Here is an 87492-nt window from a genome sequence, read left to right as displayed (position 1 = left end):
CTCGCGGGCGGTGATGCGGTCGACGACGGCGAAGCGCTCCATCGCTCCGGAGGCTCCGCGCCCGGCGCACTCGCCGTTCTCGACCACCATTTGAAGCCCCGCCCGATTGGGCGGGGCGCCAACTCGTTCTTGCTGTTGGCCAACCGTTCATATGATTCCGGTCTCGAAACAAGTTGGGCGGTCGTACTATTCGGCGCATGTCCGCGCCGCTCGAGGGTGTGACCGGTGAACAGTCGGTGGCGCGCGCCGATCGACAGTTCAGCGATCTTCCATCCGGAATTAACCAGTCAGTAGCCCTGAGCCGCAAGGCTGCGCGGGTGCGATCTTGGCCCGAACGAGTACTCCCGACGCCCCCGGGGCGCGGGTGGCGAAGCAGACCCTGGCAGGACCATGCGCTCTTCGTGGTCCTGGTCGCGCCGAACCTGATTCTGCTGGGGCTGTTCGTCTATCGGCCGCTGGTCGACAATATCCGCCTGTCGTTCACCGACTGGAACATCTCGGCGACCAGCCTGAACTGGGTCGGTTTCGACAACTACACCGAGTGGTTCGGCCGCGACGACTCCTGGCAGATCGTCGGCAATACGGTGATCTTCACCGTCGCCGCGGTCCTCGGCAGCATGCTGCTGGGCCTGGCGCTTGCCCTGCTGCTGGATCGCAAACTGTTCGGGCGCAATGTGGTCCGCTCCGCCATCTTCGCGCCCTACGTCATCTCCGGCGCGGCCATCGGCGTGGGCTTCCAGTTCATCTTCGACCCCGGCTTCGGCCTGGTCCCGGATCTGCTGGAGCGGCTGGGGATGCACTCACCCGACTTCGCGCAGAACCCGCACTGGGCACTGTTCATGATCACGGTCACCTACATCTGGAAGAACCTGGGCTACAGCTTCGTCATCTATCTGGCAGCGCTGCAAGGGGTTCGGGCCGACCTGATGGAGGCCGCCGAGATCGACGGCGCGAGCCGCTGGACCACCTTCACCCGGGTGCTGCTGCCGCAGCTGCGGCCCACCACCTACTTCCTGTCGATCACGGTGCTGCTCAACTCACTTCAGGTCTTCGACCTCATCAATGTGATGACCCGCGGCGGGCCCATCGGCACCGGCACCACCACCATGATCTATCAGGTCTATCGCGAATCCTGGGTGAACCAGCGGGCCGGATACGGGGCGGCCGTCGCCACCATCATGTTCCTGGTGCTGCTCATCGTGACGCTGGTGCAGGTGCGCATCATGGACCGAGGGGACGAGAAGTGAACCGGCTCAACGCGCTGAGCGCTTTCCGCGACCGGGAACTGTGGGCCAAGGTGTTCGGCTACGCCGCCATGGTGTGCGTGCTGATCATCGTCGGCGTCCCGCTGTACTACATCCTCACCCGCTCCTTCATGGCGCACGGGGAGGTCTACTCCCAGCCGGTCAGCTACTGGCCCGAGCACTGGCTGGCGTCGAACTACCACGACGCCACCACCACGCTGCCGTTCTGGCAGTTCCTGCGGAACTCGATCATCGTAACCGGCGTCGTCTCGGCGGTGAAGTTCGTGCTGGGCGTGCTCAGCGCCTACGGCCTGGTGTTCCTGCGCTTCCCCGGCAAGAACATCGTGTTCCTGGTGATCATCGCGGCGCTCATGGTGCCCAACCAGATCACCATCATCTCCAACTACGCGCTCATCGCCCAGCTGGGCTGGCGAAACACCTTCCAGGGCATCATCGTTCCGCTCTGCGGCGTCGCCTTCGGCACCTTCCTGATGCGCAATCACTTCCTGTCGCTGCCGAGCGAGGTCATCGAGGCCGCGCGGATGGACGGCGCGGGCTGGTGGCGGCTGCTGACCCGGGTGGTGCTGCCCATGTCCGGACCCACCATGGTGGCGTTCGCGGTGGTCACGCTGGTGAACGAGTGGAACGAATACCTGTGGCCGTTCCTGATGGCCGACGACGCGCGGGTGGCCACCCTGCCGGTCGGCCTGACCCTGCTGCAGAACACCGAGAACCCGAGCGTCACCAACTGGGGTCCGGTCATGGCCGGGGTCATCCTGACCATGCTCCCCATCCTCATCGTCTTCCTGGTGCTCCAGCGCCAGATGATCAAGGGCCTCACCTCCGGTGCGGTCAAGGGTTAAGTCCCAGAAGGAGATTCCTGTGTCGGATTCACGTAACCCCGCTGATTTCACGGCACGCCGTGGTGCTCTTTCGCGACGCGGGTTTCTCGGCTTGGCGGGCGCGGCCGCGGGTGCGGCGGCGCTGACCGCGTGCGCCGGATCCGGTGGCGGCGGCACGCAGGGCGGCGACTCGAAGACCATCACCTTCTGGTCCAACCACCCCGGCACCTCCAAGGACCAGGAAACCGAGCTCATCAACCGGTTCCAGGCCAAGTACCCGGACCTGAAGGTCAATCTGGTCGACGCGGGCAAGAACTACGAGGAGGTCGCGACCAAGTTCAACGCCGCGCTCTCCGGGGGTGAACTGCCCGACGTGGTCATCCTGTCCGACGTCTGGTGGTTCAACTACGCGCTCAACGGCACCATCGAGCCGCTGGACAGCCACTTCTCCGCGGCCGGGGTGAACGTGTCCGACTACGTGGACACCTTCGTCGGCGACTACAAGTTCAACGGCAAGACCTGGGCGCTGCCGTACTCGCGCTCGACGCAGATCTTCTACTACAACAAGGACGTCTGGGCCAAGGCCGGACTGCCCGACCGCACGCCGAACAGCTGGGACGAGTTCGACGAGTGGGGCCCGAAGATCCAGAGCGTGATGGGCGACGGCAAGTGGGCGCACGGCTGGGGCGACGCCAAGAACTACCTGGCCTGGACCTTCCAGGGTCCGTGCTGGACCTTCGGCGGCGCGTACTCGGACGAGTGGAAGCTGAAGTTCAACGACCCGGCCACCATCAAGGCCGGAAACTACCTGCGCGACTCCATCAATACCAAGAAGTACGCCAGCATCCGGCCCACCTACGCCGTGGACTTCGGCAACGGCATCATCGCCTCGGCCATCGGCTCCACCGGAGACCTGAAGAGCATCAACACCAATGCCGCGGGCAAAACCCAGTTCGGCACCGGCTTCCTGCCGCACCCGAACGGGCTGGCGGGCTGCACCACCGGCGGCGCCGGCCTGGCGATTCCGTCGCGGATCAGCGACGCCCGCAAGGAGAACGCGCTCAAGTTCATCGAGTTCATCACCAATGCGGCCAACACCTCGTACTTCTCGCAGGCCACCGGCTATGTGCCGGTGCGCAAGTCGGCGCAGCAGGATCCGGGCATGCAGGACTTCCTGGCCAAGAACCCGAACTTCAAGACCGCGATCGACCAGCTGCCGCTGACCAAGCCGCAGAACTACGCGCGCGTGTTCGTGCCCGGCGGCGACCAGATCATCGGCACCGGGCTCGAGCAGATCGGCCTGCAGAACCGGGACACCGCAGCGGCTTTCGGCGATATCGCCAACCAGCTGCAGACGATCATCGACCGGCAGATCACGCCCAAGCTGCCCAAGTAAGAGACGCACCCGCACGCTGACGTCAGGGGCCGGAGGCGGCAGCCTGCGTAACCACGGAGGCCCCCGGCAGCGTGAGCATTGGACAAGGAGAGCGCCGGCATGGCGACTGTGCAGTTCGAGGGAGTTTCCCTCACCTATCCGGGGGCGCCCGGCCCCGCGGTCGACGACCTGGACCTGGACATCGCCGACGGCGAATTCCTGGTGCTGGTCGGGCCTTCGGGCTGCGGCAAGTCCACCAGTCTGCGCATGCTGGCGGGTCTCGAAGCGGTGACCGCCGGGCACATTCGCATCGGCGGACTCGACGTGACCGGCCTGCCGCCGCGTTCGCGCGACGTGGCCATGGTGTTCCAGAGCTACGCGCTCTACCCGAATATGACCGTGGCCGAGAACATGGGGTTCGCGCTGCGCAATGCGGGTATGAGCAAGGCCGACACCAGGGTTCGCGTCACCGAGGCGGCGGCCATGCTGGAGCTGGAGGACCTGCTCGACCGCAAGCCCGCGCGGCTGTCGGGCGGCCAGCGCCAGCGCGTCGCCATGGGCCGGGCCATCGTGCGGCGGCCGCAGGTGTTCTGCATGGACGAGCCGCTGTCGAATCTCGATGCCAAGCTGCGGGTTTCGACCCGCTCGCAGATCGCGGCCCTGCAGAAGCGGCTGGGCACCACCACCGTGTACGTGACCCATGATCAGGTCGAGGCCATGACCATGGGGCACCGGGTCGCGGTGATGAAGGACGGGAAGCTGCAGCAGATCGCCGCTCCCCGTGAGCTTTACGACGATCCGGTCAACACCTTCGTCGCCGGGTTCATCGGCTCGCCCGGCATGAACCTGCTGACCGCGCCGGTCCGCGCGGGCGCGGCCGTGCTCAACGACCTGCGAATTCCCCTGCCGCACAATATCGACGGCAAGAACGTGATCGTCGGCATCCGGCCCGAATCCTGGGAGGTCACCACCGATGCGGGCAATGCGCTCGCGGTCGAGGTGGAACTGCTCGAGGAGCTCGGCTCGGAGTCGTTCGTCTACTCGCACGGCGTGGCCGACGAATGGTCCAGCCGCTCCGGCCGGGTGGTCGCGCGGGTGGATCGGCGCTTCCAGGTCGCGCTGGGCGACCGTCTGCTCCTGACGCCCAAGCAGGACGAACTCTTCTTCTTCGACGCGGAAACCGAAGAGCGCCTGCGTTAGCCGGCCGGGGCCCTCGCCATCTCGGCGAGGGCCCGGTCCGGACTACCAGATCTTCACACGCTCAGCGGGATCCAGATAGAGCTCGTCACCCGGCCGCACATCGAAGGCCTCGTGGAAGCTGTCGAGGTTGCGGACCACGCCATTGCAACGGAACTCCGCCGGCGAGTGCGGGTCCACGGCGAGGCGGCGGATGGCCTCCTCGATACGCGCCTTGGTGCGCCACACCTGCGCCCAGCCGAAGAACACCCGCTGCAGGCCGGTGAGTTCGTCGAGGACGGGGGAGTCCTGGCCCTCGATGGCAATCCGGTACGCCTCCAGGGCGATCGAGAGACCGCCCAGGTCGCCGATGTTCTCACCGATGGTGAATTCGCCATTGACCTTGTGGTCCGCCGACAGATCCTTGGGGGAGAACTGGTTGTACTGGTCGATCAAAGCCTTGGTGCGCTTGCCGAATTCGGTGCGGTCCGACTCGGTCCACCAGTCGACCATATTGCCGTCGCCGTCGTACTTGGAGCCCTGATCGTCGAAGCCGTGGCCGATCTCGTGCCCGATGACCGCACCGATACCACCGTAGTTGGCGGCGTCGTCGGCGTTCATGTCGAAGAACGGGGGCTGCAGAATGGCGGCCGGGAAGACGATCTCGTTCATGCCCGGGTTGTAGTAGGCGTTCACCGTCTGCGGGGTCATGAACCATTCGCCGCGGTCCACCGGGCCGCCCAGCTTGTTCAGGTCGCGGTCGTGCTCGGCGGCGTAGCCGCTGCGGTAGTTGCCCACCACGTCGGCCGGATCCACGGTGACCGCGGCGTAGTCACGCCACTCCTCCGGGTAGCCGATCTTGGGGGTGAACTTCTCCAGCTTGGCCAGCGCGGCCTGCCGGGTGTCCGGGCCCATCCACTCCAGCTCGGAGATATTGCGGCGGTAGGCCTCCTGCAGATTCGCCACCAGCTCGACCATGCGGGCCTTGGCCTCCGGCGGGAAGTGCCGAGCCACATAGAGCTTGCCCACGGCCTCGCCCAGCAGATCCTGCACCAGGGAGACGCCGCGCTTCCAACGCTCCCGATTCTCCTGCGCGCCGGTCAGGGTGCGGCCGTAGAAGTCGAAATTGGCCTCCACCAGATCCGCGGTCAGGTACGGCGCGCGAGCCTTCACCACCCGCCAGGCCGCCCAGGCCTTCCAGTCCACCAGCGATTCCGAGGCCCACAGCTGGGCGAAGGTGCGCACGTAATCGGGCTGGCGAACGACGAGTTCCGCGAACAGCTCCGCACCGGAGCGATCCAGTCCCGCGGCCAGCGCGGAAGTCCAGGCGGTCCAGTCGAATTCCGGGTTCTCGGCGGCCAGCGCGTCGAAAGTGGTGAGGTTGTAGCTCAATTCGGCATCGCGGCGGCGCACCACGTCCCAGTGACCCGCGGCCAGCTTGGTCTCCAGCTCGAAAACCCGCTGGGCGTCATGGTCCAACCCGGCCAGCTCGAACATGCGGCGGATGTGGGCGACGTACTTCTCGCGGATCTCCGCGTATTCGTCCTTGTGGTAGTACGACTCGTCGGGCAGGCCGATGCCGGACTGGGTGGCGTGCACCAGGTACCGGGCGGAGTTCTTGTCGTCGGTGTCGACGTAGAAGGCCAGCGCGCCGCCTACGCCGGTGCGCTGCAGGCGCCCGATGAGCGCGGCGAAGTCCGAACGGGCGGCGACCCCGGACACGGCGGCCAGCTCCTCGGCGATCGGGGTCAGGCCCGCCGCCTCGACGGCCGCGTCGGCCATGAAGCTGTTGTAGAGATCGCCGATCTTGCGCTCTTCGGTGCCGGGCGCGGCATCGGCCGCCGAGGCGTCCTGGATGATCTTCTGCACATCCAGTTCAGCCTGGTCGTAGAGCGTGCGGAAGGCACCGTCCACCGCCCGGTCGGCCGGTATCTCGTAGCTCTCCAGCCATTTGCCGTTGACGTGCGCGAACAGGTCGTCCTGTACCCGTACGTCCGCGTCACGGAAGGACAGGTCGATACCAGAGGGAGGCGTCAGCTGCGAAGTCACAGTGCCTATTTTGCCCTCCGCTTCGCTCCGGGCGGGTTCGCGGCGCTGAAAGTCTCGTTCTTTCCTCCCTCCGCCTCCTCCGCTTCGCTCCCCGGTTCCGCTCGGTCCAGAACGAGCGCTCCGCCTCCCCGCGCTTGCGCCGCGAACCACCGGGCTCGACCCCCGACGGCCGAGCCTCGACACTGCACTGTTCGGTGGCTAGACGCTTTGCGGCTGACGGTCGAATTCCCCGTCGCGGGCCCCGTCGATGAAGGCGCGCCATTCGCCGGGGGTGTAGACCAGGGTGGTGTCGCGGTGCCGGAGGGTGGTGTGGCCGTCCGCACCGGTCTCCGCGCTGAGCGCGGTGCGGAGGGAGTGGCGGCCCAGCACAGCGGCCAGGAATGTCATCCATTCGGTCGCGGCGACGGTGATGATGGGCTCGTCTTCAAGGCGATGTTCCGGATTGCGCCGGTACTTGCTGTCACGAATGAGCACCGCATCACCGTCGAATCGAACCTCCACGCACTGATTTCCGTTATTGGTACGGGACGACGTGAACCAGCCGCGGGATACCGGCTGATAGTTCGCGGTGTTTAGCATGGGCAGCATTTTACCGTTACGCATGCGTATCCTACCCTTGCGAATATCGTTTGATGAGCTCCAAAGATTCTGCGCGACCGAGAGATTGGTCGAGCGCACGCACAAATGCGAACCGCAGATCGCGAATCTGCGACGAATCCTCCACCGCCCCACCGAAAACCGCGCTCTCCACCCAGGTGAACGTCGGAAGATTCTCGGAAGCGAAATCCAGCAGATGGAAACTCGACCCGCCCAGCAGTGCGCCCCGGGTCGCGGTGAACGGAATCACCCGCACCGAAATGGAATCCAGCTCGTCCAGCAGTGTTGCCAGATGTTCCAGTTGCCCGCGCAATACTTTCGGGCCGCCGATCTGCTGTAGCAGCGTGGCCTCGCCGATCACCGCGGTGAGTTCCACCCGGTCGGCGCCGCGCAGCCGCTCCTGCCGCTTCAGCCGCACCGCCACCAGTTGTTCCACCTGGACGGGACGGATCATGACGTCGGCGCTGATGAGCGCCCGCGCGTATTCCTCGGTCTGCAACAGCCCGGGCACCACCAGGCTGTCGTAGCTGCGGATGCTCTCCGCGCCCAGCTCCATGCCGTAATACCGTTGCAGCTCCGGCCCGATCAGCGCCGAGGACCTGGCCCACCAGCCGCGCTCCTTGCTCAGCGCCAGCAGTTCCAGCAGTTCCGCGCGCTCCTCACCCTCCACCTCGAGCAGCTCCAGCACCGGGCCGATGGTGGTCGCCGTGAGGACGCGCCGGCCCTTCTCCACGTGCGACCAGTTGGCGGGTGTGAAGCCGACACGCTTGGCGAAGGTCGCCGAATCGAAGCCGCACTGCTCACGCAGTTCGCGCAGTCGCAGGACCAGCTCCCACCGGGCGACGGTGGGCGAGACGGGTGCCATGAGCAGTGATGCTACGCTGGGGAACTCACTGGCGTGTGACTATTGTCATACCGATAGCCCGGCCCTAAGGTCGGTAGCAGGAGGTTCGCCATGAGCGCGCTGGACCCGTCCTCGTATACCGCCACCCAGGAAGCGCTGGCCCGGTGCCGGCGCTATCGCAAGGAGCACGGTCTCTACGGCGTGGTGGACTCGGCACTGTGCCGAATCATGTTGGAGGTCGGGGCCGTCGGGGCCGTGACCATGCCCGCCGACCTGGGCCACCGGGTCCGCGACCATCTGGTCGCCCGGCGCCGCTGCGGGCCCGTCATCGCCCACCCGCGCTCGGGCCGCTGGACCTTCCTGACCGGCCCCACGGACGACTCGTATTACGACACCGCTTTGTTCTCAGACCTTTTCCGTGATTGCGCTTCCGTAGCGCAGCCGGGCAGCACCATCGTGCTGCCGTCTCCCGCGGACGAGCACAGCGCCTACCGCACGTGGATTCACCCGCCGGAAGGGGACTTTCGCCCCGAACTGGCCGAGGTGCTGGCCGCCACCCGCGAGTGCCATCCGGTCAGCGGGTAGGCGCGGGCGTCAGCGTGACGCTGAACCTGTCCTCGACGCGCTTGTTGAATTCCTCCTGGCACTGCTGAACCTTGGACCTGTCACCGCCGGCCTTGTTCAGGCAGTCGATCAGATCGGTGCCGCCGGTGTCCTTGAAGACGACCCACACCAGCACGCCGACCAGAATGCCGCCGATCAGGCTGATGACGCCCATGATCGCGCCCGCCAGCGCCATTCCGAAGCCGCCGGACGTGCCGCGGCGCGCCTTCGTCGCGGCGATCACGCCGAGAATGATCGCGAACGCGCCGCACAGGACGCCGACGATGGTGAGCAGCACCGTCCAGAAGGTGAGCAGACCCAGGATGCCGAAGACCATCGCGGTGATCGCCATGCCCTTGCGCTGCGGCGATTCCTGCCAGTACTGCGGTCCGCCGGGCGGCGGATAGTTTCCGTGCGGAGGCGGCGGGTACTGGCCGTACTGCCCCGGCGGCGGGTACTGGTTCATGCGTCGATGCTATTGCCCGCCGAGTCGGGCATGCATTTCCCACACCAGAATCTCCGACGGCATGTTCGCGGTGACCCGCTGGCCTCCGCTGCGCGTCAACCGCACCGCGTCACCCTCGTACAGGGTGCCCGCCCCCTCCATCTCCACCTCGCCGCGCGCGATGAAGACATGCAGGTAGGGGGCTTCCGGCAGGCGGATCTCGGCGGCGTCGCCGGACATCCGGGCCACATGCAGGGCGGAGTGGCTGCTGGCGATGGCGATGGCGGTGCGGTCGCGGTAGCGGGGCAGGCCCGAGGCCACCGTGATCAGGCCGCCGCCGGCCAGCTCGTCGTCGATCTCCAGCTGCTGATAGCCCGGGGTCAGCCCGGAATCGTCGGGCACCACCCACATCTGGACGAAATGCACCGGCTCCTGGTGTTCGGGCACATTGCCGATCCGCCAGGAATCGTTCTTCTCCGAATGCAGGATGCCGGTACCGGCGCTCATGCGCTGGGCCAGGCCGGGATAGATGACCCCGCTGTGCCCCAGCGAATCCTGATGGACCAGGCTCCCGCTCAGCACCCAGGTGACGATTTCCATGTCCCGGTGCGGATGGGTCTCGAAGCCCTCGCCGGGCAGGACGATGTCCTCATTGTTGACCAGCAGCAGGCCATGATGGGTGTTGTCGGGATCGTAGTGTTCCCCGAACGAGAACGAATGCTTCGAATCCAGCCACGACACACGGGTTTTCATGCGGTCGCCGCCACGATGGATATCGATGTGTGGTGTCGTGAGGGTGGACACCGCCGTACTCCTCTCACCGGCGAGCACCGATCGGATTCCAGGGTAGGGGCCGATACGGCGGCCCAACCTGAATTCCGGGTTAAATTCTAGCGTGAGAGCAGCGCTGCTCCGCACGCCGCCGACCAGGTACTACGCTCTCGGCAACCGGCCCGGGCAAATGCCCGGCGATTGTGAGTGCGCGGCAGTGACGCCCGCCCGCATGCCGTCGTACCCGCCAGCGGGTTTCGGTCGGCGACCGTATCATGATGTGCCGCAAGCGAAACGAGAGGGAGAGCAGGGGGATGCGACCCGAGGCACTCGCGGGCATCGAACGCGAGCTCCGACAACAGGCCGAGAGCGAGGGGATCGCTCATTTCGTGGTGGGCGTGGCCGTCTTCCGGGACGGAAAACTGCTGGTCGTGCGGCGTGTCGCCGAAGGCTCGCACGGGGGGATGTGGGAACTGCCCGGCGGCGGCGTGGAATCCGGCGAGTCCTTCGCCGACTGCGTGGCCCGCGAACTGTTCGAGGAGACCGGGCTGAGCGTCGTGCGGATCACCGACGTGCTGGGCGGATTCGACTACGCCACCCGCACCAAGTCCCGGGTCCGCAAATACAGCTTCGTGGTCGAGACCGAGGCCGCCGAGATCCGGCTGGACCCCCTCGAACACGACCGCTACCAGTGGATCGACGCCGACACCGTCGACAACCTGCCCATGGCCGACGATATGCGCGCGGCCGTCTTCGCGCTGGTGACCACGCACCCGTCCCGGTGACCGCGGCGCCGCCGCCGGCCACCCTGCGCGCCCGGCTGGCCGCGGTCGCGACCGGGCTCCGCGAGAATCCCGGCACCCTGCGGCTGACGCTGGTCCGGCTGTCCGGGCAGTTCGGCGACGGCATGTTCCAGGCCGCGCTCTCGGGCGCGATTCTGTTCAACCCCGAACGCCAGACCGATCCGCTGGCCATCGCCGGCGGCTTCGCGGCCCTGCTGCTGCCGTACTCGATCATCGGCCCGTACGCGGGCGCGCTGCTCGACCGGTGGGATCGCCGCCGGGTGCTGCTCTACGCGAACGTGCTGCGCGCGCTGCTCATCGTGGCGACCGCGGCGGGCCTGCTGGCCGGGGTGCACGCCACCCCGCTGCTGCTGGGCGCGCTGTCCGTGGTCGGGGTGAGCCGGTTCGTGGGCGCCGGTGTGTCCGCGTCACTGCCCAAGGTGCTGGCCCAGCGCTGGCTGGTCCCGATGAACTCGGTGCTGGCGACGGTGGCCTCGGGGTGCGCGGTTCTGGGCGCGGGCCTGGCCTTCTCGATCATCGGGCTGATCGGGGCGGGCGACTTCGCCTCGGCGGTGGCGGCGGCCGGCAGCGCCTCCGGTTCGATCGCCGGCGGGCTGGTGGTGGCCGGATTCCGGCCCCGCGCACTGGGACCCGACCGGGGCGAGCAGGCCGCGGCGCGAGGCGGGTGGAGCACGGTGCGGGCCATCGCCGCCGGACTGCGCGAGGGCGCCACCGCGGCCTGGCGGTCCCGGGAGGTGACCACGACCTTCCTGGGGATCGGCGCGCACCGCATCGTCTTCGGCGCGGACACCCTGCTGATGGTGCTGGTGCTGCGCCGTGGCGACGAGGCCGCGGTGGGGGCGCACCTCGCGAAATTCAGTGCGGCCATCACCGCGACCGGGGCGGGCATGCTCACGGCGGCCGTGGTCGCGCCGGTGCTGATTCCCCGGCTCGGCCGGCCGCGGACGGTGGTGACCGGCCTGGTGACGGCGATCGCGGTACAGCTGGGCCTGGTCACGCCCATCACCGTCGCCACCGGGGACGCCGAGCGGCGGGCGGAGCTGCTGTTGCTGGCGGCGGCCTACCTGCTCGGGCTGGTGGGCCAGGTCATCAAGCTGACCGGGGACGCGGCCATGCAGATCGATATCGACGACGCGCATCGCGGGCAGGTCTTCGCCCTGCAGGACACGGTCTTCAACATCACCTTCGTGCTGGCGCTGGCGGGTACCGCGATGCTGATTCCGGCCGACGGCCGCTCACCGGCGGTGGTGGTGGCCGCGGCGGCGGTCTACGCGGGCGGCGTCCTGGCCATTGCGGCCAATTCACGCCGACGGGTCGGTACGTAGCCGAAGTAGGTATCGGCTCGGTCACACCACTCCGGCGACACGGCGGGACGGCTCCGCGGATGCGGCCCGCAGGACTACGGTGAGGTGGATCCGATCACGGACGAGGAGACGCACCACGGATGACTGCGCGGCGCTCCGAAGCACCTGCGGCCCTGGCGCTCTCGAGCCTGGCGATGGCCGCGGTCATGCTGCTGCCCGCCACACCCGCCACCGCCGGACCCTTGGCCCCGTGGGCCCCGCCGCCGTTGAACGCCTGCGGCGAAACGGGATTCGATCCGCTGGCCCGCGAACCCGACCCGGATGTGCCACTGCCGCAACCGCAGCCGCCCGACAACACCATCCACATTCAGGTCCCGGTCCCGCAGTTCACGCCGGTCCCCATTCCGGGTCCGCGGCAGGACAACACCCGCATCGAGCCCGCGCCACTGCCCCCGGACCCGTGCGTCAATCCGTGCCCCGACCTGCGCAACGACCAGAGTCCCAAGCCGGAAAACCTTGCGCCCGAGAGTGATCCGGCCGACCCGCCGGGCGACCCGGCCGACACCTCCGGAGATCCCGGCACCGGCGATGACCAGCCTGCCCCGGAAGCGGCGCCCGCGCCCACCCCCGCACCGCAGGCCGGCTCCGGCTCCGGCTCCGGCGGGATTCAGCTGCCGCACATCCAGATAGACCAGATTCCGGAGACCGTCCCGATCCCGGTGCCCGGCGGCGATCCCGAGCCACCGCAGCCCCGGCCCGCGCCCGCCGCGCAGCCCCTGGTTCCCGCGCCGGTCGCCGCACCCGTGGCCCCGGCCGAGCTCGACTCGCTGGCGCTGGTGAACCAGGTGACCGGGCACGGCTCCACCAACCGCACCGATATGCGCTGGTCGGTGGACGGCACCGACCTCGGCATCATGTGGGAGTCCGAGCCCGGGCAGATCGCCGTCGCCTTCGGCGACACCTTCGGCAAGGGCTGGGGGCCGATCGGCGCGGGCACCGGGGACCAGGACTGGCGCAGCAACTCCATCGCGTTCAGCAGCAATCGCGATCTCTCCCAGGGCCTGCGGCTGGACACCTTCGCCCAGGACAGCCGGTGTCACGCCGCCGAGATCCTGAGCAGCCGCAAGGTCGACAACTTCGAGATCACCACCATCCCGACGTCCGGCTTCGCGCTGAACGGGCGGCAGTACCTGACGTACATGTCGGTGGCCCGGTGGAGTCGCCACAAGCCGGGCATGTGGTGGACCAATCTGGGCGGGCTGGCCTGGTCCGACGACAACGGCGCGACCTGGACCAAATCCGATTGGGCGCGCTGGGACAACGTCTTCGGGCTGGGACGGTTCCAGGTCATGGGCATGGCGCCGCACGACGGGTACGTGTACATGTTCGGCACGCCCAATGGGCGGTTCGGCACCATCGGGCTGGCCCGGGTGCCCACCGACCAGGTGCTCGACAAGTCGGCCTACCAGTACTGGATCGCCGATACCTGGGTGCCCGCCCTGGGGCCCGACGAACAGCTGGCCGCGCCGATCCTGTCCGGGACCGCCGGTGAGCTGTCGGTGCGCTACGACGAGTCGACCGGGCAGTGGCAGATGATCTACCTGGATCTGGACCGCCACGCCATCGTGCTGCGCACCGCCGCCGAACCGCAGGGCGCCTGGACCGATCCGGTGACCCTGGTCGACACCGACGACTATCCGACGACCTACGGCGGGTACATCCATCCGTGGTCGCGCGGGAAGGACCTGTACTTCACCATGTCGGCGTGGAACAGCTACAACGTGTACCTCATGCACGCGACGCTGAAGTAGCGACTCCGGCGATCCTGTGGCAGCGCAACGAAATCCCGCGTCAATCGATCTTCCGGAAGCGCAGGGCCTGGCCCGGGCGGGCCTGCGCCACGCAGTCCACATCGGCGTCCACCACCACCGCGATCACCGGATAACCGCCGGTGATCGGATGATCCGCCAGGAAGACGACGGGCTGACCGCTGGGCGGCACCTGCACCGAGCCCAAGGCCATACCCTCCGTGGGTAATTCACTCGGTACGCTGCGCCGCAGGGCGGGACCGCTGCGCCGGTCCAGCCGCGCGCCGATCCGATCGGTGTCCGGGGAGACCGTCCACTCGCCTGCGAAGAGAGCGGTGGCGTCGGTGAACCAGTCGGCCCGCGGACCGGGTACGGCACGCACCGTGAGCAGGTCGTTGCCCAGCGCCGGCACCGGCGCGACATCCACGATGGGCAGCGCCCGCGGCGGCTTTCCCACCGGGAGCCGATCGCCCGGACACAGCGGGTCGGGGCCGATGCCGGAGAGGGTGTCGCGGCTGCGGGAGCCCAGCACCGGCGCGACCTCGATGCCGCCGCGCACCGCCACATAGGTGCGCAGACCCGTGTCGGCGATGCCGAGCCGCAGCCGTTGCCCCTCTTCGATTTCCAGCACGCTGGCCGCGCCCATGGGGCGGTCGTCGACGGTGACCGGGGCCGGGGCGCCGGTCACCGCCACCGTGACGTGCTGATCGGCGAGCAGTTCCAGCCCGCCCAGCAGCACCTCGATGCCCGCCGCGCCCTCCGGATTCCCGACCAGGCGATTGGCCAGCCGCAGCGAAGCGCGGTCCGCCGCGCCCGCGGTGCCCACCCCGGAGTCGAACCAGCCCGGGCGGCCCAGGTCCTGAATGGTGGCGAGGGGGCCGACCCGGACGACGCGTAATCCGCTCATGAGCCTGTCCCCACATCCACGAATCGGACCCGGGCGCCGGAGCGCACCAGGGCGGGCGGTTCCCGATCCACATCCCACACCGAGAGGTCGGTGGTCCCGATCAGCTGCCAGCCGCCCGGACTGCGGCGGGGGTAGACGGCCGAATAGCCGCCCGCCAGCGCCACCGCGCCCGCGGGGATGGCGGTGCGGGCTCGCGCGCGCCGCGGCACGGTCAAGCGGCCGTCCGGCGATTCGAGATAGCCGAACCCGGGCGCGAAACCTACGAAGGCACAACGCCATACGGTGCCGGTGTGCTGGGCGACGACCTCGGCCACGGTCAGGCCGAGCAGGCGCGCGACCTCCGGCAGGTCCTCACCGTCGTAGCGGACCGGGATCACGACGGGTTCGACGGGGACGCCGTTGCCGGCCACCTCATCGAACGGATGACCGATCCGGTCCGGCCGCCGACGGGGCCGGCCGCGGTCACCGGCGGTGACCCGGGCCGCCGCGTCGAGCCGGACCAGCAGGACCCGCAGCTGCTTTCGCACCGAGAGCGCCGACCGCGGCGAATCCAGCGTCACCAGCACGGTTTCCGCGGCGGGCAGCACATCGACCACCCCCGTCGGACGCGGCTGCAGCGCGGACACCAGATCGGCCACCATGGCGCGCAGCGGTGGAATCACCAGCAGCGCACGGTCACCCGCCGCCCGCACCTCGCCGACGTCGTCGAATTCCCCGGGACCGGTCATGGTCAGCCACCCCGGATCACGCGAAAGCCCGGACGGGCGTACCGGATTCGTCGAGCGCGGCGCGAATCCGGCGGGCCATCTCGACCGCCGCCGGCGTATCGCCGTGCACGCAGATGCTGGCCGCCGCCACCGCCACCGTGCCGCCGTCCACGCTGGCCGCCTTGCCGTCCCGCGCGATCGACAGCGCCTGCGTCACCGCCGCATCCGCCCCGAGCACCGCACCCGGCAGTCCGCGCGGCGCGAGCAGACCCTCCGGCGTATAGCCGCGATCGGCGAAACCCTCACCGACGAACGGGGTTCCGGCGGCCAGCGCCGCCCGCTCGAGCTCGGTGCCGGCCGGGCCCAGCAGGGCCAGCCGCGCATCGAACTCCCGCAGGGCCGCGACGATGGCGTCGGCCAGCGCACGGTCGGCGCCGGCCTGGTGATACAGCGCGCCATGGGGTTTCACGTAGCGCACCCGGTCTCCGGCAGCGCGGGCGAAGGCATCGAGGCTGCCGATCTGATACAGCGTCTCGTCACGCAGCGCGGCCGGGGCGATCGCGATGGCGCGGCGACCGAACCCGGGCAGATCACGATGGCCGACGTGCGCGCCGATGCGGACACCCTTCTCGACGGCCAGCGCGCAGGTGCGGCGCATGATGGCCGGATCCCCGGCGTGGAATCCGCACGCGATATTGGCGCTGGTGACCACGTCCAGCATGGCGGCGTCGTCACCCATGGTGTAGTCACCGAAACCCTCGCCGAGGTCGCTGTTCAGATCCAGCGTCATATGCGTCCTCCAGCTGTTCGTCGTGATCCGATTGTGGGCGCGCACGCATCCGGCGACAAGAATGTCACGCCAGAAACTGTGTCATGGATCACAGCTGTGTGCTGCCACTTCCGGCGGGCATTCCCTGTCCCATGGACATGAACGACCCCAAGAACATCCTCCTGGCCGGTGCGCGGCGTCCTCGGCGGGCACATCACCCGCGCCCCGCAGGAGCACGGCTACACGGTCCTGTCCCTCGGCCGGGGCGCCGGCAACGACGTGGTCGCCGACCTGATGGACCGCGACCAGCTGCTACGCGCCCTGGCGGCCGCCTGAATGCCCCCGGCGACAGGTCAATACGGGTAGACCTCCACTTCGGTCGCCTTCACCGCGAAGTACACCTCCATCCCGGGGACCACACCGAGCTGGGCCACCGCGGCCGGAGTCAGATCCGCGGCCAGGCCCGCGGCCGCCCCCGGACCGTCCACCCCGCGTACCCGCACCAGACCGCCGCGATCCTCCAGCTCCGCCACCCGCACCCGGAACACATTGCGGGGACTGCCCTCCGGATGCTCCAGATGCACCGCCACGGCCACCGGCGAGAACACCGCCGCCGCCCGCCCGGTGGCCGTCCACTCGCCCTCGGACCGGCCGAAGACCTCGACCGTCCCGTCCGTGACCGCACCCAGCCCGGCGCTGCCGCCGCTCACCGCCGCACCCATGATCAGGTTGACTCCGGCGATCCGGGCAGCGAACCGGCTGCGGGGCCGCGCCAATACCGCAGCCACCGAACCGGACTCGATCACCCGCCCGGCCTCGAGGACCGCGACCCGATCGGCCAGGGTCACCGCGTCGATGATGTCGTGTGTCACCAGAATCGTGGCGCTGGGCCGGGCATCCGGGAGCGTCACGGGATGCGCGGCGATATCCCGTGCGGTGGCGATCAACTCGCCATTTTCATCGTCCGCACTGCCGGACGCGGGTTCCCGCAGGACTCTCCGCAGCAGCGCGCGCATGGCGGGCGCCGCGGTCACATCCAGCGCGGCCATCGGCTCGTCCAGCAGCAATACCCGCGGGTGCACGGCCAGCGCGCGGGCCAGGGCCACGCGCTGCGCCTGACCGCCGGACAATGACCCGGGCGACCGGTCCGCGAATTCCTCGGCATCGACGGCCCGCAGCCATTCCCGCGCGAGAGCGGCGGCGGCCCGGCCGCGCACACCCCGGCTGCGCGGCCCGAAGGCCACATTCGCGGCCACCGACAGATGCGGGAAGAGTAGGGCATCCTGCGCCAGCAACGAGACGGCCCGCCGATGCGGCGCCACCGCAATGCCTTTCGCGACATCCGTCAGCACTCGCTCGCCCAGCCGGACCTCGCCCTCGTCCGGAATCACCAGTCCGGCAACCACATCCAGCAGGGTGGATTTGCCTGCACCGTTGGGGCCGAGCACGGCCAGCACCTCCCCGGCCGGAATCTCCAGCCGAACCTGGAAATCCCGGTCGGCCAGACGTGCCGACACCGCCAGCCCGCTCATCCGATCCGCCCCGAGTAGCATGCGTACCCCACCGGCCACACCTGGCGGGCAACCGGGAATTGGGTGTAACAGTCCGCCCCGCAGCAGGTTCGGGGCACCACCGCGCGAGCCCGGACCACAACGATCGCCGAGCGGGTCATCGAATCAGCTCCCGTCGAGACCGAGCAGGGTGCGCAGATGGCGCGGGGCAGGGGAGCCGTGGGCGAGCATGGCATCGTGCCAGTCGCGCGGGGGCGTGGTGGCGGGGCGGGCGGCGGCAATCGCGGCGACCTCGGTATAACCGACGAAATAGGTCGAGAGCTGGGTGGAGCTGAGCAGGGTGCGGCGCCACTTGCCGGCGGCCTCGCCCTCCTCCTGGAGGCCGCGGTCCCGCATCAGCCGCAGGGCCTCGGCTTCGGTCATGCCGTCGCAGTGCACCGACTGGTCGAGGATGGCGTTGATGGTCATGCGCAGGTGGGACTTCAGCTGCTGCAACCGGACCGGCAGGCCGCCGAAACCGGTGTCGGCCATGAGCTTCTCGGTGTAGACCGCCCAGCCCTCGATGAAGGTGCCGCTCCAGCACAGCGCGCGCACAGGGGTGGAGCCGCGGAAGCGGCGCGACCGGGCGAGTTGCAGGTAGTGGCCGGGCATGGCCTCGTGCACGGTCAGATTACGCATCATGTGGTTGTTGTATTCGCGATAGAACGAGGTCACCCGCTCGGGCGACCAGTCCGCCGGGGTCGGTGCGATGGCGAAAAAGGTCGGCAGCTCGGCGGTTTCGAGCGGGCCGACCGGATCGCAGTACGCCACCGCCACCCCGCGCGCGAACTCCGGCATCTTCTGGATGACCAGCGGATCCTCGACCAGGGTGGCCAGGTCGTGGTCGCGGACGAAGGCGGTGGCCTCCGCCAGCGCCGCGGTCGCCACCGCGACCACCGTGTCATCGGCCGGTCGGTCCGCCGACAATTGCGCCAGCGCCCGGCGGACGGTCTCCGCATCCGGATTCGCGACCCCGAGCAGTTCGCCTGCCGCGGAGCGGATCTCGCCGGTCAGCTGATCCAGGTGCCGGTGCGCGCGGTCCAGGATCTCCCGCGCCCCCAGCTCGGTGTCCAGGGTGTGCCAGAGCTTGGCCTCCCACAGCCTGCGGCCCAGACGCGGATCGCGGTCCGCGCCCTCGACCCGGCCGGTGAGCCACGCGGTGAAGTCGGTCAGCGCCGACATCGCCGCGGTGGCAGCGGGTTCGATCTCGAAGCCGGGCACCTCGGCGGCCAGCGCGGGCACCTGATCGCGCACCAGCGCGGTCACGCCGCCGAACTGCCCGATGGCGGTCTCGACGTGCACGCGCGGCATCTCGCCGAGCAGCGCGCGGGCCGTGGCCAGCGCGTCGGGCACCGCCGCCAGCCGGTCGCGCAGCGCCGCCAGCCGCACCTCGGCGGGCGCGAACGGGCGCGCCAGCAGGTGGTGGAGCAGCGGTCCGGGGTTGTGCGTCAGTGGATTCCACTCGTGCTCGCGGATTTCGGTGAGCTCGAACAGCAGGCCGTCGACCCGCTGCTGCAGGAGCGCGAGATCGACGCCGTCCGCGGGGGCCAGGTCGTCCGGATCGACCTCGGCCAGGGTGTGCGAGGCCTCGCGCAGCAGCTCGGCATGCCCGCGCACCGCCTCCGCCGACCAGTCGGGGAGCCGATGATCGGCGCGGTGGTCGCCCACCGAGGCGGCCAGCTGCGGGCCGGCGGTCAGCAGCGCTTCGACGATGCGCTCGGCACGGGAGACGAATATCGGCGACATGGCAGCCACGCTAGCGCGCCTCCGGCCGCCGGTAGGCCACCAGCACGATCACCGCCGCGACCAGCACCAGCAGCAGCGAAAGCGCCACGGCGGCATCCGGATCGGACTCGCGCTGGAGATAGATCTCCAGCGGCAGCGTGCGGGTCTTCCCCTGCAGACTGCCCGCGAAGGTGAGCGTCGCGCCGAACTCGCCCAGGGCGCGGGCGAAGGCCAGGATCGTGCCCGACACCAGCGCGGGGCGCAGCAGCGGCAAGGTCACCCGCCACCACACCAGCGACGGCCGCGCACCCAGGGTGGCGGCGATCCGTTCGTAGCGGTCGCCCGCGGTGCGCATCGCGCCCTCCAGCGTGATCACCAGGAACGGCAGCGCCACGAAGGTCTGCGCCAGCACCACCGCGGTCGTGCTGAAGGCGATGCGGATGCCGAGCGACTCCAGCTGGTGGCCCACCAGCCCGTTCCGCCCGAACAGGTACAGCAGCGCCAGACCGCCCACCACCGGCGGTAATACCAAGGGCAGCAACACCAGTGCGCGCAGCACCGGCAGCGCTCGCCAGCGCGAGCGGGCCAGCACCGCTGCCATCGGCACACCCAGCAGCACGCACAGCAGCGCGGCCGCCACGGAGGTGCGCAGGCTCAGCAGCAGCGCCACCCGCGAGGACTCCGAGGTGATCAGATCCAGGAAATGCGACCAGTCCACCGCCCCGGTCAGCGCCACCAGCGGACCGGCCACCAGCACGAAGCCGATGGCCGCCGGCAGCAGCAGCCAGACCGGGGGCTTGATCACGGCCGTCCGAAACCGGCCTGCTGCAGCGCCTGCTGCCCATCGGGCCCGGTGACCAGCGTGACGAAGTCCTTGGCGGCCGCGGCATTCTTCGAATCAGCCACGGTGGCAATCGGATAGGTGTTCACGGCGGTCGCGGACTCCGGGAAGTTCACCGTCGTCACCTTGTTACCCGCGCCGGCCGCGTCGGTCACGTAGACCAGGCCCGCGTCGGCCTGCCCCGAGGTCACCTTGGCCAGCACGTCGGTCACCGAGGACTCCTCGCTGACCGGCGAAATCGACACGCCCGCACCGGAGGTCACCTTCTTGGTGGCCGAACCGCACGGCACCTGCGGCGCGCACACCACCAGGCGCAGCCCGGACTTGGACAGATCCGCCAGCGAACCGATGTGCGCCGGATTGCCCGGCGGCGTCACGATGGTGAGGACATTGGTGGCGAAAGTCTGGGGCTTGTCGGTGATCCGGCCGCCCTTCACCGCCTTGTCCATGTTCGCCTGATCGGCGGAGGCGAAGACGTCGGCGGGCGCGCCCTGATTCAACTGCGCCACCAGATCCGAGGAACCGGCGAAGGAGAAGGTCACCTTCGTGCCGTGGTGCGCGCTCTCGTACTGGGTGCCCAGCTGGGTGAACACCTGCTTGAGCGAGGCGGCCGCGAAGACCGTGATCGTCGTGGTGTCACTGCTGTCCGAGGAGGAACCGCAGCCCGACAGCAGACCCGCGCCCAGCACCGCGGTCGCGGCCAGCGCGGCTCCGGACCTGGAACCTAGGCCGCGCCACCGGTTTCCGTGGCGGTCTCGACCACCACCGTGGTGGCCTTCACGCTCGCCCACGCCACGCTGCCGGGCTGCAGCCCCAGCTCGCGCACCGACTCGCTGCTCATCAACGACACGACTGTGAACGGTCCGCATTGCATCTCCACCTGTGCCATCACGGTGTCGGCCACCACCCTGGTGACCAATCCGGGAAAACGATTGCGTGCCGAACTGGCACTAGCCATCCGGGTCTGTGGAGTGCGAGCCTGCTCGACGGCCAATTCCGCGAGCTCGCTGCCATCCACCACCAGGCGACCGGATTCGTCCTTGCGCGCGGACAGCACGCCACCGTCGATCCAGCGGCGCACGGTGTCGTCGCTGACGCCCAGCAGCTGGGCGGCGTCACGAATCCGAATTTCGGGCATGACAAGCAGAATAGATCCGCAAATACGGAAGTACCAATCGAATCGAACCGTAGATGCGGACAACAGCCGTCGGCAAGGTGTTCCAGTTCACTTTCGCGCCGCTGGCGCCCGCACCGGCGGCCAGTACGCTCGAAGCAATCATGGCCACGTATTTCGATCCGAAGGCCTGGTCGCCCCTGCGCGCGGTAGACCTGGGTATGGACCTCGGAAGACGCTTGTTCGATCAGAGCTGGCTGGACCAGTGGACCAGTTTCACCACCGCCTGGCTGGAACCAGCCGCCGACTTCGGAGCCGGGACAGTCACCGCGCTCATGCCCGACGTCCTCATGACGCTGCTGTCGGAGGGCATCCTGAGCCAGTTCGGCGGGCAGGAGGTCAGCGCCACCCTGCTCGGCCACGACCTGCGCGCCACCCTCCACACGCTCAAGGTGCGCCGGCGCGGGGCGCACTTTCAGGCCAAAACCGTGCTCACCGGGCTGATCTGGAACACCCACCCCATCGAGGAACTCACCGTCATCGCCCACGGCGTGCGGCTGATACCCGGCGTCCCCACCAAGCTGCGGACCTCACAGCTCGACCTCACCGGCGTGATAACCCTTGCGGCACTGCTGGAGTGGATCAACACCTGGCAGCCGGACTGGGAACTGCAGCCCGCCGATGACGGGCTCATCCTGGCCCGCCACCGCCGCCGCAGTATCCGGGCGCTGGCCGCGGCCGAGATCACCGACAACGTCCTGTCCATCACCGTGCACCGGGCCCACTGGCGAAAGGTGCGCGCGCCCAGGCGATTCACGACGCTGAACCCGATTCCGCTGTCGGGGCTGCCCAGCGAGGCGCGCATCAGCCGGGCCGAACATGTCGGGGAGCACGTGTTCTTCAGCGTCGACCTGCCCGCGATCAGCGGCTCGTTCGATCTCGCGCAGATCCGCTCGGCCATCGTCGCGGGGACGACGCTGATCATCTTCTAGGGAAGCCCGACTCCCGGGGCTATCGAACCTGCTGGGTCGGCCACCATTCGAGCAGGGCCGCCTCGGCCTCTTCGCGCGTCATCGGACCACGGTCCAGGCGCAGTTCCTTCAGGAAACGCCACGCCTTGCCGACATCCGGGCCCGGCTTCAGGTCCAGCAGCTCCATGATCGAATTGCCGTCCAGATCCGGGCGCACCCGCTCCAGATCCTCCTGCTCCCGCAGGCGTTCGATCCGGGTCTCCAGATCGTCGTAGGTCGAACGCAGGGCCGCGGCGCGGCGCTTGTTGCGGGTGGTGCAGTCGGCGCGGACCAGCTTGTGCAGACGGGGGAGCAGCTCACCGCCGTCGGTCACGTAGCGGCGCACCGCCGAATCGGTCCACTGGCCCTTGCCGTAGCCGTGGAAACGCAGGTGCAGGTACACCAGCCGCGCCACGTCCTCGGTGAACTGCTTCGGATACTTCAAGGCGCGCATACGCTTTCGCACCATCTTCGCGCCCACCACCTCGTGATGGTGGAAGCTGACCCCGCCGCCGGGCTCATTGCGCTTGGTCGGCGGCTTGCCGATGTCGTGCAGCAGGGCGGCCCAGCGCAGCACCAGATCCGGATCGCCCTGCTCCTGGTCGATGGCCTGACGCAGCACGGTCAGCGAATGCTGGTAGACGTCCTTGTGCTGATGGTGCTCGTCGATCTCCAGCTGCATGGCCGGGACCTCCGGCAGCACCCGCTCGGCCAGCCCGGTCTCGACCATGACGTCGATGCCCTCGGTCGGGTATTCGCCGCCGATCAACTTGTCCAGCTCCGCCCGCACCCGCTCGGCCGTGATGCGATCGATCTCCGGAGCCATCTCGACGATCGCCGCCCGCACCCGCGGCGCCAGCCGGAAACCCAGCTGCGCGACGAAGCGCGCGGCGCGCAGCATGCGCAGCGGGTCGTCGTGGAACGAATCATGCGGCAGCGCAGGCGTATCCAGCACCCCGGCCAGCAGCGCCTCGACGCCGTTGAGCGGATCCACGAACTCCAGCTCGCCCAGCGCGCCGATGCGCACCGCCATCGCGTTCACCGTGAAATCGCGGCGCACCAGATCACCCTCGAGGGTGTCACCGAAGGTGACCTCCGGATTGCGCGAGACTCGGTCGTAGGCGTCGCTGCGGAAGGTGGTGATCTCCAGCTGCTGCCCGGACTTGGCCGCGCTCACCGTGCCGAAGGCCAGACCACCGGTGTCCCACAGGTGGTCGGCCCAGCCGCGCATCAGCTCCTGCACCACCTCGGGGCGGGCATCGGTGGTGAAGTCCAGATCGGTGCCCAACCGGCCGAGCACCGCGTCGCGCACGCTACCGCCGACCAGATACAGCTGATGACCGTGCGCGGCGAACAGTTCACCCAGCGGAGTGAGCACATCCGAGAGCCGTCCCAGCGTTATCGCGGCCGCCGCCAGCAGGCGAGTACGACGATCCTCCACAGCTGCTTCCTCGGACTTCGGCGAAACCACGAAAACGCAGCTTAGTCGGTCGGGGTCGCGATCCCCGAAAAGTGTCCTGCCGCTCCCGCCGGTCACCCGGCGTGCCGCGCCACGACCGGCGTCTACCTGCTATGAGAGCTCTGTATATATAGGAGCTACTCCGCTGGGGCGGGCGGAGCCGCCGTCCCCTATAGACTGACGCAGTGTCCCCGGCCGATCGCGCGAACAGTCGACGCCGCCAGCCCCGGCGGCGTGGTTCGGCCGGTACCGCGGCGAAATCCACCGGTGCGGCCAAGCCTCGCATGCGCACGGTCCGCGAAACCTCCGCGGGCGGACTGGTGGTGGACGGCCTCGACGGCCCCAGCGATAAACGCTGCGCCGCCCTCATCGGACGCACCGACCGGCGCGGACGACTGCTCTGGTCGCTGCCCAAGGGCCACATCGAAGAGGGCGAGACCGCCGAGCAGACGGCCATTCGCGAGGTGCAGGAGGAGACCGGCATCCACGGCACCGTGGTCGCCGAACTCGGCAGCATCGATTACTGGTTCGTCACCGAGGGCCGGCGGGTACACAAGACCGTGCACCACTATCTGATGCGCTCACTCGGCGGTGAGCTCTCCGATGCCGACGTCGAGGTCACCAAGGTGGCCTGGGTTCCCTTGAGCGAACTGGACTCCCGGCTCGCCTACGCTGACGAACGCAGGCTGGCCGAGGTCGCCAACCGGCTGATCGACCGGATGGAGAACGGCAGACAATGACGCGTGCGGGATCGCAGCGCACGCTGCTTTCACTCGTCGCGGTAATGCTGGCGGTGCTCACGACGCTGGGAATCGGACCCGGAATCGGCACACCCATTGCCGCCGCCGAACCCACCGGCAGCGGCAGCGGACAGCCGAGCGGACCGAAATTCCTGAAGCTGTCCCTGGATTCGGTGACGCCCACCGCCATCACCGCCGCCAGCGACCCCTACTTCGTGGTGTCGGGCACTGTCACCAATATCGGTGACCGGCCGGTGGACGACGTCAGCATCCGCATCCAGCGCGGCGCGGCCGTCACCAGCCCCAGCGGACTGCGCTCCACCCTGCGCCTGGACCAGGTCAACTACGACATCAACGGCGAATTTCAGGACGTCTCGGACCAATTGACCCCGGGACAGCGCAAACAGTTCAGCCTCACCGTCGCCCTGCGCGCGGGAACCGATCTGCCCAGCGACATCTCGTCGCTCGACATCGCCGCGCCCGGCGTCTATCCGCTGCTGCTCAATGTGAACGGCCAGCCCGCGTACGGCGGGCAGGCCCGCCTCGACGACGCCCGCTTCCTGCTGCCCGTCCTCGGCGTCCCCGGCACCGACCCCAAACGCGCGCTCGCACCGGCCGCTCCGCCCGCCGTCGACGCCCCGCCGGTGGCCACCACCATGCTGTGGCCGCTGGCCGACCGGCCCCGGCTGGTCGCCGGACAGCCCGGCACCCCCGACGGGCAGGCGCTGCTCACCGACGACGACCTGGCCGCCTCGCTCGCGCAGGGCGGACGACTCGACCAGCTGCTGTCGGCCCTGGAGAGCGTGGTCAAACCCGACAGTGGGCGCGACCGCAACCTCGTCAACGCGCTCTGCCTGGCCGTCGACCCGGACCTGCTCATCACCGTGTCCGACATGACCAGGGACTACCGGGTGCTGGCCAGCCCCTCGGATCCGGACGGGCCGACCCGCTCCGGCACCGGCAGCCACGCCGCCAAGGCGTGGCTGGAACGGCTGCGCGCCCTCGCACCCGGAATGTGCGTGGTGGCACTGCCGTTCGCGCAGGTCGACCCGAGCGCGCTGGCCGCCGCCGGCGACGTCACGCTGGCCGACCGCGCGCTCAACGCGCCCGCCGACCTGATCGACACCCTGCTCGCGGTGAAATCGGTACGCGGCGTGGCCGTTCCGGACGCCGGCACCGTCGACACCGACGGCGCCACCCTCTTCGCGCACCACGGCTTCACCACCACCCTGCTCGCCGACAATGCCGTGACCACCGGCGACAACCACGCCAACTTCACCGCCGCCAAGACCCCACCGGGCGGCGCCGCCCCCGAACCCGGCACCCCCGACGTGGTGAACCTCGCCGACATCACCCTGCCGCCCACCGCCGGCGCGACCCCGCCGCCCGCGCCCGCCACCCTGCACGCCGCCACCTTCGACATCTGGGCCGCGACCGCGCTGGCCGCCATCGGATCCAATCCACCCACACCGCCTTTCACCCCCGACAAGGTCCGCTACGAGGTCACCAACGACTCCCGCGCCGCCCGGCTGCAGGACGCGCTCGGGGCCATGGCCTGGACCGCGCTCAACCCGGAACCCGGCCGCCCGCGTTCGGCGCTGCTGATGCCCCCGCAGCAGTGGGGCGCCAACCGGGACGAAGCCGCCACCGTGCTGGGACAACTGGACCTGCTGGTGAAGAACGGCCTGGCCACGCCGCGGCCCTTCACCGATCTGGTTGCGCAGCAGCCGGATCCGCAGGGTTACCAGCTCGACTACCCGAGCGAGGCCGCCGACGACGCGGTACCCGCCCACTTCGCCGAACCGGTGCACCAGCAGGCCCAGCGCATCACCGAGCTGATGAGCGCGCTGGTGGACGTGCCGCAGCAGGAACTCAGCCCGCGCGCCTTCCTCACCCCGCTGCGCGACGACCTGATCCGGGTGCTCTCGCTGTCCGACCGGCGGGCCGGGACCGCCGCCGCGGACACCAACGCCCAGCGCCGGCTCGACCAGACCACCAAAACCATGGACAACCTCTACGGTTCGGCGACGGTACTGCCGCCCGGCGGCGTCTACACCCTCGCCTCCGAGCAGAGTCCGCTGCTGCTGGTGGCCCGCAACGACCTCCCGGTGGCCATCCGGGTGCGCTTCAAGATCGACGCGCCGGCCGAGACGAACATCACTGATATCGGCGAACAGCAGCTGCCCGCCAAGGGGAATCGATCCTTCCAGATCCCCACCGAGGTATCCGACAGCCGAAACCTGGTCATTCCCATCGCGCTTACCACATCCGACGGGGTGCCGCTCGGCAATGCCGTATCGGTATCGGTGCGGTCCAACGCTTACGGTCAGGTGTTGGCAATAATTACTGCGTGCGCCTGCGCGCTGCTGCTCCTGCTGGTCGGCCGCCGGCTCTGGCACCGCTTCCGCGGACAGGCCGACCCGGCCGACGAAGGGTTCGACCCCGAACCCCGAGGCGGAGACGACAGTGCGGGGCGCACGGGTAAGCGGGACAAGAAACGACAGGAGGCACGGTGAGCGAGTACGGCGGGCCGCGCTCATCCGGCCGACCAGAGGGACCTGACGGGCCGCCGCCGCGGCGCACGCCATCGGCGCCGTGGGAACGCGGCGCGCCCCGCCCCGGCCCGCGGGGCCCGCAGGGCCCGGCCTCCGGACAGCAGCGAGCGGTTCCCGGTAATCCGCAGGGATACCCGGGACAGCAGTATCCGGCCAAACCGTCCGGTCCGCAGCGGCAGGCGCCGCTGCCCGGCGAATCCGGGCCCATCATGCACCGCCCCCGCCCCCAGCAGGGACGACCCGATCCCATGACCGGCGGGCGCGTCCCGGCCGAAGAGCGCTACCACTGGGGACACCCCGGCGGCGAGGGCAACCGCCCACCCGGCTCCGACCCACAGCGCTATCAGACACCGCCGATGTCGAACCCGCGCCCGGCTCCGTCGACCGGCCCACAGCGCCAGGCTCCTGCGACCGGTCCGCAGCGGCAGGCCATGCCGCGCACCGCGACCGTCCCCGCCGCACAGGTGGAGGAGAAGCCCGACAACTCCAACGCCAAGCTGGTCCGGGATACCGGGTCCCTCGCCCTCGCAACCCTGATCAGCCGCATCACCGGTTTCGCCAAACAGGCTCTGCTGCTGACTGTGCTCGGACCGGCCATCGCCAGTGCCTTCACCATCGCCAGCTCGATCCCGAACATGATCTCGGAGCTGCTACTCGGCGCGGTGCTGACCGCCATCGTCGTGCCAACACTGGTCCGTGCCGAGCGTGAGGACGCCGACGGTGGCGCGGCCTTCGTGCGCCGCCTGTTCACCACGGCGCTTACCGTATTGGGCACGGGCACGGTCATCGCGTTGATTCTCACCCCGGTACTTACAAAGCACGTCTTCCTCTCCGCCGACAGCAAGGTCAATTCCGGACTCACCACCGCGTTGACCTACATGCTGATTCCCGCGGTCCTGCTGTACGGAATGTCGGCGCTGCTCATGGCGATTCTGAACACCCACCAGGTGTTCAAGCCCGGTGCCTGGGCACCCGTCCTGAACAACTGCGTCGCCCTGCTGGTGCTCGGTCTGTTCGCGCTGGCGCCGGGCGAGATCACACTGGATCCGATTCGGATGGGCGAACCGAAACTGCTGTTACTCGGTATCGGCACCACCCTGGGCGTGGCGGTCCAGGTAGCGACGTTGCTACCGGCGATCCGGCGAGAAGGCATCGACCTACGCCCCCTATGGGGATTGGATGCGCGTCTCAAGCAGTTCGGCGGTATGGCCGCGGCCATCGTGCTCTACGTCCTGATCAGCCAGGCCGGTTTCAGCTTCACACTGCGGGTCTCCTCGCACGCCGACGTCGCGGGTCCGACCATCTACCAGAACGCCTGGCTGCTACTGCAACTGCCGTGGGGCGTGCTCGGCGTCACCCTGCTCACCGCGATCATGCCGAGGCTGAGCCGCAACGCCGCCGCCGACGACACCCCGGCGGTGGTGGACGACCTGGGCGCGGCCACCCGGCTGACCATGATCGCGTTGATCCCCATCGTCACCTTCCTCACCTTCGCCGGACCTCAGATCGGCGAGGCGATCTACGGCTACGGCCGCTTCGGCGCTGACGCTGCGCGACTCGGCGAGGCGGTGTCCTGGTCGGCGTTCAACCTCATTCCCTATGCGCTGGTGCTGATTCACCTGCGGGTCTTCTACGCTCGCGAACAGGCGTGGACACCCACCTGGATCATTCTCGGCATCACCAGCGTGCAAATCACGCTGTCCGCATTGGCACCGGTCCTGTTCTCCGCCGACCATGTGGTCATCGCCCTCGGTGTGGCCCGCGGGCTCGGCTTCGTCACCGGCGCCATCATCGGTGGCTGGCTGCTGCACCGCAGCCTGGGCGATCTGCGCATGGCCAACGTCGGCCACACCATCACGCGGGTGGTGCTGGCATCGCTGGCCGGTGGCGCGGTCCTGCTCATCGTGGACAAAGTGCTGGGACTGCACCGGCTTTCGGAGTCCTTCGGCGGTATCGGCTCGCTGGTGCGGGTCGGCCTCACCGCCCTCGTCATGTTCGGCGTGGCCTTCGGCCTGATGCGCCTGCTCGGCATTCCCGAGATCGTGGCCATCACCGTCGCGGTCTCGCGCCGACTCGGCATCACCCCGCCCGCACCCGATCTCGACCTCGACGGCACCCCGCTCGAGGACATCCACGAGACCACGCTGCTGCCCAAACCGGACCTGCGGGCGGCGCCGTACTACTACCGCTTCGATCCGTACCTCGACGCGCAGACCATGGTGCTGCCCGTCATCCGGCCCGATGCGGTTGAACTCACCGAAAAGACCGAGTTCCCGTACCCTGTTCGGCAGGCAAGCGCAACTGCCCAGACCGGCATGTCCGCGGACAGCTCCCGCGGCACGCCGGACAGTGCACGGACACCGGACGGCGGCTTCCGCACGACTTCGGATGCCGCAGCGGTTCCGGCTCCGATACATCGGTCTTCGACACACCAGGGCGAAGGAGGAACGAGGGTGAGCGACGATGCGGCGGGCGGTGTCCCGGCCGCCGAATCCGCAACGGCCGCGGGCGGCGGGCTCTCCACGGACACCCCTCCCTCCGGTGCAGCCGGCGGAAAGCCCGGTGGCCGAGCCGAGTCCGCGGCCCGCTCCGGCGGTCAGGGCGACCACGAGGAACCCGAGCACCTACCGGAGGCGGAGGACCACGCCGGTCCCGAAACCGGTGTGTACGAGGCCATCTCGCCGCAGATGCCGCCCATGCGGGTGGAATCGCCGAGCAAGCGCATCCAGCGCGGCCCCAAGCTGACGCCCGGCGCGTCGGTGGCGGGCGGCCGGTACCGGCTGCTGACCAGCCACGGCGGCGCGCGCGGGCTGAAGTTCTGGCAGGCCCTCGATGTGAAACTGGACCGCGAGGTCGCGCTCACCTTCGTCGACGCCGATCAGCAGGCCACCGACAACTCCGGACACGATGGGCCGCAGGCCATCCTGTCCCGCACACTGCGCCTGGGCCGGATCAACTCGCCCGGTCTGGCCCGCGTGCTGGACGTGGTGCGCGGCTCCTCCGGCGGCATCGTGGTGGCCGAGTGGACCCCCGGCCGCTCGCTCAAGGAGATGGCCGAGACCGTGCCGTCGCCGATCGGCGCCGCGCGCGCCGTCCGGGCGCTGGCGGCCGCGGCCGAAATGGCGCACCGCGGCGGCGGTTCGCTGTCCATCGACCATCCGGACCGGGTGCGCATCAGCGCGGCCGGCGACGCCGTGCTGGCCTTCCCCGGCACGCTGTCCGACTCGGACGCCCAGTCCGACGTGCGGGGCCTGGGCGCCATGCTCTACGCGCTCATGACCGCGCACTGGCCGATCCGGGTCGGCGGCATCTCCGGTAGCGCGGCCACCGTCGGCGGCCTGCCGCTGGCCGACTTCGGCCCGGACGGAACGCCGGTGGAGCCCCGGACCATTCGGCCCGAGGTGCCCTTCGAGATCTCCGCGGTCGCGGTGCGGTCGCTGGAGTCCAACAAGGGCGTGCGCACCGCCGCCACCGTCCAGCACGTGCTGGAGCAGGCGTCGGTGGTGGACCAGAAGACCGACTTCATCCCGGTGCTGCGCCTGGGTCAGAAGCCGCCCAGCGCACCCGACGAGACCCTCGCCGATCCGGAACTGCTCGCCGCCGAGAAGGAACGCTCGCAGCGGATGATGTGGATCCTGGTCGGTCTGGGCGTGCTGGCCGCGCTGGTGGTCGGCGTCATCATCTGGTGGCTGCTGAGCGTCTTCGCGCCCGGCTCCGCCAACGCGCCGCTCAACGAACAGCGCAATATCGGCCTCACCACCTCGGCGACGGCGCCGGCCGGCCCCGGCGCGTCCCAGGCTCCGGCCGGCGCGCCGGCCACCGGCGGAGTGCCGGTGCCGGTCACCGGCGCCACGGTGTTCTCCCCGGAGGGCACCCCGGACAATGTCGGCAGCATCGCGGCGGTGCTGGACAACAACCCGGCCACCACCTGGCGCACCGATGCCTACTTCCAGCAGTTCCCGGCCCTGAAGAAGGGCGTGGGCGTACTGACCACCCTGGGCAGCCCCAGCAAGCTGACCAAGGTGATCATCGAATCGCCCTCGCCCGGAACACAGGTCGAGATCCGCACCTCGCCGACCGCCTCGCCGACCCTGGATCAGACCCAGCTGATCGGCTCGGCGGTGCTCGGCGACGGCACCACCGAGATTCCGGTGCGGGCCGATCAGCCGGCCCGCTACGTGCTGGTGTGGATCACCCAGCTCGCCAACAACGGGGGCCAGTTCCAGTCTTCGATCGCCGAGATCCGGTTCGAAGCCAGCGTCTGATCTGCCCTCCGCTTCGCTCCGGGCTGGTTCGCGGCCCTGAAGGTCTCGTTGTTCCCTCCTCCGCTCCTCCGCTTCGCTGCCCCGCTCCAAGGCGGAGGTCTATTCCAGCCGCAGTCCAGAACGAGACGGGCCGCGAACCTGAGAGTTGAGCAACACTGAGCGCTGATTACAAGCAGATCGCGCAATTCAGACCAAGCGGCCTGCTACCTGCGCTTTTTCTCAATTTTCGTTGCTACCGAATCGTTATCTTCGATATGATCCTGCGTACTCTCGGCAAGGGGAGCTCCCGGGCGCCGACTTCTACGGTCCCGGATGACAGCCACACATCTCGGTGACGCCCGGCCCGTGAACAGGCCGTGCCACCGGTCTGAGGGGAAGCATTGTCGTCAGCGCACGAACTCGTGGAAGCACGGCAGGTCAGCGATCGCGACCTGCTCACCGCCCACGCCGGTGGGGCACCCTACGCCTTCGCCGAACTGCTCCGCCGCCACCGCGACCATCTCTGGCAGACCGCGCTACGCGCCTCCTACGGCCCCGAGGACGCCGCCGACTCGCTCCAGGACGCCCTGCTGTCCGCGCACAAGGCCGCGGGCGCCTTCCGCGGCGACGCCGAGGTGCGCAGCTGGCTGCACCGCATCGTGGTCAATGCCTGCCTGGACCGCATCCGCCGCAACAAGCTGCGCCGCACCGAACCCCTGTCCGAGGACACGGCCGACGAACCACGCTGCCCGCGAGACGATTTCGCGGCCCTGGAGGCCACCCTGATGGTCGACGCGGCGCTGTTCACCCTGCCCGCCGACCAGCGCACCGTCCTGGTCGCCATCGAGCTCGAGGGCTACTCCATCGCGGATGCCGCTGCGCTGCTGGGCATTCCGGAGGGCACCGTCAAGAGCCGGTGCGCCCGCGGGCGACGGCGGCTCGCGGCGCACTTTCGCGAAGCGAATTCCGGACCTGCGATGAACACCTGAATTCCCCTCGAACAAAGCGATATTGGGGGAACCTTGAACGGTTCCGCTGCGTCGGATACAAAGACAGGTCTGCGTTTCCTACTCGAGGCCCTGGAGGGGCAATGGAGGACACCGGAGGAGCAATGGCGGGTACCGCGGTACCCACGCCGCCCTTCTCCACCGAACTGCTCGCCGATCTGCACGGCGGCAGTCTGCCGCCGGAGGAATCCGAGCGGCTCTGGCCCGCGGTCCGCCGCGACCCGGAGGCCATGCGCTATCTGCACTCACTCGACCGCGTCGACGATCGCCTGCACGACCTCGGCCGCGACGAACACATCGCCCACCCCATGCCCGCCGAGGTGGCCGCCCGTCTGGAACGCATGATCGAAGACCTCGCCACCGGCGACGAGGACCCGGCCACCGCCGACCGGCCCGCCACCGTGACCCGGCTGCCCGTCGCGCCGCCGCCCGTCACCCGCTCCACCCATCCGGCCCCGCCCTCCACCACCCCCATGCCGGTGCTCGACGGCTCCGTCTTCGATACCGGCCGGCTCGATCCCCGTGAGCTCGAGGATCCCGACCCCCCGGCTGCGTTCGAGGACGACACGGATCCCGGCGAGCCCGTCCCGTTCGAGACCCCCTCCCGCCGCCTGCGCTGGCTCACCGTCGCCGCGGCCGCCGCGGCGGTGGTCGCGGGCGCCGTGGTGGCCGTGGACGCCGTCAGCACCCGCACCGTGGCCCCGGCCGCCCAACCGGCCGCCGACGCCAACCTGGACCCGAGTCTGGCGCCGACTGCCGTCCTCACCGCCATGGGCCGCCACGACATCACCGGCCCGCTGGCGGCCGGCAACGCGCTCGCCGCGTGCCTGCAGGCGGCCGGGCTGGACCGCCAGGTGCTCGGCTCCCGCAGCGTCGTGTTCTCCGGCACACCCGGCGTCCTGGTCCTGCTGGCCGGACCCAAACCCCCGCAGATCACCGCGGCCGTGCTCGGAACAGGCTGCGGCCCAGGCAATCCGCAGGTGCTCGGACGCGCCGATATCGGCTAGCGCCCAACGATCCTGGAGATCGGCCTGTAGTTCGCGGCCCGGCTCGATTCTGGACTGCGGCTGGAATAGACCTCCGCCTTGGAGCGGGGGAGCGAAGCGTAGGAGCGGAGGAGGGAAGAATCGAGCTTCCGGCTCCATAGACCTGCGCCTTGGCCGCGAACCGCCCGGAGCGAAGCGGAGGGCAAATAGGCACGGGAACAACAGCGTTTAGGCTGTTGTTGACCGACACGCTCACGCTCGAGCGATCGAAATTCTGCACAACAGCTTCGGAGGGCCACCTTGAGCACGCCTGTTCGCGACCTGATCATCGTCGGTTCCGGTCCGGCCGGCTACACCGCCGCGGTGTACGCCGCCCGGGCGGAACTGGAACCGCTGCTCTTCGAGGGCACCCAGTTCGGCGGCGCGCTCATGACCACCACCGAGGTCGAGAACTTCCCCGGCTTCCGCGAGGGCATCATGGGCCCCGACCTCATGGAGGAGATGCGGGAGCAGGCCAAGCGCTTCGGCACCGACATCCGCACCGAGGACGTCGACGCCCTCGACCTGACCGGTCCCATCAAGAAGGTGACCGTCGGCGGCGAGGTCCACGAGGCCTACGCTGTGATCCTCGCCATGGGCTCCGCGGCCCGCTACCTGAACGTCCCGGGCGAGCAGGAGCTGCTCGGCCGCGGCGTCAGCGCCTGCGCCACCTGTGACGGCTTCTTCTTCAAGGGCCAGGACATCGTGGTGGTCGGCGGCGGCGACTCGGCCATGGAGGAGGCGACCTTCCTCACCAAGTTCGCCAGCTCGGTGACCATCATCCACCGCCGCGAGGAGTTCCGCGCCTCCCGCATCATGCTGGAACGGGCCAAGAACAACGACAAGATCCGCTTCGTCCTGAACTCGGAAGTCGTTGCGGTGCACGGGGATACCGCGGTCACCAGCCTGACTCTGCGCGACACTCGCACCGGCGAGACCTCCGAACTGGCCGCCACCGGCCTGTTCGTCGCCATCGGCCACGACCCGCGCAGCGAACTGGTGCGCGGCCAGGTCGATCTGGACGACGAGGGCTACGTGCTGGTCCAGGGTCAGAGCACCTACACCTCGCTGCCGGGCGTCTTCGCCGCCGGCGACCTGGTCGACCACACCTACCGGCAGGCCATCACCGCCGCCGGTACCGGCTGCCGCGCGGCCATCGACGCCGAGCGCTGGCTGGCCGAGCAGGGTGACATCACCACCAACACCCTCGATCACGCCGGTCAGCCGGTGGAAGTGAACAACTAAAAGGAGCCAGGCATGTCCGACGCCAAGACCGGTGCCACCAAGACGGTGACCGACGCCACGTTCGCCGACGAGGTATTGCTCAGCGAGAAGCCCGTTCTCGTCGACTTCTGGGCCGCCTGGTGCGGCCCGTGCAAGATGGTCGCACCGGTGCTGGATGAGATCGCCGCCGCCAACACGGACAAGATCACCATCGCCAAGGTGGACGCCGACAACAACCCGGAGACCGCGGCCCACTACGGCATCATGTCGTTGCCTACCATGGTCCTGTTCCAAGGGGGCAAGGAAACCAAGCGGATCGTCGGTGCGAAGGGCAAAGCTGCCCTCTTGCGCGAACTGGAAGAAGTTCTTTAACGACGCTGGATAGAATTTCGGCGCCAGCGGGGGCCTACGTGGTTACGCAAGCTGCCTCCTTCGACCCCGGACGCGGGCGCCAGGGTTAGGATGCCTGCACTCGACAGTTGCCGAAATTCGGTCCGGGTCTGAAACAATCGTTCGACGCTCCGGTCGTGCGTAGGTATGAACCGCCGCATGAATGGGTACCCGGGTTGGCGGAAGGAAAGGGCTCTCACGCATGCACCGACTTCGTCACGGCGATACAGGACCAGCCGTAGCAGAGGTTCGGAGCACCCTGGCAAGCCTTGGGTTCCTGCATTCCCGCCCCAACAGCGACCCCTCGGGTCCGATCGGGGAGTACTGGAAGGACGCCGACGCGACCTTCGACCATGATCTGGACTCCGCGGTGCGTGCCTTCCAGCAGCACCGCGGACTCCTGGTCGACGGCGTGGTCGGTCCGGCGACCTACCGCGCGCTGAAAGAGGCGTCCTACCGCCTCGGCGCGCGGACCCTCATCTACCAGCTGTCCGCACCGCTGTACGGCGACGATGTCGCCACCCTGCAGCGGCGACTGCAGGATCTGGGCTTCTACGTGCACCGGGTGGACGGCTACTTCGGCCCGCACACCCACGACGCGCTCACCTCGTTCCAGCGCGAGATCGGGCTGTCCTCGGACGGCATCTGCGGTCCCGACACCCTGCGCTCGCTGGATCTGCTGGGCGCCCGCGTCACCGGCGGCAACCCGCACCGCATCGCCGAGGAAGAGGTGGTGCACCGGGCCGGGCCGCAGCTCACCGGTAAGCGCATCGTCATCGATCCGGGCCTGGGCGGACCCGACAAGGGGTCCCCGGTGCCGACCGAATTCGGTGACGTCTACGAATCGGAGATCCTCTGGGATCTGGCCAGCCGGCTCGAAGGACGCATGGCCGCAACCGGTATGGAGACCTTCCTGTCCCGGCCGTGGGGGGCCAACCCCTCCGACGCCGAGCGGGCCGAGACCTCCAACACCTTCGACGCCGACCTGATGATCTCGCTGCGCTGCGCCAGCAATGACAGCGGTGCCGCCAGCGGCGTGGCCAGCTTCCACTTCGGCAACTCGCACGGCTCCACGTCCATGATCGGACAGGTGCTGGCCGGGTTCATCCAACGCGAGATCGTGGCACGAACCTCGTTGCAGGACTGCCGGACCCACGCCCGCACCTGGGATCTGCTGCGGCTCACCAAGATGCCGACCGTCCAGGTCGACATCGGCTACCTGACCAGTGATTACGACTCCTCGGTGCTGACCAACCCGCGCATGCGCGACGTGATCGCCGAGGCCATCCTGATCTCCGTGAAGCGGCTGTACCTGCTGGGCCAGGACGACCAGCCCACGGGGACATACACATTCGCCGAACTGCTCGCCGAGGAACTGGCGGCCGCAGACCGGCTCTGATGTTTCACATGAAACAAACCCCTCCAACCCATTCGGGCTGGAGGGGTTTTTCGTCGGGGAGTGGGAACCCCGGGCGGGCTACCGCGTGGCGATGCGGGTGGGCATGGTCAGCGCGGCCGCCGCGAGGAGCTGGTCGAGCGCCCGCTCGACGTCTTCCTTCCACAGGTGCTCGTGATCCAATTCCAGACGCAGGCGCGGGAATCGATGATGCGAGGCGACCACCTTGAAACCGACGTCCTCCAGGAAGTCGGCCTCGATCATGCACTGCTCCGGCGAACACCCGGACGGGGCAGGCGCGGGCGAGCGGCGCGGCGTGCCGATCCGCTCGCGCAGGGTCATGGAACCGGCGGCCGGCATCGCGGTGGTCGGCGGATCCTTGCGAATGCCGAACGCCTCGATGGCCCGCACGCCGCGGCGCACCAGATCGCCCACCACGGCCTGAATCAGCTGCAGGGCTATGTCGGTGTCGCGGTAGGGCATTTCGGCGCTCAGCGTGGTCAGCAGCACCGCATCCGGGCTCACCGGAGACGTGGGGAAGAGACCGGCACGCGGCACCGCGCTGGGCGGCGCATAGAGCGCGCAGCCCGCCGACCGGTCATCCACCACGGCGACCTGCCCGCACGACCCCCACTGCAACATGACGGTGGAGAGCCAGGCCTCCTTCTCGAAGGTCGGGTCGCTGAAGCTATGGGAATCCGCCGCCACCGCCGGATCGATCTCCCAGAACACGCACCGCCGCGCATGTACCGGAAGTTTGTCGAGTCCGCCGAGGGTAAGTGCGGTCACGCTGGTCGACACCGCTCTGCTCAGCCTCCAGCTGTCTGATTCATCCACACTCACGCCGCATCACACAGTGCTCGCCAAAAAGAATAAGCGATCAACGCTTTACGCCTCTCCAGGGCCATGAACCCGAACGTCACAGTGACGTTTCCACTGTGACCCCCGGGGGGGACCCACTCTAGGGCTTCGACTGCTCCATGAGACTGACAATTCGCTCGAGATCATCGATAGAGCCGAACTCGACCGTGATCTTGCCCTTGCGCTTACCCAGACTGACCGTCACGCGGGTGTCGAAGGACTCCGACAACCGCTCCGCCACGTCCTGCAGACCCGGCATCTGAATCGGCTTACGCTTGGGCGCCGGGGGAGTCACCGCATCCGGATTCCGGTTCGCCAGGGTGACGGCTTCCTCGGTCGCCCGGACCGACATGCCCTCCGCCACGATGCGCGCGGCCAGGGCCTCCTGCGCGTCGGCCCCCGCCTCCAGGGCCAGCACGGCACGGGCATGGCCGGCCGACAGCACGCCGGCCGCCACCCGGCGCTGCACCGGAATCGGAAGCTTCAGCAGGCGAATCATATTGGTGACGACCGGACGCGAACGGCCGATGCGCGAGGCCAGTTCCTCGTGGGTGACGCCGAACTCCTCCAGCAGCTGCTGATAGGCGGCCGCCTCTTCGAGCGGGTTCAGCTGCACCCGATGGATGTTCTCCAGCAACGCGTCTCGCAGCATGGAGTCGTCCGCGGTCTCACGCACGATGGCCGGGATGGCGGACAGGCCCGCCTCCTGGCTGGCCCGCCACCGCCGCTCGCCCATGATGAGCTGATAGCGGGGGACCGGTACGGACTCGACCTGACGCACCACGATGGGCTGCATCAGACCGAATTCCTTGATGGAGTGCACCAGTTCGGCGAGCGCCTCTTCTTCGAAGACGGTGCGCGGCTGCTTGGGGTTCGGCTCGATCTGCTCCGGCGGGATCTCCCGGTAGACCGCACCCGCGTCCGTGCCGTCGACGGCCGGCTCGACCGGATCGGGAACCCGATGCAGGTGCGCCGACGCCGGCTGCGGACCAACCGGATCCAGGCCGATGACAACATTGGCGGCGGCACTGCCGAGCCCGCCGGGCGTGGTCGCCGGGCCGGTCGGGATCAGTGCCGCGAGGCCGCGCCCCAGTCCACCCTTCTTCGCCTGACTCATCGGCCTACCGACCCCTTCCGTTGTTCACCGTTCACCGCCACCGAGATTCACCTACACACCGGATTGTGCGTCCGAAACGGGCGCCGACGCAGTCTGGCGCGCCGAGTTACGCGACGCGATCTCACGTCCGGCATCGAGGTAGCTCATCGCACCCCGCGAGCCCGGATCGTAATCGAGGACGGTCATGCCGTAGCCGGGAGCCTCCGACACCTTCACGCTGCGCGGGATGACCGCGCGCAGCACCGCGTCGCCGAAGTGCGAGCGCACCTCCTCGGCCACCTGATCCGCGAGCTTGGTGCGGCCGTCGTACATGGTGAGAACGACGGTGGAGACGTGCAATCCGGGATTCAGATGTGCCTGCACCAGACCGATATTGCGGAGCAACTGACCCACGCCCTCGAGTGCGTAGTACTCGCACTGGATGGGGATCAGCACCTCCTTGGCGGCGACCATCGCATTGACGGTGAGCAGACCCAGCGACGGCGGGCAGTCGATCATGACGTAGTCGATGTCGTACCCGGCGAGATTGGCCTCCTGGATGGCAGCCTTGAGCCGGCCCTCGCGGGCGACCATGGAGACGAGTTCGATCTCCGCGCCGGCCAGGTCGATGGTGGCCGGGATGCACAGCAGCCGTTCATTGTGCGGGCTCTGCTGGATGGCGTCGCTGACCGAGCACTCGCCGATGAGGAGTTCGTAGCTGGAGGGGATGCCCGAGTGGTGCTCGATGCCCAGGGCGGTGCTGGCATTGCCCTGCGGGTCGAGGTCGATGACGAGCACCCGCATGCCCTGAATGGCGAGCGCGGCAGCCAGATTCACGGCCGTCGTGGTCTTGCCCACGCCGCCCTTCTGATTGGCGATGGTGATGACGCGCTGTTCCCGGGGACGCGGAATTTGAGCATTGGTGCCCGACAGCACCTGACTCGCGCGCTGCGCTTCGGCGGCAATCGGGGTGTCAGCGGAGATGTTCCCGAACGGGGTACGGCTGAACTCGTCGGTATCGAAGGGACCGCTATCGAGCATGCCGGGAACCCGGGACGTTGTTTCCCGTGAAACATTCGCCGGACCGTTGGACATACAGGCTCCTAACCCGAAGAACTCAAAGACACATGGCCGAGCAGAATTTCGCGCACCAGGCAGCAACGGCCGCGACGCTGCGTTGTCACCGAGGGCTGGCTCGAATCGGCTGGAAGTCGTTCACGCTCGACGTTCATTAGCTTGCCAGTAGAGGACACAATACGGAAGTTGAACGGGCAGCTTCGCACCGCGACACGCCTCGAGTCAGGGAAACTCACCCGCGAAACCACTCAAAGATCGCAATCGGCTTCATGTTTCACATGAAACATCGCGACGCCGGGAGTCGCCCGAGCTTCGTCAGTGACGCTTCGGGCGACTGGTCCCACGACCCCCGCCCTTGCGCTCCGCCCGGCGCTCGGCGCGCGCCAACCGCTCGGCGCTGATGACATAGGTCGGCGTCTCGAGCACTCCCACACCACATTCCAGGACCTCGGCGTGCCCCGCGCCCGCCTTGGTCAGGTCGTCGCGATCGCGCTCGAGTTCCTCCGCGGCGCTGATTCCCTTGAGCGCCAGCATCCGTCCGTGTTCGTGAACCAGCGGCATGGACCACCCCGCCAGCTTCGCCAGGGGAGCGACCGCGCGGGAGGTGACGATGTCCGCGCCGCCCGCCTCCTTCTTCACGCCGGCCTGCTCGGCCCGGCCGCGCACAATGAGGACATTGTCGAGTCCGGCCTCGGCCACGAACTCGGCCAGGAAGACGGTCCGGCGAAGCAGCGGCTCCACCAAGGTGATTCGGAGATCGGGGCGGGCAATCGCGAGCGGGATGCCGGGCAGGCCCGCCCCGCTGCCGATGTCGACCACGCGCACGCCGTGGGGGATCAGGTCACCGATCACCGCGCAATTGAGAATGTGGCGATCCCACAGCCGGGGGACCTCACGCGGGCCGATCAATCCGCGCTCCACGCCCGCGGTGGCGAGGGCGGTGTAGTAGAGCCGGGCCTTGTCGAGCCGATCGCCGAAAACGACCGCGGCCGCGGCCGGGGGATCGACCGGACCCGGAGCGGTCATCTCGGTGTCAGGTTCCACGTGAAACATCCTTCCGAACGAACTTGCCCAACCCATGGGGGACTCTCGGGGATCGTGCCCCCGAACCCCCTCGCACGGTGGCGAATTGCGACGGGGGACGACTTCAGATAAGCGTAGGGCCCCCGGGTCTCTGTAACCCGGGGGCCCTGCCGTACGTGTCCGCGTGTCAGGCGGGGAGTACCACCACGCGACGGTTCGGCTCCACGCCTTCGCTCTCGCTCACCACACCGTCGAGGGCGGCCACGGCGTCGTGGACGATCTTGCGCTCGAACGGCGTCATGGGAGCGAGGGCTTCACGCTCACCGGTTTCCAGCACGCGCTTGGCCGCCTCGGTGCCGAGCGCGCTCAGCTCCGAACGACGATTGGCACGCCAGCCCGCGACATCCAGCATGAGGCGGCTGCGCACGCCGGTCGCCTGCTGCACGGCCAGCCGGGTCAGCTCCTGGAGCGCGTCCAGCACCTCACCCCGGCGACCGACCAGCTTCGCCAGATCCTTGCCGCCGTCGATGCTCACGACGGCGCGGTCGCCCTCCACATCGAGGTCGATATCGCCGTCGAAGTCGAGCACGTCCAGCAGCTGCTCGAGGTAATCGCCGGCGATCTCACCCTCTTCGATGAGCGCTTCCTCGGCGTCGGTCGCGGCGTCCGGTGCCGCAGTCGCTGCCGTCACAGTGGGTTCCCCTCCGTCGGTTTCAACAGTCATGGTTGTTTCCTTCATCTGGAGTTGTCAGTCTCAGCGACGCCGCTTCTGGTTGGCGCGGCCACGATTACCCGAGCGCTTCTTGCCGGTGCTCGGCCGGGCGCCGGGCGCGGGCTTGGCACCATTCTGGGACGCCTGCGGCGCATCGGAGACAGCGTCCTCGACGGCATCGGCGGGGGCGTCCTCGACCTTGGCGGCCGCCTGCTTCTTGCGGACGTCGACCGGCTTGGCGCCCGGCTTCGGGGCGTTCTGCGCGCGACGCTCCAGGGCCGCCTGCTTCTTCTCTTCTTCTTCCTTCTCGATGCGGCCGAAGACGAGGTGCTGCTGCCCGTAGGTCCAGATGTTGTTGGAGACCCAGTAGATCAAGATGGCCACCGGGAGGAACGGACCACCCACGAGCACACCGAGCGGGAAGACGTACAGCGCCATCTTGTTCATCATGGCGGCCTGCGGGTTGGCCGCGGCCTCCGCGGACTGCCGGGCCACCGAGGCGCGGGCGTTCATGTGGGTCGCGACACCGGCGATCACCATGAGCGGAATCGAGACCAGCGCGATGGCCAGCTTGGTCGGCACGCCGCCGTAGTCGGCGAAGGACTGCAGCACGGTGGCGGGCTCGGTGATGTAGGCCGAGAGGGGAGCGCCGAAGAGCCGGGCGGACAGGAAGGACTGAACGTCGGCCGCGGAGAAGATGTAGTTCGGGGTGTGGGCATTGTCGTAGGGCGTCATGCCCAGCTGCCCGATCCCGTGGCCGGTGCGGTTGAACGACCGCAGCACGTGGAACAGACCCAGGAACACCGGAACCTGCAGCAGCACCGGCAGACAGCCCATGAGCGGGTTGAAGCCGTGTTCCTTCTGCAGCTTCTGCATCTGGACCGTCATTTCCTGACGGTCGTTCTTGTACTTCTTCTGCAGCTCCTTGATCTGGGGCTGCAACTCCTGCATCTGCCGGGTGGTGCGCACCTGCTTCACGAACGGCTTGTAGAGCACGAGCCGCAACGTGAACACCAGGAACACCACGGCCAGTGCCCAGGCGAATCCGCTGTTCTTGCCCAGCACATACCCGAATGCCTGGTGCCAGAACCACAGAATGGCCGACACCGGGTAATAGATGAAGTCGAGCACGGCGCTATGCACTCCCGTCGTTCGTATCGCCGGTCACCGCGGGCGATGATCCTTCGTAAGCTGATGCCGCGTGCCGATGCTTGCGCTCCGGTACGGGGTCCCACCCACCAGGGTGCCAGGGCGCACATTTCGCCAATCGGACGGCCGTCAGTCCGAGCCCGACGAACAGTCCGCGGGTGCGCAGCGCCGTTACCGCGTACTCACTGCACGAGGGAGTGAATCGGCACACCGGCATGCGGGTGGGGGAGATATAGGTCCGATACAGCTCGATGAGGAATATCAGAGCTTTGGCCGGTATCCGGGCAGCGGCGCGCAGGGCGTTCATGACAGAGCGCCGAGCTTGCGCAAACCGCTGTGCAATTGACGCAGCAGTTCGTCGGAGGGCGCGCCGGCCGCACCCGGCAGGGCGCGAATGACGATGTCTGCGCCGCCGGGCAATTCGGCCGCCACGCTTGCGCAGATATGACGCAGGCGGCGGGCCACCCGGTGGCGTACCACCGCCGGACCCACCGCCTTGCTGACGATCAAGCCGAAACGCGGACCGCCCACCCGGATGGCCGGGGTCGATCCGCTCGACTGATCATCGTGTAGCAGTACGTGCACAACGAGGTCCCGTCTCCCGATCCGCCGGCCCTGGCGCACCGTCCGGGAAAAGTCGATGCGCCGGTGCAGCCGGTAGGGCTCAGGCAGCACCTGAGCATCCAGCGGAGTGCGGGCGGATGGGGGACCGGAGACCGGACGGCGAGTCGTACATACGACGCCGCATCCGGGGGTTACCGAATCAGGCCGTGAGCTTGGCGCGGCCTTTGCCACGGCGCGCCGAGACGATGGCACGACCCGCACGGGTCCGCATCCGAAGACGGAAGCCGTGGACGCGCGCCCGACGACGGTTGTTCGGCTGGAACGTCCGCTTGCCCTTGGCCACGGTCAACACTCCTCTAGGTGGTGGGCATCCGGTGACGCCCGAAGCTTGTCGGTGAAACAGTGCTCTCGAGGGACCTGGGTCTCTCGGCGCAATACCCTTGTCGGCACGGGCAGCAGACAGCCGCCACCGCACCACAGGGTGACTGTAGAAGGGTACTTACCCCCTGGACGAGGGTCAAACTCGGGGGTAGAGGCCCGATTTCCGGACTGGATCGATCGTTCCGCGTGGCGTTTGCTGCGGGTTCGTGTCGCGGCGCCGGCGTCGTGTACGGTCCTTTCCAGTCCTTCGCTGCGACTGCGGTTGACTTTGCCAGCTGATTGCTGTGAACCCGCAGGTACGCGCCAGATTCGGGGAATCAGACACGCGGTCGCGTGTATCCCCAGGTTGTCCACATCTGTGGATAATTGTGTGGAAAGACCCCTGGAGTGGCATATTCGTAGGGCCGACGGTGACTCGCCGACGCCCGGTGACTGGGGGAGCCGAGCAGCGCAGACCGTCTGCTCCTATCGACCTACACCCGGGGAGGACTACGTTCGTGGACGACGAGCAGAATGTGCTGACGGCTGTCTGGCCCGAAGTGATCGCCGAGCTGGCGAGTGGTTCCGCGGACGGGGAGATCCAGCCGGTCAGCAAGGCCCACAAGGCGTGGCTCAACACTATCGAACCGATCACCTTCGCGCAGGGCTTCGCCCTGCTCTCGGTGCCGGGCACGATGGCGCAGGTGACGGTCGAGCGGGACCTGCGGGAGCTCATTCTGCGATCCCTGGCCCGCCGCGGTCTCCAGGTCGAGGGCCTGGGCGTGCGCATTCGCGCGCAGCAGCATCCGCCCGCCGGTCGCTCGGGGAATGCCCCGCGCCACGCGCGCATGACCTCCCGGCCCGAGCGCCCGCGCGAACCCGAACCCGCGCCTCCCGCGTATCCGGCCGAGCCGCCGCTGGGCGAGCGTCCACAGCCCATGTATCCGAGTCCGCAGGAGTACGCGGCTCCGCGCTACCTCCCTCCCCAGGACTACCCGGCCGAGTACGACGAGCGCGATGCTTATCCACCTGTGGAATTCGGGCAGCCGCCGATGGCCGAAGAGTTGCCGATGTCGGCGCCGGACCGTCCGATGCCGGTCGGGGAGCCGCCCGCGCCGCCCCGGCGCCGCGACAACCATCGCAGCGCGCCCATGCCGCCCGGGCAGGAGTCGCTGTTCTCGCCGGATCCCGAGGACGAACCCGTCCGTACCGCCGCGCAGCGGTATTCCGACGAACCGCAGCGCTATGCCGATGAACCCGCCCCGCAGCGGTACTCGGACGAGCCCGCACCCCAGCGTTATCCGGACGAACCCGCGCCGCGTTATTCGGAGGAACCGGCCGCGCGCCGGCCGGTGGACGAGGCGCACGACGACGAGCCGGTGGTCAATGTCCGCAATTCGTGGCCGACCTATTTCAACCGGACGCCCGAACGCGAGCCTGCGCCCGCGCCGTCCTCGGCCAGCCTGAACGCGAAGTACACCTTCGACACCTTCGTCATCGGCGCCTCTAACCGCTTCGCGCATGCCGCGGCGGTGGCCATCGCGGAGGCGCCGGCGCGCGCCTACAATCCGCTGTTCGTCTGGGGCGCTTCGGGTTTGGGCAAGACGCACCTCCTGCACGCGGCCGGCCACTACGCCCAGCGGCTGTTCCCGGGCATGCGGGTGAAGTACGTGTCCACCGAGGAATTCACCAACGACTTCATCAACTCGCTGCGTGACGACCGGAAGGTGGCGTTCAAGCGCCGCTACCGGGAGACCGACATCCTGCTGGTCGACGACATCCAGTTCATCGAGGGCAAGGAAGGTATCCAGGAGGAGTTCTTCCACACCTTCAACACCCTGCACAACGCCAACAAGCAGATCGTGGTGTCCTCCGACCGGCCGCCCAAGCAGCTGGCGACGCTGGAGGAGCGGCTGCGCACCCGGTTCGAGTGGGGGCTCATCACCGATGTGCAGCCGCCGGAGCTGGAGACCCGCATCGCTATCCTGCGCAAGAAGGCCCGCATGGACCGCCTGGACGTGCCGCACGATGTGCTCGAACTGATCGCCAGCCGGGTGGAGCGCAATATTCGCGAGCTGGAGGGCGCGCTGATCCGCGTCACCGCGTTCGCGTCGCTGAACGGGCAGCCGCTGGACCTGTCGCTGGCCGAGGTGGTGCTGCGGGATCTGATGCCCGACACCGCGACGCTGGAGATCACGGCGGCCACGATCATGGCCGTGACCGCGGAGTACTTCAACACCACGCTGGAGGAGCTGACCGGTCCCGGCAAGGCGCGGCCGCTGGCGCAGGCCCGGCAGATCGCCATGTATCTGTGCCGTGAGCTCACCGATCTGTCCCTGCCCAAGATCGGCCAGGCCTTCGGCCGCGACCACACCACGGTCATGTACGCGGAGAAGAAGGTCCGCAAGGAGATGACCGAGCGGCGGCGCGTGTACGACCAGGTTCAAGAACTCACAGCCCGAATCAAACAGCGTTCGCGCTGATCCACAGTCCACAGGACCCCACGTCGTCTGACGTGGGGTTCTTTGTTTTTCAGGGTTGTGGATTCCTCGAGGAGTCCTCGAGGAAGGTGTGTGGATTCCTCGAGGAATCCCACTGTTGTCCACCGGGTTGCCCCCAAGCCGTCATGCACAGGGGTGCACAACTTTTCGTGCACAGTTCCCACAGGAGGATTCATCCTCGAGGGCTGACCTGCCCGGATGCGCTCAGCGGCTTGTGGATTCCTCGAGGAGTCCATGTCAGGTCCTCGAGGAATCCTCGAGTTGTCCCCGGTTTCGCTCAGATGTGCGCAGCATGGCCCGAAACGTGGGACCAACTCGAGGATGGCTCGAGGAGAGATGTGGAATAGCAGGTCAACTCCACAGCCACGCGTTGTTCATCCTCGAGCCACCCCGACGACATCCACACGCCGCTGGACGCTCCGACCTGGGTGAATGGCCGAAGTCCACAGAACTAACAGGACCTACTACTACTTCAGTTCTTCTTCTAGAAAAGGTTCTTCTAAAACAGGGTGTGTGGAATCTCGGGTTGGGACGACACGGTTCGATGGGCAACCCCTCCCCACCCCATCGGGCAGCAAGGAGAAGGACGGGCAAGAGATCGGTGCCGAAGGGGTTCAGGGGCAACGCCCGTGAGAGCCCACCAGAGTTCCGGTGGTGAGCCGGAGGGTCGGCGTAGGCACGTCGGTCTCGCGCAGGTACGGTTTGGTGTCGGCCCCGTGTGCGAGACTGCCGATTACTGATCCGAAGATCCGAACGACCGACAGTGGAGAGGACAGACCGGGCGATGGAGCTTGCAAGCATGAAGTTTCGGGTCGCCCGCGAGGACTTCGCCGAATCCGTAGCCTGGGTGGCCCGCAGCCTGCCGTCGCGGCCTCCGGTGCCTGTGCTCGGTGGCGTGCTTCTCGTGGCTGACGAGGACGGCCTGACGGTCTCCGGTTTCGATTACGAGGTCTCCGCGCAGATGCGGGTGGCCGCGGAGGTCGCCGGTCCGGGTCAGGTGCTGGTGTCGGGCCGCCTGCTGGCCGATATCACCAAGGCGCTCTCCAACAAGCCGGTGGACGTGTCGGTGGACGGCACCCGCGTGCTGATCGCCTGTGGCAGTGCCAAGTTCTCCCTGCCGACCATGCCGGTCGAGGACTATCCCCAGCTTCCCGAGCTGCCGCCGCAGACCGGTGAGCTCGCGGTGGACCTGTTCTCCGAGGCGGTCTCCCAGGTGGCCGTGGCCGCCGGCCGCGACGACACCCTCCCCATGCTCACCGGTATCCGCGTCGAGATCGAGGGCCCCAAGGTGGTCCTGGCCGCGACCGACCGCTTCCGTCTCGCCGTTCGTGAGCTGGAATGGCAGCCGGGCCGCGCCGATGTGGAGACCGCGGTGCTGGTCCCGGCCCGCACTCTGTCCGAGTCCGCGAAGACCCTCGGTGCGTCCGATCAGCCGGTGCAGCTGGCGTTCGGTACCGGCACCGACGGCCTGCTGGGCATCGTGAACGGCGGCCGCCGCACCACCACGCGCCTGCTCGACGCGGAATTCCCCAAGTTCCGGCAGTTGCTCCCCAAGGAGCACACCTCCATCGCCACCCTCGCGGTGAACGCGCTGACCGAGGCCATCAAGCGTGTGGCCCTGGTGGCCGAGCGCGGCGCCCAGGTGCGGCTGGAGTTCTCCGAGGAGGGCCTGCTGCTCTCCGCCGGTGGGGACGATGCCGGCCGCGCCGAGGAGTGGCTGGAGGCCGAGTTCCGCGGTGAGCCGCTGACCATCGCCTTCAACCCCGGCTACCTGCTCGACGGCCTCTCCGCCGCGCATTCGGACCGGGTGACCTTCGGTTTCACCACTCCCAGCCGCCCGGCGGTGTTCCTGCCGGCGCCGGAGGAGGAGCCCGCCCAGCTGGAGTCGGGCGCGTTCTCGGCCCTCAGCGGCAACTACATCTACCTGCTGATGCCGGTGCGGTTGCCGGGCTGAGCCCGTTCGGTAACCCATCGACCCGGCGCGGACGACATACCTGTGCACAGTGTTGACAAACCTGTGAAAAACTCGGCGTGCGTGGCGGATTCGCCGCGCACGTTCGAGTATCCCCAGCCGGGGCCGGTACTGGACCCGATCGCGGGCGTGGTGGACTAGCCGGATGCACGTGCGTGCGCTGTCACTGCGCGATTTCCGGTCCTGGGAGGCCGCCGAACTCGAACTTTCGGCCGGTGGCACGGTTTTCCTGGGCGCCAATGGGAACGGCAAGACCAACCTGATCGAGGCCATCGGCTATCTGTCCACACTCGGCTCACACCGGGTGGCGGCCGACGCTCCGCTCATCCGGATCGGCGCGCAGAAGGCCCGGATCGGTGCGACGGTGGTCAATACCGGCCGCGAGCTGCGGGTGGATATCGAGCTGAATCAGGGCACGGCCAATCGCGCCCAGATCAATCGCTCACCGGTGCGGCGGCCGCGGGAGATCCTGGGGATTCTGCAGACCGTGCTGTTCGCGCCGGAGGATCTGTCGCTGGTGCGCGGGGATCCGGGGGAGCGGCGGCGCTTCCTGGACGAACTGGCCACCGCGCGACTGCCGCGGCTGGCCGGGGTGCGCGCGGATTACGACAAGGTGCTGCGGCAGCGGTCGGCGCTGTTGAAAACGGCTGGGCGCAATGCCCGTTCGGGTGCGCGTGGCGCGGAGATGAGCACCCTCGACGTGTGGGACGGCCATCTGGCGGCGCACGGGGCGGTGCTGCTGGCGCAGCGGCTGCGGCTGGTACACGACCTTTATCCACATCTTGCACAGGCTTATTCAGATATCGCGCCCGAATCCCGGCCCGCCGCAATCGGTTACCGCAGTGCGAGCCTGCCGCCGGAATTCCTGGATCCCGCGCGTGCGCCACAGGCCGGGGACGAGGAGGCGCTGGAGGCGATCCTGCTGCGGGAGCTGGCCGCGGCGCGTCCCAAGGAGCTGGAGCGCGGGGTGTGCCTGGTCGGCCCGCACCGTGACGATCTGGATCTGATGCTGGGTTCCGCGCCCGCGAAGGGTTTCGCGAGTCACGGTGAGTCCTGGTCCTTCGCCCTGGCCTTGCGGCTCGGCGCCTTCCAGCTGCTGCGTTCCGCCGGAACCGATCCGGTGCTGATCCTCGACGACGTGTTCGCCGAACTGGATCGCCGGCGCCGTACCGCCCTGGCCGCGGTCGCCGCCGGCGCCGAGCAGGTGCTGATCACCGCCGCGGTGCCCGAGGACGTGCCGCCGGAGCTGGATGCCGCGCCGGTGCGGGTGGAGACGACGGGCGAGGCCGATCACCGGGCGTCCCGGATAGCCGAGTCGGCGTCCATGTGACCTTGCGGTGGACGCCCATGTGATCCTGCGGTGGAATCGTGCGTCGTGCCGGTGAGTCCGTCGGTGCGATACGGCAGAATCACGTGACGAACCGCCGATGATCATCGGGATTCCCAGGTGTGGAAGGAGTTGTGGATGGCCGAGCCGACCGAAGGCAACGACCACACCCCGCCCGAGGCGAATCCTGGTGCTCCCGGTCGATCCAGCGACGGGACCGGCCCGGAACCGGAGTTGCGCGGCGTCGACCTGGCTCGGCGCGCCCTCGAAGAAGCACGGGCGGCGGCGCGCGCGGCCGGTAAGTCGGTGGGTCAGGGCCGAGCCTCGCCGCGCAAGGGGGGCGTTCGCGCGCTGCGGCGGCGCAGCGGCTGGTCGGGTGCGCATCCGGACGAGCGTGATCCGCAGACCCTCTCCGCGCTGGCCATGCAGCTGGCCAAGGGCCGCGGCTGGTCGGCCAAGGTCGCCGAGGGCACGGTTTTCGGCCGCTGGGCCAGCGTGGTGGGAGAGGACATCGCGTCCCACGCCCAGCCCATCTCGCTGGAGAACGGCGTGCTGAGCATCCAGGCCGAGTCCACGGCCTGGGCGACCCAGTTGCGCATGTTCCAATCCCAGATCCTCGCCAAGATCGCGGCCGCGGTCGGCAACGACGTCGTCAAACAGCTTCGGATCAACGGCCCGACCGCACCGAGTTGGCGCAAGGGTGAGCGGCACATCAAGGGCCGGGGCCCGCGCGACACCTACGGGTAGGCCGCGAATTTCCGCTCCGGGGCGTTTGTTTCACGTGGAACGAGCAGAGATCGTCACGCACAGCGTCCGGAGATCACCGAGAACCCTCGCGCAAACCGCTCCGGGCCCACGCTCACATCGCCCGCTGAAGCTTCCGGAACCCCCCACACCCATAACGGGTCATGTCGCTGGTCGATTTCATGACCCTACGGCCCACTCAGGGGTGTCATAGGTGGGTTCTCTGTCGGTCGTACCAGTAGGATGGGGGAGTAACTAGCGGCGATACCTCCCGGCGCGTTCCGCAGCGCCCGCGCGTGAGCCCCCGTAATTCTCGAGCAGACAGCGTCTGGGTACTCGAGCAGACAGCGTCTGAGGGCTCCACGCGTGCCATGCACTGTGCCGGGAGGATCAGCAAGTAAGGAGAGCTACCCACCAGTGGCTGCCATGGACTCCAACGCAGAAGGCTCGACCAAGCAGGGCAATCAGTCGTACAGCGCGACCTCGATCACGGTGCTCGAGGGGCTGGAGGCGGTACGCAAGCGCCCCGGTATGTACATCGGCTCCACCGGTGAGCGCGGCCTGCACCATCTGATCTGGGAGGTCGTCGACAACTCGGTCGATGAGGCGATGGCCGGGTATGCCACGCGTGTCGATGTCACCCTGCTGGCCGACGGCGGTGTCGAGGTCGTCGACGACGGTCGTGGTATCCCCACCGATATGCATGCGCAGGGTGTGCCGACCATCGAGGTGGTCATGACCCAGCTGCACGCCGGCGGCAAGTTCGACGGCGAGTCCTATGCGGTGTCGGGTGGTCTGCACGGTGTCGGCATCTCCGTGGTGAACGCGCTGTCCACCCGCCTCGAGGCCGAGGTGAACTACGGCGGGTACCACTGGACGCAGGAGTACAAGGACGCCAAGCCCGGCAAGCTGATCCAGGGCGAGTCGACCAAGAAGACCGGCACCACCATCCGGTTCTTCCCGGACCCGGACATCTTCGAGACCACCACCTTCAGCTTCGAGACCGTCGCCCGCCGTCTGCAGGAGATGGCGTTCCTGAACAAGGGCCTCACCATCACGCTGACCGATCAGCGGATCCACGAGGGCGACATCACCGACGAGGTGGTGAGCGAAACCGCCGAGGCGCCCAAGCATCTCGACGAGAACGCGCCCGCCGCCGAGCCGAAGACGAAGACCCGCACCTATCACTACCCGGGCGGTCTCGAGGACTACGTCCGCCACATCAACCGGACCAAGACGCCGATCCACAATTCGATCGTCGGCTTCACCGGCAAGGGCACCGGCCACGAGGTCGAGGTGGCGATGCAGTGGAACTCGGGCTACTCGGAGTCTGTCCACACCTTCGCCAACACCATCAACACCCACGAGGGCGGCACCCACGAGGAGGGCTTCCGCGCGGCGCTCACCACGGTGGTGAACAAGTACGCGAAGGACAAGAAGCTCCTCAAGGAGAAGGAAGGCAACCTCACCGGTGACGACATCCGTGAGGGTCTCGCCGCCATCGTGAGCGTGAAGATCGCCGACCCGCAGTTCGAGGGCCAGACCAAGACCAAGCTCGGCAATACCGAGGTGAAGTCCTTCGTCCAGCGCACCTGCAACGAGCACATCTCGCACTGGTTCGAGGCGAACCCGGCCGATGCGAAGACGATTGTGCAGAAGGCGGTTTCGTCGGCGCAGGCGCGGGTCGCGGCCCGTAAGGCGCGTGAGCTGGTGCGCCGCAAGTCGGCCACCGACATCGGCGGTCTGCCGGGCAAGCTGGCCGACTGCCGCTCGAAGGATCCGAGCAAGTCCGAGATCTACATCGTGGAGGGCGACTCCGCCGGTGGTTCGGCCAAGTCCGGCCGCGATTCGATGTACCAGGCGATCCTGCCGCTGCGCGGCAAGATCATCAATGTGGAGAAGGCGCGCATCGACCGCGTGCTGAAGAACACCGAGGTGCAGTCGATCATCACGGCGTTCGGCACCGGTATCCACGACGAGTTCGACATCAACAAGCTGCGCTATCACAAGATCGTGCTGATGGCCGACGCCGATGTGGACGGCCAGCACATCTCGACGCTGCTGCTCACCCTGCTGTTCCGCTTCATGCGCCCGCTGGTCGAGCACGGTCACGTGTACCTGGCCATGCCGCCGCTGTACAAGCTGAAGTGGCAGCGGTCCGAGCCGGAGTTCGCCTACTCCGACAAGGAGCGCGACGGTCTGCTGGAGCGCGGCCTGGCGGCCGGCAAGAAGATCAACAAGGACGACGGCATCCAGCGCTACAAGGGTCTCGGTGAGATGAACCCGAAGGAGCTGTGGGAGACGACGATGGACCCGAGCGTCCGCGTCCTGCGTCTCGTCACCCTGGACGACGCCGCGGCCGCCGACGAGCTGTTCTCCATCCTCATGGGTGAGGACGTCGAAGCTCGGCGCAGCTTCATCACCCGCAACGCCAAGGACGTTCGCTTCCTCGATGTGTGATCGGGCCACCCCGGAACTCGGAGAAGGGGGCTGAGCCGCCGGACCCCCATTCGGGGGCCGGCCCCCCGAACCCCCGCCGCGTGCTGCCCGCACACACCAAAAGACTTCCTACGGAGACCAATTCATGACTGAGACTTCGCTTCCGCCCTCGGGTGGCGACCGCATCGAGCCGGTCGACATTCAGCAGGAGATGCAGAACTCCTACATCGACTACGCCATGAGCGTGATCGTGGGCCGCGCGCTGCCGGAGGTGCGCGACGGCCTGAAGCCGGTGCACCGCCGGATCCTGTACGCGATGTACGACAACGGGTATCGGCCCGACCGCGGCTACGTGAAGTCCGCGCGCCCGGTCGCCGACACCATGGGTAATTACCACCCGCACGGTGACACCGCGATCTACGACACCCTGGTGCGCATGGCGCAGCCGTGGGCGCTGCGCTACCCGCTGGTCGACGGCCAGGGCAACTTCGGTTCCCGCGGCAACGACGGCGCGGCCGCCATGCGTTACACGGAGTGCCGCCTGACGCCGCTGGCCATGGAGATGCTGCGCGAGATCGACCACGAGACGGTCGATTTCATCCCGAACTACGACGGTAAGACGCAGGAGCCGACCGTGCTGCCGAGCCGGGTGCCCGCCCTGCTCATGAACGGCTCCAACGGCATCGCCGTCGGCATGGCGACGAACATCCCGCCGCACAACCTGAACGAGCTGGCCGAGGCCATCTACTGGGCGCTGGACAACCACGACGCCGACGAGGAGACCACCCTCGCGGCGTGCATCGAGCGCGTGAAGGGCCCGGACTTCCCGACCGCCGGCCTGATCGTGGGCACCCAGGGCATCATCGACGCCTACACCACCGGGCGCGGTTCGGTCCGCATGCGCGGTGTGGTGGAGATCGAGGAGGACAACCGGGGTCGCACCACGATCGTCATCACCGAGCTGCCGTACCAGGTCAATACCGACAACTTCATCAACGCCATCGCCGAGCAGGTGAAGGACGGCAAGATCGCGGGTGTCTCCGACATCCACGACGAGTCGTCCGACCGTGTCGGTCTGCGCATCGTCGTCACGGTGAAGCGCGACGCCATCGCCAAGGTGGTGCTGAACAACCTCTACAAGCACACCCAGCTGCAGACCTCCTTCGGCTGCAACATGCTCTCGATCGTCGACAAGGTGCCGCGCACGCTGCGCCTGGATCAGATGATCCGGCTGTATGTGAATCACCAGTTGGAAGTGATCATCCGGCGCACCCGCTACCTGCTGCGCAAGGCGGAGGAGCGGGCTCACATCCTGCGCGGTCTGGTGAAGGCGCTCGACCAGCTGGACGCCGTGATCGCGTTGATCCGCCGCTCGGCCGACACCGAGACCGCGCGCACCGGCCTGATGCAGTTGCTGGAGATCGACGAGATCCAGGCGACCGCCATCCTCGACATGCAGCTGCGCCGCCTGTCGGCCCTGGAGCGTCAGAAGATCCTCGACGAGTTGGCCAAGATCGAGGCCGAGATCGCGGACCTCAACGACATCCTGGCCAAGCCGGAGCGCCAGCGCGCCATCGTCCGTGACGAATTGGCCGAGATCGTCGACAAGTACGGCGACGACCGCCGCACCAAGATCATCGCGGCCGACGGCGATGTGCAGGACGAGGATCTGATCGCCCGCGAGGACGTGGTCGTGACGATCACCGAGACCGGCTACGCCAAACGCACCAAGACCGACCTCTACCGTTCGCAGAAGCGCGGCGGCAAGGGCGTGCAGGGCGCGGGTCTCAAGCAGGACGACATCGTCAAGCACTTCTTCGTCACCTCCACCCACGACTGGCTGCTGTTCTTCACCAACAAGGGCCGGGTGTACCGGGCCAAGGCGTACGAGCTGCCCGAGGCCAACCGCACCGCGCGCGGCCAGCACGTGGCGAACCTGCTCGCCTTCCAGCCGGACGAGAAGATCGCCCAGGTCATCCAGCTCAAGTCCTACGAGGACGCGCCCTATCTGGTGCTGGCCACCCGCAAGGGTCTGGTCAAGAAGTCCAAGCTGACCGACTTCGATTCCAACCGGACCGGCGGCATCGTGGCGGTGAATCTGCGCGATGAGGACGAATTGGTCGGTGCGGCACTGTGTTCGGCGGACGACGATCTGCTGCTGGTGTCGGCGCACGGCCAGTCCATCCGCTTCAATGCCAACGACGAGGTGCTGCGCCCGATGGGACGGGCCACCTCCGGCGTGCAGGGCATGCGCTTCAATGCCGACGATGAACTGTTGTCGCTCAACGTCGTTCGCGACGCGGAGGGCATCTATCTGCTTGTCGCGACGGCGGGTGGGTACTCCAAGCGCACGGCCATCGACGAGTACACGGCGCAGGGTCGCGGCGGCAAGGGTGTGCTGACGATCCAGTACGACGAGAAGCGTGGCAATCTGGTCGGTGCGCTCATCGTCAATGACGATGATGAGCTGTATGCGATCACCTCCGGTGGCGGTGTCATTCGCACCGCGGCGAACCAGGTTCGCAAGGCCGGTCGCCAAACCAAGGGTGTGCGGTTGATGAACCTGGGCGAGGGCGATATTTTGCTCGCGATCGCCCGGAACGCGGATGAGCCCGACCAGGTTGCCGAAGATGACACCAGCGGTTCGGCGAAGCAGTAGTTTCACCACAGCAGCGGCGGCACGAACGGATCGAAGGATTCACCATTGACCACGAATCAGCCGAATGACCAGCGCGGTCATGCCAATGGCGTGACCGAGAGAATCGCCCCGTCCCCGATTCCGCCGCGGCCTGTTCCGCGGACCGGCGGGAACGACGGCGGTGCGCCGCAATCACCCGAATTGTCGGACCAGTCCGGCGATTTCGGGCCGGAAGGTAACAATTCGGCAGAGGCCGCGGCACCGGAGGCCGCGGACACCCACGGCGGTTCGCCCTTCCAGGAAGGCTGGTCCCAGCTGCCGCAGCGGGAGCCGCAGTCCAACCTGTACCGCCCGGGCCAGGCCCCGACGCCGGGCAGCACCGCCAGCCTCAAGGGCGGCGGTCTGCAAGGCGGCGGCCTCAACGCCGGCGTCTCCAATGCCCGCACCACCGCCGACCTGGCGGCCAAGGCGGCGCGCAAGGAGGCGGCCATGGTGAAGTCCGTCGGCATCGACGGACCGACCCGCAGCATCGCCCGCCCGGAACTGGTCAAGGATCTGCCCGATCTGTCCGAGCTGCGACACCCGCTGCCGCCGCCGGAGCCGATCGCGCCGGCCGGTCCGGTCTCGCCGTCCGCCCCCGCGGCGGTGGCGCAGGCCGCGGCCACCGGTGAGCCGCTGCGTGCCACCGTGCAGCTGCGCCACATCGACCCGTGGTCCACGCTCAAGGTCTCGCTGGTGATCAGCGTGGCCATGTTCTTCGTGTGGATGCTGGCGGTCGGCCTGCTGTACCTGGTGCTCGAGGGCATGGGTGTGTGGGAGCGCCTGAACTCCACCTTCACCGACATGGTCTCGGACAACTCCAGCTCGGCGCTCATCGACGCGGGCACGGTCTTCGGCTACGCCGGTGTGATCGGTCTCATCAATGTGGTGCTGCTGACGGCGCTGTCCACGGTCGGCGTCTTCGTCTACAACCAGTGCACCGATCTGGTCGGCGGCATCCAGGTCACCCTGGCCGATCCCGACTAGAAACCGCTGTTTCGATCCGCCGCTACGGCCGGTCCGTCCTGCCCTGTGCAGGGCGCTGACCGGCCGTTTTGGTTATCGGCGCTCCGGTACGGTAATCTTCTGCCTCGTTCGAGTCACACACTTCGAACACCCATTGAGGGCCTATAGCTCAGGCGGTTAGAGCGCTTCGCTGATAACGAAGAGGTCGGAGGTTCAAGTCCTCCTAGGCCCACTCGAAAGATCGAAAACGCCTTCCGGTAATTCCGGGAGGCTTTTTTCATTTCACGATTCGGTCACTGCGGCATCGGGATACGGCGTGCACCGAATACGAACGCGCACGGAATACGAAAAAGCCGCAGGCTGCGAGGCAACCTGCGGCTTTCGTTTGTGGAGCCTAGGGGAATCGAACCCCTAACCCCTGCCTTGCAAAGGCAGTGCTCTGCCAATTGAGCTAAGGCCCCAGACCTGCACGAAGGTACATGTCGGAGTTGGCCCAGGTCAAACCCCGTGCTCAGTCGCCTGCCGGTTGGTGCTCGGGGCAGTTGACGCGGAGGTCACGCGGGGGGAGCGGCTGCTGGAGCAGGTCGCAGCGGGGTGTGCCCGCATCGCCCGGGCGGTAGAAGCGGCAGGTGGTGCAGGTGCGGGCCACCTGCACCACCCCGGCCCGGAGCAGCCCGGCAATCAGGTCGAGCAGGGTGCGCAGGGCCTGATCCTGTTGTGCGCCGGGCAGATCCGCGACGCAGGCGCGCAGCACGTCGTCCGCGGCGCGGATCTCGGCGGCCAGTTCGGCGCCGTCGGGGGTGAGGACGATGGCGCTGCGCCGGCGGTCGCCCGGGGCGGGCTGCCGGGCCACGTGACCCTTGCGTTCCAGCGCCAGCAGCGAATCCGACACCGTGGGCTGGCTGACCCCGAGTTCGGCGGCCAGCAGCCCGGTGAGGGGTTCCGGCGGCGGGCCGTCGGCGAGGGTGCGCAGTAGTTCGAGTTGCAGGGGCGTCAGGCCGGTGCGGGAGGCGATGGCCTGACGGTGGGCGCGGACGCCGCGGGCGATCCGGTCCAATGCCGCGACCACCTTGTCCGCGACCTCGTTGTCGTCTCCCGCATTCACCACAGGTCAGGACTGTACGGCCTGGCCCACAGCACCGCCGACAGGGTGATCGCCTTGAACCAGGCGTGATACATGACATCGACCTCGGCAGCGGCTGCGCCGGTCGCGCCCAGGAAGTCGCGGATCGTCACGGTGATCGGCACGATGAGCGCGAGCAGATGCCGCAGCGGGATGTGGGTGGCGGGCGAGTTCACCCCATCGGTGCGGTTCTTGCCGGAGGTGTGGTGCCGGCGCGCGATCTCCTCCTGGTAGGCCAGCCAGTTCGCGTCGTACTCGCGGGTGCACACATCGGCGATCCACTGCCCGAACCGGGCCCGCACGGCGGCCAGGTAGGCCGGATCGGGTTGCCCGTCGGCGCCGGCGAAGGCGGCGACCAGATGGCTGTTCGCGCCGACGAATCCGTACCAGACGTCGAGGATTCGGTCGGTCTGCGGCAGCAGGATTTCCCCGGCGCGCCGCAGGGCCGCGGCATCCTCGGCGCTCCACAGCAGCGACCGCTGGAGTTCGGCGAGCTCGTCCGGCGAGATCGGGGAGGACGTGAGATTCGGGCTGTCGTAGGTGTATCCGGCGGGAGCTGGGATCGTCATGCCGAGAACCATAGGAGTCCTATGTTTGTTCGTCAAGACTCCGCCACGTAGGGTGGGAGACATGAAATTCGTCCTCACCCTCGTTGTGATCGCCGCGGTCGTCTTCGGAATCAGCAAGCTGCGTCAGCGCAATGACGCCGACCTCTGGCACGAGGTCACCACCCGCTGAAAACCGCTGACGGTGTGCCGATTTCGTCAACCTGATGACGAAATCAGCACACTGTTCGCTGGATTCCCACGCCGGCTACCGAAAGACTCGCCGGCGCAGGCGATCTGGCGGCGGCTGCTCGCGCATCGCACGCCGGCCACCGTCGGACAGGATCCGCACAGTGGTGATCCTGCCCGCGCCGTTCGGTCCGAGCAGCCGCGGTGTCACACGGTGGCGGGGCGGTGGAACCGATCGGGAAGTTCGGGGCTGTGACACGAAACAAGCCAGGGTTTTCCGGTCGATTCACGCCGTAAGGTCGAAGTATGGCGCCCACTGAGATGTCCGAACTGGTGCAGTCCGTGGTGGAGCCCTATCTGCTCAGCGGGCCGCGCAAGTACAACCGGCACCAGGTGTCGGACCTGACCGGGCTGCCCAGCAGCGTCACCCGGCGGCTGTGGGTGGCGCTCGGTTTCCCGGCCGACCCGGACGACGAGGCCGTGGAGTACGGCGACTCCGATATCGAGGCCGCCCGGACCTTCGCCAAACTGCACGTGCTGGCCTCCGCGGACGTGCACCGGCAGACCACCGCGGCGCGCACCCTGGGCCGGTCCATGGCCCGGCTGGCCGAGTGGCAGGTCGATCTGGTGACCGAGGAGATCCTGGATCGCCTGGCCACCATCACCCGCGAGCGGCCGGACATCGATCCGACGGAGGCCGCGCGCATCGCCACCGACGAGGTGGTCACCGAGTTCGAGACATTGCAGCGCTATGCCTTCCGCCGGCACCTGGACGCTGCGCTGGCGCGGTCGCTGAACGGGGGAGCGGTGGCCGGGGACGCGCTGCGTGAACTGGCCGTCGGATTCGCCGACATGGTCGGTTACACCCGCCTGACCCGGCACCTGGAGGCCGATGAGCTGTCGGCGCTGCTGGAGGCCTTCGAGACGGCCACCAGCAATGCGATCGTGGCCAATGGCGGCTGGGTGATCAAGAACGTCGGTGACGAAGTCATGTTCGCGGCGAACACCGCCGCCGGGGGCGCGCGCATCGCGCTGGCCGTGCAGGAGGCCGCCATCGCCTCGCACGGCGTCACCCAGGAACTGCGGGTGGGGCTGGCCTACGGCGAGGTCCTGCAACGCTTCGGCGACCTCTACGGCTCGGTGGTGAATACCGCGGCGCGACTCACCGGTGTGGCCCGGCCGGGCACGGTGCTGGTGGACGACGGCGCGGCGGCGGCGATCGAGACCGACCCGGAATTCATGCTGCGGCATCTGGCCACGGTGCGGGTGAAGGGCATCAACCGGTTGTACGGGCATGTGCTGCGCCGCAATGAGATTCGGCCGTTGGTCTGAGCGATTCCGCTGCCGGACGCTGATTCCGCCGCCGGGCGAACCTACTCCGGGAATGGGGGCGGGCCTCGGCGAAGGGGGGGAGTTAGCCGAGGCCCGCGTAAGGTCGGCCCGGGGGGGAGGGGCCGACGGGAACGATCCTACGCGACGAATTCGGATTGTGTGGCTATCGGGGGCCCGCGTTCCAAGTTTTTTTCGCGGAAAAAGTGTCGTACCCGGGTGCGACGATGGCGGCGTGACCGAATTGCGCCCTTCGCCGAAATCGATTCGAGTAGTGCACTACTCGCGTTCGTGGCCGGTGTGTGGGCGGATCATCGAATCGGCCGCATCCTGTACCGGCAACCCCGAGCACCGCCGGACCCCCAACGGGATGCGGCCTCTTTGGTGTAATGGCAGTTGAGAGTCGCTGCGGCAGTCCCACCACGAGACACCAGGAGAATCATGCCCGACGCGATAGTCGCCGAGGGTCTGGTCAAGAGGTACGGCCATCTGGTCGCCCTCGACGGCCTGGACCTGTCCGTTCCCGAAGGCACCGTGACCGCCTTGCTCGGCCCCAATGGCGCCGGCAAGACCACCACCGTGCGCGTGCTCACCACCCTGCTGATCCCGGACGCGGGCCACGCCACCGTCGCCGGGGTGGACGTGCTGAAGGATCCGCAGCTGCTGCGCTCCCGTATCGGCACCTCCGGGCAGTACGCGGCCGTCGACGAATACCTCACCGGCTTCGAGAATCTGGAGATGGTCGGGCGGCTGTACCACATGGGCGTGCAGCGCAGTAAGGAGCGCGCCCGCGAGCTGCTGGACCGCTTCCGGCTCGCCGACGCGGCCGACCGGCCGGTGAAGGGCTACTCCGGCGGCATGCGGCGCCGGCTCGACCTGGCCGGCGCGCTGGTGGCGAATCCGCCGGTGCTGTTCCTGGACGAACCCACCACGGGCCTGGATCCCCGTGCGCGCCTGGATCTCTGGGATGTCATCGAGGAGCTGGTGGCGGGCGGCACCACGCTGTTGCTGACCACCCAGCACCTGGAGGAGGCCGACCGGCTGGCCGATTCCATCGCCGTCATCGACCACGGCCGGGTCATCGCCAAGGGCACCTCCGACGAACTCAAGGCCATGGTGGGCGGCGACCGCATCGAGCTCGTCGTCGACCATGCCGACAATCTGGCCGTCGCACAGCAGGCGCTGGAAGGCTTGGCGCACGGCGAGATTCGCCTCGAACCGGGCTTGCGACGCATCATCGTGCCGGTCGAGGACGGCTCGCAGGCCCTGGTGGACGCCATCGGGCAACTCACGAAACATGAAGTGCGCATTCATGATGTGGGTCTGCGCCGACCCTCGCTGGATGACGTGTTCCTGTCGCTGACCGGGCACGAGGCCGAGGAGCTGGTCAACGGACATCGTTCCGCCGACGAGAACCTGGGGGGTGGTGCCCGATGAGCGCCGTCCTCGCCGTCGCCGAGAAGCCCTCGCTCGCACAGCGACTCGCCATGGTCGTCAGCGACAGCCTGACCATCACCAAGCGCAATGTCATCAAGATTCGGCGCGTGCCGGACGTGCTGGTCTTCTCGACCTTGGCGCCGATCATGTTCGTGCTGTTGTTCGCCTACGTCTTCGGCTCGGCGATCACCGTGCAGGGCACGTCCTACCGGGAATTCCTGATCGCCGGCATCTTCGCCCAGACCGTGGTGTTCGGGGCCACCTATACCGGTCTGAGCCTCGCCGAGGACATGCAGAAGGGCATCATCGACCGCTTCCGCTCGCTGCCCATGGCGCCGTCCGCGGTGCTGATCGGCCGCACCGCGGCGGACATGGTGATGAATGTGGTCAGCCTGATCGTCATGTCGCTGACCGGCCTGGTGGTGGGATGGCGGATCCGCGGTTCCCTCCTCGACGCCGTGCTCGCGTATGTCCTGCTGCTGTTGTTCGCCTACGCGATGTCGTGGATCCTGGCCACGATCGGCCTGATCGTGCGGGCGCCGGAGGTGTACAACAATGCCAACTTCATGGTGATCTTCCCGCTCACCTTCATCGCCAACACCTTCGTGCCCACCGCCAACCTGCCCACGGTGCTTCGTGTGGTGGCGGAGTGGAATCCGGTGTCGGCGGTGACGCAGGCGACCCGCGACCTGTTCGGCAACGCCAGCCCGATGGGGCTGAGCGCGGATGTCTGGCCCATGCGGCACCCGGTCGCGACCACCCTGATGTGGATCGTGGTGATTCTCGCGATCTTCGTGCCGCTGGCGCTGAATCAGTACAAACGGTCGGTGAGCCGCTGACCCGTCGGCCGATGCCGCCGGCCCGTCAGTGGGTCGGCGTCAGGTCCGGAGTCGGCGCCGAGCCGTTGCGCGAGTAGCCCAGGCGCGGCGGCTCCGCGGCCGGCGCCTGCGGCTGCGGGCGCTTGCTCACGAAGAACGCGATGACGCCGCCCGCAATCGCGACGAGGGCGGCCACAATGACCTTGTTACGAACGCTCCCCAGCTCCATCCGACCATGCTGGCACAGCAATGGAATTCGTGCACGAACGGGGGAGCGAACGCGGTTACTCGACGGTAACGCTCTTGGCCAGATTGCGGGGCTTGTCCACGTCCCGGCCCAGCGCCATGGCCGTGTGATAGGCCAGCAGCTGCAGCGGGATGGTCAGGATGATCGCGTCCAGCTCCGGGCACACCGCCGGGACCCGGATCACCGCGTCCGCCAGGCCATCCGGCAGATCGGTATTGGTGACCGCGATGACCGGCCCGCCGCGCGCCTTGATCTGCTCGATGGTGGTGATGTTCTTGGCCAGTAGCTCGTCGCCGGGGACCAGCACGATGCTCGGCATCTCCGGGTCGATCAGCGCCAGCGGGCCGTGCTTGAGCTCGGAGCCCTGGTACGCCTCGGCGTGAATGTAGGAGATCTCCTTGAGCTTCTGCGCGCCCTCGCGCGCCACCGGCCAGGCGCGCACCCGGCCGATGAAGAACATGCTGCGCGCCTTGGCGAATCGGGACGCGATATCGGCGATCTCCTCGTCGGCGGCCAGCACCGCGTCGATCGCGTCGGGCAGCGCGCGCAGTCCGCTGACGATGCGCTCACCGCCGGCCGCGGACAGATCCCGCACCCGGCCCAGCAGCAGCGCCAGCATGGCGAACGACACCGTCATATTGGTGAGCGCCTTGGTGGAGGCCACCGACACCTCCGGGCCCGCGTGCAGGAACACGCCCGCACCGCACTCCCGGGCGATGGCGCTGCCCACCACGTTCACCGCGCCGATCACCCGGCCGCCCTTGCGCTGCAATTCCTGAACGGCCGCAAGGGTATCCAGGGTCTCGCCGGACTGGCTGATGGCCACGTACAGGGCGTCCGGGTCCACCACCGGATTGCGGTAGCGGAACTCCGAGGCGGGCTCGGCGGTGGCCGGAATCCGGGCCAGCTCCTCGACCAGTTGCGCGCCCAGCTGGCCCGCGTAGTAGGCCGAGCCGCAGCCCAGGAACACCACCTTGCTGATGCCGCGCAGCTCGCGCGCGTCCATATTGAGGCCACCCAGGTGGGCGGTGGCGAATCGTTCGTCCAGGCGGCCGCGGAGCGCCCGGCGCACGGCGTCGGGCTGTTCGGCCATTTCCTTGCGCATGAAGTCCGGGTACCCGCCCAGCGCGTAGTCCTCGGCCGCCATGTCGATGGTGGTGGGGATCTTGTCGGTGCGGCGCGCCTCGAGACCGAGTGTGCTGGTGCGGAATTCGCCCGCACGCACGGTGGCCAGCTCGCCGTCGTCGAGGAACACCACGCGCTGGGTGTGGTGCACCAGGGCGGCCACATCGGAGGCTACGAACATCTCGCCGTCGCCGACGCCGAGCACGATGGGGGAGCCGTTGCGGGCCACCACCAGCTCGTCGGGCCGGCGGGCGTCGAGGACCAGCAGGCCGTAGGTGCCCTCGACCCGGTGCAGCGCGGTGCGGACCGCGTCCTCGAGCGTTTCGGCCCCGTCCAGGGCGGCGGCCACCAGGTGCGCGATGGCCTCGGTATCGGTGTCGGAGACGAATTCCACCCCGTCGGCGGTCAGCGCGGCGCGCAGTTCCTCGGCGTTCTCCACAATGCCGTTGTGCACGACCGCGATCCGGCCGGAGCCGTCGGTGTGCGGGTGCGCGTTCGCGTCGGAGGGCTCGCCGTGGGTGGCCCAGCGGGTGTGCGCGATGCCCACATTGCCGCGCAGCCGGGCGCCTTCGGCGTCGGCCCGATCACGCAGGTCCTGGACCCGGCCCTGGGTCTTGGTGACCCGCAGCCGGCCGCGGTGCGGCACGGCCAGTCCCGCGGAGTCGTAGCCCCGGTACTCGAGCCGGTGCAGGCCCTCCAGCAGGACCGGGACGGCCTCACGGTGCCCGATGTAACCGACGATTCCACACATTGCGCGACGGACTCCTCACCCGTAGACGATGCGACGCAGTTGTCGTTCGGTGAAGTCGGGGGCGGCCACCGGGCGCTGCGCGAGCTCCGCCGCCAGGCGCTGCCAGATCTCGGCATTGCGGACCTGACGGCCCTGCAGTTCGGCATGTCTGCGGCGCACGAACTGCTCGGCGGTCTCGTCGAAGTATCCGACGACGTCGGCGACCACGCGGGCCGCGACGGCGGGCGGCAGGCCGGTGGAGGCCGCTACATGGCGCACCAGGTCGACCGGAACCCCGTCATTCACCCGACAGAACTTGCCATGCCGCGGCTGTTTCCGCCACTTTTGTGCCCGGATTCGGGCAGGGGATCACATGTCCGGGTCATTCTCCGAGCAGAAATTGTGCCGATTCCGGGCGTGCTCCGGCCCTGCGCCTAGGCTGGCGGGCGTGACCTCACCGAATCAGACCGCCGTGGCGACGCTGCACACCAGCCACGGTGACATCAAGATCTCGCTCTTCGGTAACCACGCCCCCGCCACGGTCCGCAACTTCCTCGGCCTGGCCGACGGTTCCGCGCGATACACCACGAAGAACGCCTCCGGCACCGACTCCGGACCGTTCTACGACGGCGCGATCTTCCACCGCGTGATCGACGGATTCGTGATTCAGGGCGGCGACCCCACCGGCACCGGCCGCGGCGGTCCCGGCTACGAGTTCAAGGACGAATTCCACCCGGAACTGCGGTTCACCCGCGGCTATCTGCTGGCCATGGCCAATGCCGGGCCGGGCACCAACGGCTCCCAGTTCTTCATCACCCTGGGCCCGCAGCCGGGCCTGAACCGCAAGCACACCATCTTCGGTGAGGTCCTCGACCCCGAATCCCGCAAGGTGGTCGACGCCATCGCCGGCCTGCCGACCGATGACGACGACCGTCCCAGGGACGGCGACGTCGTGATCAACAGCATCACCATCTCCTGACCCGGCCGAATCAGGCCAGAGCCGAAGAGAATTCACATGCAACCCCAGCCGCCCGCGCCGACCTGCTACCGCCACCCCGACCGGCCCACCGGTCTGGCCTGCACCCGGTGCGGGCGCTCGGCCTGTCCCGAATGCCTCACCCCGGCCGCGGTCGGACAGCACTGCGTGGACTGTGTCCAGCAGGGCCGCAACGATGTCCGGCCGGTCCGCAACGCCGCCGGGACCGCGGTGTCGCGGATACCCAACCCGTACGTCACCTACTCGCTGATCGCGATCAATGTGATCGTCTACGCGGTCACCGTGCTCCAGGCCCACAGCCTGATGGACAACCAGCGGTCGCGGCTGTTCTACGACTGGGTGCTGGTGCCCGCCTTCGTCGGCGACGGCGGCTGGGTACGGGTGCTGGGGTCGGGCTTCCTGCACTACGGGCCGATTCACCTGCTGGCCAATATGTTCGCGCTCTACGTGCTCGGCCCGTACTGCGAAGTGGCGCTGGGCCGTGGGCGATTCGTGGCCGTCTACCTGGCCTCGCTGCTCGGCGGTTCGGCGGCGGTGACCGCGCTGTCGGATCCGCTCACCGCCTCGGCGGGCGCGTCGGGCGCGATCTTCGGCATCTTCGGCGCGGTGGCCGTGATCATGCTGCGGACCCGGCAGAACCTCACCCAGATCGCGGTGCTGCTGGTGATCAACCTGATCATCACCTTCTCGGTGCCCGGCATCTCGATCTGGGCGCACCTGGGCGGACTGCTGGCGGGCACGATTGCGACCACCGGCATCCTCTACGTGCCGCGTTGGCTGGGGATTCGGGAGACTCGCACGGCGCTGAACATCGGCTGGGCGGCGGTGGCGGTGGTGGCGCTGCTCGCGGTGCTGGCGACGGTGCTGGCCGCGCCGAGCCTCTAGCGCGCCAGGTGAATACGCAGCACCTCGAGGACATCCTCGGGGTGCGCGCCCAGATCCCAGCGGCCCAGGATCAGCAGCTTCTCTTCGCCGTGGTGATCCACATCCATCTCGAGCATGGGCATCCGCCGGCCGAGTCGCCGGTAGTACACCACGCGGACGCGCAGGATCTGCTGGGGCGTGTAGCGCTGCAGCCCGGTCAGGCCACGCACCACGATATGCACAGGGTCACCGGGCTCGATCGCCAGGCGCGGCCGCTGCCGCAACCCCATGCCGGTGAGGAAGAGCAGTCCCAGCGCGGCGACACCGATGAGCAGGCGGCCGGGCGCATCGTTCGTCACGAAGGCGGCCACGACCAGCGCGAGGCCGCCGACGCCGCAGGCCGCGAGCGCGGCCGGGGGTGTGGACCAGGCGAGAGGGGAGGAGGGATCGGGGGCTGTCACGGTCCCCACTCCCTCCTCGAGTTGTCCACAGGCTCATCCACAGGTGTGTATGAATAACAATGGTGTAAGCCACACATGTGCCGGACTCAGCGCCAGCGCATGGTCATGATCAGGCCGACGACCATCAGGCCGAACCCGATCAGGAAGTTCCACGCGCCCAGGTCGCTCATCCAGCCGATGTGCTCGTTCGCCAGGTAGTAGACGAGCAGCCAGGCCAGCCCGGCCAGCATGAAGCCCAGCATGATGGCGACGTACCAGACCGGCGACGGACCTGCCGATTTCACGCGTACGGGCGTGCGGCTGGCCGGGTTGATCGTGTAGTCGGTCTTCTTCCGGACCTTTGACTTAGGCATGACGTCCTCGTATTCGGCGTTCTGTCTGCATAGACATTATCCCGGCAACCCTGTGGAAAGTGTCGTTGGGGAGTGCCCGGTCGATTGTGGCGACACGGTTCGGCGGTATTGCGTGCGACGGCGCGCACCGCGCCAACTACTCTCGAATCATGCGTGTACTGGTCGTCGACAACTACGACAGCTTCGTGTTCAACCTGGTTCAGTATCTCGGACAGCTGGGTGTGGATGCCGAGGTCTGGCGCAACGACGATGATCGGCTCGCGGATGTGGACAAGGTTGTGCAGGACTACGACGGGGTGCTGATCAGCCCCGGGCCCGGCACCCCCGATCGCGCCGGCGCCAGCATCGCCCTGGTGCACGCCGCCGCCCGGCACGCCACTCCGCTGCTCGGCGTCTGCCTGGGTCATCAGGCCATCGGAGAAGCGTTCGGCGCCACCGTGACCCGTGCCCCCGAACTGTTGCACGGCAAGACCAGCGAGGTCTTCCACATCGGCGCGGGCGTGCTGGCCGGTCTGCCGGATCCGTTCATCGCCACCCGCTACCACTCGCTGACCGTCCTCGAGGAGACCATGCCGCCGGAGCTGGAGGTGCTGGGCCGCACCGAATCCGGCATCGTCATGGCTATGCGGCATCGCGATCTGCCCATCCACGGTGTGCAGTTCCATCCCGAATCCGTGCTCACCCAGGGCGGACACCGCATGCTCGCCAACTGGCTCGGCGTGTGCGGCGAGCGGCCGGCGGAGGGACTGGTGCAGACCCTGGAGGCGGAGGTCGCGGCACTGGCATGAGCGGTCAGGGCCCGGAGGAGCCGCTCCACCTCCCAGCGCTTGCCTGCGTAACCACGCAGGGCCCCCGCGCATGCCACATGGATACAGCGTCATGAGGCCACACGTCATGCTGTCGGTGGCCGTCAGCATCGACGGCTATATCGACGACACCGGCCCCGACCGGCTGCTGCTGTCCAACGCAGCCGATTTCGATCGGGTGGACGCGCTGCGCGCGGACTCGGACGCCATCCTGATCGGCGCGGAAACCCTGCGCCGCGACAATCCCCGGCTGCTGGTCAACAGTGCGGATCGGCGCCTGCATCGGGTCGCCGCGGGCAAGCCGGAGTATCCGGTGCGCGTGATCGTCACCGCCGGTGGCGATCTCGACCCGGAACTGCGGTTCTGGCACTGCGGCGGCGAAAGACTGGTCTACACCACCGATTCCGGAGCCACCCGCATCGGTGACCGTTTGGCCGGGCTGGCCGAGATCGTCTCGCTCGGCTCGTTGATCGAATTCGACGCCCTGCTCGATGACCTGGGCAAACGCGGCCTGGAGCGGCTCATGGTCGAGGGCGGCGGTGCCATTCACACCGGCTTCCTGTCCGCCGGTCTGGCCGACGAGATCCGGATGGCCGTGGCGCCGGTCGTGGTCGGGGATCCGGCCGCCCCGCGCTTTCTCGGGCCCGCCGCCTTCCCGGGCGGCCCCAATCACCGCATGCAGCTGGCCGATGTGGGCCGGATCGGCGATATCGCGCTGCTGCGCTATCTGCCGAAGGAGGATTCCGATGTCGGATGACGAGGCACGGCTGGATCGCGGGTGGATGCGGCACGCCATCGGCCTGGCGCGGTTGTGCCGGCACAGCGACACCGCCTTCGCGGTGGGCGCGGTGATCGTGGGCGCGGACGGGGTGGAGATCGCGCACGGGTGGTCGCGGGAGACCGACGACAAGGTGCACGCCGAGGAGTCGGCGCTGAACAAGCTGGAGCCGGACGATCCGCGGCTGCCGTCGTCCACGCTGTACAGCACGCTGGAGCCGTGCTCGCAGCGGGCGAGCCAGGATCGGCTGCCCTGCACGGATCGCATTCTCCAGGCCGGCATCCGGCGTGTGGTCATCGCCTGGCGGGAGCCCGGCACCTTCGTGGACAACTGCGTCGGGGTGGAGAAGCTGCGCGAGCACGGCGTCGAGGTGATGGAGCTGCCGGATCTGGCCGAAGAGGCCATGTCGATGAACCGTCATCTGCGACTGTAGGTTTCGCGCGCCGAAGGTTTCACATGAAACAAAGGGGGTTCGCGGACAGTCCGCGAACCCCCTGTTCTCACAGTGGAATCGGCATCACGGCGGGCCGAGCGACAGCACGCCGGTCGTGATGGTCACCGTCTGGCTCTTGCCCAGCGGCGAGCCCGCGGTCGGCTGCTGGGCCAGGATGCGCCCGACCTCACCCGCGTTCAGGGTGCTCATGTTGTTCTGGCTGACCTGCCCGTTCCAGCCCTTCTGCCGCAGCATGTCCACGGCCTGGGCCGGGGTCATGCCGCGCAGGTCGGGCATGGTCAGCTGGTCGCCGCTGGAGACCTGCACGGTGATGCTGGAACCCTTGTCGGCCTGGGTGCCCGCGGGCGGATTGGTGGCGATGACCGTGCCCTTGGGCTGGTTGTTCGGCACCTCCTGCACGGTCACCTTGAAACCGGCGGTGTCCGACAGCGTCGACTGCGCGACGTCGATGGACTGGCCGACCACGTCGGGCACCCGCACCTTGTCCGGGCCGGAGCCGAGGGTGATGGTGACCTGCCCGTCGGAGTCGATCTTCTGCCCCGCGTCGGGGGTCTGCCCGACGATCTTGTCCTTGTCCTCGGTGCTGGACGCTTCCCGCTTCACATCCGGATTCAGCCGCAGCCCCTGGGAATTCAGCTGCTGTTCGGCCTGCTGCTGGGTGAGCCCGGCCAGTTTCGGCACCGGCACCTGCTGTGGGCCGGCCGACACCTGCAGGGTGACGGTGCTGCCCTTGTCGACCCGCGAACCGCCCAGCGGCTGGGTGGCGATCACATTGCCCTGCGCCACCTTGGGATCGTTCTTCTGCTGGATGGCGACCGTGAAACCGGCTCGTTCCAGATCCCGTTGCGCCAGTTGGTAGTTCTGATTGGCCACATCCGGCACCGCGACCTGATCCGGATGCGAGCCGGGTCCGATCAGCATCCACAGCAGACCGCCGACCGCGGCGATCGCCGCCACCGCGAGCACCGCGATCAGCGCCGTGCGCCGGCGCGGGCTCGCCTCGACGATCTCCTGCTCGGTGGTGTCGTCGCGGCGCTCGACGGTGCGATAGCTGCGCGGCGGCGGCAGTTCGTCGTCGAAGCTGCGGTCCTCGTCGGTCATCACCATGGGCGCGGTGGGTTTCTGCCCGCCCAGCACCCGGATCAGGTCGGCGCGCATTTCCGCGGCGGTCTGGTACCGGTTGGCCGGGTTCTTGCTCATGGCCTTGAGCACGACCGAATCGAGTTCGCGTGGCACGCCCGGATGCACCTGCGACGGCAGCCGCGGATCCTCCCGGACGTGCTGGTAGGCCACCGCGACCGGTGAGTCGCCGGTGAAAGGCGGTTCGCCGGTGAGGATCTCGTAGAGCACACAGCCCACCGAGTACACGTCCGAGCGGGCGTCCACCTGTTCGCCGCGGGCCTGCTCGGGCGAGAGGTACTGGGCGGTGCCGATGACGGCGGCCGTCTGGGTCATGGGGTTGGAGCTGTCGGCGAGGGCCCGGGCGATGCCGAAGTCCATCACCTTCACCGCGCCGGCGCGGTTGATCATGATGTTGGCGGGCTTCATGTCCCGGTGCACGATGCCGTTGCGGTGCGAGAAGTCCAGCGCCGCACACACATCCGCGATGACCTCCATGGCGCGCCGGGGCGGCAGCGGGCCCTTGCCGCGCACCAGGTCGCGCAGGGTGTCGCCGTCGACGTACTCCATGACGATGTAGGGCAGCGGGCCGCCGTCCACCTCGGCCTCGCCGGTGTCGTACACCGCCACGATCGCCGGATGGTTGAGCGCCGCCGCGTTCTGCGCCTCCCGCTTGAAACGCAGGTAGAACGTGGGGTCGCGGGCGAGGTCGGCGCGCAGCACCTTGATGGCCACATCCCGGCCGAGCCGCAGATCCCGGGCCTTGTGGACCTCGGACATGCCACCGAACCCGATGATCTCGCCCAGCTCGTAGCGGGAGGAGAGGTTCTTCGGGGTCGTCATGGCAATCCTTGCTGCGGGACTGTGGATGAATAGGGGTCGGACTCGTAGACAGGACCGCGGTTACTGCCGGGACTTACTACGCCGGGAGTCACCCCGCCGGGATTCCCGCCGCCGGGACTCACTCCGCCCGGATTCGCTGGCAATGATGGTATGTCGTTGTTCGGCCAGGGCCAGCGGCCGGTGGTGGTCGGCCGTGCCGAGGTGGTGGTCTTCGGCACGGTGGTGGTCGGCGGCGCGGTCGTGGTGGGCGGTGGCGTGGTCGTCGGCTCGGGTGTGGTGGTCGGCGGCGGCTCGTAGGTGGTCACCGCGGGCGGCGGCACCGGCCGTTCCCGGGTGGTCGTGGTCGGCGGGGGCGTGGTGGTGGTCGGCGTGATCACCGGGGGCGCCACCACCGCGCTGGTGCGGGCGGGCGGCGTGGAGTCGTGCGAGGAGCTGCTCATCAGCACGATGGCGGCGGCCGCGCCCAGAATGAGCGCGCCCACGCCGAGCCCGGCGATGGCCTTCTGGCCGGCGGTGAATCGCCCGGTTCCGGGGTCTTCGGCGCCGGCGAAGGTCATCGGGCCCGCCGGAGTGCGCGGTCCGGGCATCACGGTGGTCGCGGAGGCGGGCGGCTCAGCGATGCCGCGCATGGGCTGCGGCGGCGGCGCGTACCGGGTGGTGGCCTGGTCGGCCCGGGCGCCCGGAATGATCATGGTCGGTCCGGGCGGCAGCACCCGGGTGGCGCCGGTCATCGGCGGCACGGACGGAATGCCGCCGGGCGGCGTGGGCCGGCGACCCGAGCGCACCGCGGCCACCGCGTCGGCGAACTCGCCGCCATTGGTGTAGCGCTGGCCCGGATCCTTGGCCATGGTGATCTCGATGAGCTCGCGCACATTCGGCGGCAGATCGGCGGGCAGCGGCGGCGGGGCCTCCCGCACGTGCTTCATGGCCACGGTCAGCGCACCGTCACCGGTGAACGGCCGGGCGCCCGAGAGCGCCTCGTAACCGACCACGCCCAGGGAGTACACGTCGGAGGCGGCGGTGGCGTCCTCGCCGGTGGCCTGCTCCGGCGCGATGTACTGGGCGGTGCCCATCACCATGCCGGTCTTGGTGACCGGGGAGGCGTCCACCGCCTTGGCGATGCCGAAGTCGGTGATCTTCACCTGACCGGTCGGGGTCACGAGGATATTGCCCGGCTTCACATCCCGGTGCACCACGCCCGCCAGGTGCGCGACCTGGAGGGCGCGACCGGTCTGCTCGAGCATGTCCAGCCCCTGCGCCACCGAGAGCCGGTTCAACCGCGACAGCACCGCGTTGAGCGGTTCACCCTGTACGTACTCCATGACCAGGTAGGCGATTTCGCCGCCCGACCCGTCCTGCGTTTCGCCGTAGTCGTAGATGCTCGCGATGCCCGGGTGGTTGAGCTGCGCGGTGGTCCGCGCCTCGGTACGGAAGCGCTGCCGGAAGGTCGGATCGGCGGAGAACTCCGCCTTGAGCACCTTCACGGCGACCCGGCGGTCCAGCCGGGTGTCCAGCGCTTCCCAGACCTGACCCATGCCGCCGGTCGCGATCAGCCGCTGCAGCCGGTACCGGTCCGCGATCATCGCACCGTTGTTCAGCATTCGTGACCCTGTCTACCTTGCACTCTCATGTCGTTCAGCCCCCCAGTCCGGCGTCCAGCACCGCTCGCGCGATCGGGGCGGCCACGGAGCCGCCGGTGGCCGCCAGTGCCCGGTCGCCGCCGTTCTCGACGATCACCGCGATCGCGATCTTCGGGTTCTGCGCCGGCGCGAAGGCGATGTACCAGGCGTGCGGCGGCGTGTTGCGCGGATCGTTGCCGTGCTCGGCCGTGCCGGTCTTCGACGCGATCTGATACGAGCGCGGCTGCGTCCCTCCCTGCGTGTTCTTCTCCGACTCCAGCATCAGATTGGTGATCTGGGTGGCCACCTGCGGTGTCACCGCCTGGCCCACCGAGGTCGGCTTGGTGGTCTCCAGCGTGCTCAGATCGGGCGCCTGCAGCTGGTCCACCAGAAACGGCTTCATCCGCACGCCGCCATTGGCGATGGTGGCCGCGATGACTGCATTGTCCAGCGGGGTGAGCGCGACGTCGCGCTGACCGATGCTGGACTGGGCCATGGCCGCATTGTCGGGAATCGTTCCGACCGTGCTGTCCGCCCAGGGGATCGGAATATTGGGGTGCTGGGTTCCGATGCCGAACGCGCTGGCCTCGTCCTTGAGTTTCGCGGCTCCGACCTTCATACCGAGCTCGGCGAAGGCGGTGTTACAGGAGTACTTGAAAGCGTCGGTGAGAGAAGCGGTTTGGGCGTCGCCCGGACCGCAGTGGCTGCCGTTGTAATTCTCCAGCGTGGTGGTGGTGTCGGGCAGCGTGATCCGCGGCGCCGCGGTGAACTGATCGTCGGGCTTGGCGATGCCGTTGGACAGCGCGGCCGCGGTCACGATCACCTTGAAGGTGGAGCCCGGCGGATAGGTCTGCGAGACAGCGCGATTCAGCATCGGCTGGCGCGGATCCTGCTGCAGCTGCTCCCAGGTCTTCTGGGTGGCGGCGCCGTCGTGCCCGGCCAGCAGGTTCGGGTCGTAGGACGGCGTGGAGACCATGGTCAGGATGCGGCCGGTGCTGGGCTCGACGGCCACCACCGAACCGGTCAGGTTCTTGGCGGTGAGCTGGTCGTAGGCGACCTTCTGCATGACCGGGTTGAGCGTGGTCACCACATTGCCGCCGCGCGGATCCCGGCCGGAGATCATGTCGATGAGCCGGCGCCCGAACAGGCTGTTGTCGGAGCCGTTGAGCACCGAGTCCTCGGCGTGCTCGAGCTGGTTGCTGCCGTACTGCATCGAGTAGTAGCCGGTGGCGGGCGCGTAGGCCAGCGGATCGGTCGGGTAGGTGCGCAGGTACTTGTAGCGGTCGTCGGTGGCGACCGACGAGGCCAGCACCGTGCCCGCCGCCGAGATCTGGCCGCGCTGACGTGCGTACTCGTCCAGCAGGACTCGCACATTGCGCGGATCGTTGCGCAGGCTGTCGGCCTTGAACACCTGCACATAGGTGGCATTGGCGAGCAGCGCGACGATCATCACCATGACCGCCAGCGCCACCCGGCGCAGCGGCGTGTTCACGCGCCACCCCCCTCGACCTTGCGCAACAGTTGAGTCGACGCGTCCGCGATCGGCTCCGCCCGCTTGCGGGCGGGGGCCGGCCGGCGAGCGGCGTCGGACACCTTGATCAGCAGGCCCAGCAGCACATAGTTGGCCAGCAGGGACGAACCGCCGTAGGACATGTACGGCGTGGTGAGACCGGTCAGCGGAATCAGCTTGGTGACGCCGCCGACCACCACGAACACCTGGATGGCGATCGTGAAGGACAGGCCCGCGGCCAGCAGCTTGCCGAAGCTGTCGCGAATGGCCAGCGCGGTGCGGATCCCGCGAATGGTGAACACGCAGAACAGCATCAGGATGGCGGTCAGCCCGATCAGGCCGAGCTCCTCCCCGATGGCGGAGATGATGAAGTCGGTCTTGGCGAACGGCACCTGCGAGGGCCGCCCGCTGCCCAGCCCGGTCCCGGCCAGTCCGCCGGTGGCCAGCCCGAACAGCGACTGCGAGATCTGGTAGCCGGTATTGGAGTAGTCGGCGAAGGGATGCAGCCAGGTCGAGAACCGCACCCGCACATGCCCGAACGCGAAGTAGGCGAACACCACCCCGATGGTCAGCAGCACCAGCCCGACCGCCACCCAGCCCACCCGCTCGGTCGCGATGTAGAGCATGCACAGCACGGTGGCGAAGATGAGCAGCGAGGTGCCCAGGTCCTTCTCCACCACCAGCACGCCCACCGACAGCACCCAGACCAGCAGGATCGGGCCCATGTCGCGCATGCGCGGCAGCTCCATGCCGAACACGTGCTTGCCCGCGCCGGTGAACAGGTCGCGCTTGGACACCAGCACACCGGCGAAGAACACGATGAGCGCGATCTTGGCGAACTCACCGGGCTGAACACTGAAGCCCGGCAGGCGAATCCAGATCTTCGCGCCGTTCACCTGCGAGTACCGGTCCGGCAGCACCGCGGGCAGGGCGAGGGCGATGACCCCGATCAGGCCGAGGGTGTAGGCGTAGCGGGCCAGGCTGCGGTAGTCATGCAGCGCGATCAACAACCCCGTGAAAACCACCATCCCCAGCCCCGTCCACAGCACCTGCTGGTTGGCGTCGGGGGAGGGGATGGGCAGCGAGGCGAACGCGGCGTCCTGTGCCTGCGCCAGGTCGATGCGGTGGATCACCACCAGGCCCAACCCGTTCAGCAGTGCCACGATCGGTAGCAGGACCGGATCCGCGAAGGCCGCGAACCGCCGCACCGCCAGATGCGCGACGCCGAACAATGCCATGTACGCGGCACCGAGTTTGGCGATCTCCCAGGTGATCGCCTGCTCCTGACTGGCCTCCACCAGCACCAGCGACACCGTCGTGATGACGGCCGCCAGCCCCAGGAGCAGCAGCTCGACATTGCGCCGGGTGGCGGGTGGCGGCGCAGGAGCGAATCCGCCCGGTGGACTGGGAAAAGCCCCAGTGGACGGCGGTGCCGGTGCGGACATCAGTCCGCCGTCCTGCAGTTCTGCCCCGGAGTCTGCGGTGCCGTGGTGGTGGTGACAGGAGCGGTCGGCTGGTCGGTCTTGCGGGGTTCCAGGGGGTGGTTCTCGCCGGTGCGCTCACCGCCGGTGAGGTTGCCGGGCGCGGCCGGAGCGGCCGGGGTGGTGGTGACGGGTGTGCCCGGTTGGTTGGGGTCGGCGGGCGGCGCGACCGGCGTGGTCGACGGAGTGACCGGCGCCTGCTGCTGCTTCTCGCACGGGGGCAGCAGTTCGCCCTGCACCAGGTTCCGGATCTGCTTGACGGCGTCGTCGCGGGAACCGGGCGGCAGGCCCTTGTCGACCGAATCGCGGCCGCTGGGGCGGAGATCGTTGCGGGTCAGCTGGGCACAGCCGGAAGGAAACTTGTCGCCGGGTGCGGTCAGCGTCAATTCGCCGCCGCGCGTGACGCAGCCGACCTGGTCCACATCGCGGATGGAGTAGCCCAGCACCGAACCGGGCAGGCCGCGCAGCACGACCACCTTCTCGCCGTCCACGCCGATGTAGTAGTTGCTGCGAATCATGTTGTAGCCCACGGTGAGTCCCGCGCCGACCGCCACCAGCAGGGCCAGTGACAGCGCCAGCCAGCGCAGCTTGTGGCTCTTCTTGGGCGGTTCGGGTTCGGGCTGCGGCACCGCGCGGCGCGGCGTGGCGCGCGGCGGGCGCATGGCGGCGGCCCGGCCGGCGGCGGTGTTCGGCGGGGGAGTGTCCTCGTCCTCGCCGGAGGCCGCGCCCGCCACGATCGGGTGGCTCTGGCCGTAGTCCAGATCGATGACGTCGGCGACCACCACGGTCACGTTGTCGGGACCGCCACTGCGCAACGCCAATTCGATGAGCCGATCCGCCGACTCGTCGGTGGTGCCCTCGCGCAGCGTGTTGGCGATGGTCTCGTCGCTCACCACGTCCGAGAGGCCGTCGGAGCAGAGCAGATAGCGGTCCCCGGCTCGCGCCTCCCGCACCACCAGGGTGGGGTCGATCTCGTTGCCGGTGAGCGCCCGCATGATCAGGGAGCGCTGGGGATGAGTGTGGGCCTGCTCCGGGGTGATCCGCCCCTCGTCCACCAGCGACTGCACGAAGGTGTCGTCGCGGGTGATCTGGGCCAGCTCACCGCCTCTGAGCATGTAGGCGCGGGAGTCGCCGATGTGGGCGAGGCCGAGTTTGCGCCCGGCGAACAGGATGGCGGTGAGCGTGGTGCCCATGCCGTCGAGTTCGGGCTCCTCCTCGACCTGGTCGGCGATGGCCGCATTGCCTTCGTGCACAGCACGATTCAGCTTGCCGAGCAGATCGTCGCCGGGCTCGTCGTCGTCCAGATGCGCCAGGGCGGCGATCATCAGCTGCGAGGCGACCTCACCGGCGGCGTGGCCGCCCATGCCGTCCGCCAGCGCGAGCAGTCGTGCACCTGCGTAGACGGAATCCTCGTTGTTGGCTCGGACGAGACCACGGTCGCTGCGCGCTGCGTAGCGGAGAACAAGTGTCACGATCGCAGCTCGATCACTGTCTTGCCGACACGGACAGGGGTGCCGAGTGGAACTCGGACCGGAGTGGTGACCTTCGACCGGTCGAGGTAGGTCCCGTTGGTGGAACCGAGATCCTCGACGTACCAGTCCTCACCGCGCGGAGACAGTCGCGCGTGGCGGGTGGAGGCGTAGTCGTCGGTGAGAACCAGTGTGGAGTCGTCGGCCCGCCCGATCAGCACCGGCTGTGTGCCGAGCGAGATGCGGGTGCCGGCGAGAGAACCCTGAGTCACCACGAGATATTTGGCGCCCTTCTGGCCCCGGCGGAATGATGGGAGCACCGCGGAACCGCCTGCGGCCCGAGGCGCGACCCGAAGGCCGGAAGCCGCGTAGATATCGCTGCGCAGGGTCCGGAGCACCGCCCACACGAACAGCCACAACAACAGCAGGAACCCCGCACGGGTCAATTGCAGGATCAATCCCTGCACGGTGCTCCACCTCCTGTTCGACCGTGTCGTAAGTACGGGGCAGTTACGGAGGTGTGGCTCCGTGACCCCCAACCGGTGTGTTGCTGGTCAGCGCGGCCAGAGTCCGCCGCGAGCATTGGCAGCATCATAGGGCCGTCGACCGGTTGCGATCACGATACGACCGAGGAATTCCCAGCCATATCGTGACCTGCATCGCGAGCTTACGGGATCAGACGATCCGGATCAGGATCTCGGAATGTCCGGCGCGGATGACATCCCCGTCGGCGAGCTGCCAATCCTGGACGGGAGACCCGTTGACCAGCGTGCCATTGGTCGAACCGAGGTCCGAGAGCATCGCGGTCTGGCCGTCCCAGCGAACCTCGATGTGGCGCCGGGAAACTCCCGTATCCGGCAACCGGAAGTGCGCGTCCTGCCCGCGGCCGATGATGTTGCTGCCCTCGCGCAACTGGTAGGTACGGCCGGAGCCGTCGTCCAGCTGCAGCGTGGCCGAGTAGCCCGAGCCGCCGCGCGCCGGCGCCGCGCCGTAACCGGCCTGCTGCTGGCCGTAGCCCTGCTGCTGGCCGTACGCCTGCTCGTCGCCGTAGCCGGCCTGCTCCTGGTACTGGTCGTAGCCCTGCTGGCCGTAGCCCTGCTGCTGCCCGTACCCCTGCTCGGCGTAGCCCTGCTGACCGTAGCCGCCCTGGTCGTAGCCCTGCTGGCCGTAGCCCTGCTGCTGGCCGTAGCCCTGGTCGGCGTAGCCCTGCTGCTGGCCGTAACCGCCGCCCTGCTCGCTGTAGGCCTGGTCGTAGCCGTGCTGCTGCTGCTGGCCGTAGCCCTGGTCGGCGTAGCCCTGCTGCTGGCCGTAGGCCTGCTCGGACTGGCCGTAGCCCTGCTGCTGGCCGTAGCCCTGCTCGGCGTAGCCGCCCTGCTGCTGGCCGTAACCGCCGCCCTGCTGCTGGTTGTAGTCGTAGCCGTTCTGGTAGTCGCCGTAGGCCTGCTCGGACTGGCCGTAGCCGCCCTGCTCGTAGCCCTGCTGACCACCGTGGCCGTACTCGCCGTAACCCTGCTGACCTTGACGGCCCGCAGGCGGGGGCGCGTACCCGCGGTTCCGCGGATCGGACTCCGCGGGCTCACGGCTTGGGTCGTAGCCTGAGTTCTGCGTCATGGGGCCAGCTCCTGGTTGCGGGTTGGGTCGTTGTGGGCGTCCAGGTCCCGGTGACGGGCCTGCCCGCCCACCCGCGTCCGGATCGACCCGGCCGCGTGTCCTGAACTGTCCGGTGTGCAGCGTAGGGGATGCCTCGAACTCCACGTGTACTTCACCGTAGGTCTGCCACCCTTGCTCGCGGATGTAGTCCTGCAGATGCTTGGCGAAAGCACGCTTGGTGAGCTCGTAATCCTGCGTGGCGAGATCGCGATCCGGCTGTCCCTCGCCCTGGACGAGCTGCCGTAGATCCGACTCGTTGACGGTGATGGCATAGCTGTTCGGAGCCAGCAGATGCCCACCACCGAGATCCTGGATGTGGTCGGCGGCCTCGCGCTGCAGTGCGGCCTCGACCTCCTGGGGCACGACGCTCCCGCCGAAGGCGCGGGCGAAGACATCGCCGACAGCACCCTGGAGACGGCGCTCGAATCGGGAAACAATTCCCATGCCCCCTCCCTTCTCGGGTCCTGCCGCTCCGGTGCGGGAGCGTGCGTCGTGTCATCTGTCCGACCGGCCGTGACGTGCGCGATGTGTCCTTGAATAGCAACACGCCGACGTGGCGTGTCGCCGCAAGGACACGGTGATTGCATGATATCCACGATCGTCCACACCTGTAACTCTTGGCGGCGAGCCGAGGTTCCCGGGGCGAACGCGGATCGTGATCACCCCTCCGCACCCCCGATAACCAGGCGATTTCGTTTTGGTGCAGACCCCGTGATACGTTTCTTCCCGTCGCTCAGGGCGAGTGGCGGAATGGCAGACGCGCTGGCTTCAGGTGCCAGTGTCCGTAAGGACGTGGGGGTTCAAGTCCCCCCTCGCCCACCACGAGGAAGGCCCTCGATCCGAATCGGATCGGGGGCCTTCTTCTATGTCCGGGTTCGGCTGTGTCCGGGTTCGGCGTCCTGCCGGCCGGGTTCGGCGTCCGGGCCGGGAGTGCGATGTCGGATCGGCATGAGTGTGGCGCCCGGTGCCGGCCCGCGCGGGCGGGGTCGCGGCGCGAATCCGCACGGTGCCGGTTCCGCTCAGCGAGACTCGAAAAGCCGCTGGTCACAACGGATGTGACGAAGATCGCACACCCTGTTCGGGGTTACCCGCCGGAGGCGTTGCCAGGGGGCGTTTCGGGGCCTTCGTGGGGGCGAAAATCGTTTGCCAGAAGATGCCGACATGGGTATGCGCCCGATTACAGTCCAGTTATGCCTGATGATCATTTAGCGAAAGCCATTCGAAACAAACTTGAGGTTTGTTTGATCCTGGGCGACCGGTGGGCAATCAGCCTGAGCTGGGTCGAAACGCCAGCTTAACGCGGGTTGAACCGATGGTGAGCGGAAAATTTGCGAGTTTTTGGCAAACCAACTGACGGGGTTCGAAACGCATCGCGCGCCCGGGTTCGAAAGGGGTCTCGAAACGCGACCGCGGGGATAGTTTCGGACCCCTCCGCAGACCGCCCGCAAAGCGTATGCCGGGAATTAGCGATCTTGTCGGGTTCCCTACTGGGAAACGATGTTTCGCCTGGTCGCCTTATGCGTCCGGTGGGCAAGTCGGAGGTTGCGTAGCCATAACGATTGTGTAGAGTCGTCGGCAACGCTGGCCGCAGCTGAGCCGGACTCGCTGCGGCCAGTGGAAATCAATCCGAACGGTGCCGCGACTACGAAGTCGCCACTCCCGCAACCGGTTCCGGACCCTTCTGGATCGAATAGCCCGTGATGTGCTCCGGGTGATTGCTCGCTGCCCGCTCCGACCGCAGGCGCTCCTGCTCCCGCACCGCACCGCGGCCGCGCCCGAATACATAAGCCAGGAAACCGAGTTCGGCCAGCGCGCCGATGCCGACCCGGACCGCCGTGGGCAGTCCGCTGGGTGTGACGAAGCCCTCGAGGAAACCCGACACCAGCAGCACGCCCACCAGCCCGAGCGCGATCACCGCGGTCGCCCGGCCCTGCCGCGCCAGCGCCTGCGGACGGCTCTCCCGGCCCGGATCGATCAGCGTCCAGCCCAGCTGCAGACCCGCCCCGCCGGCCACGAAAATGGCTGTGAGCTCCAGCATTCCGTGCGGCAGGAGCCAGCCGAAGAACGGGCCCAGCCGCCCCGCCCCCGCCATCAGCCCAGCGCTGATGCCGAGGTTCAAGGCGTTCATGGACAACAGGTAGACGGCGGGCAGGATGAGCACCCCGAGGAAGAGCGCCATGGCCGACACCCACGCGTTGTTGGTCCACACCTTGGCGGCGAAGGCGTCGTGCGAGTGCTCGTAGTAGTAGGTCTCGAATTCGCCGCCGGGGCGCGTCAAGGCATCTGTATCCGTGTCCAGGCCGAGATGCCGGCGCGCGGCCTCCGACCTGGCCACCCACGCGGCCAGCCCGGCCGACCCGAGCAGGAACACCGTCGCCACCGACAGCCACCAGGGCCGAGCCCGGTACACGGCGGCCGGGAACCGGTGCGTGAAGAAGTAGGCGATCTCCCGCGGCGTGTCGAAGCGGGCGCTCAGTATCCGGCCCCGTGCCCGGGTCAGCACCGCCGACAGCCCGGCAATGAGGTCCGGATCCGCCTCGCGCGACTGCAGCCGGGCCAGCTGCTGCGACGTCAGCCGGTAGAGCCGCACCAGCTCGTCGGACTCCGAACCCGTGAGCCGCTTGCCGCGGGAGGCCAACTGATCCAGCCGCTCCCAGGAAGGCCTGTGAACGAACATGTAGGCGTCCAGATCCATGAGTACCCCTCCTGCGCTACGGCTGACAGAATGCTATCCATCGTGTTTCCGCCTGGCTGAGCGAAGCGAAGGGCAATTGGACACTGCACTGTTCACCACCGGCGAAGCCGTGGCCGTCGAGCTGCCGATCGCGCGGATCCCCACGCGGGCCGCGGCCTTCCTGCTCGACCTGCTGCTGCAGGCCGTGATCGGAACGGTGCTGGCGCTGCTGTTCGAGGCGCTGCTGGTGTGGCTCGGCGCCGATTCCGCGTGGCGCGACGCCGCCGTGCTGGTGGCCATGGTGAGCGCGCTGATCGGGTATCCGGTGCTGTTCGAGACGTTTTCGCGCGGGCGCTCGGTGGGGAAGATGGCGGTCGGACTGCGCGTGGTGCGCGCCGACGGCGGGCCCATCGACTTCCGGCACGCGGTCACCCGCGGACTGGCGGGGATCGTCGACTTCTGGATCATGGGCACCGGGCTGATCGCCGTCGTGGTGTCGCTGTGCTCGCCCCAGGCCCGGCGGGTCGGGGACGTGCTGGCGGGCACCGTCGTGGTGCACGACCGCAGCCGGCTGCCCTTCGCCGTGCTGGCCGCGCCGCCGCCCTGGCTGGCGGGCTGGGCGCGGCAGCTCGATCTGTCCGGTCTCTCCGATGAATTGGCGCTGTCGACGCGTCGGTACCTGCTGCGGTTCCGCACCCTGACCCCGGAGGTCCAGGATCGGTTGGGCCGCACCCTGGTCATCGCGGTGTGCACGAGCCTGCGCACGACGCCGCCGAACGGCTATCCGCCGCTACAGATCCTGGGCGCGGTGCTGGCCGAGCGACAGCGGCGGGCCATCCCGCCGCCGCCCTTCGTGCGGCAGTACCCGAGCGCCGTGCCGGCTACAGCGCTCCGGTCCGTTTGAGTTCCAGGTATTCGTCGGTCAGCGCCTCCGGCAGCCGGTCGGGTGCATCGGCGATGACACGAACACCCATGCGGCGCAGCGTCTCCCGGGCCACCGCGTGCTCGGCGATGACATTCTCGGCGGCAGCCGCGGCGTAGAGGTCGTCCAGGCCGGAGCGGCGGGTGGCGGCGGCCGCCACCTCCGGATCGGTCACCGCGACCACCAGCACCCGATGCCGCTCGGTCAGCACCGGCAGCACCGGTAGCAGGCCCTCCTGCACGGTGGCGGCGTCGAGATGGGTGAACCACACCACCAGGCTGCGGCGGCGGGCGCGCTGCAGTGTCGCGCGCAGCACGCCCTGATAGTCGGTGTCGACCAGTTCGGGAGTGAGCCCGGCGAGCGCGTGCATCAGCTTGATCTGCAAGCGCTTTCCGCCGATGCCGCGCACCTCGGTGCGCAGCCGGCGGTCGTAGGCCAGCAGATCCACCGAGTCGCCGCCCGCGGCGGCCAGCCCGCCCAGCAGCAGGGCCGCCTCGATGGTGGCGTCCAGGCGGGTGCCGGCGCCGACCCGGCCAGCGCTCACCCGCCCGGTGTCCAGCAGCATGACCACATGCCGGTTGCGTTCCGGACGCCAGGTGCGCACCAGCACGTCATTGGCGCGGGCGGTGGCGCGCCAGTCGATGGTCCGCACGTCGTCGCCCGCGACATACTCACGGAACGAATCGAATTCGGTGCCCTGCCCGCGAATCGTGGTGGTGTTGCGGCCCTCCAGATGCTGCAGCTGCCGGACCTTGGAGGCCAGCAGCCGCTCACTGCGGAACGGCGGCAGCGCGCGCAGCCGGGCCGGGACCTCGCGCCGCACCTGGCGGCCGGCCATGCCCAGCGGGCCCAGCAGACGCAGCGTCACCGGGCCGGCCACCCGGTCGCCGTGATAGTCCGGCGTCAGCTCGGTGTGCAGGCGAATCCTGGTGTTGGGCGGCAGGTTCAGGGCGTGGGTGCGATGGCGGGCGTGCGCGCTGGGCGGCCAGTCGTCCCACAGGGTGCCGCGCACCGGCCGGGCGCCGCCGTTGAGCACCGCCAGCTCCACGTCGATGCTGCGACCGGTGCGGACCGTGGTGACAGGGGACCGCGAAAGCTCCAGCGCGCCCGGCGATCCCAGTAGCAGCAGGTCGGCCGCGATCAGCCCGATCAGCGCCAGGGTGGCGAGCAGCACACCGAGCCACGAGGGCAGCGCCAGCGTGACGAACAGGGCCGCGAGCACCGCCGCGGCGGCCAGCCGGCCGGTGACGACCACGGCCTACACCGGAACGGGGACGGACATCAGCAGCGAGGCCAGCACGCCCTCGGCGGTGACGCCCTCCACCTCGTGCTCGGGCCGCAGGTGCAGCCGGTGCCGGAGCACCGTCGTCGCAACGGCTTTCACATCGTCGGGCGTCACATAGGCACGCCCGTTCAGCCAGGCGAAGGCCCGCGCGGCCGCCATCAGCGCGGTCGCGCCGCGGGTGGACGCGCCGTGCGCCACGGCCGGGGAGGTGCGGGTGGCCCGGCACAGGTCCACGGTGTACGCCAGCACCTCGGGGCTGATGGCCACCTGCGCGACGGCGGCCCGGGCGGCCGCGATGTGCGCGGGACCGGCCACCGGGCGCAGCCCGGCGGCGTTCAGATCGCGCGGGTCGAAGCCCGCCGCGTGCCGCTGCAGGATGCGGAATTCGTCATCGCGCCCGGGCAATTGGACGTCCACCTTGAACAGGAACCGGTCCAGCTGCGCCTCCGGCAGCGGATAGGTGCCCTCCTGCTCGATCGGATTCTGGGTGGCGACCACCACGAACGGATCCGGCAGCGGCTGCGGCACGCCGTCCACCGAAACCTGGCGCTCCTCCATGGATTCCAGCAGCGCCGACTGCGTCTTCGGCGGGGTGCGGTTGATCTCGTCGGCCAGCAGCAGGTTGGTGAACACCGGGCCGCGGCGGAAGGTGAACTCGGCCGAGTGCGGATCATAGATCTGCGAGCCGGTGACATCGCCCGGCATCAGGTCGGGGGTGAACTGGATGCGGGCGTGCTCCAGATCCAGCGCCGTGGCCAGGGCGCGCACCAGCAGCGTCTTGGCCACGCCCGGAACGCCTTCCAGCAGTACGTGGCCGCGGCACAGCAGCGCCAGCACCAGGAACATGACGGCGTGGTCGTTGCCGACCACCGCCTTGCCGATCTCGGCGCGCAGCGCCAGCAGCGCCTGCTGGGCGTCCTGGGCGGTGGGCGCGTGGTTGGTGTCCACGACGTCCTGGGAGAGTTCGGTCACAAGACCTCCGCTTCGATCCATTCGAGTTGTGCGGCCACGAGTTCCAGCGTGACCCGATCGGCGACCGGGTCGTACAGGGCGCCGCGGATGACGGCCGGGTCCGCGCCGGTGCGGGCCGTGATCGACTCGACCACCAGTTCCGCCGGGGTGTCGGCGGTGACGCCGAGTGCGGGCCGCAGCCGGCGCAGCGCCGCCGCCCGCAGTTTCGCGGCCACGTGCTCGTGATCGCGGGATTTCCGGTACAGCCCGGCCTGTCCGGCGAGCAGTTCGTGGGCCGGGGCCTCCACCGGCAGCGGTTCGCGGACGATGGCGCCGCGGCGGCGGCCACGCCACCACAGCACGGCGACCCAGGCGATGAGGAACTGCAGACCGCCGAAGGCCAGCCAGCCCGGTAGCTGCTGGAAGATGGAGTCGCTGCCCGCGCCGAAGTTCGGCGGCGGCACGTCCGGCCGGTTGGGCGGCGGCGGATTCGACGGTGGCGCCGGCGCGTGGGTCGGCGGCGGGGTCGACGGCCCTGACCCGGCATGGGTGAGCACGTACACCAGCACCACGACAGCCAGCACGGCCACGACCGCGGCCCAGAAGCGCCAATCCTTCAGCAGCCGCGGCAGTTCCGCGCGCTCACGGTCCTTCTTCTCCTTGGCGACCCTGGTCTTACGGGTCCGGCGCCGCTCGGTGATCTCGGCCGGGCCGGCCTTGGGCGGCGGCGCGATCGAGTACCGGTCGGCCTGTTCCAGCTGCCGGTACTCCGCCTCGGTGGCGTAGCGGCCGCCGTAGACGACCTCGTCGAAACTGTGTGCCGCCGAGGGCAGCTCGCCCGCGTCCGGGACCGCCGCGATAGCGGCCCGCGCGGTTTCCCGGGCCGTGCGCGCCCGCTCCTCGTCGAGGATGCCGCGCTGCTCCAGCCCGCGGGTGACGGCGCGGTACCGCTCGCGCAGCGCGGCAGCGAAATCGCCGCGCCGGGCGGCCTCCTCGGCCGCGGCCAGGTGCGCGGCGGCCGGACCCAGGGCGGGCTCGGGCGGTGCCGCGCCGACGAGATTCGGCGCGGCACCGGCGATCTCCGGCCCGGGTGCCCGGTCGGTCCCGGTCATCGGCCGCTCCCGCCGGGCACCCGGATGTCCCACGCCTCGCGGCGGCAGCGCCGGTCGACGTAGGTGACGACCTGCGTCGAGGACTCGACCAGCTCCGCGACCGCCACGATGAGCAGGGTGGCGGTGATGATCAGCACCGTCACCGTCCAGCGCCGGGTGCCGGAGAACTGTGCGGTGAACTGCGGCAGCGCCAGCAGCGGCACCACCAGCACGAGCAGCAGCCCGCGCAGGTACAGCCACAGCCCGACCAGCTGCCATTCCGTTCCGCCCGCAAGCAGTTTCGCGCGTCGCGCCGCCACGCCGTAGGTGGCCGACTGATCGAAGATGGTGGGCACCAGCGTGAATCGCCGCCCGCGTAGCCAGGCCAGCCAGATCACCGCGGGCGGCACGGTGAACAGCAGCGGAGTGCCGACGGCCAGCACGCCGAGACCGATGAGCGTGTACATCACCTGATAGCCGAGCAGCGGACCGGCTTCCGCGGCCAGTCGCCGCAGCGCCCCGCGCCAGGTCGCCGGCCTGCGGTACACGACCGCCAGCCCGATCGGCACGGTCACCCCGCGGACGAACCAGCGGATCGACCAGGCGCACAGCAGGGTGACCAGCACCGCGCCCCAGAGGGTGCCGCGGTCGGAATTCCCGCTGGCGACGGCCGCGAGCACCGTGCCCGCCACGGCCACCACCGAGGCGACCAGCACGGCGACGCCGAGCAGGCCCGCCAGGGTCTTGATCCGCGCCTGGATCAGCGCGAACGGGAGGTCGAGGAGTTCGCGGAACTGCATCGGGCGAATCGGCACAACCACCGGTTCGGTAGAAGTCGGTTCCCCCACCGAGCCGGTCGGCGAACCGACGGAGTCGGCGGCGGTCGGCAACACGCGGCCGAGTCTATCCGGACCAGCGTCTTCGGTCGCCCGATGCGCGTCCGGGCGGCGAACTTCGCACCCGGATGTCAGGCGGTGGGTGTGCCGGTCTCCAGCAGCCGGGCCACGACCCGGCGGTAGAGCCCGGGTTCGATGGGCGGCAGGCCCAGCAGGGCGCGCAGATAGACGCCGTCGCCGACCAGGCGCACGATCTCGGCCCGCACCGGATCCTCGATCTCGTTGTCCAGGGCCGTCTTCCAGGACCCCATCACCTCGGTGAGGGCCCGGTCGGTCTCCGCCTGCGCGGCGTCCTGCGGCGCGTCGACGCTCCGCATGGCGGCCAGCATGGATCGGTACAGGGCGAGCTCGACGGCGTCGGCGTCGTCCTCGGGATGCGGAGCCTGCAGATACCACTCGGCCACCGAGCGACCCTGTGCCACCGCGGTTCGCACCTGCTGATCGGCCCGGTCGGTGACGCGGCGGAGCAGTCCGGCGAGCAGTGCGTCCTTGCTCTTGAAGTGATAGAGCAGTCCGCCCTTGGAGACGCCCGCGGTGGCGGCCACATTGTCCAGGGTCACCTGGGACAGGCCCTTGTCGAGCAGCAGGGTTTCGAGCGCGTCGAGGATCCGGTCGCGGGTGCCGGCGGGATCGCGTGTGGTCACGACGATTGACTGTACCGTCTGGACGGTTCAGAATGCTACTGTACCGTCTGGACGGTTCACCACCGAGAGAGAAAGCTCATGAGCACCCACGCGACCGCACGTTCCGGCACTCCCGTGACCATCGACCGGCAGCCCACCGCCGTGCCGCCGAAGGCCCGGCCCAGAGATTGGGCCGGGCTCGGCGTCCTCGCGCTCGCGCTGCTGCTGATCTCCGTCGACGCCACCGTGCTCGACCTGGCGGTCCCGGCCATCAGCGCGCACCTCGCGCCCACCACGCCGCAGCTGCTGTGGATCATCGACGTCTACTCGTTCGTGCTCGCGGGCCTGCTGGTCACCATGGGCACCGTCGGCGACCGCATCGGCCGCCGCCGCCTGCTGCTCATCGGCGCGGCCGGCTTCGCCCTGGCCTCGGCCGTCGCGGCCTGGGCAGTCAACCCCGAGATGCTCATTGCCGCACGCGTTCTGCAGGGTGTCGCCGGTGCGACCCTGATGCCCGCCACGCTGGGCCTGATCCGGTCCATGTTCACCGACGCCCGCCAGCGCACCCTCGCCATCTCGGTCTGGGGCGCCATGGCCGCCTCCGGCGCGGCCTTCGGCCCACTGCTGGGCGGCTGGATGCTCGAGCACTTCTGGTGGGGCTCGGTCTTCCTGGTGAACCTGCCGGTCATGGCGCTGCTGCTGGTCCTGGCCCCGGTCCTGGTACCGGAGTCGCGCGACCCCGACCCCGGCCGCTTCGATCTGATCAGCGCCGGCCTGTCCATGCTGGCCCTGATCCCGATCGTGTACGCGGTCAAGGAATTCGCGGCCCACGGCCCGAGCCTGAACCTGCTGATCAGCGCCGGTGTCGGCGTGGTCGCGGGCGTGGTGTTCGTGCGCCGCCAGCGCGGCCTGTCCACCCCGCTCATCGACCTGGACCTGTTCCGGCTGCCGGCTTTCCGGGCCGCGGTGTTCACCAACCTGCTGTCGGTGTTCGCGCTGGCCGGCGTGCTGTTCTTCGGCTCGCAGTACCTGCAGCTGGTGCTCGGCAAGTCGCCGCTGGCGGCCGGTCTGCTGCTCATTCCGGGCACCATCGGCTCCATGCTCGGTGCGC

The 87492-nt window shown here is 68.6% G+C and carries 79 protein-coding genes and 3 tRNA genes (1 of these 82 running past the window's edge); 38 read left to right on the top strand and 44 right to left on the bottom strand.

Annotated features, from left to right (window positions below; genetic code table 11):
- The first annotated feature begins 317 nt into the window (after positions 1-317).
- The 4 genes from ACWEQQ_RS02425 (at position 318) to ACWEQQ_RS02410 (ending at position 4661) form a co-directional block, all read left to right on the top strand.
- Positions 318-1247 carry a carbohydrate ABC transporter permease gene (locus tag ACWEQQ_RS02425; RefSeq protein ID WP_452346876.1) on the top strand — a complete coding sequence of 310 codons (930 nt, stop codon included), beginning with the start codon at positions 318-320 and terminating at the stop codon, positions 1245-1247.
- Between the two features lie 68 nt (positions 1248-1315).
- Positions 1316-2107, top strand: a complete 792-nt coding sequence (locus tag ACWEQQ_RS02420; protein WP_452339430.1) for a carbohydrate ABC transporter permease — start codon at positions 1316-1318, stop codon at positions 2105-2107.
- Positions 2108-2126: 19 nt separating this feature from the next.
- The gene (locus ACWEQQ_RS02415) at positions 2127-3482 is read left to right on the top strand and encodes an ABC transporter substrate-binding protein (RefSeq protein WP_452339383.1); all 1356 of its coding nucleotides are present in this window, start codon (positions 2127-2129) and stop codon (positions 3480-3482) included.
- 99 nt (positions 3483-3581) lie between these two features.
- Complete coding sequence (locus ACWEQQ_RS02410; protein WP_452346858.1) at positions 3582-4661, top strand: ABC transporter ATP-binding protein; 1080 nt, start codon at positions 3582-3584, stop codon at positions 4659-4661.
- Positions 4662-4703: 42 nt separating this feature from the next.
- Here ACWEQQ_RS02410 and ACWEQQ_RS02405 read toward each other — a convergent pair whose 3' ends face one another.
- The 3 genes from ACWEQQ_RS02405 to ACWEQQ_RS02395 all read right to left on the bottom strand — a co-directional run bounded on the left by ACWEQQ_RS02405 (position 4704) and on the right by ACWEQQ_RS02395 (position 8148).
- Positions 4704-6686, bottom strand: coding sequence for a M13 family metallopeptidase (locus tag ACWEQQ_RS02405; RefSeq protein ID WP_452346857.1), 1983 nt, complete (start codon positions 6684-6686; stop codon positions 4704-4706).
- Positions 6687-6884: 198 nt separating this feature from the next.
- Positions 6885-7265 (bottom strand): DUF397 domain-containing protein, encoded by a 381-nt coding sequence (locus ACWEQQ_RS02400; protein ID WP_364609090.1) that lies wholly within the window; start codon positions 7263-7265, stop codon positions 6885-6887.
- Between the two features lie 31 nt (positions 7266-7296).
- A complete protein-coding gene (locus ACWEQQ_RS02395; RefSeq protein ID WP_452346856.1) occupies positions 7297-8148 on the bottom strand; it encodes a Scr1 family TA system antitoxin-like transcriptional regulator in 852 nt (283 codons plus the stop codon).
- A 90-nt stretch (positions 8149-8238) separates the two neighbouring features.
- Here ACWEQQ_RS02395 and ACWEQQ_RS02390 point away from each other — a divergent pair, with 90 nt between their 5' ends.
- Positions 8239-8712 (top strand): hypothetical protein, encoded by a 474-nt coding sequence (locus ACWEQQ_RS02390; protein WP_452339380.1) that lies wholly within the window; start codon positions 8239-8241, stop codon positions 8710-8712.
- Here the strand turns inward: ACWEQQ_RS02390 and ACWEQQ_RS02385 are convergent.
- Together ACWEQQ_RS02385 and ACWEQQ_RS02380 are read right to left on the bottom strand one after the other, a co-directional pair.
- Entirely contained in the window at positions 8702-9196 is a 495-nt protein-coding gene (locus ACWEQQ_RS02385; protein ID WP_452339379.1) for a DUF4190 domain-containing protein, read from the bottom strand. The two genes, ACWEQQ_RS02390 and ACWEQQ_RS02385, sit on opposite strands and share 11 nt — an antisense overlap.
- Before the next feature lie 9 nt (positions 9197-9205).
- Entirely contained in the window at positions 9206-9979 is a 774-nt protein-coding gene (locus ACWEQQ_RS02380) for a pirin family protein (RefSeq protein WP_379384526.1), read from the bottom strand.
- A gap of 281 nt (positions 9980-10260) precedes the next feature.
- Here ACWEQQ_RS02380 and ACWEQQ_RS02375 point away from each other — a divergent pair, with 281 nt between their 5' ends.
- The 3 genes from ACWEQQ_RS02375 (at position 10261) to ACWEQQ_RS02365 (ending at position 13864) form a co-directional block, all read left to right on the top strand.
- A complete protein-coding gene (locus ACWEQQ_RS02375) occupies positions 10261-10731 on the top strand; it encodes an NUDIX hydrolase (protein WP_379384528.1) in 471 nt (156 codons plus the stop codon).
- A complete protein-coding gene (locus ACWEQQ_RS02370) occupies positions 10728-12074 on the top strand; it encodes an MFS transporter (RefSeq protein ID WP_452346855.1) in 1347 nt (448 codons plus the stop codon). Before ACWEQQ_RS02375 ends, ACWEQQ_RS02370 begins: the two co-directional genes overlap by 4 nt.
- 173 nt (positions 12075-12247) lie before the next feature.
- Positions 12248-13864: a DUF4185 domain-containing protein gene (locus ACWEQQ_RS02365; RefSeq protein WP_452346875.1), complete on the top strand. Its 1617-nt coding sequence runs from the start codon at positions 12248-12250 to the stop codon at positions 13862-13864.
- Positions 13865-13904: 40 nt separating this feature from the next.
- On the opposite strand, the gene ACWEQQ_RS02360 is transcribed toward ACWEQQ_RS02365, so the two are convergent.
- The 3 genes from ACWEQQ_RS02360 to ACWEQQ_RS02350 are packed head-to-tail and all read right to left on the bottom strand — an operon-like array spanning position 13905 to position 16265.
- Positions 13905-14768: a 5-oxoprolinase subunit C family protein gene (locus ACWEQQ_RS02360; RefSeq protein WP_452339376.1), complete on the bottom strand. Its 864-nt coding sequence runs from the start codon at positions 14766-14768 to the stop codon at positions 13905-13907.
- Positions 14765-15496 (bottom strand): 5-oxoprolinase subunit B family protein, encoded by a 732-nt coding sequence (locus tag ACWEQQ_RS02355; protein WP_452339375.1) that lies wholly within the window; start codon positions 15494-15496, stop codon positions 14765-14767. Before ACWEQQ_RS02355 ends, ACWEQQ_RS02360 begins: the two co-directional genes overlap by 4 nt.
- A 16-nt stretch (positions 15497-15512) precedes the next feature.
- Positions 15513-16265 carry a LamB/YcsF family protein gene (locus tag ACWEQQ_RS02350; protein ID WP_452346854.1) on the bottom strand — a complete coding sequence of 251 codons (753 nt, stop codon included), beginning with the start codon at positions 16263-16265 and terminating at the stop codon, positions 15513-15515.
- Between the two features lie 168 nt (positions 16266-16433).
- Here ACWEQQ_RS02350 and ACWEQQ_RS02345 point away from each other — a divergent pair, with 168 nt between their 5' ends.
- The gene (locus ACWEQQ_RS02345; RefSeq protein ID WP_452346853.1) at positions 16434-16580 is read left to right on the top strand and encodes a hypothetical protein; all 147 of its coding nucleotides are present in this window, start codon (positions 16434-16436) and stop codon (positions 16578-16580) included.
- Between the two features lie 17 nt (positions 16581-16597).
- On the opposite strand, the gene ACWEQQ_RS02340 is transcribed toward ACWEQQ_RS02345, so the two are convergent.
- The 5 genes from ACWEQQ_RS02340 to ACWEQQ_RS02320 form a co-directional block, all read right to left on the bottom strand.
- Positions 16598-17776 carry a sulfate/molybdate ABC transporter ATP-binding protein gene (locus tag ACWEQQ_RS02340; protein ID WP_452346852.1) on the bottom strand — a complete coding sequence of 393 codons (1179 nt, stop codon included), beginning with the start codon at positions 17774-17776 and terminating at the stop codon, positions 16598-16600.
- Positions 17777-17920: 144 nt separating this feature from the next.
- Positions 17921-19540: a DUF885 domain-containing protein gene (locus tag ACWEQQ_RS02335; RefSeq protein ID WP_452339372.1), complete on the bottom strand. Its 1620-nt coding sequence runs from the start codon at positions 19538-19540 to the stop codon at positions 17921-17923.
- Positions 19541-19550: 10 nt separating this feature from the next.
- Complete coding sequence (locus ACWEQQ_RS02330) at positions 19551-20324, bottom strand: ABC transporter permease (RefSeq protein ID WP_379384544.1); 774 nt, start codon at positions 20322-20324, stop codon at positions 19551-19553.
- Positions 20321-21064, bottom strand: a complete 744-nt coding sequence (gene modA, locus ACWEQQ_RS02325; protein ID WP_379428280.1) for a molybdate ABC transporter substrate-binding protein — start codon at positions 21062-21064, stop codon at positions 20321-20323. The genes ACWEQQ_RS02330 and modA overlap by 4 nt, the downstream gene beginning before the upstream one ends.
- Positions 21065-21084: 20 nt before the next feature.
- Positions 21085-21498, bottom strand: a complete 414-nt coding sequence (locus tag ACWEQQ_RS02320; protein WP_354849050.1) for a TOBE domain-containing protein — start codon at positions 21496-21498, stop codon at positions 21085-21087.
- Between the two features lie 53 nt (positions 21499-21551).
- Between ACWEQQ_RS02320 and ACWEQQ_RS02315 the strand changes: the two genes are divergently transcribed.
- Positions 21552-22466, top strand: a complete 915-nt coding sequence (locus ACWEQQ_RS02315) for a hypothetical protein (protein ID WP_452346851.1) — start codon at positions 21552-21554, stop codon at positions 22464-22466.
- A gap of 19 nt (positions 22467-22485) precedes the next feature.
- Here ACWEQQ_RS02315 and ACWEQQ_RS02310 read toward each other — a convergent pair whose 3' ends face one another.
- Positions 22486-23925, bottom strand: coding sequence for a CCA tRNA nucleotidyltransferase (locus ACWEQQ_RS02310; RefSeq protein ID WP_452346850.1), 1440 nt, complete (start codon positions 23923-23925; stop codon positions 22486-22488).
- A 203-nt stretch (positions 23926-24128) separates the two neighbouring features.
- Here ACWEQQ_RS02310 and ACWEQQ_RS02305 point away from each other — a divergent pair, with 203 nt between their 5' ends.
- From ACWEQQ_RS02305 to ACWEQQ_RS02270, 8 genes are all read left to right on the top strand, one after another.
- Complete coding sequence (locus tag ACWEQQ_RS02305; RefSeq protein ID WP_354849043.1) at positions 24129-24683, top strand: NUDIX hydrolase; 555 nt, start codon at positions 24129-24131, stop codon at positions 24681-24683.
- Positions 24680-27199 (top strand): DUF6049 family protein, encoded by a 2520-nt coding sequence (locus tag ACWEQQ_RS02300; protein WP_452346849.1) that lies wholly within the window; start codon positions 24680-24682, stop codon positions 27197-27199. Before ACWEQQ_RS02305 ends, ACWEQQ_RS02300 begins: the two co-directional genes overlap by 4 nt.
- Before the next feature lie 470 nt (positions 27200-27669).
- The gene (locus tag ACWEQQ_RS02295) at positions 27670-31503 is read left to right on the top strand and encodes a murein biosynthesis integral membrane protein MurJ (RefSeq protein WP_452346874.1); all 3834 of its coding nucleotides are present in this window, start codon (positions 27670-27672) and stop codon (positions 31501-31503) included.
- A gap of 380 nt (positions 31504-31883) precedes the next feature.
- On the top strand, positions 31884-32471 hold the full coding sequence (sigM, locus tag ACWEQQ_RS02290) for an RNA polymerase sigma factor SigM (protein ID WP_452346848.1): 588 nt from the start codon (positions 31884-31886) through the stop codon (positions 32469-32471).
- A gap of 101 nt (positions 32472-32572) precedes the next feature.
- The gene (locus tag ACWEQQ_RS02285; RefSeq protein ID WP_452346847.1) at positions 32573-33496 is read left to right on the top strand and encodes a hypothetical protein; all 924 of its coding nucleotides are present in this window, start codon (positions 32573-32575) and stop codon (positions 33494-33496) included.
- Between the two features lie 279 nt (positions 33497-33775).
- On the top strand, positions 33776-34759 hold the full coding sequence (gene trxB, locus ACWEQQ_RS02280) for a thioredoxin-disulfide reductase (protein ID WP_364609047.1): 984 nt from the start codon (positions 33776-33778) through the stop codon (positions 34757-34759).
- 12 nt (positions 34760-34771) lie between these two features.
- Positions 34772-35110: a thioredoxin gene (gene trxA / locus ACWEQQ_RS02275; RefSeq protein WP_354849029.1), complete on the top strand. Its 339-nt coding sequence runs from the start codon at positions 34772-34774 to the stop codon at positions 35108-35110.
- Positions 35111-35330: 220 nt separating this feature from the next.
- On the top strand, positions 35331-36527 hold the full coding sequence (locus ACWEQQ_RS02270) for an N-acetylmuramoyl-L-alanine amidase (protein WP_379384558.1): 1197 nt from the start codon (positions 35331-35333) through the stop codon (positions 36525-36527).
- Positions 36528-36605: 78 nt separating this feature from the next.
- Here the strand turns inward: ACWEQQ_RS02270 and ACWEQQ_RS02265 are convergent, their stop codons facing one another.
- The 9 genes from ACWEQQ_RS02265 to rpmH all read right to left on the bottom strand — a co-directional run bounded on the left by ACWEQQ_RS02265 (position 36606) and on the right by rpmH (position 43349).
- Positions 36606-37325, bottom strand: coding sequence for a GNAT family N-acetyltransferase (locus ACWEQQ_RS02265; RefSeq protein WP_452339365.1), 720 nt, complete (start codon positions 37323-37325; stop codon positions 36606-36608).
- 160 nt (positions 37326-37485) lie between these two features.
- The gene (locus ACWEQQ_RS02260) at positions 37486-38502 is read right to left on the bottom strand and encodes a ParB/RepB/Spo0J family partition protein (protein WP_452339364.1); all 1017 of its coding nucleotides are present in this window, start codon (positions 38500-38502) and stop codon (positions 37486-37488) included.
- 51 nt (positions 38503-38553) lie between these two features.
- Positions 38554-39522, bottom strand: coding sequence for a ParA family protein (locus tag ACWEQQ_RS02255; protein ID WP_452339363.1), 969 nt, complete (start codon positions 39520-39522; stop codon positions 38554-38556).
- A gap of 351 nt (positions 39523-39873) precedes the next feature.
- Positions 39874-40611 carry a 16S rRNA (guanine(527)-N(7))-methyltransferase RsmG gene (gene rsmG, locus ACWEQQ_RS02250; RefSeq protein WP_051153107.1) on the bottom strand — a complete coding sequence of 246 codons (738 nt, stop codon included), beginning with the start codon at positions 40609-40611 and terminating at the stop codon, positions 39874-39876.
- Positions 40612-40768: 157 nt separating this feature from the next.
- Entirely contained in the window at positions 40769-41305 is a 537-nt protein-coding gene (locus tag ACWEQQ_RS02245) for a Jag family protein (protein ID WP_354849012.1), read from the bottom strand.
- A 30-nt stretch (positions 41306-41335) separates the two neighbouring features.
- Entirely contained in the window at positions 41336-42424 is a 1089-nt protein-coding gene (yidC, locus tag ACWEQQ_RS02240) for a membrane protein insertase YidC (RefSeq protein ID WP_379400795.1), read from the bottom strand.
- 4 nt (positions 42425-42428) lie between these two features.
- The gene (yidD, locus tag ACWEQQ_RS02235) at positions 42429-42749 is read right to left on the bottom strand and encodes a membrane protein insertion efficiency factor YidD (RefSeq protein WP_354849007.1); all 321 of its coding nucleotides are present in this window, start codon (positions 42747-42749) and stop codon (positions 42429-42431) included.
- On the bottom strand, positions 42746-43117 hold the full coding sequence (rnpA, locus tag ACWEQQ_RS02230) for a ribonuclease P protein component (protein WP_452346846.1): 372 nt from the start codon (positions 43115-43117) through the stop codon (positions 42746-42748). Before rnpA ends, yidD begins: the two co-directional genes overlap by 4 nt.
- Before the next feature lie 88 nt (positions 43118-43205).
- Positions 43206-43349, bottom strand: coding sequence for a 50S ribosomal protein L34 (rpmH, locus tag ACWEQQ_RS02225; protein ID WP_033085250.1), 144 nt, complete (start codon positions 43347-43349; stop codon positions 43206-43208).
- Positions 43350-43884: 535 nt separating this feature from the next.
- Here rpmH and dnaA point away from each other — a divergent pair.
- The 8 genes from dnaA (at position 43885) to ACWEQQ_RS02185 (ending at position 56224) form a co-directional block, all read left to right on the top strand.
- The gene (gene dnaA / locus ACWEQQ_RS02220) at positions 43885-45849 is read left to right on the top strand and encodes a chromosomal replication initiator protein DnaA (protein WP_452346845.1); all 1965 of its coding nucleotides are present in this window, start codon (positions 43885-43887) and stop codon (positions 45847-45849) included.
- An 802-nt stretch (positions 45850-46651) separates the two neighbouring features.
- Positions 46652-47821: a DNA polymerase III subunit beta gene (gene dnaN / locus ACWEQQ_RS02215; RefSeq protein ID WP_354848996.1), complete on the top strand. Its 1170-nt coding sequence runs from the start codon at positions 46652-46654 to the stop codon at positions 47819-47821.
- 163 nt (positions 47822-47984) lie between these two features.
- On the top strand, positions 47985-49169 hold the full coding sequence (recF, locus tag ACWEQQ_RS02210; protein WP_452346844.1) for a DNA replication/repair protein RecF: 1185 nt from the start codon (positions 47985-47987) through the stop codon (positions 49167-49169).
- Between the two features lie 135 nt (positions 49170-49304).
- Positions 49305-49913, top strand: coding sequence for a DUF721 family protein (locus ACWEQQ_RS02205; RefSeq protein WP_452346843.1), 609 nt, complete (start codon positions 49305-49307; stop codon positions 49911-49913).
- Between the two features lie 423 nt (positions 49914-50336).
- Entirely contained in the window at positions 50337-52370 is a 2034-nt protein-coding gene (gene gyrB / locus ACWEQQ_RS02200; protein WP_452339357.1) for a DNA topoisomerase (ATP-hydrolyzing) subunit B, read from the top strand.
- 124 nt (positions 52371-52494) lie between these two features.
- Positions 52495-55008, top strand: coding sequence for a DNA gyrase subunit A (gene gyrA, locus ACWEQQ_RS02195; protein WP_452339356.1), 2514 nt, complete (start codon positions 52495-52497; stop codon positions 55006-55008).
- 45 nt (positions 55009-55053) lie between these two features.
- Entirely contained in the window at positions 55054-56013 is a 960-nt protein-coding gene (locus tag ACWEQQ_RS02190) for a DUF3566 domain-containing protein (RefSeq protein ID WP_452339355.1), read from the top strand.
- A gap of 137 nt (positions 56014-56150) precedes the next feature.
- Positions 56151-56224 (top strand) — tRNA-Ile (locus ACWEQQ_RS02185).
- A gap of 156 nt (positions 56225-56380) precedes the next feature.
- Here ACWEQQ_RS02185 and ACWEQQ_RS02180 read toward each other — a convergent pair.
- The 3 genes from ACWEQQ_RS02180 to ACWEQQ_RS02170 form a co-directional block, all read right to left on the bottom strand.
- Positions 56381-56453, bottom strand: a tRNA-Ala gene (locus ACWEQQ_RS02180).
- A 50-nt stretch (positions 56454-56503) separates the two neighbouring features.
- Positions 56504-57100, bottom strand: coding sequence for a MarR family winged helix-turn-helix transcriptional regulator (locus ACWEQQ_RS02175; RefSeq protein ID WP_452346842.1), 597 nt, complete (start codon positions 57098-57100; stop codon positions 56504-56506).
- Positions 57094-57684, bottom strand: coding sequence for a protoglobin domain-containing protein (locus ACWEQQ_RS02170; RefSeq protein ID WP_452346841.1), 591 nt, complete (start codon positions 57682-57684; stop codon positions 57094-57096). Before ACWEQQ_RS02170 ends, ACWEQQ_RS02175 begins: the two co-directional genes overlap by 7 nt.
- A gap of 61 nt (positions 57685-57745) precedes the next feature.
- Here ACWEQQ_RS02170 and ACWEQQ_RS02165 point away from each other — a divergent pair, with 61 nt between their 5' ends.
- The 4 genes from ACWEQQ_RS02165 (at position 57746) to ACWEQQ_RS02150 (ending at position 61454) form a co-directional block, all read left to right on the top strand.
- Positions 57746-57853, top strand: a complete 108-nt coding sequence (locus ACWEQQ_RS02165; protein WP_354848972.1) for a DLW-39 family protein — start codon at positions 57746-57748, stop codon at positions 57851-57853.
- Between the two features lie 302 nt (positions 57854-58155).
- Entirely contained in the window at positions 58156-59181 is a 1026-nt protein-coding gene (locus tag ACWEQQ_RS02160) for an adenylate/guanylate cyclase domain-containing protein (RefSeq protein ID WP_452346840.1), read from the top strand.
- A gap of 438 nt (positions 59182-59619) precedes the next feature.
- Positions 59620-60615, top strand: a complete 996-nt coding sequence (locus ACWEQQ_RS02155) for an ATP-binding cassette domain-containing protein (protein ID WP_452346839.1) — start codon at positions 59620-59622, stop codon at positions 60613-60615.
- Complete coding sequence (locus ACWEQQ_RS02150) at positions 60612-61454, top strand: ABC transporter permease (RefSeq protein ID WP_452346838.1); 843 nt, start codon at positions 60612-60614, stop codon at positions 61452-61454. The genes ACWEQQ_RS02155 and ACWEQQ_RS02150 overlap by 4 nt, the downstream gene beginning before the upstream one ends.
- A 25-nt stretch (positions 61455-61479) precedes the next feature.
- Here ACWEQQ_RS02150 and ACWEQQ_RS02145 read toward each other — a convergent pair whose 3' ends face one another.
- From ACWEQQ_RS02145 to ACWEQQ_RS02135, 3 genes are read right to left on the bottom strand one after another with little or no spacing between them, the layout of a single operon-like run.
- Complete coding sequence (locus tag ACWEQQ_RS02145; RefSeq protein WP_354847382.1) at positions 61480-61662, bottom strand: hypothetical protein; 183 nt, start codon at positions 61660-61662, stop codon at positions 61480-61482.
- Between the two features lie 55 nt (positions 61663-61717).
- Positions 61718-63556, bottom strand: a complete 1839-nt coding sequence (glmS, locus tag ACWEQQ_RS02140; RefSeq protein WP_354847385.1) for a glutamine--fructose-6-phosphate transaminase (isomerizing) — start codon at positions 63554-63556, stop codon at positions 61718-61720.
- A 15-nt stretch (positions 63557-63571) separates the two neighbouring features.
- Positions 63572-63841: a hypothetical protein gene (locus ACWEQQ_RS02135; RefSeq protein WP_354847388.1), complete on the bottom strand. Its 270-nt coding sequence runs from the start codon at positions 63839-63841 to the stop codon at positions 63572-63574.
- A gap of 133 nt (positions 63842-63974) precedes the next feature.
- Here ACWEQQ_RS02135 and ACWEQQ_RS02130 point away from each other — a divergent pair, with 133 nt between their 5' ends.
- Positions 63975-64514 (top strand): peptidylprolyl isomerase, encoded by a 540-nt coding sequence (locus ACWEQQ_RS02130; protein ID WP_364609714.1) that lies wholly within the window; start codon positions 63975-63977, stop codon positions 64512-64514.
- A 36-nt stretch (positions 64515-64550) separates the two neighbouring features.
- Positions 64551-65417, top strand: a complete 867-nt coding sequence (locus tag ACWEQQ_RS02125; RefSeq protein ID WP_452339346.1) for a rhomboid family intramembrane serine protease — start codon at positions 64551-64553, stop codon at positions 65415-65417.
- Here ACWEQQ_RS02125 and ACWEQQ_RS02120 read toward each other — a convergent pair.
- Positions 65414-65857 carry a PH domain-containing protein gene (locus ACWEQQ_RS02120; protein ID WP_452346837.1) on the bottom strand — a complete coding sequence of 148 codons (444 nt, stop codon included), beginning with the start codon at positions 65855-65857 and terminating at the stop codon, positions 65414-65416. The two genes, ACWEQQ_RS02125 and ACWEQQ_RS02120, sit on opposite strands and share 4 nt — an antisense overlap.
- A gap of 86 nt (positions 65858-65943) precedes the next feature.
- Positions 65944-66210 (bottom strand): cell division protein CrgA, encoded by a 267-nt coding sequence (gene crgA / locus ACWEQQ_RS02115; protein WP_040862582.1) that lies wholly within the window; start codon positions 66208-66210, stop codon positions 65944-65946.
- A gap of 149 nt (positions 66211-66359) precedes the next feature.
- Between crgA and ACWEQQ_RS02110 the strand changes: the two genes are divergently transcribed.
- From ACWEQQ_RS02110 to ACWEQQ_RS02100, 3 genes are all read left to right on the top strand, one after another.
- On the top strand, positions 66360-66998 hold the full coding sequence (locus tag ACWEQQ_RS02110; RefSeq protein ID WP_452339344.1) for an aminodeoxychorismate/anthranilate synthase component II: 639 nt from the start codon (positions 66360-66362) through the stop codon (positions 66996-66998).
- 91 nt (positions 66999-67089) lie between these two features.
- A complete protein-coding gene (locus ACWEQQ_RS02105; protein WP_452339343.1) occupies positions 67090-67773 on the top strand; it encodes a RibD family protein in 684 nt (227 codons plus the stop codon).
- The gene (locus ACWEQQ_RS02100; protein ID WP_452346836.1) at positions 67763-68227 is read left to right on the top strand and encodes a dCMP deaminase; all 465 of its coding nucleotides are present in this window, start codon (positions 67763-67765) and stop codon (positions 68225-68227) included. The genes ACWEQQ_RS02105 and ACWEQQ_RS02100 overlap by 11 nt, the downstream gene beginning before the upstream one ends.
- 84 nt (positions 68228-68311) lie before the next feature.
- Here the strand turns inward: ACWEQQ_RS02100 and pknB are convergent, their stop codons facing one another.
- From pknB to ACWEQQ_RS02065, 7 genes are all read right to left on the bottom strand, one after another.
- Positions 68312-70210 carry a Stk1 family PASTA domain-containing Ser/Thr kinase gene (gene pknB, locus ACWEQQ_RS02095; protein ID WP_354847406.1) on the bottom strand — a complete coding sequence of 633 codons (1899 nt, stop codon included), beginning with the start codon at positions 70208-70210 and terminating at the stop codon, positions 68312-68314.
- Positions 70207-71811, bottom strand: a complete 1605-nt coding sequence (locus ACWEQQ_RS02090) for a protein kinase domain-containing protein (RefSeq protein WP_452346835.1) — start codon at positions 71809-71811, stop codon at positions 70207-70209. The genes pknB and ACWEQQ_RS02090 overlap by 4 nt, the downstream gene beginning before the upstream one ends.
- Positions 71812-71845: 34 nt before the next feature.
- A complete protein-coding gene (locus ACWEQQ_RS02085) occupies positions 71846-73321 on the bottom strand; it encodes a peptidoglycan D,D-transpeptidase FtsI family protein (protein WP_379392950.1) in 1476 nt (491 codons plus the stop codon).
- Positions 73318-74784, bottom strand: coding sequence for an FtsW/RodA/SpoVE family cell cycle protein (locus tag ACWEQQ_RS02080; RefSeq protein ID WP_452346834.1), 1467 nt, complete (start codon positions 74782-74784; stop codon positions 73318-73320). The genes ACWEQQ_RS02085 and ACWEQQ_RS02080 overlap by 4 nt, the downstream gene beginning before the upstream one ends.
- The gene (locus ACWEQQ_RS02075) at positions 74784-76292 is read right to left on the bottom strand and encodes a PP2C family protein-serine/threonine phosphatase (protein WP_452346833.1); all 1509 of its coding nucleotides are present in this window, start codon (positions 76290-76292) and stop codon (positions 74784-74786) included. Before ACWEQQ_RS02075 ends, ACWEQQ_RS02080 begins: the two co-directional genes overlap by 1 nt.
- Positions 76289-76756 (bottom strand): FHA domain-containing protein FhaB/FipA, encoded by a 468-nt coding sequence (locus tag ACWEQQ_RS02070; RefSeq protein ID WP_040862589.1) that lies wholly within the window; start codon positions 76754-76756, stop codon positions 76289-76291. Before ACWEQQ_RS02070 ends, ACWEQQ_RS02075 begins: the two co-directional genes overlap by 4 nt.
- A 208-nt stretch (positions 76757-76964) precedes the next feature.
- Complete coding sequence (locus ACWEQQ_RS02065) at positions 76965-78383, bottom strand: DUF3662 and FHA domain-containing protein (RefSeq protein WP_452346832.1); 1419 nt, start codon at positions 78381-78383, stop codon at positions 76965-76967.
- A gap of 292 nt (positions 78384-78675) precedes the next feature.
- Between ACWEQQ_RS02065 and ACWEQQ_RS02060 the strand changes: the two genes are divergently transcribed.
- Positions 78676-78761: transfer RNA gene (locus tag ACWEQQ_RS02060), tRNA-Leu, on the top strand.
- Positions 78762-79581: 820 nt separating this feature from the next.
- On the opposite strand, the gene ACWEQQ_RS02055 is transcribed toward ACWEQQ_RS02060, so the two are convergent.
- Positions 79582-80634 carry a stage II sporulation protein M gene (locus ACWEQQ_RS02055; RefSeq protein WP_452346831.1) on the bottom strand — a complete coding sequence of 351 codons (1053 nt, stop codon included), beginning with the start codon at positions 80632-80634 and terminating at the stop codon, positions 79582-79584.
- Positions 80635-80710: 76 nt separating this feature from the next.
- Between ACWEQQ_RS02055 and ACWEQQ_RS02050 the strand changes: the two genes are divergently transcribed.
- Complete coding sequence (locus ACWEQQ_RS02050; protein ID WP_452346830.1) at positions 80711-81517, top strand: RDD family protein; 807 nt, start codon at positions 80711-80713, stop codon at positions 81515-81517.
- Here the strand turns inward: ACWEQQ_RS02050 and ACWEQQ_RS02045 are convergent.
- The 5 genes from ACWEQQ_RS02045 to ACWEQQ_RS02025 all read right to left on the bottom strand — a co-directional run bounded on the left by ACWEQQ_RS02045 (position 81495) and on the right by ACWEQQ_RS02025 (position 86402).
- Positions 81495-82790 carry a DUF58 domain-containing protein gene (locus ACWEQQ_RS02045; protein ID WP_452346829.1) on the bottom strand — a complete coding sequence of 432 codons (1296 nt, stop codon included), beginning with the start codon at positions 82788-82790 and terminating at the stop codon, positions 81495-81497. The two genes, ACWEQQ_RS02050 and ACWEQQ_RS02045, sit on opposite strands and share 23 nt — an antisense overlap.
- Before the next feature lie 3 nt (positions 82791-82793).
- Positions 82794-83792: an AAA family ATPase gene (locus ACWEQQ_RS02040; RefSeq protein ID WP_452346828.1), complete on the bottom strand. Its 999-nt coding sequence runs from the start codon at positions 83790-83792 to the stop codon at positions 82794-82796.
- Positions 83789-84883: a DUF4129 domain-containing protein gene (locus tag ACWEQQ_RS02035; protein ID WP_452346827.1), complete on the bottom strand. Its 1095-nt coding sequence runs from the start codon at positions 84881-84883 to the stop codon at positions 83789-83791. The genes ACWEQQ_RS02040 and ACWEQQ_RS02035 overlap by 4 nt, the downstream gene beginning before the upstream one ends.
- Positions 84880-85755 (bottom strand): hypothetical protein, encoded by an 876-nt coding sequence (locus ACWEQQ_RS02030; protein ID WP_452346826.1) that lies wholly within the window; start codon positions 85753-85755, stop codon positions 84880-84882. Before ACWEQQ_RS02030 ends, ACWEQQ_RS02035 begins: the two co-directional genes overlap by 4 nt.
- A 74-nt stretch (positions 85756-85829) precedes the next feature.
- Positions 85830-86402, bottom strand: a complete 573-nt coding sequence (locus ACWEQQ_RS02025; protein WP_452346825.1) for a TetR/AcrR family transcriptional regulator — start codon at positions 86400-86402, stop codon at positions 85830-85832.
- Between the two features lie 78 nt (positions 86403-86480).
- On the opposite strand from ACWEQQ_RS02025, the gene ACWEQQ_RS02020 reads away from it, so the two are divergent.
- Positions 86481-87492, top strand: the 5' portion of a protein-coding gene (locus tag ACWEQQ_RS02020; protein WP_452346824.1) for an MFS transporter. It continues 557 nt past the right edge of the window; 1012 of the gene's 1569 nt are visible here — the first part of the coding sequence; the start codon lies at positions 86481-86483; its stop codon lies beyond the right edge, outside the window.

The sequence above is a fragment of the Nocardia sp. NPDC004123 genome, from assembly GCF_053603795.1.
The sequence above is the reverse complement of the archived record's forward strand: the minus strand, read 5'-3'. Positions and strand labels throughout refer to the sequence as shown.

Coding starts and splice junctions, on each gene's coding strand:
- ACWEQQ_RS02420 (WP_452339430.1), top strand. CDS start 1,316: ATGGTGTGCGTGCTGATCATCGTCGGCGTCCCGCTGTACTACATCCTC.
- ACWEQQ_RS02410 (WP_452346858.1), top strand. CDS start 3,582: ATGGCGACTGTGCAGTTCGAGGGAGTTTCCCTCACCTATCCGGGGGCG.
- ACWEQQ_RS02400 (WP_364609090.1), bottom strand. CDS start 7,265: ATGCTAAACACCGCGAACTATCAGCCGGTATCCCGCGGCTGGTTCACG.
- ACWEQQ_RS02395 (WP_452346856.1), bottom strand. CDS start 8,148: ATGGCACCCGTCTCGCCCACCGTCGCCCGGTGGGAGCTGGTCCTGCGA.
- ACWEQQ_RS02390 (WP_452339380.1), top strand. CDS start 8,239: ATGAGCGCGCTGGACCCGTCCTCGTATACCGCCACCCAGGAAGCGCTG.
- ACWEQQ_RS02385 (WP_452339379.1), bottom strand. CDS start 9,196: ATGAACCAGTACCCGCCGCCGGGGCAGTACGGCCAGTACCCGCCGCCT.
- ACWEQQ_RS02375 (WP_379384528.1), top strand. CDS start 10,261: ATGCGACCCGAGGCACTCGCGGGCATCGAACGCGAGCTCCGACAACAG.
- ACWEQQ_RS02365 (WP_452346875.1), top strand. CDS start 12,248: ATGGCCGCGGTCATGCTGCTGCCCGCCACACCCGCCACCGCCGGACCC.
- ACWEQQ_RS02360 (WP_452339376.1), bottom strand. CDS start 14,768: ATGAGCGGATTACGCGTCGTCCGGGTCGGCCCCCTCGCCACCATTCAG.
- ACWEQQ_RS02355 (WP_452339375.1), bottom strand. CDS start 15,496: ATGACCGGTCCCGGGGAATTCGACGACGTCGGCGAGGTGCGGGCGGCG.
- ACWEQQ_RS02350 (WP_452346854.1), bottom strand. CDS start 16,265: ATGACGCTGGATCTGAACAGCGACCTCGGCGAGGGTTTCGGTGACTAC.
- ACWEQQ_RS02340 (WP_452346852.1), bottom strand. CDS start 17,776: ATGAGCGGGCTGGCGGTGTCGGCACGTCTGGCCGACCGGGATTTCCAG.
- ACWEQQ_RS02335 (WP_452339372.1), bottom strand. CDS start 19,540: ATGTCGCCGATATTCGTCTCCCGTGCCGAGCGCATCGTCGAAGCGCTG.
- ACWEQQ_RS02320 (WP_354849050.1), bottom strand. CDS start 21,498: ATGCCCGAAATTCGGATTCGTGACGCCGCCCAGCTGCTGGGCGTCAGC.
- ACWEQQ_RS02315 (WP_452346851.1), top strand. CDS start 21,552: ATGCGGACAACAGCCGTCGGCAAGGTGTTCCAGTTCACTTTCGCGCCG.
- ACWEQQ_RS02300 (WP_452346849.1), top strand. CDS start 24,680: ATGACGCGTGCGGGATCGCAGCGCACGCTGCTTTCACTCGTCGCGGTA.
- ACWEQQ_RS02295 (WP_452346874.1), top strand. CDS start 27,670: ATGCCGCGCACCGCGACCGTCCCCGCCGCACAGGTGGAGGAGAAGCCC.
- ACWEQQ_RS02285 (WP_452346847.1), top strand. CDS start 32,573: ATGGAGGACACCGGAGGAGCAATGGCGGGTACCGCGGTACCCACGCCG.
- trxA (WP_354849029.1), top strand. CDS start 34,772: ATGTCCGACGCCAAGACCGGTGCCACCAAGACGGTGACCGACGCCACG.
- ACWEQQ_RS02270 (WP_379384558.1), top strand. CDS start 35,331: ATGCACCGACTTCGTCACGGCGATACAGGACCAGCCGTAGCAGAGGTT.
- ACWEQQ_RS02260 (WP_452339364.1), bottom strand. CDS start 38,502: ATGAGTCAGGCGAAGAAGGGTGGACTGGGGCGCGGCCTCGCGGCACTG.
- ACWEQQ_RS02255 (WP_452339363.1), bottom strand. CDS start 39,522: ATGCTCGATAGCGGTCCCTTCGATACCGACGAGTTCAGCCGTACCCCG.
- rsmG (WP_051153107.1), bottom strand. CDS start 40,611: ATGTTTCACGTGGAACCTGACACCGAGATGACCGCTCCGGGTCCGGTC.
- ACWEQQ_RS02245 (WP_354849012.1), bottom strand. CDS start 41,305: ATGACTGTTGAAACCGACGGAGGGGAACCCACTGTGACGGCAGCGACT.
- yidD (WP_354849007.1), bottom strand. CDS start 42,749: ATGAACGCCCTGCGCGCCGCTGCCCGGATACCGGCCAAAGCTCTGATA.
- dnaN (WP_354848996.1), top strand. CDS start 46,652: ATGGAGCTTGCAAGCATGAAGTTTCGGGTCGCCCGCGAGGACTTCGCC.
- recF (WP_452346844.1), top strand. CDS start 47,985: ATGCACGTGCGTGCGCTGTCACTGCGCGATTTCCGGTCCTGGGAGGCC.
- ACWEQQ_RS02205 (WP_452346843.1), top strand. CDS start 49,305: ATGGCCGAGCCGACCGAAGGCAACGACCACACCCCGCCCGAGGCGAAT.
- gyrB (WP_452339357.1), top strand. CDS start 50,337: ATGGACTCCAACGCAGAAGGCTCGACCAAGCAGGGCAATCAGTCGTAC.
- gyrA (WP_452339356.1), top strand. CDS start 52,495: ATGACTGAGACTTCGCTTCCGCCCTCGGGTGGCGACCGCATCGAGCCG.
- ACWEQQ_RS02170 (WP_452346841.1), bottom strand. CDS start 57,684: ATGACGATCCCAGCTCCCGCCGGATACACCTACGACAGCCCGAATCTC.
- ACWEQQ_RS02165 (WP_354848972.1), top strand. CDS start 57,746: ATGAAATTCGTCCTCACCCTCGTTGTGATCGCCGCGGTCGTCTTCGGA.
- ACWEQQ_RS02160 (WP_452346840.1), top strand. CDS start 58,156: ATGGCGCCCACTGAGATGTCCGAACTGGTGCAGTCCGTGGTGGAGCCC.
- ACWEQQ_RS02155 (WP_452346839.1), top strand. CDS start 59,620: ATGCCCGACGCGATAGTCGCCGAGGGTCTGGTCAAGAGGTACGGCCAT.
- ACWEQQ_RS02150 (WP_452346838.1), top strand. CDS start 60,612: ATGAGCGCCGTCCTCGCCGTCGCCGAGAAGCCCTCGCTCGCACAGCGA.
- ACWEQQ_RS02145 (WP_354847382.1), bottom strand. CDS start 61,662: ATGGAGCTGGGGAGCGTTCGTAACAAGGTCATTGTGGCCGCCCTCGTC.
- glmS (WP_354847385.1), bottom strand. CDS start 63,556: ATGTGTGGAATCGTCGGTTACATCGGGCACCGTGAGGCCGTCCCGGTC.
- ACWEQQ_RS02125 (WP_452339346.1), top strand. CDS start 64,551: ATGCAACCCCAGCCGCCCGCGCCGACCTGCTACCGCCACCCCGACCGG.
- crgA (WP_040862582.1), bottom strand. CDS start 66,210: ATGCCTAAGTCAAAGGTCCGGAAGAAGACCGACTACACGATCAACCCG.
- ACWEQQ_RS02110 (WP_452339344.1), top strand. CDS start 66,360: ATGCGTGTACTGGTCGTCGACAACTACGACAGCTTCGTGTTCAACCTG.
- ACWEQQ_RS02105 (WP_452339343.1), top strand. CDS start 67,090: ATGAGGCCACACGTCATGCTGTCGGTGGCCGTCAGCATCGACGGCTAT.
- ACWEQQ_RS02100 (WP_452346836.1), top strand. CDS start 67,763: ATGTCGGATGACGAGGCACGGCTGGATCGCGGGTGGATGCGGCACGCC.
- pknB (WP_354847406.1), bottom strand. CDS start 70,210: ATGACGACCCCGAAGAACCTCTCCTCCCGCTACGAGCTGGGCGAGATC.
- ACWEQQ_RS02090 (WP_452346835.1), bottom strand. CDS start 71,811: ATGCTGAACAACGGTGCGATGATCGCGGACCGGTACCGGCTGCAGCGG.
- ACWEQQ_RS02080 (WP_452346834.1), bottom strand. CDS start 74,784: ATGTCCGCACCGGCACCGCCGTCCACTGGGGCTTTTCCCAGTCCACCG.
- ACWEQQ_RS02065 (WP_452346832.1), bottom strand. CDS start 78,383: ATGGGAATTGTTTCCCGATTCGAGCGCCGTCTCCAGGGTGCTGTCGGC.
- ACWEQQ_RS02055 (WP_452346831.1), bottom strand. CDS start 80,634: ATGGATCTGGACGCCTACATGTTCGTTCACAGGCCTTCCTGGGAGCGG.
- ACWEQQ_RS02035 (WP_452346827.1), bottom strand. CDS start 84,883: ATGACCGGGACCGACCGGGCACCCGGGCCGGAGATCGCCGGTGCCGCG.